At 70.9% G+C, this 115343-nt stretch carries 106 protein-coding genes, 1 pseudogene and 1 riboswitch (1 of these 108 running past the window's edge); of the genes and pseudogenes, 57 read left to right on the top strand and 50 right to left on the bottom strand.

Going from position 1 to position 115343, the window contains the following annotated elements; translation table 11 throughout:
- A protein-coding gene (locus LY13_RS16755; RefSeq protein WP_308216354.1) for a VanW family protein crosses the window boundary here: on the bottom strand, positions 1-2156 show its 5' portion. The gene continues 157 nt to the left of window position 1, outside the view; 2156 of the gene's 2313 nt are visible here — the first part of the coding sequence; its start codon is at positions 2154-2156; its stop codon lies beyond the left edge, outside the window.
- A 406-nt stretch (positions 2157-2562) separates the two neighbouring features.
- On the opposite strand from LY13_RS16755, the gene LY13_RS16750 reads away from it, so the two are divergent.
- The 4 genes from LY13_RS16750 (at position 2563) to priA (ending at position 6225) form a co-directional block, all read left to right on the top strand.
- A complete protein-coding gene (locus tag LY13_RS16750; protein ID WP_253829401.1) occupies positions 2563-3570 on the top strand; it encodes a PHP domain-containing protein in 1008 nt (335 codons plus the stop codon).
- 66 nt (positions 3571-3636) lie between these two features.
- Positions 3637-4791, top strand: coding sequence for an MFS transporter (locus tag LY13_RS16745; RefSeq protein WP_253829400.1), 1155 nt, complete (start codon positions 3637-3639; stop codon positions 4789-4791).
- A 9-nt stretch (positions 4792-4800) separates the two neighbouring features.
- Positions 4801-5430, top strand: coding sequence for an imidazole glycerol phosphate synthase subunit HisH (hisH, locus tag LY13_RS16740; protein WP_253829399.1), 630 nt, complete (start codon positions 4801-4803; stop codon positions 5428-5430).
- A gap of 57 nt (positions 5431-5487) precedes the next feature.
- On the top strand, positions 5488-6225 hold the full coding sequence (gene priA, locus LY13_RS16735) for a bifunctional 1-(5-phosphoribosyl)-5-((5-phosphoribosylamino)methylideneamino)imidazole-4-carboxamide isomerase/phosphoribosylanthranilate isomerase PriA (protein WP_253829398.1): 738 nt from the start codon (positions 5488-5490) through the stop codon (positions 6223-6225).
- 18 nt (positions 6226-6243) lie between these two features.
- On the opposite strand, the gene LY13_RS16730 is transcribed toward priA, so the two are convergent.
- Positions 6244-8025: a hypothetical protein gene (locus LY13_RS16730; protein ID WP_253829397.1), complete on the bottom strand. Its 1782-nt coding sequence runs from the start codon at positions 8023-8025 to the stop codon at positions 6244-6246.
- A gap of 311 nt (positions 8026-8336) precedes the next feature.
- Between LY13_RS16730 and hisF the strand changes: the two genes are divergently transcribed.
- On the top strand, positions 8337-9110 hold the full coding sequence (gene hisF / locus LY13_RS16725) for an imidazole glycerol phosphate synthase subunit HisF (RefSeq protein WP_253829396.1): 774 nt from the start codon (positions 8337-8339) through the stop codon (positions 9108-9110).
- Positions 9107-9481, top strand: coding sequence for a phosphoribosyl-AMP cyclohydrolase (gene hisI / locus LY13_RS16720; protein WP_253829395.1), 375 nt, complete (start codon positions 9107-9109; stop codon positions 9479-9481). The genes hisF and hisI overlap by 4 nt, the downstream gene beginning before the upstream one ends.
- Before the next feature lie 57 nt (positions 9482-9538).
- On the opposite strand, the gene LY13_RS16715 is transcribed toward hisI, so the two are convergent.
- Positions 9539-10168: a TetR/AcrR family transcriptional regulator gene (locus LY13_RS16715; RefSeq protein ID WP_253829394.1), complete on the bottom strand. Its 630-nt coding sequence runs from the start codon at positions 10166-10168 to the stop codon at positions 9539-9541.
- 74 nt (positions 10169-10242) lie between these two features.
- Here LY13_RS16715 and LY13_RS16710 point away from each other — a divergent pair, with 74 nt between their 5' ends.
- From LY13_RS16710 to LY13_RS16615, 20 genes are all read left to right on the top strand, one after another.
- Positions 10243-11868: an anthranilate synthase component I gene (locus tag LY13_RS16710; RefSeq protein ID WP_253829393.1), complete on the top strand. Its 1626-nt coding sequence runs from the start codon at positions 10243-10245 to the stop codon at positions 11866-11868.
- Positions 11861-12577 (top strand): Trp biosynthesis-associated membrane protein, encoded by a 717-nt coding sequence (locus LY13_RS16705; RefSeq protein ID WP_308216353.1) that lies wholly within the window; start codon positions 11861-11863, stop codon positions 12575-12577. Before LY13_RS16710 ends, LY13_RS16705 begins: the two co-directional genes overlap by 8 nt.
- A 144-nt stretch (positions 12578-12721) precedes the next feature.
- Entirely contained in the window at positions 12722-13531 is an 810-nt protein-coding gene (trpC, locus tag LY13_RS16700) for an indole-3-glycerol phosphate synthase TrpC (RefSeq protein ID WP_253829392.1), read from the top strand.
- A 5-nt stretch (positions 13532-13536) separates the two neighbouring features.
- A complete protein-coding gene (trpB, locus tag LY13_RS16695; protein ID WP_253829391.1) occupies positions 13537-14757 on the top strand; it encodes a tryptophan synthase subunit beta in 1221 nt (406 codons plus the stop codon).
- Positions 14754-15539, top strand: coding sequence for a tryptophan synthase subunit alpha (gene trpA, locus LY13_RS16690; RefSeq protein ID WP_253829390.1), 786 nt, complete (start codon positions 14754-14756; stop codon positions 15537-15539). The genes trpB and trpA overlap by 4 nt, the downstream gene beginning before the upstream one ends.
- A gap of 42 nt (positions 15540-15581) precedes the next feature.
- Positions 15582-16742 carry a prolipoprotein diacylglyceryl transferase gene (gene lgt, locus LY13_RS16685; RefSeq protein WP_253829389.1) on the top strand — a complete coding sequence of 387 codons (1161 nt, stop codon included), beginning with the start codon at positions 15582-15584 and terminating at the stop codon, positions 16740-16742.
- A gap of 220 nt (positions 16743-16962) precedes the next feature.
- Positions 16963-17811, top strand: a complete 849-nt coding sequence (locus tag LY13_RS16680; RefSeq protein WP_253829388.1) for a CoA transferase subunit A — start codon at positions 16963-16965, stop codon at positions 17809-17811.
- A 74-nt stretch (positions 17812-17885) separates the two neighbouring features.
- Positions 17886-18617 (top strand): CoA-transferase subunit beta, encoded by a 732-nt coding sequence (locus LY13_RS16675; protein ID WP_253829415.1) that lies wholly within the window; start codon positions 17886-17888, stop codon positions 18615-18617.
- Positions 18614-19789, top strand: coding sequence for a thiolase family protein (locus tag LY13_RS16670; RefSeq protein WP_253829387.1), 1176 nt, complete (start codon positions 18614-18616; stop codon positions 19787-19789). Before LY13_RS16675 ends, LY13_RS16670 begins: the two co-directional genes overlap by 4 nt.
- A gap of 55 nt (positions 19790-19844) precedes the next feature.
- On the top strand, positions 19845-20612 hold the full coding sequence (gene pcaD / locus LY13_RS16665; protein WP_253829386.1) for a 3-oxoadipate enol-lactonase: 768 nt from the start codon (positions 19845-19847) through the stop codon (positions 20610-20612).
- Positions 20613-20638: 26 nt separating this feature from the next.
- Positions 20639-21526, top strand: coding sequence for an IclR family transcriptional regulator domain-containing protein (locus tag LY13_RS16660; protein ID WP_253829385.1), 888 nt, complete (start codon positions 20639-20641; stop codon positions 21524-21526).
- A complete protein-coding gene (locus LY13_RS16655) occupies positions 21523-22107 on the top strand; it encodes a nucleotidyltransferase family protein (RefSeq protein WP_253829384.1) in 585 nt (194 codons plus the stop codon). The genes LY13_RS16660 and LY13_RS16655 overlap by 4 nt, the downstream gene beginning before the upstream one ends.
- A 123-nt stretch (positions 22108-22230) precedes the next feature.
- Positions 22231-23097, top strand: a complete 867-nt coding sequence (locus tag LY13_RS16650) for an AAA family ATPase (RefSeq protein ID WP_253829414.1) — start codon at positions 22231-22233, stop codon at positions 23095-23097.
- Between the two features lie 56 nt (positions 23098-23153).
- Positions 23154-24269, top strand: a complete 1116-nt coding sequence (locus LY13_RS16645) for a vWA domain-containing protein (RefSeq protein ID WP_253829383.1) — start codon at positions 23154-23156, stop codon at positions 24267-24269.
- Positions 24262-25386, top strand: a complete 1125-nt coding sequence (locus LY13_RS16640; RefSeq protein WP_253829382.1) for an XdhC family protein — start codon at positions 24262-24264, stop codon at positions 25384-25386. Before LY13_RS16645 ends, LY13_RS16640 begins: the two co-directional genes overlap by 8 nt.
- Positions 25387-25679: 293 nt before the next feature.
- Complete coding sequence (locus LY13_RS16635) at positions 25680-26213, top strand: (2Fe-2S)-binding protein (RefSeq protein WP_253829381.1); 534 nt, start codon at positions 25680-25682, stop codon at positions 26211-26213.
- On the top strand, positions 26210-28651 hold the full coding sequence (locus LY13_RS16630) for a xanthine dehydrogenase family protein molybdopterin-binding subunit (RefSeq protein WP_253829380.1): 2442 nt from the start codon (positions 26210-26212) through the stop codon (positions 28649-28651). The genes LY13_RS16635 and LY13_RS16630 overlap by 4 nt, the downstream gene beginning before the upstream one ends.
- Complete coding sequence (locus LY13_RS16625) at positions 28648-29502, top strand: FAD binding domain-containing protein (protein WP_253829379.1); 855 nt, start codon at positions 28648-28650, stop codon at positions 29500-29502. The genes LY13_RS16630 and LY13_RS16625 overlap by 4 nt, the downstream gene beginning before the upstream one ends.
- A gap of 126 nt (positions 29503-29628) precedes the next feature.
- Complete coding sequence (locus LY13_RS16620; protein WP_253829378.1) at positions 29629-30444, top strand: SRPBCC family protein; 816 nt, start codon at positions 29629-29631, stop codon at positions 30442-30444.
- 96 nt (positions 30445-30540) lie between these two features.
- Positions 30541-31608: an NAD(P)-binding domain-containing protein gene (locus LY13_RS16615; RefSeq protein WP_253829377.1), complete on the top strand. Its 1068-nt coding sequence runs from the start codon at positions 30541-30543 to the stop codon at positions 31606-31608.
- A gap of 118 nt (positions 31609-31726) precedes the next feature.
- Here LY13_RS16615 and LY13_RS16610 read toward each other — a convergent pair whose 3' ends face one another.
- Complete coding sequence (locus tag LY13_RS16610; RefSeq protein WP_253829376.1) at positions 31727-32323, bottom strand: TetR/AcrR family transcriptional regulator; 597 nt, start codon at positions 32321-32323, stop codon at positions 31727-31729.
- A gap of 397 nt (positions 32324-32720) precedes the next feature.
- On the opposite strand from LY13_RS16610, the gene LY13_RS16605 reads away from it, so the two are divergent.
- The 5 genes from LY13_RS16605 (at position 32721) to glyA (ending at position 39142) form a co-directional block, all read left to right on the top strand.
- Positions 32721-32951 carry a hypothetical protein gene (locus tag LY13_RS16605; RefSeq protein WP_253829375.1) on the top strand — a complete coding sequence of 77 codons (231 nt, stop codon included), beginning with the start codon at positions 32721-32723 and terminating at the stop codon, positions 32949-32951.
- A 459-nt stretch (positions 32952-33410) separates the two neighbouring features.
- Positions 33411-33508, top strand: a riboswitch (glycine riboswitch).
- 47 nt (positions 33509-33555) lie between these two features.
- Positions 33556-36399 carry an aminomethyl-transferring glycine dehydrogenase gene (gene gcvP, locus LY13_RS16600; RefSeq protein ID WP_253829374.1) on the top strand — a complete coding sequence of 948 codons (2844 nt, stop codon included), beginning with the start codon at positions 33556-33558 and terminating at the stop codon, positions 36397-36399.
- 4 nt (positions 36400-36403) lie between these two features.
- Entirely contained in the window at positions 36404-37483 is a 1080-nt protein-coding gene (gene gcvT, locus LY13_RS16595; RefSeq protein WP_253829373.1) for a glycine cleavage system aminomethyltransferase GcvT, read from the top strand.
- 10 nt (positions 37484-37493) lie between these two features.
- Positions 37494-37868: a glycine cleavage system protein GcvH gene (gene gcvH / locus LY13_RS16590; protein WP_253829372.1), complete on the top strand. Its 375-nt coding sequence runs from the start codon at positions 37494-37496 to the stop codon at positions 37866-37868.
- Positions 37869-37870: 2 nt separating this feature from the next.
- On the top strand, positions 37871-39142 hold the full coding sequence (glyA, locus tag LY13_RS16585; protein WP_253829371.1) for a serine hydroxymethyltransferase: 1272 nt from the start codon (positions 37871-37873) through the stop codon (positions 39140-39142).
- A gap of 72 nt (positions 39143-39214) precedes the next feature.
- On the opposite strand, the gene LY13_RS16580 is transcribed toward glyA, so the two are convergent.
- The 6 genes from LY13_RS16580 to LY13_RS16555 form a co-directional block, all read right to left on the bottom strand.
- Positions 39215-39877, bottom strand: coding sequence for an O-methyltransferase (locus tag LY13_RS16580; protein WP_253829370.1), 663 nt, complete (start codon positions 39875-39877; stop codon positions 39215-39217).
- Between the two features lie 94 nt (positions 39878-39971).
- Positions 39972-40193: a hypothetical protein gene (locus LY13_RS16575; RefSeq protein WP_253829369.1), complete on the bottom strand. Its 222-nt coding sequence runs from the start codon at positions 40191-40193 to the stop codon at positions 39972-39974.
- Positions 40194-40298: 105 nt separating this feature from the next.
- Positions 40299-40586, bottom strand: coding sequence for a YrhK family protein (locus LY13_RS16570; protein WP_253829368.1), 288 nt, complete (start codon positions 40584-40586; stop codon positions 40299-40301).
- Between the two features lie 36 nt (positions 40587-40622).
- Positions 40623-41954: a Bcr/CflA family multidrug efflux MFS transporter gene (locus LY13_RS16565; protein WP_253829367.1), complete on the bottom strand. Its 1332-nt coding sequence runs from the start codon at positions 41952-41954 to the stop codon at positions 40623-40625.
- 153 nt (positions 41955-42107) lie between these two features.
- A complete protein-coding gene (locus LY13_RS16560; RefSeq protein WP_253829366.1) occupies positions 42108-42770 on the bottom strand; it encodes a hypothetical protein in 663 nt (220 codons plus the stop codon).
- Positions 42771-42772: 2 nt separating this feature from the next.
- Positions 42773-43435 carry a hypothetical protein gene (locus LY13_RS16555; RefSeq protein ID WP_253829365.1) on the bottom strand — a complete coding sequence of 221 codons (663 nt, stop codon included), beginning with the start codon at positions 43433-43435 and terminating at the stop codon, positions 42773-42775.
- Between the two features lie 159 nt (positions 43436-43594).
- Between LY13_RS16555 and hrpA the strand changes: the two genes are divergently transcribed.
- A complete protein-coding gene (hrpA, locus tag LY13_RS16550) occupies positions 43595-47506 on the top strand; it encodes an ATP-dependent RNA helicase HrpA (RefSeq protein WP_253829364.1) in 3912 nt (1303 codons plus the stop codon).
- 63 nt (positions 47507-47569) lie between these two features.
- Positions 47570-48226 carry a TrmH family RNA methyltransferase gene (locus tag LY13_RS16545; RefSeq protein WP_253829363.1) on the top strand — a complete coding sequence of 219 codons (657 nt, stop codon included), beginning with the start codon at positions 47570-47572 and terminating at the stop codon, positions 48224-48226.
- A 44-nt stretch (positions 48227-48270) separates the two neighbouring features.
- On the opposite strand, the gene LY13_RS16540 is transcribed toward LY13_RS16545, so the two are convergent.
- From LY13_RS16540 to LY13_RS16510, 7 genes are all read right to left on the bottom strand, one after another.
- Positions 48271-48876 carry a response regulator gene (locus LY13_RS16540; protein ID WP_253829362.1) on the bottom strand — a complete coding sequence of 202 codons (606 nt, stop codon included), beginning with the start codon at positions 48874-48876 and terminating at the stop codon, positions 48271-48273.
- Positions 48873-49943, bottom strand: coding sequence for a sensor histidine kinase (locus LY13_RS16535; RefSeq protein ID WP_253829361.1), 1071 nt, complete (start codon positions 49941-49943; stop codon positions 48873-48875). Before LY13_RS16535 ends, LY13_RS16540 begins: the two co-directional genes overlap by 4 nt.
- 134 nt (positions 49944-50077) lie before the next feature.
- Entirely contained in the window at positions 50078-50881 is an 804-nt protein-coding gene (locus LY13_RS16530) for a hypothetical protein (RefSeq protein WP_253829360.1), read from the bottom strand.
- On the bottom strand, positions 50878-51837 hold the full coding sequence (locus LY13_RS16525) for an ABC transporter ATP-binding protein (protein ID WP_253829359.1): 960 nt from the start codon (positions 51835-51837) through the stop codon (positions 50878-50880). Before LY13_RS16525 ends, LY13_RS16530 begins: the two co-directional genes overlap by 4 nt.
- 99 nt (positions 51838-51936) lie before the next feature.
- Entirely contained in the window at positions 51937-52815 is an 879-nt protein-coding gene (locus LY13_RS16520; protein ID WP_253829358.1) for a slipin family protein, read from the bottom strand.
- A gap of 131 nt (positions 52816-52946) precedes the next feature.
- Complete coding sequence (locus tag LY13_RS16515) at positions 52947-53720, bottom strand: LamB/YcsF family protein (RefSeq protein ID WP_253829357.1); 774 nt, start codon at positions 53718-53720, stop codon at positions 52947-52949.
- Between the two features lie 154 nt (positions 53721-53874).
- The gene (locus tag LY13_RS16510) at positions 53875-55317 is read right to left on the bottom strand and encodes a PucR family transcriptional regulator (protein ID WP_253829356.1); all 1443 of its coding nucleotides are present in this window, start codon (positions 55315-55317) and stop codon (positions 53875-53877) included.
- A gap of 120 nt (positions 55318-55437) precedes the next feature.
- Here LY13_RS16510 and LY13_RS16505 point away from each other — a divergent pair, with 120 nt between their 5' ends.
- The 5 genes from LY13_RS16505 (at position 55438) to LY13_RS16485 (ending at position 61370) form a co-directional block, all read left to right on the top strand.
- Positions 55438-56340, top strand: coding sequence for a 5-oxoprolinase subunit B family protein (locus LY13_RS16505; protein WP_253829355.1), 903 nt, complete (start codon positions 55438-55440; stop codon positions 56338-56340).
- A complete protein-coding gene (locus LY13_RS16500; RefSeq protein ID WP_253829354.1) occupies positions 56337-57314 on the top strand; it encodes a 5-oxoprolinase subunit C family protein in 978 nt (325 codons plus the stop codon). The genes LY13_RS16505 and LY13_RS16500 overlap by 4 nt, the downstream gene beginning before the upstream one ends.
- Before the next feature lie 17 nt (positions 57315-57331).
- Complete coding sequence (locus tag LY13_RS16495) at positions 57332-57571, top strand: acetyl-CoA carboxylase (RefSeq protein ID WP_253829353.1); 240 nt, start codon at positions 57332-57334, stop codon at positions 57569-57571.
- Positions 57568-58911, top strand: coding sequence for an acetyl-CoA carboxylase biotin carboxylase subunit (locus LY13_RS16490; protein WP_253829352.1), 1344 nt, complete (start codon positions 57568-57570; stop codon positions 58909-58911). Before LY13_RS16495 ends, LY13_RS16490 begins: the two co-directional genes overlap by 4 nt.
- Before the next feature lie 98 nt (positions 58912-59009).
- The gene (locus tag LY13_RS16485) at positions 59010-61370 is read left to right on the top strand and encodes a xanthine dehydrogenase family protein molybdopterin-binding subunit (protein ID WP_253829351.1); all 2361 of its coding nucleotides are present in this window, start codon (positions 59010-59012) and stop codon (positions 61368-61370) included.
- A 106-nt stretch (positions 61371-61476) separates the two neighbouring features.
- Here the strand turns inward: LY13_RS16485 and LY13_RS16480 are convergent, their stop codons facing one another.
- Positions 61477-62955, bottom strand: a complete 1479-nt coding sequence (locus LY13_RS16480) for a 4-hydroxyphenylacetate 3-hydroxylase family protein (RefSeq protein ID WP_253829413.1) — start codon at positions 62953-62955, stop codon at positions 61477-61479.
- A gap of 137 nt (positions 62956-63092) precedes the next feature.
- On the bottom strand, positions 63093-63689 hold the full coding sequence (locus tag LY13_RS16475) for a flavin reductase family protein (protein ID WP_253829350.1): 597 nt from the start codon (positions 63687-63689) through the stop codon (positions 63093-63095).
- Positions 63690-63863: 174 nt separating this feature from the next.
- Here LY13_RS16475 and LY13_RS16470 point away from each other — a divergent pair, with 174 nt between their 5' ends.
- From LY13_RS16470 to LY13_RS16460, 3 genes are all read left to right on the top strand, one after another.
- Positions 63864-64793, top strand: a complete 930-nt coding sequence (locus tag LY13_RS16470) for an AraC family transcriptional regulator (protein ID WP_253829349.1) — start codon at positions 63864-63866, stop codon at positions 64791-64793.
- A 439-nt stretch (positions 64794-65232) separates the two neighbouring features.
- A complete protein-coding gene (locus LY13_RS16465; RefSeq protein ID WP_253829348.1) occupies positions 65233-65871 on the top strand; it encodes a trimeric intracellular cation channel family protein in 639 nt (212 codons plus the stop codon).
- 40 nt (positions 65872-65911) lie between these two features.
- Positions 65912-66532, top strand: coding sequence for an IMPACT family protein (locus tag LY13_RS16460; RefSeq protein WP_253829347.1), 621 nt, complete (start codon positions 65912-65914; stop codon positions 66530-66532).
- 42 nt (positions 66533-66574) lie between these two features.
- Here LY13_RS16460 and LY13_RS16455 read toward each other — a convergent pair whose 3' ends face one another.
- From LY13_RS16455 to LY13_RS16430, 6 genes are read right to left on the bottom strand one after another with little or no spacing between them, the layout of a single operon-like run.
- Positions 66575-67282, bottom strand: a complete 708-nt coding sequence (locus LY13_RS16455; RefSeq protein WP_253829346.1) for an ABC transporter ATP-binding protein — start codon at positions 67280-67282, stop codon at positions 66575-66577.
- Positions 67282-68064, bottom strand: coding sequence for an ABC transporter ATP-binding protein (locus LY13_RS16450; RefSeq protein WP_253829345.1), 783 nt, complete (start codon positions 68062-68064; stop codon positions 67282-67284). The genes LY13_RS16455 and LY13_RS16450 overlap by 1 nt, the downstream gene beginning before the upstream one ends.
- A complete protein-coding gene (locus LY13_RS16445; protein ID WP_253829344.1) occupies positions 68061-69098 on the bottom strand; it encodes a branched-chain amino acid ABC transporter permease in 1038 nt (345 codons plus the stop codon). The genes LY13_RS16450 and LY13_RS16445 overlap by 4 nt, the downstream gene beginning before the upstream one ends.
- Positions 69095-69961 carry a branched-chain amino acid ABC transporter permease gene (locus tag LY13_RS16440; RefSeq protein WP_253829343.1) on the bottom strand — a complete coding sequence of 289 codons (867 nt, stop codon included), beginning with the start codon at positions 69959-69961 and terminating at the stop codon, positions 69095-69097. The genes LY13_RS16445 and LY13_RS16440 overlap by 4 nt, the downstream gene beginning before the upstream one ends.
- A 49-nt stretch (positions 69962-70010) precedes the next feature.
- A complete protein-coding gene (locus tag LY13_RS16435; protein WP_253829342.1) occupies positions 70011-71216 on the bottom strand; it encodes an ABC transporter substrate-binding protein in 1206 nt (401 codons plus the stop codon).
- A 35-nt stretch (positions 71217-71251) separates the two neighbouring features.
- The gene (locus LY13_RS16430; protein WP_253829341.1) at positions 71252-72748 is read right to left on the bottom strand and encodes a long-chain-fatty-acid--CoA ligase; all 1497 of its coding nucleotides are present in this window, start codon (positions 72746-72748) and stop codon (positions 71252-71254) included.
- Positions 72749-72875: 127 nt separating this feature from the next.
- Here LY13_RS16430 and LY13_RS26010 point away from each other — a divergent pair, with 127 nt between their 5' ends.
- On the top strand, positions 72876-74078 hold the full coding sequence (locus LY13_RS26010) for a PucR family transcriptional regulator (RefSeq protein ID WP_253829340.1): 1203 nt from the start codon (positions 72876-72878) through the stop codon (positions 74076-74078).
- An 8-nt stretch (positions 74079-74086) separates the two neighbouring features.
- Here LY13_RS26010 and LY13_RS16420 read toward each other — a convergent pair whose 3' ends face one another.
- From LY13_RS16420 to LY13_RS16385, 8 genes are read right to left on the bottom strand one after another with little or no spacing between them, the layout of a single operon-like run.
- Positions 74087-75097, bottom strand: a complete 1011-nt coding sequence (locus tag LY13_RS16420) for an amidohydrolase family protein (protein WP_253829339.1) — start codon at positions 75095-75097, stop codon at positions 74087-74089.
- Positions 75094-75633 (bottom strand): 3-hydroxyanthranilate 3,4-dioxygenase, encoded by a 540-nt coding sequence (locus LY13_RS16415; protein WP_253829338.1) that lies wholly within the window; start codon positions 75631-75633, stop codon positions 75094-75096. The genes LY13_RS16420 and LY13_RS16415 overlap by 4 nt, the downstream gene beginning before the upstream one ends.
- Positions 75630-76067, bottom strand: a complete 438-nt coding sequence (locus tag LY13_RS16410; RefSeq protein ID WP_253829337.1) for a RidA family protein — start codon at positions 76065-76067, stop codon at positions 75630-75632. The genes LY13_RS16415 and LY13_RS16410 overlap by 4 nt, the downstream gene beginning before the upstream one ends.
- A complete protein-coding gene (locus tag LY13_RS16405; protein WP_253829336.1) occupies positions 76064-76873 on the bottom strand; it encodes a 2-keto-4-pentenoate hydratase in 810 nt (269 codons plus the stop codon). The genes LY13_RS16410 and LY13_RS16405 overlap by 4 nt, the downstream gene beginning before the upstream one ends.
- Entirely contained in the window at positions 76870-78345 is a 1476-nt protein-coding gene (locus LY13_RS16400) for a 2-hydroxymuconic semialdehyde dehydrogenase (RefSeq protein ID WP_253829335.1), read from the bottom strand. The genes LY13_RS16405 and LY13_RS16400 overlap by 4 nt, the downstream gene beginning before the upstream one ends.
- Positions 78342-79664: an FAD-dependent oxidoreductase gene (locus LY13_RS16395; protein ID WP_253829334.1), complete on the bottom strand. Its 1323-nt coding sequence runs from the start codon at positions 79662-79664 to the stop codon at positions 78342-78344. Before LY13_RS16395 ends, LY13_RS16400 begins: the two co-directional genes overlap by 4 nt.
- Positions 79661-80914, bottom strand: coding sequence for a kynureninase (gene kynU, locus LY13_RS16390; RefSeq protein WP_253829333.1), 1254 nt, complete (start codon positions 80912-80914; stop codon positions 79661-79663). The genes LY13_RS16395 and kynU overlap by 4 nt, the downstream gene beginning before the upstream one ends.
- A gap of 10 nt (positions 80915-80924) precedes the next feature.
- Positions 80925-81737: a tryptophan 2,3-dioxygenase gene (locus tag LY13_RS16385; protein WP_253829332.1), complete on the bottom strand. Its 813-nt coding sequence runs from the start codon at positions 81735-81737 to the stop codon at positions 80925-80927.
- 131 nt (positions 81738-81868) lie between these two features.
- Here LY13_RS16385 and LY13_RS16380 point away from each other — a divergent pair, with 131 nt between their 5' ends.
- The 3 genes from LY13_RS16380 (at position 81869) to LY13_RS16370 (ending at position 85448) form a co-directional block, all read left to right on the top strand.
- Positions 81869-82303, top strand: a complete 435-nt coding sequence (locus LY13_RS16380) for an Lrp/AsnC family transcriptional regulator (protein ID WP_253829412.1) — start codon at positions 81869-81871, stop codon at positions 82301-82303.
- A gap of 169 nt (positions 82304-82472) precedes the next feature.
- Positions 82473-84065 (top strand): amidohydrolase, encoded by a 1593-nt coding sequence (locus tag LY13_RS16375; protein ID WP_253829331.1) that lies wholly within the window; start codon positions 82473-82475, stop codon positions 84063-84065.
- Between the two features lie 123 nt (positions 84066-84188).
- Positions 84189-85448, top strand: coding sequence for an amidohydrolase family protein (locus LY13_RS16370; protein ID WP_253829330.1), 1260 nt, complete (start codon positions 84189-84191; stop codon positions 85446-85448).
- Positions 85449-85530: 82 nt separating this feature from the next.
- On the opposite strand, the gene LY13_RS16365 is transcribed toward LY13_RS16370, so the two are convergent.
- On the bottom strand, positions 85531-86064 hold the full coding sequence (locus tag LY13_RS16365) for a cupin domain-containing protein (protein WP_253829329.1): 534 nt from the start codon (positions 86062-86064) through the stop codon (positions 85531-85533).
- A 170-nt stretch (positions 86065-86234) separates the two neighbouring features.
- On the opposite strand from LY13_RS16365, the gene LY13_RS16360 reads away from it, so the two are divergent.
- The 8 genes from LY13_RS16360 (at position 86235) to LY13_RS16325 (ending at position 93695) form a co-directional block, all read left to right on the top strand.
- The gene (locus LY13_RS16360) at positions 86235-87848 is read left to right on the top strand and encodes an ABC transporter substrate-binding protein (protein ID WP_253829328.1); all 1614 of its coding nucleotides are present in this window, start codon (positions 86235-86237) and stop codon (positions 87846-87848) included.
- A 26-nt stretch (positions 87849-87874) separates the two neighbouring features.
- Entirely contained in the window at positions 87875-88936 is a 1062-nt protein-coding gene (locus LY13_RS16355) for an ABC transporter permease (protein ID WP_253829327.1), read from the top strand.
- Positions 88933-89793: an ABC transporter permease gene (locus LY13_RS16350; protein WP_253829326.1), complete on the top strand. Its 861-nt coding sequence runs from the start codon at positions 88933-88935 to the stop codon at positions 89791-89793. Before LY13_RS16355 ends, LY13_RS16350 begins: the two co-directional genes overlap by 4 nt.
- Before the next feature lies 1 nt (position 89794).
- Positions 89795-90607, top strand: coding sequence for an ABC transporter ATP-binding protein (locus tag LY13_RS16345; RefSeq protein WP_253829325.1), 813 nt, complete (start codon positions 89795-89797; stop codon positions 90605-90607).
- The gene (locus LY13_RS16340) at positions 90607-91557 is read left to right on the top strand and encodes an ABC transporter ATP-binding protein (protein ID WP_253829324.1); all 951 of its coding nucleotides are present in this window, start codon (positions 90607-90609) and stop codon (positions 91555-91557) included. The genes LY13_RS16345 and LY13_RS16340 overlap by 1 nt, the downstream gene beginning before the upstream one ends.
- Complete coding sequence (locus LY13_RS16335) at positions 91554-91874, top strand: TIGR04076 family protein (protein ID WP_253829323.1); 321 nt, start codon at positions 91554-91556, stop codon at positions 91872-91874. The genes LY13_RS16340 and LY13_RS16335 overlap by 4 nt, the downstream gene beginning before the upstream one ends.
- Positions 91871-92887 (top strand): LLM class flavin-dependent oxidoreductase, encoded by a 1017-nt coding sequence (locus LY13_RS16330; protein ID WP_253829322.1) that lies wholly within the window; start codon positions 91871-91873, stop codon positions 92885-92887. Before LY13_RS16335 ends, LY13_RS16330 begins: the two co-directional genes overlap by 4 nt.
- A gap of 88 nt (positions 92888-92975) precedes the next feature.
- Entirely contained in the window at positions 92976-93695 is a 720-nt protein-coding gene (locus tag LY13_RS16325; protein ID WP_253829321.1) for an alpha/beta hydrolase, read from the top strand.
- Positions 93696-93777: 82 nt separating this feature from the next.
- On the opposite strand, the gene LY13_RS16320 is transcribed toward LY13_RS16325, so the two are convergent.
- A complete protein-coding gene (locus tag LY13_RS16320; RefSeq protein WP_253829320.1) occupies positions 93778-94632 on the bottom strand; it encodes an alpha/beta fold hydrolase in 855 nt (284 codons plus the stop codon).
- A 172-nt stretch (positions 94633-94804) separates the two neighbouring features.
- Between LY13_RS16320 and LY13_RS16315 the strand changes: the two genes are divergently transcribed.
- Entirely contained in the window at positions 94805-95713 is a 909-nt protein-coding gene (locus LY13_RS16315; RefSeq protein ID WP_253829319.1) for an enoyl-CoA hydratase-related protein, read from the top strand.
- A gap of 35 nt (positions 95714-95748) precedes the next feature.
- Here LY13_RS16315 and LY13_RS16310 read toward each other — a convergent pair whose 3' ends face one another.
- From LY13_RS16310 to pcaH, 6 genes and pseudogenes are all read right to left on the bottom strand, one after another.
- Positions 95749-96627 (bottom strand): SCO6745 family protein, encoded by an 879-nt coding sequence (locus LY13_RS16310; RefSeq protein ID WP_253829318.1) that lies wholly within the window; start codon positions 96625-96627, stop codon positions 95749-95751.
- A gap of 110 nt (positions 96628-96737) precedes the next feature.
- Positions 96738-97925, bottom strand: coding sequence for a 4-hydroxybenzoate 3-monooxygenase (locus LY13_RS16305; protein WP_253829317.1), 1188 nt, complete (start codon positions 97923-97925; stop codon positions 96738-96740).
- 104 nt (positions 97926-98029) lie between these two features.
- Positions 98030-98398: pseudogene (pcaC, locus tag LY13_RS16300) on the bottom strand (4-carboxymuconolactone decarboxylase); the annotation flags it as partial.
- Positions 98399-98428: 30 nt separating this feature from the next.
- Positions 98429-99613, bottom strand: coding sequence for a lyase family protein (locus LY13_RS16295; RefSeq protein ID WP_253829316.1), 1185 nt, complete (start codon positions 99611-99613; stop codon positions 98429-98431).
- The gene (pcaG, locus tag LY13_RS16290; RefSeq protein WP_253829315.1) at positions 99610-100176 is read right to left on the bottom strand and encodes a protocatechuate 3,4-dioxygenase subunit alpha; all 567 of its coding nucleotides are present in this window, start codon (positions 100174-100176) and stop codon (positions 99610-99612) included. The genes LY13_RS16295 and pcaG overlap by 4 nt, the downstream gene beginning before the upstream one ends.
- On the bottom strand, positions 100169-100918 hold the full coding sequence (pcaH, locus tag LY13_RS16285) for a protocatechuate 3,4-dioxygenase subunit beta (RefSeq protein ID WP_253829314.1): 750 nt from the start codon (positions 100916-100918) through the stop codon (positions 100169-100171). The genes pcaG and pcaH overlap by 8 nt, the downstream gene beginning before the upstream one ends.
- Positions 100919-100987: 69 nt before the next feature.
- On the opposite strand from pcaH, the gene LY13_RS16280 reads away from it, so the two are divergent.
- Positions 100988-101755: an IclR family transcriptional regulator gene (locus LY13_RS16280; RefSeq protein WP_253829313.1), complete on the top strand. Its 768-nt coding sequence runs from the start codon at positions 100988-100990 to the stop codon at positions 101753-101755.
- Positions 101756-101827: 72 nt separating this feature from the next.
- On the opposite strand, the gene LY13_RS16275 is transcribed toward LY13_RS16280, so the two are convergent.
- Entirely contained in the window at positions 101828-102793 is a 966-nt protein-coding gene (locus LY13_RS16275; protein WP_253829312.1) for an Lrp/AsnC family transcriptional regulator, read from the bottom strand.
- Between the two features lie 125 nt (positions 102794-102918).
- On the opposite strand from LY13_RS16275, the gene LY13_RS16270 reads away from it, so the two are divergent.
- Together LY13_RS16270 and LY13_RS16265 are read left to right on the top strand one after the other, a co-directional pair.
- The gene (locus tag LY13_RS16270; protein WP_253829311.1) at positions 102919-104145 is read left to right on the top strand and encodes a metal-dependent hydrolase family protein; all 1227 of its coding nucleotides are present in this window, start codon (positions 102919-102921) and stop codon (positions 104143-104145) included.
- Complete coding sequence (locus tag LY13_RS16265; protein WP_253829310.1) at positions 104142-105545, top strand: sodium:solute symporter family protein; 1404 nt, start codon at positions 104142-104144, stop codon at positions 105543-105545. Before LY13_RS16270 ends, LY13_RS16265 begins: the two co-directional genes overlap by 4 nt.
- 108 nt (positions 105546-105653) lie before the next feature.
- On the opposite strand, the gene LY13_RS16260 is transcribed toward LY13_RS16265, so the two are convergent.
- The 8 genes from LY13_RS16260 to LY13_RS16225 form a co-directional block, all read right to left on the bottom strand.
- Positions 105654-107063, bottom strand: a complete 1410-nt coding sequence (locus LY13_RS16260; RefSeq protein WP_253829309.1) for a rhamnulokinase — start codon at positions 107061-107063, stop codon at positions 105654-105656.
- 10 nt (positions 107064-107073) lie between these two features.
- On the bottom strand, positions 107074-109116 hold the full coding sequence (locus LY13_RS16255; protein WP_372493845.1) for a bifunctional aldolase/short-chain dehydrogenase: 2043 nt from the start codon (positions 109114-109116) through the stop codon (positions 107074-107076).
- Positions 109117-109145: 29 nt separating this feature from the next.
- Entirely contained in the window at positions 109146-110312 is a 1167-nt protein-coding gene (gene rhaI, locus LY13_RS16250; protein ID WP_253829307.1) for an L-rhamnose isomerase, read from the bottom strand.
- Entirely contained in the window at positions 110312-110671 is a 360-nt protein-coding gene (locus LY13_RS16245; protein ID WP_253829306.1) for an L-rhamnose mutarotase, read from the bottom strand. The genes rhaI and LY13_RS16245 overlap by 1 nt, the downstream gene beginning before the upstream one ends.
- Positions 110668-111966, bottom strand: a complete 1299-nt coding sequence (locus LY13_RS16240) for an MFS transporter (RefSeq protein ID WP_253829305.1) — start codon at positions 111964-111966, stop codon at positions 110668-110670. The genes LY13_RS16245 and LY13_RS16240 overlap by 4 nt, the downstream gene beginning before the upstream one ends.
- A 221-nt stretch (positions 111967-112187) precedes the next feature.
- On the bottom strand, positions 112188-113225 hold the full coding sequence (locus LY13_RS16235; RefSeq protein ID WP_253829304.1) for a LacI family DNA-binding transcriptional regulator: 1038 nt from the start codon (positions 113223-113225) through the stop codon (positions 112188-112190).
- Positions 113226-113625: 400 nt separating this feature from the next.
- The gene (locus tag LY13_RS16230; RefSeq protein ID WP_253829303.1) at positions 113626-114720 is read right to left on the bottom strand and encodes an ABC transporter ATP-binding protein; all 1095 of its coding nucleotides are present in this window, start codon (positions 114718-114720) and stop codon (positions 113626-113628) included.
- 352 nt (positions 114721-115072) lie between these two features.
- Positions 115073-115343: transposase family protein (locus LY13_RS16225; RefSeq protein WP_253829302.1), on the bottom strand; the 271-nt coding region annotated here is incomplete at its 5' end.

Here is a 115343-nt window from a genome sequence, read left to right as displayed (position 1 = left end):
TCGGGGCCCTTCTTCTCCTTCGGCTTGACGACGTCCGTGCGGTCGCCGGTGCGGGACTGCACGTCGTACTTCTTCGTGCCCCACAGCTTGATCGTGATGTCGTTCGGCGTCCAGATGGTCTGGATTGCGACACCGTTCGGCAGGTTGTTGGTGAAGGCCAGGTCGATGACGCTCGCGCCGTCGGGGGTCTGGAACACCGTCGCCTCCCGGCCTTCGGGATAGCGGCTGATGTAGTAGCTGTGCTCCTGGTGACCCGCGTCGGTCATGCCCGCGAAGTACGACGCGTTGTACAGCGTGGTCGCGAACTGCGAGATGCCGCCGCCGACGGCCTTGCCCGGCGCGCCGTCCTCGATGATGCCCGCCTCGACGTAGCCCTGCGCCTTCGTACGCGGGCCGGTGTGCTGGTTGAGGCTGAAGGTCTCACCGGGCTTGACGATGGCGCCGTTGACCTCTTCGGCGACCCGGCGGATGTTGACCCCGGAGTCGGGGGCGAAACCGCCGGTCGTGAACTCGCCGATGACCTCCTTGACGCCGAGCTGCTTGGCTTCCTTCGTCGTGGTCTCGGGTTCCTTCTTCTCGTAGGCGGCCTCGATCTCGCGCTGCTCGTCCCGCTGCAGCACGTCCATCAGCGGCTGGAAGGTTTCCTTCCACTTGATGCGCTTGCCGTCCTTGGACGGTTTGACCGTAGGCTTGCCGCCTTCGAATACGATCTCGGCGTCCCGGCCCTTCTGGACCGTGTCCGACAGCTCCTCCTGGACGCCCTCGGCCATCTTCTTCCGGTCGATCTTCGGCGTCAGCTTGCCGTTCTCCGGGGTGAAGCTCAGCGCCGCGGCGATCTCCTCCGGTTCGAGGATGCCGTCGGCGCCCTCGCCGCGGACCACCACCGGTGCCGACACCGCGGGCTCGGCGACATCGCGCAGCATCGCCTGCACGTCCTCCGAGCTGACCGACACCGGGGTGCTGTCGACCGGGAGTGTGATCCGCTTGCCGTCGGCCCAGTCGCGCGTGATGACGTTCTCGGCACCGGCGACGTCGAGTTTCTGGCCGTTCTTCGGTTCGACGGCCTCCGGGGTGGCGTCCTCGAACCGGATCGTGCCCTCGACCGGCTCGCGGTCGACGGTCTCCTGCACCGACACGAGCGCGTTCTCGAGTTGGTTGGGTTCCGTCTCGGTGACGACGTCGACCTCGCGTTCGGAGAACAGCGATGCGATCCGGCTGAACGGGTTCAGCGGCTGGTCGCCCGCGCGGTCGAGCGTCTCCTGCCAGTTCAGCCGGAGCCCGGCCTGCCGGGGGTCGAACTCGCTGTCGACGTCACCGGCGCGGTACTGCACGGGCTGCGTCATGCGCGGCTCGAGTTCGGAGCGGAGCTTGTCCTCGGCGTCCGCGCGGCTCATGCCACCCACCTCGACGCCCGCCACGACGGTTCCTCGCGGCACGTCGCCCGAGGTGGCGAACACGTCCACCACGTACACCAGCGCCAGCACGCCGACGACGGCGGCGGCGATCAGCAGCGGCTTGCGGGCCTTGCCCAGCGCGGCGGCACGGTCGCGGGAGCCACCGTTACCGCCGTCGTCAGCGCCGCCGTCCGGCCCCGGGGCCGCCCCGGCCGTGGGGGCTGCACCCTGTGCGGGCATCGCCGCGGTCAGGTGCCGGGGAGCCGGGTCGTCGGCGGGAACGGCGGGGATGTACTGCGTCGTCTCGCCCGACGTGTCCGGCGGAGGCGACGCGGGCGAGGTCGGCGCGTCCGCGACGCCGGTGACGACCGTGTCGTCCCCGGAGCCCGCGGCGGGGCCTGCCACCTGCGTGGTCTCCGCGTCGGTCTCGGGCCACGCGATGTACTGCGTGGTCTCCGCCGTGGTCGGTTCGGCGCCGGTGTCGGTGGGCCAGGCTGTCGCCTCGCCGGCCTCCTCACCCGTCGCGCTGTCGGCCGTGTCGCCGGTCCCGGATGCGCCGGCGGCCACGGAACCGCCGGAGGCGTCGGCCCGGCCTGAGTCGCCGATCTCCGGGATCAGCTGTGTGCTCTCCGTGGCCGACTCGGCGCTCTCCGTGTCCGACGGTGGGACGGCAGGCAGAATGTCGGTCTGCTCGGTGTGGGATTCGGGCCATTCGTTCGGCTGAGATTCCGAAGGCCCTGGCCACCGAGGTTCCTGCGGCAAAACAACCCCTCCACGCGCTGTGCGTGCAATAACGGACCCCGACTACCGGGTCAAGATACGGCCTGTGTGCGCGGGGGTCGTACGCGACCCCCGCCGGAGTTCGGATCGCCGTTCTCGCAGGCCGCGGCGGGTTACGACGGTCGTAGGGTGCACTGGGCCGGATGGCTGACGGGGTCGTCACGCCGCGTGTGCGTGTGGCCCGGATCCGGTGACCGGACCGTCATGGCGACACCGTCGGCCACCACGATAGTGATGTCACCGGATCGTGCGACGTCGAACGGCACCGGTCGTGTCGATGAGCACACCGGACTGCGGGCAACCGTGGCGCGCCAGCGAGATCGTGGCCGGTGAGCACCGCGACGGGGAGAATCGGAGCAGGCGGGCTGCCGGACCGGTGAGGTGAGCGATGGATCCCGTGAACGTGCTGCGTCAGATCGCCCTGCATCTGGAACGGACCGGGGAACCGACCTACCGGGTGCGGGCCTTCCGCAACGCCGCCGCGGTGGCCGCGGACCTGCCCGACGGCGAGCTCGCCCGCCGCGTCTCGCAGGGCACGCTGACCGAGCTCCCCGGGATCGGCAGAACGACCGCGGGTGTCATCGCCGAGGCCGTGCAGGGCAGGGAACCCGCCTACCTGACCGACCTGGAGTCACGTGGCGCACCCGGCATCCCGGACGGCGGCCCGCTGCACGCGGCCCTGCGCGGGGACTGTCACACCCACACGGACTGGTCCGACGGCGGCAGTTCCGTCGAGGAGATGGCCGAGGCCGCCCGGAACCTCGGCCACGAGTACCTCGTGATCACCGACCACTCGCCGCGGCTGACGGTCGCGAACGGCCTCTCGGCCGACCGGCTCCGCCGTCAGCTCGACGTCGTGGCCGAGTGCCGCGAGCGGGTCGCGCCGTTGCGCATCCTCACCGGTATCGAGGTCGACATCCTCGACGACGGTTCGCTCGATCAGGACCCGGACCTGCTGGAACGGCTCGACGTGGTGGTCGCGAGCGTGCATTCGAAACTGCGGATGCCCGCGGTGGAGATGACCGAGCGGATGTTGACGGCCGTGGCGAATCCGCGGGTCAACGTGCTCGGCCACTGCACCGGCAGGCTCGTCAGCGGGCGGGGCAGGCCCGAGTCCGAGTTCGACGCGGAGCGGGTGTTCGCGGCGTGCCGGGACCACGACGTCGCCGTGGAGATCAACTCGCGACCCGAGCGGCTGGATCCGCCGAGGCGGCTGTTGCGATTGGCGCAGGAGGCGGGCTGCCGCTTCGCCGTCGACACCGACGCCCACGCGCCGGGTCAGCTGTCGTGGCTGCCGTTCGGCTGCGCACGTGCCGGCGAGTGCGGCGTGACTGCCGACCGCGTCGTCAACACGTGGACGGCCGACGACCTGACCGCGTGGGCCGCGCGCCGTTGACGGCCCGCGCGCCACAGGGGTGACCCGCCCCGACGGGAGCTGTACGCACGTACTAGAACTGTCGTCATGGCTGATGCACCCGGGACCGCGGCCCGCGACGAGTCGCCGTGGCGGCACGGGCCGTTCCGGTTGTCGCTCGCCGCGGCGGCCGTCGCGCTGTGCGGCTACTCGCTGCTGCTGCCCGTCGTGCCGATGTGGGCCGTCCGGCAGGGTGCGGGCACGTTCGCGGCGGGCGCGGCGACCGGCGTGTTCATGGCCAGCACGGTCGCCACGCAGCTCGGCACCGGCGTGCTCGTGCGGCGCCACGGCTACCGCACGGCGATCCTCGCGGGCATCGCGTTCCTCGGCGTGCCCACCCCGTTGCTGATCGCGTGGACCGCGCCGGAGGGCATTCTGACGCTGTCCCTGCTGCGGGGGATCGGATTCGGGCTGCTCACCGTGTGCGGCAGTGCGCTCATCGCCGAGCTGCTGCCACCCGCGGCGGTACCGCGCGGATCCGGCCTGTACGGCCTCGCGACGGGCCTGCCGCAGCTCGTCGGGCTGCCCGCGGGCCCGTGGCTGGCCGAGAACTGGGGGTTCGTCACGGTGTTCCTGGTGGCGACCGCGCTGCCCGCGATCGCGCTGGTGCCTGCCGCCCTGCTGCCTCCCGCCCGGGTCACCGCGGAGCCGGAACGCGGGGGCGTCTTCCTGGCCACCGCGCGGCAGACGTGGCGCCCCTGGCTGCCGATGCTCGCCGCCTCGACCGGGCTCGGAGCGCTGGCGACCTTCACGCCGATCCTGTTGCTCGCCCCGGAGTCGTCGATCGCGCTGCTGCTCATGCCGCTCGCCACGACCGTGTCCCGCTGGGCCGCGGGCCGATTCGGTGCACGGTGGACCGGCAGGCTGTTGACCCCGGGGCGGGCCCTGTCCGGCCTCGGACTCGCCGGGTACGCGGTGTTCGGCGAGGGCGGCCCGGTGTGGCTCGCCGTGACGTCGATGATCGTGTTCGGCATCGGTTTCGGCGCCGTGCAGAACGACTCGCTCGTGTCGATGTTCCAGCGCACCACCGCGGGCCGGGCGAGCATCTCGTGGAACGTGGCGTTCGACGCGGGGCAGGGGCTGGGCGCGGTGGCCGTCGGCGCGATCGTGTCCGGCACGTCCTACGGTGTGGCGTTCGGCCTGCTCGCGGTGTGGTCGCTGGCACTGCTGCCGGTGGCGGTGGCGCCCCGGCGAACCGGTTAACCTGGAGCCGTGCCCTCAGTTGTGATTCTCGACTACGGATCAGGCAACCTCCGCAGTGCCGAACGCGCCGTCGAGCGCGCGGGCGCCGACGTCGAGGTGACCGCCGATCCGCATGCCGCACTGGAGGCCGACGGCCTGGTCGTGCCCGGAGTCGGCGCGTTCGCCGCCTGCGCGGAGGGACTGCGGTCGGTGCATGGGGATCGCATCGTCGGCAAGCGCCTCGCGGGCGGCAGGCCGGTACTGGGCATCTGTGTCGGGATGCAGATCCTGTTCGACCGCGGCGTCGAGCACGGCGTCGAGACCGAGGGCACGGGGGAGTGGCCCGGCACGGTCGAACGGCTGCACGCCGACATCCTCCCGCACATGGGGTGGAACACGGTCCGCGCGCCCGAGGGCTCCCGGTTGTTCGACGGCATCGACCCCGACGAACGGTTCTACTTCGTGCACTCCTACGCGGTGCGCGAGTGGACGTTGCAGTCCGAGCTCGGCGGCACCGCGCCGCTGGTGACGTGGGCCCACCACGGCGAGGACTTCGTCGCCGCCGCCGAGAACGGCGCGCTGAGTGCCACCCAGTTCCATCCCGAGAAGTCCGGTGACGCGGGCGCCCAACTGCTGCGCAACTGGCTCGGCACGCTCTGATCGCAGGGTTCCGCCCCTGTAGGCCGATCGGCGCAGCCGGGTCTTAGAGTTGGCGACGTGACGCTGACACTCCTTCCCGCCGTTGACGTGGCCGACGGCCAGGCCGTGCGCCTGGTGCAGGGCGAGGCCGGTACCGAGACCTCCTACGGATCCCCGCTCGACGCGGCGCTGACCTGGCAGCGTGGCGGCGCGGAGTGGGTGCATCTGGTCGACCTGGACGCCGCGTTCGGCAAGGGCTCGAATCGCGAGCTGCTGGCCCAGGTCGTGGCCGAGCTGGACGTGCAGGTGGAGCTGTCCGGCGGCATCCGCGACGACGCGTCGCTGAAGGCCGCGCTCGACACCGGCGCGCGGCGTGTGAACCTCGGCACCGCGGCGCTGGAATCGCCGGACTGGTGCGCGAAGGTCGTGTCGGAGTACGGCGACCGCGTGGCGATCGGTCTGGACGTGCGGATCGGGGAGGACGGCTACCGGCTCGCCGCCCGCGGCTGGACCCAGGACGGCGGTGACCTCTGGCAGGTCATGGAGCGCCTCGACAGGGACGGTGCCCAGCGCTACGTCGTCACCGACGTCAGCAAGGACGGCACGCTGCAAGGGCCGAACGTGGGCCTGCTGCGCGAGGTCGCGGCCCGCACCGACGCCGCCATCATCGCCTCCGGCGGTGTGTCCAGTGTGGACGACCTGCGGTCGCTGGCCGCGCTCGAATGCGACGGCGTCGAAGGTGCGATCGTCGGCAAGGCGCTGTACGCCCAGGCGTTCACCCTGCAGGAAGCACTCGAGGTCGTCGCCGCGGCCTGACGAGCACGTCGGGGCCGGCTACTCGGCGGGACGGCCACCGCTGTCCGCGGTCGGCGCCGGTCGCAGCGTTGAGCCGACGCTCAAGGTGTCGCCGCAGGACGCTGTCGGAGCCACCGAGGGGTCGGCGACCCGCCCCGCCGTCGCCCTGGCGTACGCCCGCAGCCGTTCCAGCGTCGCGTCGTCGGGCACGACCTCCCGGCGGACCCAGTCGCCGTCCGGCCACGGATTCCCGGGTTCTGCGAAGATGCGCACGTAGTCGCGGGTGAACCGGGGATCCTCGGTGAGATCGTTCCCGTGTGTCCACGGCCGCCGGGTGTGGATGAACGTGGGCCGGACCTCCTCGAACACGTAGCGCTTCGCACCTGCGCGGTCGCTGTCACGGATCAGGTGCGCCATGCGGATGTCGGTCAGTCCGGCCATGTCGACCAGCCGGAGCCTGCTGGTCATCGACGTGCCGCCGAGGTCGGGCAGCAGCAGCGACGCGCGGTCCAGTCCCAACACGTCGGCGTAGCCGTTGAACGCGCGGCCGTAGCGGTCGGCCACGTGACAGGCCGACAACGTCGGCCCGCGCCGGAAGTCGTACGCGGCCACCGCGAACGACGACCCGCTGGCGAACAGCGCCACGACCAGGCCGACGACCGTGACCGTGCGCGCCCGCCCCCGCATCCGCCGCACGACCTCCGCCGTGGCGAGCACGGCCGTGAGCGCACCGAGAATCCAGATCGGGGTGGCGAACCGGAGGTGGCCCATCCAGTCGTCCTCGAGCACCGTGAACGCGACGAGCGCCAGGCCCAGCGGCACCAGCAGCGCGAGCAGTCCGCGCCGCCACCACGGCGGCCGGGCGAGCAGCATCCCCACGAACACGCAGCAGAGCAGGATCGCGGGCGCGCCCGCGTAGCTCACGAGCTGCCCGGCCTTCACCAGATCCGTCGGATACGGCAGGCCCTGCGACTTCGCGATCGACGGTGCCGACAGCCACTCGCCGAAGGTGAACCGGCGCCACAGGAAGTACGCGTCGGTCCCCGCGACGAACGCCGCCACCGACAACGCCGCATGGCGCAGGCTCGCCGCCACCGGTGTGCCCGACGAACGGCGCAGCATCCCCAGTACGACCAGCGGATAGACACCGCCGTAGATCAACCCCTCCGGCCGGGTGAGCGCGGCCAGCGCCGCGAGCAGCCCCGTCGCGACCGCCAGCCGCCACCGCAGCACCGCATCGCCGAGTACCGCCCGGAACACGAGTACCGCGAGCGTCGTGACCAGCAGCCCGTACAGCGCGTTCTCCAGCCCGGAGACCACCCAGATCACGAACGACGGTGTCATCGCCAGGAGCCCGCCGACGGCCAGCGTGCCGAGCCACGGCCGCACGAGGACGCGGGCGCACGCGGCGTGGCACGCCACCAGGATTCCCGCGCACAGCACCAGTGCCAGAACCTTCGGCAACAGCACGTAGTCCGGAACCCCGAAGATCGTGCCGTGGTCGAACAGCCCCACGAGCCGTGCCAGCGCCAGCAGCAACGTCCACGTGACGTTGGAGAACCCCTCGACCGGCTCCGCACCGGGTTGGACGACGGGCCCCAGTCCCTCCGCGAAACTGCGCGCGTAGGAGAACGTGATCGCGGCGTCGTCGACGATCCAGTTGCCGTAGTAGGCGCCGTGCCCGCCGATCATCGCCGTGCCCGCGACCACCGACGCAGCGGCCGCGGCCCGGGACCGCCACGCGCCCCGCGCCGCGGTCTCCGACGAGACCGGAGTCTCCTGTCCGTGCGCGGTGTCCTCCGCCGAATGGGTCGCGACCATTGCTCCGTCTGCCGTCACAATCACGAGATCGTACGTAGGTCCGCCTGCCCCGACCCGCCGACGCCACGCGTGTCGACATCCTTTCCGGCAATGCGGATCCCGCCTGCCGGCACGGGTTCCCCGTCCGCGCACGACGATGCGGCCCGGCCGCGCACACCGCCCGATCGGACGCGCTGCGCGCGGCTTGCTTACGCCCGCCCGTCGCCCACCGCCGCCCAGACGGACGCGCTGCGCGCGGCCTCCTTAGGCCCGCCCGTCGCCCACCGCCGCCCAAGCAGACGCGCTGCGCGCGGCCTCCTTAGGCTTGTGGCATGTCCGTTGCGGTGAGGGTCATCCCGTGTCTCGACGTCGACGCGGGACGTGTCGTCAAAGGCGTCAACTTCGTCGACCTGCGTGACGCGGGCGACCCCGTGGAGCTGGCGCGCGCCTACGACGCCGCGGGCGCCGACGAGGTGACGTTCCTCGACGTGACCGCATCCTCGGGCGACCGGGAAACGACCTACGACGTCGTGCGGCGCACCGCCGAGCAGGTGTTCATCCCCCTCACCGTCGGCGGCGGAGTCCGCAGCACCGACGACGTCGACCGGCTGCTGCGGGCGGGCGCCGACAAGGTCAGCATCAACACCGCGGCCATCGCCCGGCCGGAACTGCTGCGCGAGGCGTCCGAACGGTTCGGCGCGCAGTGCGTCGTGCTGTCCGTCGACGCCCGGCGGGTTCCCGACGGCGGGGACCCGACAGCCTCGGGGTTCGAGGTGACCACCCACGGCGGCAGGCGGGGCACCGGACTCGACGCGGTGGAGTGGGCCGCACGGGGAGAGAGCCTCGGCGTCGGCGAGATCCTGCTGAACTCGATGGACGCCGACGGCACGAAGGCCGGATTCGACCTCGAACTGCTGCGCCTCGTGCGCGAGGCGGTGCGGGTGCCCGTGATCGCCAGCGGCGGCGCGGGCTCGGTCGACCACTTCCTGCCCGCGGTCGAGGCGGGTGCGGACGCGGTACTGGCGGCGAGCGTCTTCCACTTCGGGGAGTTCACGATCGGTGACGTCAAGCAGGCCCTGAAGGCCGGGAACGTGGAGATCCGATGAGCCGGGACGAACGCGCGGGGGAGACGAGCCTCGACCCGGCCGTCGCGGGCAGGCTCAAGCGGGGCTCCGACGGGCTGGTCTGCGCCGTGGTCGTCGACCACGCGACCTCCGACGTGCTCATGGTGGCCTGGATGGACGACGAGGCGCTGGCACGCACGCTCACGACGCGGCGCGCGACGTACTTCTCGCGCAGCAGGCAGCAGCTCTGGGTGAAGGGCGAGACCTCCGGCAACGTCCAGCACGTACGCGAGGTCCGGCTGGACTGCGACGCCGACACCCTTCTCGTGCGCGTCGACCAGACCGGCCCCGCCTGCCACACCGGGACGCGCACGTGCTTCGACGCCGACCTCCTCCTGGCCGACGACGCGTAGGCGGGCTGACACCGCGCAGGCGGGCCGACCCGCACCCGCCACGCGCACGGGCGCGGGTCAGTGGTGGTCGAGGTCGCCGGTGAGGTACCGCTGGAGCGTCGGGGCGACCGCCGCGACGACGGTGTCCGGGTCCGCGGAACCGAGCGGTTCGAACCGGGCGACGTAGCGCGCCATGCCGAGGCCGACCACCTGACTCGCGCACAGCGACGCGCGCAGGTCGGGCCGGTCGGGTGCCGCCGTCGCCACCACCGGCCCGATCACCTTGGCCACCAGGACACCGCGCAGCGTCTGCATGGCCTCGGGACTGCTGGTGACACTGCGGATCAGGGCGGTGAAGCGTGCTCCGCCGGCGCCGTCCCAGAGCTCGACGAACGTGCGGACGATGCCCTCGCCGAGCCGGTCGCGGCCGTACGAGGTGACCGTGGCGACCACCTCGGCGAGGTCGAACGGCACCTGCAGTACCGCCTCGGCGAACAGCTGGTCCTTACCGCCGAACCAGTGGTTGACCATCGCGGCGTCGACGCCGGCGCGCGTGGCGATCGCGCGGACGGTGGCGCCCGTGTAGCCGCCGTCGGCGAACTCGGCACGCGCGGCCTCCAGCAGTGCGGTGCGGGTGTCCTCACCGGCGGGCCTGCGGCCGCGGCGCCGTGATCCGTCGTCGGCGGTGCGATGGGGGGTACCGGTCACCCCGCCATCATCGCCGATCGCCCCGCGCCGATCCCACCGCCGGGCCCGCCGCGCGCCGACGGCACAATGAAGCCATGGTCACAGCCCATTCCGTCGAGGCCGCTCGTGTCGGCCTGGGCGCCGTCACGCCGTCGGCCGCGGAGTTCCGCGAACTCGCCGAGGACCGGCGCGTGATCCCGGTCGTCCGCCGCGTGCTCGCGGACGCCGACACGCCCGTCGCCCTGTACCGCAAACTCGCCGAGGACCGTCCCGGCACGTTTCTGCTCGAATCGGCGGAGAACGGCGAGTCCTGGTCGCGATGGTCGTTCATCGGGGTGCACAGCCCGTCGGCGCTGACCGTGCGCGACGGCGAGGCGGTGTGGACGGGGACCCCGGTCGCGGGCCTGCCCTCCGGCGGCGATCCCCTGGCCGTGCTGCGTGAGACGCTCGAGACGCTGCACACGGAGCCGTTGCCCGGCATGCCGCCGTTGACGGGCGGCATGGTCGGCTACATCGGGTACGACGCGGTGCGCTGGCTCGAACGGCTGCCGGAGATCGCCGAGAAGGACCTCGACATTCCCGAGGTCACGATGCTGCTCGCGACGGACCTGGCGGCGTTCGACCACCACGAGGGCACGGTCACGCTCATCGCCAACGCGGTGAACTGGGACGACAGCCCGGAACGGGTGGAGGCGGCCTACGAGGACGCGGTCCGCAGGCTCGACGCCATGACGGCCCGGCTCGCCGCGCCCGCGCCCGCCACGAACGCGGTGTTCGATCGTCCGGTTCCCGAGTTCGACCGGGCCCGCACCAAGGACGACTTCCACGAGGCCGTCGAGGCGGCGAAGGAGGCCATCCACGCGGGCGAGGCGTTCCAGATCGTGCCGTCGCAGCGGTTCGAACTGCGTACCGGGGCCGACGCGCTCGACATCTACCGTGTGCTGCGCACGTCGAACCCGAGTCCGTACATGTACCTGCTGCGGCTCGACGGCTTCGACATCGTCGGGTCGAGCCCCGAGTCACTCGTCACGGTGCGGGACGGCAAGGCCACGACGCACCCCATCGCGGGCACCCGCTGGCGCGGCGCCGACGCGGAGGAGGACGCGCAGCTGGCCAAGGGGCTGCTCGCCGACGAGAAGGAGCGTGCCGAGCATCTGATGCTGGTCGACCTCGGCCGCAACGACCTCGGCAAGGTGTGCAGGCCGGGCTCGGTGCAGGTCGTCGACTTCTTCGCGATCGAGCGCTACAGCCACGTCATGCACATCGTCTCGACCGTGACCGGTGAGCTGGCCGACGACGCGACGGCGATCGACGCGGTCGCCGCGTGCTTCCCGGCGGGCACGCTGTCCGGCGCGCCGAAGGTGCGGGCGATGGAACTCATCGAGCGCCTCGAACCGACGCGCCGCGGGCTGTACGGCGGCGTGGTCGGCTACCTCGACTTCGCGGGCGACGCGGACACCGCGATCGCGATCCGCACGGCGCTGGTACGCGACGGCGTGGCCTACGTGCAGGCGGGCGGAGGGGTCGTCGCCGACTCCGAACCCGACTACGAGGACACCGAGGCGCTGAACAAGGCTCGAACCGTGCTGTCGGCCGTCGCGGCGGCGGGAACGTTGCGCCCGGCGGGCGCCCCGTCGCCCGGTGAGGCCGCGTCACCCGGTGAGACGGCGCCGCCCGGCCCGGCGCAGCCCCGCGACGTGGCGGGCGGCGACGGTGTCTGACGGCGCCGCCGGCCCGCGCGCGTCCGGCGACGGTCCCGAACGCGCGGACCGGGCGGTCCCGCCCGCGGGAGGGGACAAGCGCGCGTTGTGGGCGGCCGTGGTGGCGCTGCTGCTCGGTGCGGGGGCGCTCTGGGGCGCGTCGGGGCTGGTGTGGATCGAGGTACCGCAGGGGCGGACGGTCGACGGCAGGCTGGCCGACGACTTCACCGGCGGCGAGCTGGTCCAATGGCCCGTGCCGCTCGCGCTGCTGGCGCTGGCGGCCGTCGCGGCGGCGCTCGCGCTCGGCGGCGTGGCGCGGAGGCTGTTGGGTGTGCTGCTGGCCGTCGTGGGCGGCGCGGCGGTGTATCTGGCCGTCGCGGGCGACACGCAGGAGATCGCCTGGTCCGGCTGGGCACCCGGCTACGAGGGCGCCACGGCCGATCCGTCGTGGACGTTCCTGGGTCCCGCGGCGGCCGTCGCGGGCGGGGTGCTCGTCGCACTGGCGGGCGTGGTGCTGGCCTGGCGCGGGCACCGCATGGCACGGATGGGCGCGAAGTATTCGGCTCCCGGCGACCGCCGCGCGCCGCGTGACCCGGACGCCGAGCTGTGGGACGCGCTGTCGGAGGGCGCCGACCCGACCGACCCGACCGACCCGACCGACCCGACCGACCCGACCGACCCGGCCGACTCGGCGGACACCGACCGGCCGCGTGACGGCCGCTCGGAGTGAAACCCGTGGTGGGCGAGGCTGTCGTCGACCCGCGCCCGGTCTGGACGAGCCCGCGGGTTAGCATCGGTTGAGCGGGAAGGGGAAGGTTTTTGTGAGCCACCTTGCGAGTGAATCAACGGCCCCGGCACCCGGTGAGGTCGAGCGGTGAGCGTTCTCGAGGACATCGTCGCGGGCGTGCGGGCAGACCTGGCCGAGCGTGAGTCGGCGCTGCCGTTCGACGAGTTGAAGAAGCGTGCCGCGGAGGCTCCCGCGCCACGGGACGTCATGGGTTCGTTGCAGGAATCGGGCATCGGCGTGATCGCCGAGGTCAAGCGGAAGAGCCCGTCGAAGGGCGACCTCGCCGCGATCCACGACCCGGCGGTGCTGGCCAAGGACTACGAGGACGCGGGAGCGCGCGTGATCAGCGTGCTCACGGAGGAGCGCCGGTTCGGCGGATCGCTGGCCGACCTCGACGCCGTTCGTGCCGCCGTCGACGTGCCGATCCTGCGCAAGGACTTCATCGTCAGCCCGTACCAGGTGCACGAGGCCCGGCTGCACGGCGCCGACATGGTGCTGCTCATCGTGGCCGCGCTCGAGCAGAACGCGCTCGCCGCGTTGCTCGACCGCGTCGAATCGCTGGGCATGACCGCGCTGGTCGAGGTGCACAACGCCGAGGAGTGTGACCGCGCGCTGGAGGCGGGCGCGTCCGTCATCGGCATCAACGCCCGCGACCTGCACACCCTGGAGGTCGACAGGGACGTGTTCGGACGGCTCGCACCCGGCCTGCCGATGGAGACGTTCAAGATCGCCGAGTCCGGCGTCCGCGGTCCCGGTGACCTGATGGCGTACGCGGGCCACGGAGCCGACGCCGTGCTGGTCGGCGAGGGGCTCGTCGGCACCGGCGACCCGAAGGCGGCGCTCGTGCAGCTCGTCACTGCGGGGTCGCACCCCGCCTGTCCGCGTCCGAGCCGGTGACCCGCATGACCGACACGACGCCGCAGTCGCGCCACGATCCGGACGCCCGCGGTCACTTCGGTGACTACGGCGGCCGCTTCCTGCCCGAAGCACTGATGGGCGCGCTGGACGAACTGGCCTCCGAGTACGACAAGGCCCAGCAGGACCCCGAGTTCACCGCGGAGTTCCAGCGGCTGCTGTCCGGGTACGCGGGCAGGCCGTCGCTGCTCACCGAGGCGCCGCGGTTCGCCGAGCACGCCGGTGGTGCACGGATCCTCCTCAAGAGGGAGGACCTCAACCACACGGGTTCCCACAAGATCAACAACGTCCTCGGCCAGGCGCTGCTCACCAAGCGGATGGGCAAGACGCGCGTCATCGCCGAGACGGGTGCGGGCCAGCACGGCGTCGCCACCGCCACCGCGTGCGCGCTGCTCGACCTCGACTGCGTCGTGTACATGGGCGAGGTCGACACCGAACGGCAGGCGCTCAACGTCGCGCGGATGCGCCTGCTCGGCGCCGAGGTGATTCCCGTGGCGACCGGTTCGCGCACCCTCAAGGACGCCATCAACGAGGCGTTGCGCGACTGGGTCACCAACGTCGACACCACGCACTACCTGCTCGGCACCGCCGCCGGGGCACACCCGTTCCCGGTGATGGTGCGCAACTTCCACAAGATCATCGGCGAGGAGGCCCGCGAGCAGATGCTCGCCCAGGTGGGCCGTCTCCCGGATGCCGTGGCCGCGTGCGTCGGCGGCGGATCGAACGCGATCGGCATCTTCCACGGGTTCCTCGACGACACCGACGTCCGGCTGGTCGGCCTCGAGCCCGGCGGCAAGGGGCTCGACTCGGGCGAACACGGAGCGACCCTCACGCAGGGGACCCCGGGCACGCTTCACGGCGCCCTGTCGTACCTGCTGCAGGACGAGGACGGGCAGACCATCGAGGCGTACTCGATCTCGGCGGGCCTGGACTACCCGGGCGTCGGCCCGGAGCATTCGCACCTGAAGGACGAGGGCCGCGCCGAGTACCGCGCCGTCACCGACGACGAGGCGATGGACGCGTTCCAGCTGCTGTCGAAGACCGAGGGCATCATCCCCGCGGTGGAGTCCGCGCACGCGCTCGCCGGGGCACTGCAGCTCGGCCGTGAACTCGGCCCGGACGGCGTGATCCTGGTCAGCCTGTCCGGCCGCGGTGACAAGGACGTCGACACCGCCGCCCGGTACTTCAACCTCGTGGAGGGCGTGTGAGCCGCATCGACGAGCTGTTCGCGCAGACCCGTGGCGAAGGCCGCGGTGCGCTGATCGGCTACCTGCCCGCGGGGTACCCGACCGTCGCCGAGTCGAAGGAGCTGCTCGCCGCGACGGTCGACGCCGGCGCGGATCTGGTCGAGGTCGGGTTCCCGTACTCGGACCCCGTCATGGACGGACCGACGATCCAGGCGGCCGCCGACACGGCGTTGCGGAACGGGTTCCGCCTCAAGGACCTGTTCGACGTCGTCGAATCGGTGGCGAACCGTGGTGGCCGTGCGGTCGTGATGACGTACTGGAACCCGGTGTTCCACTACGGCGTCGACGCGTTCGCCCGTGACCTCGCGGCCGCGGGCGGCCTCGGTCTCATCACGCCGGACCTGACGCCCGACGAGGGGTCCGAGTGGATCACCGCATCGGATGCCCACGGTCTCGACCGCATCTTCCTCGTGGCGCCGTCGTCGTCGGATGAGCGGATCGCGCTGACCACGGCGGCCGCGAGCGGGTTCGTCTACGCCACGGCCGTGATGGGCGTGACCGGTGCCCGCGAGACGGTCGGCAGCGCGGCGCAGGGTCTGGTGCAGCGCACCCGGGTGCACACGGACCTGCCGGTCGGTGTCGGGCTCGGCGTGCGGTCCGGCGATCAGGCCGCCGAGGTGTCGGCGTTCGCGGACGGTGTCATCGTCGGGTCGGCGCTGGTGACGAAGGCGAACGAGGGCACCGACGCGGTGGCCGCGCTGACGAAGGAGCTGGCCGAGGGCGTCCGCCGGCCGCGTGCGTGACGCGGCCGAGCCCGGCCGCGTACGTCACGTTACGGTGACCCTGTGAGTACCGCCTCCTCTGCCTTCCTCGCCACCATTCCCAGTCCGGACCGGGGTGTCTGGGAGATCGGCCCCTTCTCCCTGCGGGCGTACGCGCTCTGCATCATCCTCGGCATCGTCGTCGCGATCTGGCTCGGCGAACGCCGCTGGCAGGCGCGGGGCGGTACCAAGGGAACGATCATCGACATCGCGGTCTGGGCCGCGCCGATGGGACTCATCGGTGGCAGGCTCTACCACGTCATCACCGACAACCAGCTCTATTTCGGTGAGGGCCGCGATCCGATTCGCGCGCTGTACATCTGGGAGGGCGGCCTCGGCATCTGGGGCGCGATCGCGCTGGGTGCGGTCGGTGCGTGGATCGCCTGCCGTCGCAGGGGAATCCCGCTGCCCGCCGTCGCGGACGCCGTCGCGCCGGGCATCGTCATCGCACAGGCCGTCGGCCGCCTCGGCAACTACTTCAACCAGGAACTCTACGGCGGGCCCACCGACCTGCCGTGGGGGCTGGAGATCTACCGGCGTGTGTCGCCGGACAATCCGGCCGTGGAGGACCCGCTCGGTGGAGTGGCCGTCAACGACGTGCCGGTCGAGGTCGTGCATCCGACGTTCCTGTACGAGCTGTTGTGGAACCTGGGTGTCGCGCTGCTGATCATCTGGCTCGACCGCAGGCTGCGGCTCGGCCACGGCCGGGTGTTCGCGCTGTACGTCGCGGGGTACACCGCAGGCCGGTTCTGGATCGAGCTCATGCGCACCGATCCGGCCAACGAGATTCTCGGCCAGCGCGTCAACGTGTGGGTGTCGGTGCTCGTGTTCCTCGGTGCGGTCGTCTACTTCGTCCTGGCGCGGTCCAAGGGCCCGCGGGAGGACCCGGAAATCCTTCGCAGTCCGGATGATCCGGACAGGCCGGCCGACGGCGACACCGACGGATCGGAGGCAGGCGCGGCGGCGTCCGGTGGTGCCGACGCCGGCGACGACAACGGAGCGGCCACCCGGCCGGGAGCGGAACCGTCCGATGTCGACACCGACGACGCCGGTCCCGACGACGGCGGCCCCGTGACGGAGACGGCTGCGCGGCCGGAGGCGGCCGCCGAATCCACGTCCGGCGACACCGGCACCGGTGACACGGGCACCGGGGAACCGTCCGACAAGCCGGGTAACGCCACCTGACGGGTCGTGCCGTGAGCCGGCACCGTCGGCCGGACCCCGACCAGCGCCCCGCGAGCCCCTGCGGCCGCGGGGCGCTGTCGCGTTCGCGGCCGGTGCGGCGTGGGCGTGGCCGTCTGTTGACGACTCCACCGGCCTCCACGTATGTTCATATGAAGAACACACGTGCGCTATACGAACGCTGGCGGGAATCGCCGGCATCCGGTGAACGAGGTGGCAGAACGTGGCGGACATCGTGTCGCTGGCCGACGGCGTCGGCGAACTGGTGCACGACGGGGACGTCGTGGCACTCGAAGGATTCACACATCTGATCCCGCACGCGGCGGGACAGGAGATCATCCGGCAGGGACGGCAGGACCTGACTCTGGTCCGTATGACGCCGGACATCGTGTACGACCAGCTGATCGGCGCGGGGTGTGCGCGGAAGCTGATCTTCTCGTGGGGCGGCAACCCCGGTGTCGGTTCGCTGCACCGGTTCCGCGACGCGGTGCAGCACGCCTGGCCGGTGCCGCTGGAGATCGAGGAACACAGCCACGCGGGCATGGCCAACCGGTACGTCGCCGGTGCGTCCGGCCTGCCGTTCGCCGTGCTGCGCGGCTACCGCGGCACGGATCTGCCGGAGCACACGGCCACGATCAAGTGGATCACGTGCCCGTTCACCGGGGAGGAGCTCGCGGCCGTGCCCGCCATCAACCCCGACGTGTCGATCATCCACGCGCAGCGTGCCGACCGTGCGGGGAACGTGCAGATGTGGGGCCTGGTCGGTGTGCAGAAGGAGGCCGTGCTGGCCGCCGGGCGCAGTCTCGTGACGGTCGAGGAGGTCGTCGACGAACTCGAACCGGTCGCCGGACAGGTCGTGCTGCCGCACTGGGCCGTCACCGCCGTGGCCGAGGTGCCCCGCGGGGCGCACCCGTCGTACGCGCAGGGCTACTACGAGCGCGACAACGCCTACTACAAGTACTGGGACTCCATCGGGCGTGACCGCGACACCTTCCGGACCTGGGTCCGCGACGAGGTGCTCGCCGGACGGGACTCGGCCGATGCCGCAGGCGACAAGGAGGGTGTGCGATGACCGGGGCCGCGTCCACGACCGCTGCGTCGACGACCGCTGAATCAGGAGCGGAGCAGGACTACACGTCCGACGAGATGATGTCCATCGCCGCGGCCCGCGCGCTGGAGAACGGCAAGCGGTGTTTCGTCGGCATCGGCCTGCCGTCGACGGCGGCCAACGTCGCGCGCCGGACCCACGCCCCCGACCTGGTGCTGATCTACGAGTCCGGCACGCTCGGGTCCAAACCGGACGTGCTGCCGTCGTCGATCGGCGACGGGGTGCTGGCGGAGACGGCCGACGCCGTGATCGGCGTGCCCGAGGTGTTCAACTACTGGCTGCAGCCGGGGCGGATCGACGTCGGGTTCCTCGGCGCCGCACAGTTGGACAGATTCGGCAACATCAACACGACGGTCATCGGCGACGACTACGCCGACCCGAAGGTGCGGCTGCCCGGTGCGGGCGGTGCGCCGGAGATCGCCGCATCGTGTCACGAGGTCTTCGTCGTGGTGCGCCAGAGCGCGCGCAGCTTCGTCGAGAAGGTCGACTTCGTGACGTCGGTCGGTCACGGTTCGGGCAAGGGTGACCGGGAGCGGCTCGGCCTGCCGGGCGCAGGGCCGACGTTGGTGATCACCGACCTCGGCGTGCTGCGGCCGGATCCGGAGACCGCCGAGCTCGTCCTCACCCAACTGCACCCGGGCGTGGAGGTCGAGGACGTCCGCGCCGCGACCGGCTGGGATCTGACGGTCTCGCCCGAGCTGACCCGTACCGAGGCGCCGACCGCGGCCGAACTGTCCACGCTGCGCACCCTGAAGGAGGCCTCGCGGTGACCGACGTCTTCGTGCTCGATGCCGTCCGCACCCCGTTCGGCAAGTACACCGGTTCGCTGTCGGGTGTGCGGCCCGACGACCTGGCCGCGCACGTCCTGTCGGCGCTGCGGGAGCGCAGCGACGTCGATCCGGCCACAGTGGACGAAGTGCTGCTCGGCGACGCCAACCAGGCGGGTGAGGACAACCGCAACGTCGCCCGCATGGCCTCGCTGCTCGCCGGGTGGCCGACGGCGGTCCCCGGCAGCACGGTCAACCGCCTGTGCGGGTCCGGCCTGGACGCCGCGATGCAGGCGAGCCGGACGATCGCCGTGGGAGACGCGTCGCTGGTCGTGGCGGGCGGCGTCGAATCCATGAGCCGGGCGCCGTGGGTTCTCCAGAAACCCGAGAAGGCGTTCCCCGCGGGGAACCAGCAGCTGCACTCCACCACGCTCGGCTGGCGGATGGTGAATCCGCGGATGCCGGAGCAGTGGACGGTGTCGCTCGGTGAGTCGACCGAGCGTGTCGCCGAGCAGTACGCGATCTCGCGCGAGGCGCAGGACGAATTCGCCGTGCGCAGTCACGTGAACGCGGCGAAGGCGTGGGACAACGGCTTCTACGACACGCACGTCGTCCCGGTTCCCGGCACCGAACCGACACGGGACGAGGGCATCCGTCCGGATTCCACTGTGGACAAACTTGCGAAGCTCAAGCCCGCCTTCCGTGCGGACGGCACCATCACCGCGGGCAACGCCTCACCGCTCAACGACGGTGCGTCGGCGCTGCTGCTCGGCGACGGGGCGGGCGCCGACCGGGTCGGTGCCACTCCGTTGGCCCGCATCGCAGGCCGCGGCGCCGCGGGCGTGGACCCGGACGTGTTCGGCATCGGCCCGGTGCGTGCCGCGGAGATCGCGCTGCAGCGCGCCGGCATCGGCTGGGGCGACCTGGCCGCGGTGGAACTCAACGAGGCCTTCGCTGCACAATCGCTGGCGTGCCTGGCCGACTGGCCCGAGCTCGACCCGGACATCGTCAACGTCAACGGCGGCGCCATCGCGATCGGCCACCCGCTCGGTGCGTCCGGGGGAAGGATCCTCGGCACGCTCGCCCACGAGCTGCGGCGTCGCGGTGGCGGGTACGGTCTGGCCGCGATCTGCATCGGCGTCGGGCAGGGCCTGGCGGTCGTGCTCGAGGCCTGAACCGACGTGCTCGGGCCGGTCCCGGGCACCCGGAGTAGACAGCGAGGGAGAAGGCATGCAGGTGCACAGCGTGGTCGACGGACCCGCGGACGGCGACGTCGTCGTCCTGTCCGGGTCGATCGGGTCGAACCTGACGATGTGGGAGCCGCAGGTCGAGCCGCTGGTCCGGGAGGGTTACCGCGTCGTGCGGTACGACCACCGCGGGCACGGCCGCACCGCCGTGCCCGACGGTGACGCCACCATGGCCGACCTCGGCGGAGACGTGCTCGAACTGTTCGACACGCTCGGCGTGGACCGGGCGCACTTCGTCGGACTGTCACTCGGCGGCATGACGGGGATGTGGCTCGCCACGTACGCGCCCGAGCGGCTGCGCAGCCTCGTGCTGTGCTGCACGTCGGCGAAGCTCGGCACCCCCGAGTCGTGGTTCGAACGGGGTCGTACCGCGCGGGAGCAGGGCATGACGGCGATCGCCGACGGCAGCATCGAACGTTGGTTCACCCCGGACTGGCTGGCCTCCCATCCGCAGGAGCGGCGCGAGTACCACCACATGACGGCGGCGACGCCCGCGGGCGGGTACGCCGCGTGCTGCCACGCCATCGCGACGATGGACCTGCTCGACGGGTTGCCGTCGATCCCGGTGCCGACGCTGGTGATCGCGGGCGCCGACGATCCGGCGACGCCGCCCGAGGGGCACGGCGACGTCATCGCCGGGGCCGTGCCGGACGCGCGGCTCGAGGTCGTGCCCGGAGCAGCGCATCTCGGCAACGTCGAACAGCCGGAACGGTTCACCGAGCTGATCACCACGCACCTCGCGAAGGCGTGAGCCGCTCGGGCTAGGTTGGGTCTCCTATGGATGGAGCAGCAGCCGCCGAGGCGGAGGGTGGAGACACGGCCGACGGCGAGGACACGACGGGCGCCGAGCTCTCGCCGGACGGGGGTGAGCGCGGCAGGGGCACGCATCACGTGCAGTCGCTGGAACGCGGCCTGGCCGTCATCACCGCGTTCGGCCCGGCGACGCCCCAGCTGACGTTGAGCGAGGTCGCGAAAGCCACGGGACTGACCCGCGCGGCCGCCCGCCGCTTCCTGCTCACACTCGTCGACCTCGGTTACGTCCGCAGCGACGGCAGGCAGTTCTCGCTCACCGCCAAGGTGCTCGAGCTCGGCTACTCGTTCCTGTCCGGACTGTCGCTGCCGGGACTGGCCCAGCCCCACCTGGAACGGCTGTCGGCCGAGGTCAGCGAGTCGAGTTCGATGTCGGTGCTCGAGGGCCCCGACATCGTGTACGTCGCGCGCGTGGCCGTGTCACGGATCATGGCGGTCACGATCAGCGTCGGCACGCGGTTCCCGGCCCACGCCACGTCGATGGGACACGTGCTGCTCGCCGGGCTGTCCGACGAGGCACTGGAGGCCTACGCGGGCACGGCCACGTTCGACCGGTTCACCGACCGCACCACCGACTCGGCCGCTGCGCTGCGCGCCGAGCTCGCCGGCGTACGAGAGGCGGGATACGCACTCGTCGACCAGGAACTGGAGGACGGCCTGCGGTCGATCGCGGTGCCCGTCCACGGCGCGGACGGGGCGGTCGCCGCCGCCGTGAACCTGTCGACCCACGCGTCCCGCCGTAGCCCGGAGGCGATGCGGGCCGAACTGCTGCCGCCGCTGCGGGAGGCTGCGCGCGGCATCGAGGCCGACCTGCTCGCCGCCGCACCACCCCGCACGGGATCGCCCCGCGCATGAGCGGCCAGCGCACGACCGCCGGCCTGCTGCTCGCGGCGGGACAGGGGAGCCGCTTCGGCATGCCCAAGGCCCTTGCGACACACCGCGGTGCGGCCCTCGTGACGCGTGCGGCGGACCTGCTGCTCGACGGCGGCTGCGATCCGGTCGTCGTCGTCCTCGGCGCACGGGCGGAGGCCGCGCGTCCGCTGGTGCCCGACGGGGCGCGAGTGGTCGTCGCCGACGACTGGGCCGAGGGTATGGGGGCCTCCCTGCGGGCGGGACTGCGCGCGCTCGCCGACGTCGACCCGCCCCCGGACGCGGCGCTCGTGCACCTGGTCGACCTGCCCGACGTCGGCGCGGACGTCGTCATGCGGATGCGTGCCAGGGCGAGCACCGACGTCGTCGCCCGTGCCGCGTACGCGGGCGCGCCCGGGCATCCCGTGCTGTTCGGCCGTCGCTGGTGGGCCGAGATCGCCGCGCAGGCCTGCGGCGACAGGGGTGCCCGCGACTGGCTGCGCCCCCGCGACGACGTGCGGCTCGTCGACTGCGGCGACATCGGCGGCGGGCGTGACGCCGACACGCCCGAGCTGCTCGACCCGTAAGAGGGTTGCCGTCATCGGCCGGGAAGTGCCTAGGGTGAGGACGTGACAAGCGAACCCGCCGCGGGCGGCACCGCCGCCGGAACAGCCCGCACCGCCTCGTCCGCAGGGCCCGACCCGTCCTCCGTGTCGTCGCCTGCCAAGTTGTCGGCGCTGCTCGCCGACATCGGGTACCTCGCCGACGACGGTGTCGCCACGGCCGCGTTCCTGTCCCTGCGCATGGGCAAGCCGCTGTTCTGCGAAGGCGAACCCGGCACGGGAAAGACGTCGCTCGCCGTGGCACTGTCGGAGAGTCTCGAGCTGCCCTTGGTGCGGCTGCAGTGTCACGAGGGCATCGACGCGGCGCAGGCGCTGTACGAGTGGGACTTTCCGCGGCAGCTGCTGCACCTGCGCGCGCTCGAGGCCGCCGAGGGCGGCAGGCTGAACGTCGACGACGCCGAGCAGTCGCTGTACACCGAGCGATTCCTGCTCGCCCGGCCGCTGCTGACGGCGCTGCGCTCGTCGCCGTGCGTACTGCTCGTCGACGAGATCGACCGCGCCGACGACGAGTTCGAGGCGTTCCTGCTGCAACTGCTCGACGAGAACACGGTGACGATTCCCGAGTACGGCGAGGTTCGCGCCGCGCAGCCGCCCCTCGTCGTGCTCACGTCCAACCGCACCCGTGAGGTGCACGACGCGCTCAAACGCCGCTGCCTGTACCACTGGCTCGAACACCCGGACCTGTCGCGGGAGATCGCGATCCTGCGGGCACGGGTGCCCGGGATCGGCCGGCGGCTCGCCGAGCAGATCGCGGAGACGCTGCAGCGGCTCCGCACGATGGAACTGCTCAAGCCTCCGGGCGTCGCGGAGGCGCTCGACTGGGCCAACGCGCTACGCGCGCTGGGGCGTGACGAACTCGACGCGGAGTCCGCGGCCACCACGCTCGGCGCGGTGCTCAAGTTCAGCGAGGACCTCGACCGGGTTCGCGCGAGGCTCGACGCGGTCCTCGGTTGAGGTGACGCCCGCTGTCGGCACTCGGCCGCCGGGCGCGGGCGGTGCATGATGGACGTATGGCCGAAACGGACGTGACCGATCCGCTGCCGGGCCTGGTCGGGTTCACGACGGCGTTGCGCGAGGCGGGCCTGCCCTGCGACCGGCACCGCGTGCGCACGTATCTCGACGCCGTCGAGCGGGTCGACGTCGGCGACGCCACCCAGCTGTACTGGGCGGGCAGGGTGACGCTGTGTGCCGATCCCGACGACCTGCCGCGGTACGACCAGGCCTTCGCGAGCTGGTTCGGCGGCGCAGACCAGGACGCGGGTGGCATGCCGGTGCGCAGGGAGCAGCGCGCCCGCATCGCACCGCTGTCCGACGACGGGGACGGCGAAGGCGACACCGAGGCGGGCGAACAGCTCAGCGTCGCCGCCAGCGACGTCGAGCTGCTGCGCGACCGCGACCTGGGGGAGCTGTCGGACGCCGAACGCCGCCACCTGCGCGAGCTGTTCCGGACGTTGCGGCCGGTGTCGCCGCGCCGGCGGTCCTCCCGGCTGCGGTCGGCGCACCGGGGCAGGCTCGATCCACGGCGCACGTTCCGCGCGATGATCGCCGCCGGTGGCGAACCCGCGCGGCTGGCGTACGCGCGCAGGCGCACCCGGCCGCGGCGGGTCGTGCTGCTCGTGGACGTGTCCGGTTCGATGAAGCCCTACGCCGACTCGCTGTTGCGGTTCGCGCACGTCGTCGTCCGCAGCGCCCCCGCCGACGTGGAGGCGTTCACCCTCGGCACGCGGCTGACCCGGGTGTCGAGGGCGTTGCGGCAGCGCGACCCGGAGCGGGCGATGCTCGCCGCGGGGGAGGCCGTCGCCGACTTCGCGGGCGGCACCCGGCTCGGCGAGACGCTCCGCGTGTTCCTCGACCGGTGGGGCCAGCGTGGCCTGGCCCGGCGGGCCGTCGTCGTGGTGTTCTCCGACGGTTGGGAACGCGGCGACACGGCGCTGCTCGGGGAGCAGATGGCACGGCTGCGGAGGTTGGCGCACAGCGTGTTGTGGGTGAACCCGCACGCGGGCCGGGACGGGTACGAGCCGGTGCAGTCCGGCATCGCCGCAGCGTTGCCGCACGTCGACCGGTTACTGGCGGGGCACAGCCTGGCCACGTTGGAACGACTGTTGCGGGAGGTCCGAGATGCATGACGTGCTGGACGAGGTGCACCGCCGGTGGGAAGCGGGGGAGACGGTCGGCGTCGGCACCGTGGTCGCGACCTTCTCGTCGGCCCCCCGCGCGCCCGGGGCGGCGATGCTGGTGGGCGGTGACGGCGAAGCGGTCGGCAGCGTGTCCGGCGGTTGTGTCGAGGGGGCGGTCTACGAACTCGCGCAACAGGTGATCGCCGACGGCGATCCGGTGCTGCAGCGCTACGGCGTCAGCGACGACGATGCGTTCGCCGTGGGCCTGACCTGCGGCGGCATCATCGACATCTTCGTCGAGCGGATCGACCGGGACTCGATGCCGGACCTGCCGGAGCTCGTCGCCTCGGTGCGGGACGGCAGGCCGGTGGCGTTGGTGACCACGATCGAGCATTCCGACGCCGCGTTACGGGGCAGGCGGATGCTGGTGTGGCCGGAGGAGGCCCGCGGCGGGCTGGGATCGGACCGCATCGACGACGCGGTCCTGGACGACGCGCGCGGCATGCTCGCGGGCGGTCGTTCCGGAACGCTGCACTACGGACCGGACGGCCAGCGGCGCGGCGAGGGGATGTCGGTGTTCGTCAACACCTTCGAGCCGCCGCCGCGGATGCTCGTGTTCGGTGCGATCGACTTCGCCGCGGCGATGGCGCGCATGGGCGCCTACCTCGGCTACGAGGTGACGGTCTGCGACGCGCGCCCGGTGTTCGCGACGACGACGCGGTTCCCCGAGGCCGACGAGGTGATCGTCGACTGGCCGCACCGGTACCTGAAGGCCGAGGCCGACGCGGGCCGGCTCGACCGGCGCACCGTGATCGCCGTGCTCACGCACGACCCGAAGTTCGACGTGCCGGTGCTCGAGGTCGCACTACGCCTCGACGTCGGTTACGTGGGCGCGATGGGCTCGCGGCGCACGCACGACGACCGGCTGGCCCGCCTGCGCGAGGCCGGACTGACCGATGCGGAGCTCAAACGGCTCGCCTCGCCGATCGGGCTGGACCTCGGTGCGCGGACACCCGAGGAGACCGCGGTGTCGATCGCGGCCGAGATCATCGCGCTGAAGTGGGGTGGCGGCGGTCGCAGGCTGACCGACGTCGACGGGCGGATCCACACCGAACAGCAGCGCTGACGACGCGCCGGACGGCACACGTCCGACTGCGGGGAGTGGGCTACCGGCAGTGGCGCGAACGGACCCTTCGTACCGCCGATCGGGGGATACGTGCTGCGGCCGCATCGCGGTCTTCCAGGTCGAACTCCGCCGAACGGGGAAATCACCCGGACGCGCACCCAAGATCGGGGTTGTCGAGCGAGGGCAGACGTAGCAGGCTCGAGTGTGAAGCCGATCACCTAGGCGGCGGTCGGCTCCGGCCGTTCCACGCGGCCCGTCCACACCCGGCGGACCGAGCCACCACAGGAGGCCCCATGCGCATCACCGTCACCGTCGACGGGACCGGCTACACGGACGAAGTCGAACCGCGAACCCTGCTCGTACACCACTTGCGGGAGAAGCTCGGCAAGACCGGAACCGTCGTCGGCTGCGACACGAGTAACTGCGGCGCCTGCACCGTGCATCTGAACGGGCAGAGCGTGAAGTCCTGTTCGGTACTGGCCGTGCAGGCGGACGGCTGCGAGGTCACCACGGTGGAGGGACTCGCCCGTGACGGGCAGCTCCACCCGGTGCAGCAGGCCTTCCGCGACAACCACGCGTTGCAGTGCGGGTTCTGCACCCCGGGCATGATCATGCAGTCGATCGATCTGCTGGCCGACAATCCCGATCCCGACGAGGAAGCCGTCCGCGAAGGACTCGAAGGCAACCTCTGCCGCTGCACCGGCTACCAGAACATCGTCCGTGCCGTGCGCGACGCGGCGGGGCACATGCGGCCGGGGGCGGGCCCGGAGGCCGAACAGGTCTCCGACGCCGAGCGCACCACGACGGGTGTCGGAGGTGACGCATGACCGCCATGGCCGAACCGGAGGTCGGCAGGGCGCGCGTCCGGAAGGAGGACGAGCGCCTCATCACCGGCCGTACCCGCTGGACCGACAACATCGCGCTGCCGGGCCTGGTCCACATGGCCTTCCTGCGCAGTCCGACGGCGCACGCGCGGATCACCGCCATCGACACGTCGGCGGCCAAGGAGATGCCGGGCGTGATCGCGGTGTACACGGGTGACGACCTCGACCCGGGCGGCGAGGTCGGCATGCCCAACGCGTGGCCGATCACCCCGGACCAGAAGACGCCGCGCCGGCCGATGCTCGCGCAGGGCACGGTGAACTTCGCGGGTGAAGCGGTCGCGGTGGTGATCGCGCGCAGTGCCGCCGAGGCCGAGGACGCGCTGGCCGAGATCGACGTCGACTACGACGACCTGCCCGTCGTGCTCGGGGTCGACGACGCGGTCGCCGACGGCGCTCCGCTCGTGCACGAGGACATGGGCACGAACACGAGCGCCGAGTGGATCTTCGACTCCGCGGAGGCCGGCTCCGGTGGCGACGTGCAGCAGGCCATCAGCAGCTCCGAGGTGGTCGTCACGCGGCGTTTCCGCCAGCAGCGGCTGGTGCCCGCCTTCATGGAGCCGCGATCGGTCGTCGTGGATCCGACGGCACCCCAGCTGACGATGTGGTCGGCCACGCAGGTGCCGCACATTCTCAAGACGATGGTGGCGATGACGCTCGGCCTGCCGGAACACCAGGTGCGCGTGATCGCCCCCGACGTGGGCGGGGGCTTCGGCGGCAAGCTCGCGGTGACCCCGGAGGAGTGCGCCGCGGTGGTCGTGGCGCAGAAGCTCGGCAAACCCGTGAAGTGGACCGAGTCGCGTTCCGAGACGATGGTGTCCGCCCATCACGGCCGTGACCAGATGCAGGACATCACGATCTCGGCCTCCCGGGACGGCACCATCACGGGACTGAAGGTCGACCTGCTCGCCGACATGGGCGCCTACCTCGGCATCGTCGGTGGCGGTGTCCCGGTGCTGGGCGCGTTCATGTTCAACGCGATCTACAAGATCCCGGCCTACCGCTTCTCCTGCACCACGGTGTTCACCAACACCACGCTCACCGACGCCTACCGCGGCGCGGGCAGGCCGGAGGCGACGTTCGCCATCGAACGCATCATGGACGAGCTCGCGGCCGAGCTCGGCATGGACCCGATGGAGCTGCGCGAGAAGAACTGGATCAAACACGACGAGTTCCCGTACACCACGGTCTCGACGCTGACCTACGACTCGGGCAACTACGAGGCCGCGACCGCCAAGGCGATGCAGCTGTTCGACTACGACGGGCTGCGCCGCGAACAACGCGAACGCCGGGAACGCGGAGACCGGGTTCAGCTCGGCATCGGCATCTCGACGTTCACCGAGATGTGCGGCCTCGCGCCGTCCCGGGTGCTCGGCTCGCTCGACTACGGTGCCGGCGGTTGGGAGCACGCGGCCATCCGCATGCTGCCGACCGGCAAGGTCGAAGTGGTCACGGGTGCCTCCCCGCACGGCCAGGGACACGAGACGGCGTGGAGCCAGATCGTCGCCGACCAGCTCGGCGTGGGATTCGACGACATCGAGATCCTGCACGGCGACACGCAGTCCTCGCACAAGGGCCTCGACACCTACGGTTCGCGGTCGCTGACCGTCGGCGGTATCGCCGTGGTTAAGGCCGCGGAGAAGGTGATCGCCAAGGCCCGGAAGGTCGCCGCGCACCTGATGGAGGCCTCCGAGGACGACCTCGAGTTCGCCGACGGCAAGTTCACCGTCCGCGGCACGGACACCTCGACGGCCATCCAGGACGTGGCACTCGCGGTGTTCGCGGCGCACGACCTGCCGGAGGGCGTGGAGCCCACATTGGACTCCGAGGCCGTGTTCGACCCGGAGAACTTCTCGTTCCCCCACGGCACGCACCTGTGCGCGACGGAGGTCGACACCGAGACCGGTCGGGTGCGGCTGCGCTCGTACGTCTGCGTCGACGACATCGGCAAGGTCATCAACCCCCTGATCGTCGAAGGGCAGATGCACGGCGGGCTGGCGCAGGGCGTCGCCCAGGCGCTGTTCGAGGAAGCGGTGTACGACGAGTTCGGCACGCTCACGTCGGGCACGTTCGCCGACTATCTGGTGCCGTCGACGATGGATCTGCCGTCGTTCACCACCGACCGCACCGAGACGGCCGCGACGTCGAACCCGCTCGGCGTCAAGGGCGTCGGGGAGGCGGGCACCATCGCCTCGACCCCGGCCGTGGTCAACGCGGTCGTCGACGCGGTGCGACACCACGGTGTCGACGACATCGAGATGCCCCTCAGCCCGATGCGCGTGTGGCGTGCCGTCCACAAGGGCGACGCCGCGGCGGGTGGCCCGGGAGCCGAGGCCGGTGGCGGACTCGGCTCGATCGACTCAGCACACGGAGGTGCGCAGTGATCCCCGCTCCGTTCGACTACGTAGCCCCGTCCACTGTGGATGAGGCGGTGCGTGCGCTCGCCGACGCGGGCGAGGACGCCAAGGTGCTGGCAGGCGGGCAGAGCCTGCTGCCCGTACTGCGCATGCGCCTCGCCGCTCCGACCACGGTCGTGGATCTCGGCAAGATCGGCGAGCTGAAGGGGGTGCGCGACGAGGGTGACGCCGTCGTGATCGGTGCGATGACCACGCACTACGACGTGCAGCGTGATCCGCTGGTGCACGACCACGCGTTGTTGCTGGCCAGGGCGACGGACACGGTCGCCGACCCGCAGGTGCGGCACCGTGGCACGTTCGGCGGTTCGTTGGCGCACGCCGACCCCGCGGGTGACCTGCTCGCGCCGGCTCTGGCGCTGGACGCGGAGATGGTCGTCCAGGGAACCGGTGGCCGCCGCACCGTGTCGGCCGCGGAGTTCTTCCAGGACTTCTTCACGACGTCGCTGGCACCGGAGGACATCCTCGTGGAGGTGCGGGTGCCGAAGCACACGGGCTGGTCGGCGCACTACGAGAAGTTCAACCGGGTGGCGCAGGCGTGGTCGATGGTCGCGGTGGCGGCCACGGTCCGCGCCGAGGGCGGCACGATCGCCGAGGCTCGGATCGGGCTGACCAACATGGCCTCCATTCCGGTGCGGGCGACCGCGGTGGAACAGGCGCTCGTGGGCAGGTCGGCCGATGCCGAGACGATCCGTGCCGCCGCCGAACACGCCGCGGAAGGCACGAGCCCGACCGTCGACGGCAACGCCGACGTCGAGTACCGCCAGCACCTGGCCAAGGTGTTGACGGGACGTGCCGTCGAGTCGGCGATGGCCGGCTGAACACCGTGACCGCCAGGGCACCGCGGGCCGGCGACCGGTCCGCGGTGCCCTCGCGGTTCGCGGTGGTGGCAATCCGAAGACGAAGGCGCACCGAGCGCAGGCATCATCGAGGAAGGAGGTCGGCCCGTGCGGCTGGACCACGAATTCACCGTCCCGGCACCCATCGACGAGGTGTGGCAGGCGATCATCGACCCGGAGCGCGTGGCGCCGTGCATGCCCGGGGCCACGCTGACGTCCGTCGAGGGCGACACGTTCAAGGGCACGGTGAAGGTCAAGCTGGGCCCGGTCTCCCTGCTCTACAAGGGCAGTGGGGAGTTCCTCGAGAAGAACGAGGCGTCCCGGGAGATCACGATCAAGGCCTCCGGCAAGGATTCAAGAGGCGCGGGCACGGCCTCGGCCAACGTCACCGTGACCCTGACAGGTGAGGGCGGCAGCACGAAGGGCACGGTCGCCACGGACCTGAACGTCACCGGTAAGCCCGCCCAGTTCGGCCGCGGCATGATCTCCGAGGTGGGCGGCAAGATCCTCGACAGCTTCGCCGAGAACCTGTCGGCAGAACTGGGATCGGACTCCTCGAGCTCGTCGGACTCTTCGAATTCGTCGGAGTCGGCAGGTACGTCCGGCTCGTCCGGCACCGGCGGCGGTTCGGCGGGTGCCGCGGCGCCGTCGGGCCGGGACACGACCCCGGGTGCCGGAGCCGGCTCGGCCATCGCGAGCGGCGCGGCCGCGGCGTCGCCACCGCCGGACCCGGAGAAGCCGCAGCTCGAGTCGGTCAAACCCGGCGGCGGCCAGGAGGCCGAGGCCATCGACCTGTTCGACTACGCGGGCGCGTCGGTCGCCAAACGTGCCGCACCGGTCATCGGCGGTCTCGTCGCCCTGGTCGGCGTGATCGCGATCATCCGCCTGCTGTGCGGGAAGAAGCAGGGCGGCACCGACACCTGACCGGCCCGGAGCGGCCCGGAGCGGGCCGGAGCGGGCCGCGTGCGCCACACGGGCGTGTGCGGAATGAAGCGGCCCGGTCGCGGGGTTGCACCGGGTATGCGGGTCGATCACACCGTGGACGTCGCCGTCATCGGCGCGGGGCAGGCGGGGTTGTCGGCGGCCTATTTCCTCCGGCGGGCCGGCCTCGCACCGGAGACCGGCTTCGTCGTCCTCGACCACGCGAAACGGGCTGGCGGGGCGTGGCAGTACCGGTGGCCGTCGTTGCGGCTCGGCAGGGTGCACGGACTGCACGACCTGCCCGGCCTGCCGCTCGGTGACGCCGACGGAGACAGACCCGCCTCGGAGGTCGTCAGCGAGTACTTCGCCCGCTACGAACGCACCTTCGACCTGCCGGTGCACCGGCCCGCCGACGTGCGTTCCGTGCGCTACGCCGACGACGAGCGGAGCGGCTTCCTCGTCGACACGCCCACCGAGACGTGGTCGGCCCGCGGGGTCGTGAACGCGACCGGGACGTGGGACCGCCCGTTCCGGCCGTGGTATCCGGGCCGCGACACGTTCGCAGGCAGGCAGTTGCACACCGCCGACTTCACCGGGGCCGAGGAGTTTCGGGGCCGTCGTGTCGTGGTCGTCGGAGGGGGTAGCTCCGCGGTGCAGCAGCTGTTGGAGATCGCCCCGGTCGCCGCGGCCACGACGTGGGTCACGCGCAATCCGCCCGTGTTCCGCGACGAGGAGTTCACGCCCGAGTACGGCCGCGAGGTCGTCGCTGCGGTGGACGCACGTGTCCGCGAGGGCAGGCCGCCGCGCAGCGTCGTCAGCGTGACCGGCCTGATGCTCACGCCGGAGGTCCGCGCCGCGCGAGAGGCGGGGGTGCTCGACCGCAGGCCGATGTTCGAGCGCCTCACGCCCTGTGGTGTGGCCTGGGCGGACGGCACCGAAGAGCCCGCCGACGTCATTCTGTGGGCCACCGGGTTCAGGGCGGCCCTCGACCACTTCGCGCCGCTGGGCCTGCGGGAACGCGGCGGCGGCATCAGGATGAACGGCACCGAGGTCGTCGCCGAGCCGCGGGTGCAGCTCGTCGGCTACGGTCCGTCCGCGAGCACGGTCGGTGCGAGCCGGGCCGGCCGCTCGGCGGTTCGCGGCCTGCGGAGTGTCCTGGCGTTCTGACCAGGGGGAACGAGAGGGGCGTGCGCCGGAAGGGCACTGCTCGCCGAACCGGAACTTGCCGAGCCGGGACATCAGCGTCGCTGACCGGCTGAGTGGTGCCTCGGCACATGGCCGGTGCTCACCCCGGATCGTCGGTGGGAGTGAGCAGAGCGCGCGCCGCCGCCGTGGCGGTAGTGACGGTCCGGGCGGGCGGCGTGTCATCTCGGGAGAGGTGGCGGTGCACCGTCGCGTAGGGCAGGTCGACCAGCACGAGCAGCAGCTCGTCCTTCGAACGACGCGTGGCGGCGCGCAGGGTTCGACACGCCGCCTGCAATGCTTGCCGTAGTTCGCGTTCGGACCGCTCGCTGGCCGCGCGGTCCGGCTCAGGCCACGTGCCGGTGTCGAACGCCCGCTTGCCCGCGTGGAGCACGTGCGCCTCCGCTGGGTGGTCCCGGCACCAGCGCACGACGTGCGCCACCGCGGCCACCGCGCCCTCTACGGGCGGCGTGCGGCGGAGCTGTTCTAGGTAGCCGGCCTGGAACCGGTCGACGGTCCGGGTCCACATCGCGGCCAGCAGCGCCGGCCGGTCGGCGAAGCGGTGGTACAGCGAGCCGCTCGGCGCGCCCGCCGCACGTGCGACGGCCGACATCGTCACCGCCCGCGTGCCGCCGTCGGCGAAGAGTCGGACCGCGGCATCGAGGAAATCGTCGCGGGTGTGCAGTTCGGGTCTGCCCATGTTGTAGAGATTATGTTCTAGTACGGTTTTAGGGACAGTTCTCTACAACCGATGTCCGCCGATGGTGGACGAGGAAGGGCTTCGGATGCTTCACAACCTTCACGCGCGGGTACTGCCGGCCCGCGAGGCGGAGGTCGGCGCACTGCTGGACGGGCTCAGCGGAACGCGGGATCGCCTGTGGCCACACGATGACTGGCCGCCGATGACGTTCGAAGGGCCCCTGTGGGTCGGCGCGAGCGGGGGCCACGGCCCCGTCCGCTACCGGGTGGAAGCCGTGACGCCGGGGCGCTGTGTGCGCTTCCGATTCATGCGGCCCCGCGGTTTCGACGGGTTCCACGAGTTCAGCACCGTGCCCTTACAGGGGGCGCCGTCCGGTGCATCGATAGGGGACCGACCCATGACGGAGCTGCGCCATCTGCTGGTGATCCGGCCTCGCGGCCTCGCCCGGCTCACCGCGCGGCTGTTCTGGATGCCGCTCCATGACGCGCTCCTGGAGGACTGCCTCGACCGGGCGGAGCGCCAGCTGACGGGTGCCGTGGCCCGTCCGGCGCGCCGGTCGCCGTACGTGCGGATGCTGCGCCGGGTTGCCGCGGTACTCGCACCGAAGGTCAGGGCACGCGTGCGGTAGTGGTCGCGGGCCTCGTCGAGCAGTGCGAGGTCCATCCACGCGACGGTTCAACGTCGACGAGCAGGGGCTCGTGGTGTCGGAGTCCGGGCCGGGGTATAGGTCAGGTGCGGCGCGACACCCCTGCCGACGAGATCGCTGACGTCCCCGAAGCGTACGGTAGGCATCTGGGAACCCGCCGGTGCGGCTTCGCGTGCACCCGAGGCAAACGGGCGGCCGATCGAGGGACCCGGACACCGAGAGTAGCCGGAGGTGCTCCGGCGGGTCGACGCCGTCGCGGTATACGTCACTGCCGGGGCGCGCAGGGTGGACTGCTTCCGACCCGACGCGTACGTTTAACCCCCTGATAACCGAAGATCGAGGCTGCTCGAACCGTGAGCGGGAGAGACCTCGTGCGTTGGTAGCGCGAGGCGCCGAAGGAGCAAAGACCCCACAATCTCTCAGGTACCGTTACCGCCATGGTGAGGCCACTCTGGAAAGTGGGCTCAGGTGAGCCTCACCCAAGGTGAAAGCCGTGTACGCACGGTGAAACTCTCAGGTGTCATGACAGAGGGGGAGTTCCCAGCGTGGCGGGTATCCCTGTCATGCGCTTGAAAGGAGCTCCTCGATGACAGTGCCCGCACTGCCTTCGACGTTCATGCCCCGGCACATCGGCCCGGCCGAGCCGGAGCAGGCAAAGATGCTGGCCGAATGCGGTTACGGCAGCCTTGACGCACTCGCGGCCGCCGCGGTGCCGTCGGCCATTCGGACGTCGGGCGCGCTGTCGCTGCCCGAACCGGCCTCCGAGGAGGAGGCCATCGGCGAGCTGCGCGCACTCGCGGAGAAGAACCGGCCGATGACGCAGATGATCGGGCTCGGCTACCACGACACGGTCACGCCGGCCGTCATCCGACGGAACGTGCTGGAGAACCCGGCCTGGTACACGGCGTACACGCCGTACCAGCCGGAGATCTCGCAGGGCCGGCTCGAAGCGCTGCTCAACTTCCAGACGATGGTGTCCGACCTGACCGGTCTCGACACCGCCAACGCCTCGATGCTCGACGAGCCGACCGCCGTCGCCGAGGCGATGATGCTCATGCGCCGCGCGTCGAAGGCAAAGTCCTCGACGCTGGTCGTCGACGCCGAATGCCTGCCGCAGACCGTTTCGGTGCTGCGCACGCGGGCCGAGGTCATCGGCATCGACCTCGACGTCCGTGACCTGTCACAGGGCCTGCCGGACGAGTTCTTCGGTGTGGTCGTCCAGTACCCCGGCGTGTCCGGTGTGCTGCGGGAGCCGGAGTTCTACTCGCGCATCGGCGAAGCGGCCAAGGAGGCCAAGGCGCTCTACTGCGTGGCGGGGGACCTTCTGGCGCTGACCATGGTGCAGGCGCCGGGGGAGTTCGGAGCCGACGTGGCCGCGGGCAGCAGTCAGCGGTTCGGCGTGCCCATGGGGTACGGCGGTCCGCACGCCGGATACCTGGCCGTGCGGAAGGGGCTCGAGCGGTCGCTGCCGGGCCGGCTGGTCGGCGTCTCCGTCGACGAGGCGGGCGCGCCCGCCTACCGGCTCGCGTTGCAGACCCGCGAACAGCACATTCGCCGGGAGAAGGCGACGAGCAACATCTGCACGGCGCAGGTGCTGCTGGCGGTGATGGCGTCGATGTACGCGGTCTACCACGGCCCGGAGGGGCTGCGCGGGATCGCCGAGCGCGTGCACGGCCACGCCGCGACACTGGCCGCGGGCCTGCGTGACGGTGGCGTCGAGGTCGTCCACGACCGCTTCTTCGACACGGTGCTCGCCCGGGTGCCTGGCAAGGCGGAGGCGGTCGTCACGGCCGCGCGCGAGGCGGGCATCAACCTCGGCCGTGACGGCGCCGACCACGTCCGGATCGCCTGCGACGAGGCCACGTCGGGCGACACCGTCGCCGCGGTGCTCGCGGCGTTCGGGGTCGGCGCGACGGCCGACGGCGGTCCGGCGATCCCGGCCGGGCTCGAGCGCACCACCGAGTACCTGACGCACGAGGTGTTCCACACCCACCGGTCCGAGACGGCGATGCTGCGGTACCTGCGCAGGCTGGCGGATCTGGACTACGCGCTGGATCGGGGCATGATCCCGCTGGGCTCGTGCACGATGAAGCTGAACGCCACCACGGAGATGGAATCGGTCACGTGGCCGGAGTTCGCGGGGATCCACCCGTTCGCACCGGCCGACGACGCGGCCGGCTACCGCGAACTGACCGAGCAGCTGAGCACATGGCTGGCCGAGGTCACCGGATACCACTCGGTGTCGTTGCAGCCGAACGCGGGCAGTCAGGGCGAGCTCGCGGGCCTGCTGGCGATCCGCGCCTACCACCGCGCGAACGGCGAGCCCGAGCGTGACGTCTGCCTGATCCCGTCGTCCGCCCACGGCACGAACGCGGCCTCCGCCGTGCTGGCGGGCATGCGCGTGGTCGTGGTGGCCTGCACCGACGACGGCGACATCGACCTCGGCGACCTGCGGGCCAAGGCGGACCAGCACCGCGACACGCTCGCCGCGATCATGGTCACCTATCCGTCGACGCACGGCGTGTACGAGACCGGTATCTCCGAGCTCGCGGAGATCGTCCACGACGCCGGTGGACAGGTCTATGTGGACGGTGCGAACCTCAACGCGCTGCTGGGACTGGCCAAGCCCGGCGAGTTCGGCGGCGACGTCTCGCACCTGAACCTGCACAAGACGTTCTGCATCCCCCACGGTGGCGGCGGCCCCGGTGTCGGGCCGGTGGCGGTGCGCGAGCACCTCGCGCCGTACCTGCCCAATCACCCGCAGTTCGACGAGGCCGGGCCCGACACCGGGGTCGGCCCGATCTCGGGCGCCCCGTTCGGGTCGGCGTCGATCCTGCCGATCTCGTGGGCCTACGTGCGGATGATGGGCTCGGCCGGACTGACGAAGGCGACGCAGGTGGCCGTGCTGGCCGCCAACTACGTGGCCGCGCGGCTGAGCCCGCACTACCCGGTGCTCTACACCGGCCAGCACGGCCTGGTGGCGCACGAGTGCATCATCGACCTGCGTCAGCTGACCAAGCAGACGGGCGTGACCGTCGACGACGTCGCCAAGCGGCTCATCGACTACGGCTTCCACGCGCCCACGATGTCGTTCCCGGTGGCGGGTACGTTCATGGTCGAGCCGACCGAGAGCGAGGACCTGGGCGAACTGGACCGCTTCTGCGAGGCGATGATCTCGATCCGCAGGGAGATCGCCGAGGTCGCCTCCGGGACGTGGGACGTCGAGCAGAGCCCGCTGCGGGGCGCGCCGCACACCGCGGAGCAGCTCGCGGGGGAGTGGGACCGGCCGTACGACCGCATGCTGGCGGTCTACCCGGGCAAGACACGGGCGAAGGGCAAGTACTTCTCGCCCGTGCGCCGTATCGAAGGCGCCTACGGTGACCGCAACCTCGTGTGCTCCTGCCCGCCCGTCACCGACTTCGAAAGCTGAGACGATGAAGACTCCGCTACATGACGTCCACAGTGGACTGGGAGCGTCGTTCACCGACTTCGCCGGCTGGGACATGCCGGTGCGGTACTCCAGCGAACTCGCCGAACACCGCGCGGTGCGCGAGGCCTCCGGCCTGTTCGACCTCTCCCACATGGGCGAGATCGAACTGGCGGGCCCGCAGGCCGCCGATGCGCTCGACTATGCGCTGAGTGGGAAGCTGTCGGCCGTGGCCGTCGGCCGCGCCCGGTACACCATGATGTGCAACGAGCGCGGCGGTGTGGTCGACGACCTCGTGGTCTACCGCCTCGCCGACGATCGTTACCTGGTGGTCGCCAACGCGGGCAACGCCGCGGAGGTGTCGGCCGAGCTGGTGCGCCGCGCCGAGGGATTCGACACGACGGTCACCGACCGCTCCTCGGAGACCGCTCTGATCGCGGTGCAGGGACCGACCTCGGCGGCCATCGTCGGCGCCGTCAGCGACGCCGACCTGTCCGCGCTGAAGTACTACGCGAGCGTGCCGACGACCGTCGGCGGCCGGGAGGTGCTGCTCGCGCGCACCGGCTACACGGGCGAGGACGGCTTCGAGCTGTTCGTCGCCGCCGACGACGCGGAGGCCGTGTGGCGGGTGCTGACCGAGGCGGGCGAGGGCCACGGTCTCGTGCCGTGCGGCCTGGCCTGCCGGGACACACTGCGCCTCGAGGCGGGCATGCCGCTGTACGGCAACGAGCTGTCCGCCGACGGCTCACCCTTCGCGGCGAACCTCGGCCGGGTGGTCCGGTTCGACAAGGAGGGTGATTTCGTCGGCCGCGCGGCCCTCGAGGACCGGCCCGAACCGGAGACGGTCCTGGTGGGACTCACCGGCGGTGGCAGGCGCGCGCCGCGGCACGGCTACCGTGTGCTGCAGGGCGACGACGAGGTCGGGGAGATCACCAGCGGTGCGCTCTCGCCGACTCTCGGACACCCGATCGCCATGGCGTACGTGCCCGTCCGGTGCTCGGAGCCCGGCACGACCCTGTCCGCCGACATCCGCGGTCGCCTCGAACCCGTCGAGGTGGTCGCCCTGCCGTTCTACCAGCGTCGCTGAAAGGCCTGACATGACGATTCCCCAGAACCTGCGCTACACCAAGGAACACGAGTGGATCTCCGTCGACGGTGACGTCGCCACCGTGGGTATCACCGCGTTCGCGGCCGAGGCCCTCGGCGACGTCGTCTTCGTCGAACTGCCGGAGGCCGGTTCGGAGGTGAGCGCGGGCACGCCGTGCGGCGAGATCGAGTCGACCAAGTCGGTCAGCGAGATCTACGCCCCGGTCGACGGCGAGGTCACGGAGGTCAACCAGGCCGTCATCGACACCCCGGAGTCCGTGAACTCCGATCCGTATGAACAAGGGTGGCTGTTCAAGGTCCGCGTCGAGAGCATGCCGGAACTGATGGACGCCGCCGCTTATACCGCGCTCACCCAGGAGGGCTGACCATGAGTTCGTTCGAAGCCGATCTGTCCACTGTAGACCCTGACGTTGCCGCGGCCGTCGCCGACGAGCTGCGCCGCCAGCAGTCGACGCTGGAGATGATCGCCTCCGAGAACTTCGCGCCCGTGTCCGTTCTCGAAGCGCAGGGCTCGGTGCTGACCAACAAGTACGCCGAGGGGTACCCGGGCAAGCGCTACTACGGCGGCTGCGAGCACGTCGACGTCATCGAGAACCTGGCGATCGAGCGGGCCAAGTCGCTGTTCGGCGCCGAGCACGCCAACGTGCAGCCCCATTCGGGTGCGCAGGCCAACGCGGCGGCGATGGTGTCGCTGCTCAACCCGGGCGACACGATCCTCGGGCTCGACCTCGCGCACGGTGGTCACCTGACGCACGGCATGAAGCTGAACTTCTCCGGCAAGCTCTACAACGTCGCGGCCTACCATGTCGACAAGGAGACCGGCCTGGTCGACATGGCGGAGGTCGAGCGGCTGGCGAACGAGCACAAGCCGCAGCTGATCATTGCGGGCTGGTCGGCGTACCCGAGGCAGCTCGACTTCGCCGAGTTCCGCCGGATCGCCGACTCCGTGGGCGCCAAGCTCATGGTCGACATGGCGCACTTCGCCGGCCTCGTCGCCGCGGGCCTGCACCCGAACCCCGTGCCGTACGCCGACGTCGTCACGACCACGACGCACAAGACGCTCGGCGGCCCGCGTGGCGGCATCGTGCTGTCGAAGCAGGAGTACGCCAAGAAGATCAACTCGTCGGTGTTCCCCGGCCAGCAGGGCGGCCCGCTCGAGCACGTCATCGCGGGCAAGGCCGTCGCGCTGAAGATCGCGGCGAGCGACGAATTCAAGGAGCGCCAGCAGCGCGTGGTCGAGGGCGCGAAGATCCTGGCGAACCGGCTCTCCGAGTCCGACGCGGCCGATGCGGGCGTGCGGGTGCTGACCGGTGGTACCGACGTGCACCTGGTGCTCGTCGACCTGGTCAACTCCACGTTGGACGGTCAGCAGGCCGAGGACCGGCTGCACGAGATCGGCATCACCGTGAACCGCAACGCGGTGCCGTTCGACCCGCGGCCGCCCATGGTGACCTCCGGTCTGCGGGTCGGTGCGCCCGCGTTGGCCACGCGCGGGTTCGGCGCCGAGGACTTCACCGAGGTCGCCGACATCATCGCGCGTGCACTGCAGCCGAACGCCGACGACGCCGCGCTCGGTGAGCTGCGCGGCCGTGTCGAGCTGCTCGCCAAGAAGCACCCGCTGTACCCGGAACTGTCCTGACGGCGGCAGTACCCGGATCGGCAACGGCCCGCTCGCGCCACTGCGCGGCGGGCCGTTGCCGTGTGGGCGGGGTCAGCCGGTGACGAGTGCCAGTGCGAAGCCGTCGTAGCCCTTGCCTGCGACGGTCTGCAGTGCCGTGGCGTCGACGCGGGGCTCGGCGGCCATCAGCTCGAACATCTCGCGGGTGCCGCGTACCCCGGGGTCGTCGGAGGTGGCGTCGGCGACCGCGCCGTGGCGGACGACGTTGTCCACGACGATGACCGTGCCCGGCAGTCCGAGTTCGAGCGCCCACCGGACGTAGGCGGCGTTGCTCGCCTTGTCCGCGTCGAGGAAGACGAGGTCGAACGGGGCGTCGTCGCGGAGGGTGGGCAACGTGTCGAGTGCTGCGCCGACCCGGATGTCGACGCGGTCGCCGACCCCGGCGCGGTCGACGTTGCCGCGCGCGACGTCGGCGAACCGCGGGTCGGCCTCGAGTGTGACCAGGGTTCCGTCCGGTGGCAGTGCCCGGGCGAGGCAGATGGCGCTGTAGCCGCCGAGCGTGCCGACCTCGAGGATCGACCGTGCGCGGACCATGGTGGCCAGCAGCGTCAGGAACCGGCCCTGTGGTGGGCTGACGGCGATGTCCGGGAGGCCCGCCTCCGCGGCGGCGCGGGCCGCGTCGTCGAGTGCTTCGTCGGAACCGAGCAGGTTGTCGGTCAGGTAGTCGTCCACCGTGGCCCATGTCCGAGGATCCATGCCCGGGAGGCTAGGCGCTCGGTCCGCATCGTGCTCGGGAATCCCCGCCGCGCCTCGACTCGGGCCGGCGTCCGCGTCACACCGCGGCGGGGGCTCACACCGTTTCCCCCGCCTCGTCCTGGTCGTGCTGGGCCAGGTGCACGACGGCGTCGCGCAGCGCGGCCCGGAACCGGCCCACCTCGAGCGGCCCGAGTACTGCCGTCTCCCCGGGAGGGGCGACGACGACCACCTGCTCGTCACTGGAGAACACGGTGAGTTTGCGTTTACGTCCCGCCAGGTCGCGGCAGGGAACGACCCACTCGTTCTGATCCGACATGCCGACCGCCTTCCTCGTGCTTCATCGGGCTGAGCACAGGTGGGACGCGGCCGCGGCTACGCCATGACGCGAACGCCACACGGAATGTCACACCGCGGCGGCCGATCAGAAGTCGTTCGAGGCTTCCACAGGGGCGTCCGGTCGGAATCGTCGCAGGTGAACGCGCCGCCGGAGGCGGATGAGCGGCCGGATCATCAGTTCGACGCTCCCGATGAGAAACAGCCACGTGCCGGCCTTCTCGGTGCTGGGCGAGAAGAACAGCACGCTGCCGATCACGAACCAGAGGGCGATCAGCAGGTCGTTGACGATGCTCGCCACCTCGTAACGGCGGCGGATGAGGAGTTCTTCGTCGCCGATCCGGAAGTGCAGCGGTCCACGGTCGTCGTCGGCCATGCGATCACGGTGCCACCGCCCGGGTGGGCCCGCAGGTCAGGCGCTGTGTGCCGGGCGCGGGCGGACCATGGTCAGGAAGCTCGTCAGGGCCAGCGCGAAGAACGTGGCCATGAGGGTCACCATCGGTACGGCTGAGCTCTCGCCGAACAGTCCGATCAGCGGGGAGGACGCCCCGGCGACGAGGAACTGCAGGACCCCCAGCAACGCCGACGCCGAGCCGGCCTTGTCCGGGTGGTCGGCCATCGCGAGTGCCATCGCGTTGGGCATCACCATGCCGTTGGCCGCCATGATCACGTACACCGCGGGCAGCAGGACGGGCAACCCGAATCCGGAGGCTGCTGCGACGACGGCGACCACGCCGGCCGCCGTGCCCGCCAGCAGGCCGGTGCGCAGCAGACTCTGCTGGCTGAACCGGCCGACCAGGCGGGCGTTGACCTGGGTCATGGTGACCAGGCCGATCGCGCCACCGCCGAAGACGAAGCTGTAGGCCTGCGGGCCGAGGCCGTAGATGTCCTGGAGCACGAAGCTGGACGCCGAGATGTAGGTGAACATGCCGGCGAAGCCGAACCCGATGGTGAGGGCGGCGCCGAGGAACGCGCGGTGGCGCAGCAGGCTGAGGTAGGTGCGCAGCACCCCGCCGATCCGGGCGGGCCTGCGGGACTCCGGTGGCAGTGTCTCCGGCAGGGCCAGTGCCGCCACCAGGAGCAACACGCCGCCGAACGCGGCGAGCACGGAGAAGATGCCCCGCCACGAGGTGACCGTGAGCAGCTGCCCGCCGAGGATCGGCGCCAGAATCGGCGCCACGCCGGTGACCAGCATCAACGCGGAGAAGAATCGGGACATGGCGATGCCGGAGAAGAGGTCCCGGACGGTGGCGCGCGCGATGACGGCGCCCGCGGCGGCCCCGAACGCCTGCAGCATGCGCGCACCGATCAGCACCTCGATCGACGGGCTGAAGGCGCACAGCACGCTCGCGGCGATGTAGAGCGCGATGCCGACGATCAGCGGTGTCCGCCTGCCGAAGGCGTCGGACAGGGGGCCTGCGACGAGCTGGCCCGCGCCGAGGCCGGTGACGAACGCGGCGAGTGTGAGCTGCACCAGCGAGTTGGCCGCGGAGAGGTCGTCGGCCATGCTGGGCAGCGCCGGCAGGTACATGTCGATCGACAGCGGGCCGAACGCGGTCAGGCCGCCCAGGATGAGTGCGAAACGCAACCGGCCGCTGCGGCTGAGCCGTGCTCCTGCATCGGCGTCGGGGGCCACGGTCGTGGCTGCGGTCACGGATTCCTCCCGGTGTTCGAGGTGGCTGAGGGGTGCGAGCCGTGTGCGGGTGACGCTGTGCGACGTCCACTCACGGAACTTACCGAGCATGGCTAACTATTCCCTCGACGGAGGGTGATCTGAGACGGGTGTGCCGATCAGGCGGGAGAACCGGACGAAACCGGCGTGGGGCAACCGCTGGACGCGGGGCAACCGCTGGACGCGGGGCAACCGCTGGGCGTGGGGCGTCTGCCGGGTGAGGCGTCAGAGCCAGGCGGTGCGGATGCGGACCCGCTGCGGCGCGCCCGGGGCGTCGGCACCAGCGGGGCGGTCGGTGATGGTCCACACGGGCCGTGTGGTGTCCGGCGGCCCGTAGAGGTGGTCGTCGCTGCCGCAGGTGTAGGTCGGCCGGCCGGAGTCGGAACCGGAGCCGGGGCCCCGGCCGGGGCCGGGCGCGGGCACGCAGTGGCGGCCGTCGGCGAGTTCGAGGAACCACGGCCTGCCGGGGCGTTCACCGTCGGCGGGTGCGGCCGTGTCCTCGACGATCCGGATGTGCATGGCCTGCGAGGTCGTCGGATTCTGCACGCACAGCGCCACGTCGGGGCGCGGGTGGTGCCGGACGAAGCACGGGTCGTACAGGAAGTAACCCTCGGTGGTCATGCACCGGCGTGCGTCGGGGTCGGACAGGTTTACCCCGGATGCGGAACATTTCGCCGCGGCGTGGTCGACGACCGTGAACCCGGGTGCCGGCCTGCCCTCGTGCGTGAAGGGCTCGACGTGCGTCGCGTGGGTCGCCGTCACCGGCGAGTGGTGGGCGCCGGACCCGTCGGCGCGGGCGCCGGTGTCGGTGCAGCCCGTGAGGGCGAGCAGTGCCACCACCAGACCGAGCGCGGCCGGCCGGATACGCCGGGGGTCGCGTGTCGTCACGGTCAGAACCACGCCGTCCGGATGGGCGCCTCGTCGAGCCGAGGGCCGGGTTCGGTGCGCTCCTCGGCCTCGCCGTGGCGGTTGGCGATCGTCCACACGCGGTTCGTGGTGTCCGGCATGCCGTACAGGTAGTCGTTCCTGCCGCACCCGTAGGTGGGGTCTTCCTCGGTGGAGTCGGGATCATCGGCGCCGGGGAAGAGCGTGCAGTGGCGGCCGTCGGCGAGCTCGAGGAACCACGGCCGGTGGCGCTGCGTCTCCGCCGGCGCGGGCCCGGTGTCCTCGACGACCTCGAAGCCCGTCGCCTCGCCGGTGGTCGGGTTCTGGATGCAGATCGCCCGGTCGGGCCCCGGCCGCACGTGCACGTAGCACGGGTCGTGCACCTCCTGCGAGGTGTGTTCGGCGCCCGTGAGCAGGGGCCCGCAGCGGCGGGCGTCGGCCGTGGTGATGCTGACCCAGGACTGCCAGCAGTTGCCCTCGCCCTTCTCCACGACGTCCAGGTCGGGGTCGGGCTCGCCCGCGTCGGTGAAGGGATCCACGGTGATCTGCTCGGTTGCCGTGACCGGCTGCGCGTGCGCTGCCAGGCGAGTCTCCGTGGTGCCGGTGCACCCGCCGAGCCCCGTCAGCGCCGCGACGACCACGACCGCTCCCGGGAGGAACTTCCTCACGTCCCGCTGCCTTCCGTTCGCCTTCGCCCGTGCCGGGTGTGCCTGTGTGGGACATGCGCAGCCTAGAGGGCCCGTGCGGGCTTCTCGTGGGGGCCCGCCGCCCGAGTCCGGATAATCGGGAGGATCGGCGAGAGCGCACCCGGTAAGCTGGCCGACGGTATGTCTGCACGTTCCCCCCTCGATGAGCTGCGCCCGCGGCTGTCCGGTCTGACCATCGGCGACGCCCACCGGGTGCGGCGCCGGATCGACGGCGCCCGCAAGTCCCGCAACGCGACGCCGGACAAGCTCGCCGCGATCGCCGCGGAGATCTCCACCGACATCGACAGGGCGGAGGAACGCGTCGAGCGGCGCCGCGCCGCGGTGCCGCACATCACCTATCCCGAGCAGCTGCCCGTCAGCGGGCGTGCCGACGACCTCGCCGAGGCGATCCGCGACAACCAGGTCGTGATCGTGGCGGGCGAGACCGGTTCGGGGAAGACGACGCAGCTGCCGAAGATCTGTCTCGACCTCGGACTGGGCGTACGCGGCCAGATCGGGCACACCCAGCCGCGGCGGCTCGCGGCGCGCACCGTCGCGGAGCGGGTGGCGAGCGAGGTGAAGACCGAGCTCGGTGCCGCCGTCGGGTACAAGGTGCGGTTCACCGACACCTCAAGCGCCGAGACGCTGCTCAAGGTGATGACCGACGGCATCCTGCTGGCCGAGATCGCGCGTGATCGGATGCTGCGGCAGTACGAGGTCCTCATCATCGACGAGGCGCACGAACGCAGCCTCAACATCGACTTCCTGCTCGGCTACCTCAAGCAGTTGCTGCCGAAGCGGCCGGACCTCAAGGTGATCATCACCTCGGCCACGATCGACCCGGACCGGTTCGCCCGGCACTTCGCGGGCGACGACGGCGAGCCCGCGCCGGTGCTGGAGGTCTCGGGGCGGACGTACCCGGTCGAGGTGCGGTACCGGCCCGTGGTCGACCCGGACGACCCCGACGCCGATCCGGACCGCGACCAGACGCAGGCGATCACCGACGCCGTGCGGGAACTGGTCGCCGAGGGCCCGGGGGACATCCTGGTGTTCGCGTCGGGGGAGCGCGAGATCCGCGACGCCGGCGACGCCCTCGAGGCGATGGAGCTGCCGAACACCGAGGTGGTGCCGCTGTACGCACGGCTGTCGGCGGCGGACCAGCACCGGGTGTTCCAGCGGCACACGGGCAGGCGCATCGTCGTCGCCACCAACGTCGCCGAGACGTCGCTGACCGTGCCCGGCATCAAATACGTCGTCGACCCGGGAACGGCACGCATCTCCCGCTACAGCCACCGCACGAAGGTGCAACGGCTGCCGACCGAACCGGTGTCGCAGGCGTCGGCGAACCAGCGCAAGGGCCGGTGCGGGCGGACCTCGGACGGTATCTGCATCCGGCTGTACTCCGAGGACGACTTCGAGGCGCGGCCGGAGTTCACCGACCCGGAGATCCTGCGCACCAACCTGGCGTCGGTCATCCTGCAGATGACGTCGCTGGGCCTGGGCGACGTGGCCGCGTTCCCGTTCGTGGAACCGCCGGACCGCAGGCAGGTCACCGCGGGTGTGCAGCTGTTGCAGGAGCTCGGCGCGCTCGACCCGCAGAAGGGGAGGCTGACGTCGGTCGGTAACCGGCTGGCGCAGCTGCCGGTCGATCCCCGGCTCGGCCGGATGATCCTCGAAGGCGCCGAGAACGGCTGCGTGCGCGAGGTGATGATCATCGCGGCCGGGCTGTCCATTCAGGATCCGCGGGAACGTCCGGCCGAGCACAAGGAGGCCGCGGGACAGCAGCACGCGCGTTTCCGCGACAAGGACTCGGACTTCCTGGCATACCTGAACCTGTGGAACTACCTGCGTGAGAAGCAGAAGGAACTGTCGGGAAACCAGTTCCGCAAGCTGTGCCGCGCGGAGTACCTGAATCACCTGCGCGTGCGCGAGTGGCAGGACGTCTACAGCCAGCTGCGGCAGCTGCTCAAGCCGCTCGACATCACGCTCAACAGCGTTCCGGGTGATCCTCAGCGCATCCACACCTCGCTGCTCGCGGGGCTGCTGTCGCACATCGGGCTGAAGGATCCGGAGAAGGGCGACTATCTGGGCGCGCGCGGTACCCGGTTCTCGGTGTTCCCCGGGTCGGCGCTGTTCAAGAAGCAGCCGCGGTGGATCGCCTCGGCCGAGCTGGTCGAGACGTCGCGGTTGTGGGCACGGGTCAATGCCCGCGTCGAACCCGAATGGATCGAGCCGCTGGCGCAGCACCTGGTCAAACGGACGTATTCGGAACCGCACTGGGAACGCAAACAGGCGGCGGTGATGGCCTCGGAGCGCGTGACGCTGTACGGCGTCCCGCTCGTCGCGGGCCGCAGGGTGAACTACGGCCGGATCGACCCGGAGGCCTCGCGGGAGCTGTTCATCCGACGCGCACTCGTCGACGGGGACTGGGACACGCGGCACCGGTTCTTCCACGAGAACCGCGCCCTGCTCGACGAGGTCGAGGAGCTGGAGAACCGGGCGCGCAGGCGGGACATCCTCGTCGACGACGAGACGCTGTTCGCGTTCTACGACGAGCGCATCCCCGCCGACGTGGTGTCGGGCCGGCACTTCGACACGTGGTGGAAGAAGGCCTCGCGCAGCGAGCCGGATCTGCTGAACTTCGAGAAGGCGATGCTCATCAACGCCGCCTCGGACGAGGTGCGCGCCGCCGACTACCCGGACACGTGGCACCAGGGAGAGCTGCGGCTTCCGCTGACGTACCAGTTCGAACCGGGCGCCGACGCCGACGGCGTGACCGTCCACATTCCACTCGCCGTGCTGAACCAGGTGAGCGCCGACGGATTCGACTGGCAGGTTCCCGGGCTCCGGGAGGAGCTCGTGACGGCGCTGATCAAGTCGCTGCCGAAGGCGACCCGGCGCAATTTCGTTCCCGCTCCCGACACGGCGCGGGACGTGCTGTCGCATGTGGACCCGTCGCAGGGGTCGTTGCTCGACGTGCTGAGCGCCGAGCTGGAACGACTGCGCGGCGTCCCGGTGCCGGTCGGGGAGTGGGCGCCGGAGGCGGTGCCGGATCACCTCCGGATGACGTTCCGCGTCGTCGACGAGAAGCGTGCGACGGTGGCCGAGGGCAAGGACCTCGAGGCGTTGCGAGACCGGCTGGGTGACCGGGTTCGGGAGACGATCTCCGCGGCGGCCGACGACGTCGAACAGGGCGGCCTGACGACGGCGGCGTTCGGCACGCTGCCGGAGGTGTTCGAGGCGAACGGCCGCGGGCACGCGGTCAAGGCGTACCCCGCGCTGGTGGACGAGGGCGACACGGTCGCGGTGCGCATGCTCGACACCGCAGGCCAGCAGGCCTCGGCGATGCGGGCCGGCACACGCAAGCTCGTGCGGCTCAATCTCCCGTCGCCGATGAAGTACATCAACCGCAACCTCGGCAACCGGGCCAAGCTGGTGCTCGCGCGCAACCCGCACGGCGGTGTGCAGGGACTGCTCGAGGACTGTGTCGACTGCGCGGTGGACAAGCTGATCGCCGAGGCGGGCGGCCCCGTGCGGGACGAGGCGGAGTTCCCGACACTGGTGAAGGCGGTGGGGGAGCGGCTCAACCCCACCGTGCTCGCCGTGTTGGGCGAGGTGGAGAAGATCCTCGCCGAGGTGCACGAGGTCGAGGCCACGTTGTCCGACATGGACGGACGGGCGATCGCGGAGTCCCTGGCCGACGCCCGCGCACATCTGGATTCGCTGGTGTACGACGGTTTCGTGACTGCGACCGGCTACGACCGCCTGCCGGACCTGGTGCGGTACGTGCGGGGCATCGGGCGCAGGTTGGAGAAGCTGCCCGGCGACCCGGCGCGGGACGTCGAACGGCTGCGCGAGATCGCCTGGCTGCGCGACGAGTACCGGGCCGTGCTCGACGAGGTCCCGCCGCGCAGCGAGCCGAGCCCGGAACTCGCCGAGATCCGCTGGATGATCGAGGAGCTGCGCATCAGCTTCTTCGCCCAGACGCTCAAGACCGCCTATCCGGTGTCGGTCAAGCGCATCGTCAAGGCACTCGACAAGGCCCCGCTGTAGCCGGGAGTGCCCCGGCGGCTCGACGGCCGGGGCGCGAACGCGGCCTGCTAGTGTTCCTGCGCCGTGAGCACTCCCGGACACCCCAGCCCTCCCGAAGACGCCGGCACGGTCGGTGACCACGCCCCGGAGCAGGCAGCCACCGGTCACGCCCCGGCGACACCGGCCGGCGACACCGGGCAGCACCACACCGGGCGGCACAGCACCGGGCGGCACGGCTCGACCGGCCGCCGCAGCATCGTGGTCGTCGCGCACAACCTGCGTTCGGCACACAACGTGGGTTCGCTGCTGCGCACCGGGGACGTCTTCGCCGTGGACACGGTCCACGTCACGGGGTTCACGCCGTACCCGCAGCACCCCGGCGACGAGCGGGACCCGATCGTGGCGGCCCGGCAGACCCGCAGGCTGGCCAAGGCCGCCGCGGGTGCCGAACAGACCATGCCGCTGCGGCGGCACGACGACGTCCACGCCCTGCTCGACTCGCTGCGCGACGAGGGATACACGGTCGTCGGCCTGGAGATCGACCCGGCAGCGGTACCGCTCGGCGACTACGGGCCCTCCTCCAAGGTCGCCCTGGTGCTGGGCGACGAGGTCCGCGGCCTCGATCCGGAACTGCGCTCCCGCTGCGACCTGCTGCTGGAGATCCCCATGTACGGGCAGAAGACCTCGCTGAACGTGAGCGTCGCGGCCGGGATCGCGCTGTACGCACTCCGGGCGAGGTGACCGTACGAGCGGCCGCCCCCTTCGCGGTCGCTCGCACGGTCACCTCAGATCCACCCCCGGTCCCGGGCCAGCCGCGCCGCGGCGTAACGGTTCTCCGCCTCGGTCTTCCCGATCGCCGACGACAGGTGGTTCCGCACGGTGCCGGGGGACAGATGCAGCTGTGTGGCGACGGTGCGCACCGAGGCGCCGTCGGCGGCGGCGCGCAGCACCTCCCGCTCCCGGTCGGTCAGCGGATCGATGCCACCGGCCAACGAATCCGCCGCGAGCGTCGGATCGACGACCCGTTCGCCGGCCGCAACCCGGCGCACCACCTCGGCGAGCCGGTCGGCGGGCGTGTCCTTGACGACGAACCCTGCCGCGCCCGCCTCCATGGCCCGCCGCAGGTATCCGGGCCTGCCGAACGTGGTCACGATCAGGCACCGGCAGTCCGCCCCGGACGCGGTCACCGCCGCCGTCGCCTCGATGCCGTCACCGCCCGCCATCTCGATGTCGATCAGCGCGACGTCGGGCCGGTGCTCGGTGACCGCGGGCAGCACCTCGTCGCCGCGTCCCACCTCCGCGACCACGTCGAGGTCGCGCTCCAACGACAGCAGCGCGGCCAGCCCGCCGCGGACCAGATCCTGGTCGTCGGCGAGAAGTAGTCGGATCACGCCCGTCCCACCTCCAGTACCGTCCCGGGACGCTCGTGGTCCTCACTACGCGCCGACACCGTCAACCGTGCGCCGGCCGTGGCCGCGCGTTCGCGCAGTCCGCGCAGTCCCGACCCGGCGCCGAACGCGGTTCCCTCGGTTGTGCCCACGCCGTCGTCCTCGACCCGGAGCATGCCCGGCCGGACACTCACCCGGCAGGTCGACGCCCCGGAATGACGTACGACGTTCGTCACCGCCTCGCGCAGCGCCCAGGCGAACAGTTCGGCCTCGCCGTCCTCGACGGTGTGCACGTCCACGTCGGCGGTGATCCCGGCGGCCGCGAGTGCCTCCCGTGCCGTCTCCAACTCCGAGGCGAGCAACGGCGTGCGCAACCGTGCCACCGTGGAGCGCACCTGCCCGAGCGACTCTCGTGCCAGCGAGTCGATGCGGTCGATCTCCTCGCGTGCCCGCTCCGGATCCAGGTCGATCATCCGCCGCGCCAGCTGGGCCCGGATGGACAGCACGGTCAACGAATGTCCCAGCACGTCGTGCACATCGCGGGCGATGGCGTCGCGCTGGGCGGCGTGACGCAGTTCCTCCTGGGCATCGAGCTGCCGGTGTTCGAAGTGGTCCGCCAACCGGATCACCACGATGAACAGCACGCCGAGCCCGGTGCCGAACAGCGGCCACGGCGTCTCCGCGAACGGCAGCGCGAGCAGGCATGCCGCCACCCACGCCGTGACACCGGCGACGAGGCCCGACCGCAGCGGCAGGGTGAACACCAACGCCGCGGTGAGGAAGCAGGCGTACGTGACGGCCGTGTAGCCTGCGGCGGGCACGGCCAGGCAGGCGAGCACCACCAGGACGGCCATGCGGCCCGCGAACCGGCGCCGGTCGCGCGCGGTCTCGTCGCCCTCGACGTCGTGCCAGAACAGCCCCAGGTAGACGACTGCGAAGCACGCCGTGGCGGCGACGGCGAGCGCCTGCAGCCCGACTGCGACGTCCGCGGTGACGGCGGACGTCACGGGGACGGCGAGGAACACCAGCCACACCCCTGCGTACAGCAGCCGATAGATGCGTATCCCCATGACCTGATCCTGCCCGATGTCCGCCGTGCCCGATAACCGCCGTCCCCGGCGGCCGCTCGGACCGGGGTCCTCCCTGCCCGAGCGGGCGCGGCCGTGCCCGGCGACCCGCCCGGCGCTGCGGCCGCCGTGCACGGTCAGCGCCGGGTGGTCCGTCTGCGCTGCAGCAGCAGGCAGGCGACGGCGAACACGACCGTCCACGCGGCGACGTTCGCCAGCACCATCCACAGTGGATCGCTGCCGGCGGCCCCTCCCATGGAGACGAGGTCGCCGTCGGTGAGCGGATACCGGGCCAGCGCCACGATGCCGTACATCGGGGTGAACCGGCCGATGTCGAGCAGTACCCCGTCCAGCGGCATGAACGCGTTGCCGAGGAAACTCAGGATCACCAGCAGCCCGGTCGCCGCCCCCACCGCGGCGTCGGACCGGAAACTCAGCCCGATCGCGAGTCCGTAGAAGGCGAACGGCAGCGACCCGGCGATCGTCAGCGCCACCGTCGCCAGCCAGACGCCCGGCGGCATGTCGGCGACCGTGAACACCCCGGCGAGGTTGAGCACCAGCACCGGCAGCGCGGCCATCGCGACGGCGATCGCCGCCTTGGCGACGATGAACGCCCCGTGCGGCATGGCCGTCAGTGCCAGCTGCCTGCCCCAACCCTGCTGGATCTCCAATGCGGCGGAACCCGCCATGGATGTCGTGGCCATGGCCGCGCCGTACGAGGCGATGGCGATCATGGTCCAGGCGCTGACGTTGCCCACGCCGACCGGTTCACCCGACCAGTCCATCGAGGCGCCGAAGAACAGGAACAGCGCGGTGGGCAACACGATCACGAAGAAGCTGTTGCCGACGTTGCGCAGGTTCCGCCGGAAGTCCATGGCGATGTACCGGCCCAGGCTGTAGCCGCCACGGACGTGGGTGCGCGGGTTCGTCGCGACGGTCATACCCGGACCTCCTCGGAGTCGGCGGAGACCACAGGGCGTTCGGTCTCGCCCGGGGTGGCGGAGTCCTCGGTCAGCAGGCGGAACGCCTCCTCGAGGCTGGCCGGACGCACGGTGAGTCCCCGTGCGTCCGTGGCGGTGAGCAGATAACGCGCGAGCCCGTCGGAGTCCTCCGTGCGGAACGTGGTCCGTGCGCCCTCCCGATCCGCCCGGACCACGTGCGGTACCTGCGCCAACTCGGCGGCCGTCGGGTCCCAGCTGACCGTCACGTAGGCGGCTCCGGCCCGGGCACGGACCTCGTCGGTGGGGCCGTCGGCCAGCACGCGGCCGCGGTTCATCAGGACGGTGCGGCGCGCGAACTGCTCCGCCTCCTCGAGGTAGTGGGTGGCGAACACGACGGTGACGCCCTCGTCCGCCTGCGCGCGCATGCGGTCCCAGAACTCGTGCCGGGCGGAGACGTCCATGCCGGCCGTCGGTTCGTCGAGGACGATGATCTCCGGACGGGGCAGCAACGCCAGCGCGAAGCGCAGCCGTTGCTGCTGGCCACCCGAGCATTTGCCCACCGGACGTGACGCGAACGCCCGCACGCCCGCGGTGTCGATGACCTCGTCGACGTCGGCCGGGTCGGCGTGCAACGCGGCGATCATCCGCACCGTCTCGCCCGCCGTGAGGTCGGGAAGCAGCCCTCCCGTCTGGAGCAACGCCGAGAGCATGCCCGACTGCACCGCGGTCCGCGGGTTCGACCCGCCGATGCTCACGTCGCCGGAGCGCGGCGTGGTCAGCCCCAGCAGGATGTCGAGCAGGGTGGTCTTGCCTGCCCCGTTAGGGCCCAGCAGGGCCAGGACCTCGCCCCGGGCGACCTCGAGGTCGACCCCGTCGACCGCACGGACGTGGCCGCCCGCGCCGTCGGGGAACGACATCCGCACGTCGCGGGCGGAGATGACGGATTCGGAAACCATGCCCCGTAGTCTTCTCCGCTGCGCGGCGCCGCTCCTAGTGCCGGCGTCATCGATACCCCGTGACAGATGTCAGGGGCGGGTCAGGGCTCGGCCGCAGGATTACGTCGTGTGTTCCGACGGCCGGTCGACGGCCGCAGCGCTCTGTTCGCCGGTTGCCTCGGACCGGGTGCCCACATCCCGTTCGGTGCGGGCCTGCTCCGGCACGTCCGCACCGCGCCGGCCGTCGCCTGCCGACGTGCGGTCCAGGAACTGCAGCAGCTCGACCGGGAACGGCAGGACGAGCGTGGAGTTCTTCTCCGCAGCGACCTCCACCACGGTTTCCAGCAGGCGCAGCTGCAGGGCCGCGGGCGTGTCGGCCATGCGCTCGGCCGCCTGGGACAGCTTCTCCGACGCCTGCAGCTCGCCCTCGGCGGCGATGACCCGGCCGCGGCGTTCGCGTTCCGCCTCCGCCTGCCGGGACATCGCCCGTTTCATCGTCTCGGGCAGGGCAACGTCCTTGATCTCCACCCGGTCGATGTGGATACCCCAGCCCAGGGCGGGGCTGTCGATCATCAGCTCCAGGCCTTCGTTGAGCCGTTGCCGGTTGGACAACAGGTCGTCGAGGCTGCTCTCACCGATGATCCGGCGCAGGCTCGCCTGCGCGACCTGAAGCATCGCGAAGCGGTAGTTCTCCACGCCGACGATCGCCTGCACCGGATCGACGACCTTGAAGTAGACGACGGCGTCGACGCGCACCGTCACGTTGTCGCGGGTGATGCCGTCCTGGCCGGGCACGGGCAGCGTCACGATCTGCATGTTGACCTTGGTCATGCGATCGATGCCGGGTACGAGCAGTCTGATGCCGGGCTCGCTGGGTGCGCGGCGCACTCGGCCGAACCGGAACACGAGACCACGCTCGTACTGCCGCACGATCCGCACGCTCGCCGCGATTCCGGCGGCGCCGGCGATTCCTACCGCGATCAGGATCTCGACCAACATGGCGGCTCCCTGGTGGTGAACCCCTGTCGGTCGATGGTACGCCCGCGGCACAAGGGCCGACCCACGTGAGCGGCCCGTCCGGCACCCGGCCGATCAGCGCCCGGGCGACCGTCACCCGCGCGGACGGCCCGTCAGCGGGACCGGGCGGCGACGACGTCGTGCATCGCGGCCGTGCGCACCCCGTGCTCGGCGAACCGGGCCCGGATCGCCCTGGCGATGTCGGGCGAGTTGGGACGGTCGCCGTGCAGGCAGATCGTGTCGGCGTCGACGTCGATCGCCGTGCCGTTCACGGACGTCACCCCGCCGCTGAGGACGTCGACGGCCTGCTGGGCGCACGCCTCCGGGTCCTTGGCCTCCGGGACCGGTTCGATGATGATGTGCCCGTTGTCGTCGTAGTCGAGGTCGGCGAACGCCTCCCGCGCGACGCGGTGGCCCGCGTCGATCACGCGCTGCGCGGTGGGCCCGGCCAGCAGCACCAACAGCACGTCCGGGTCGGCCTTGGCGACGGACTCGGCGACGGCGGCGGCCACCTCCGGGTCGCGCAGGGTCAGCCCGTAGAGCGCACCGTGCGGTTTGACGTGGGCGATGCGCGTGCCCGCCTCCGCGGCGAAGGCGCGGAGCGCGCCGTACTGGTAGAGACAGGCGTCGGCGGCCTCGGCGGGACTCATCGCCATGGCGCGACGCCCGAAGCCCGCGAGGTCCGGGAACCCGGGGTGCGCGCCGAGCGCGACACCGTTCGACACGGCGAGTTCCACCGATCGGCGCATGGTGCCCGGATCGCCCGCATGCCAGCCGCAGGCGACGTTGACGGAACTGACCTGCGGCAGCAGCGCGGCGTCGTCCCCGAGCTTCCAGCGGCCGAAGCTCTCGCCCGCATCCGCGTTGAGGTCGATGACTGTCTTCATGGCCTGTCCTTTCGCGTCGGGAAGGGGCAACGGTAGGGCGCCGGAGGGGTGCGGGGAAATGGACGGTCCGGCCAATTCCGGCTGTGCGGACACGCCAATGCGCGGTGTGCGGCCCCGTCGCCAGGAGACCAGCCACATCACGAAACGAGCCACATCACGAAACGAGCCGCAGCGCCAGCCAGAGTTGCGCCCGGACGTCGGGGGAGTCCAGGTCGCAGCCGAGGATCGCGGCCACTTTGGTCATGCGGTGCCGCAGGGTGTGCCGGTGCACGCCCAGTTCGGCGGCCGCCGGGTCCCAGTGCCCGTGGTGGGCGAGCCAGGAGCGCAGGGACCGCACCAGCTCACCGCGTTGCCGGGTGTCGTGGTCGTACAACGGGCCGAGCATGGCCTCGGCGCGAGTGAGGACACCCGTGTCGGTGACGTCGTGCAGCAGCCCGACGCCGAGATCGTCGAACCGGACGACCGCGGCGCCGCGGCGCGTCGCCTCGGCGAGCGCCTGCCTGGCTTGCCGGTGGGCGCCGGGCAGTCCGTCCAGTCCCGTCGGAGGGGATACGCCCAGGTGCCGTGCGGAGGGCAGGTGCTGCGAGGCGGAGGCCACCGCCACCAGCTCGCCGTCGAGGTCGCCTGCCAGCAGGTCCGACGCGGCGCCTCCGTCCACCAGCGTGGGTGAGTGACCCGATCCGGCCAGTACGACGACCGGTTCGTCGGGAAGTCGCATCCCGAGCGGCCCCGCGAGCTCGTCGAACGCGGTGCGGTGGCCGGCCAGTAGCAGTGTCAGCGCGGTGGTCCGCAGTCGCGCGTCGGCCGCGGAGCGGGTGCGCGTCAACGCGATCGACAGCAGTGACGACGCCGCGTGCGTGATGTGGTGGTCGGTCGAGGTGAAGGCGTGGTCCCGGCCGACGACGAGGAATCCCGCCAGCTTGTGCCCGCCGCCCAGGGAATGTGCCGCGACGTGTCCGTCGCGGGAGGACGAGCCGATGCTCGACGGCGGGCGTACGGCGCGGAGCCGGTCGAGGTCGGCGTCGAAGGCGCGGACGTACTCCGCCGCGCGCGCCGGTTCGGCGTGGACCGCGGTTCCGTCGGGTTCGACGAGCACGGCCCAGCAGCCGAGGTCGGCGGCGAGTCTGCCGATCAGCCCACCCAGGTCCTCGCCGTGGACGGCGGCGGTGGTGAGTGCGTTGCGGGCCGCCTCGAACCGTTGCGTCTCGGCGCTGCGGGTGTCCGCCAGTGCTTGCGACACCGTCTTGCCGATCTCGATGAACGGCGTGCGGTGCGGCACCTCCAGCACCGGCAGGTGGGCCTCGTCGGCGGCCTCGAGCAGCGGCGCAGGGATCTCGTCGTGGCCGAGTTCGATGCCGAACCCGAGTCCGGACAGTCCGGCCGCGGCGAGCCTGCCGATGTAGGCGGCCTGCCCGTCGCCGCTGTCCGGCAGTCCGAATCCGGTGGTCAGCAGCAGCTCGCCACCGGCGAGGAACTCCGTGGGATCGGCGAGTTCGCTGGCGTGTACCCACGAGATCGGGCGATCGGCAGCTGCATGTCCGGCGCGGAGGGTCAGGCCGAGTTTCCGGTCGCCGGTCAGGTCGCTCGGCGTCGGCATACCAGCAGTTTTCCACATTCTGTCCAGTCCCGCCGTGCCGATTTGTACAGAGTTTCACTGGCGGCGGGGGTCGACGGCGGGCACAGTGTTGTGATCGCCGACACATTGGGAGGCGTGGTGATGACCACCGAGAAGATCCAACTGCCACCCGCGCGCTACGAGTACGGCGGGGACGAGTTCGTCTTCGTCGAGCTGGACCAGGCCATGAGTCTGGAGGCGAACTTCGCCGGAATGGCCGTGACCAACGCCCTGCGACAGGAGGTCATCGACGGCGTCGTGGACATCTGCCCGTCCAACGCCTCCTACATGGTTCAGATCGACCCCGACCGGCTCGACCCGCGGGAACTGGTCGAGGAGCTGCGGCGCCTCGAATCCACGGTCGGCACACTGCCCGACGACTATGTGCTCAAGACCCGCGTGGTGGACGTCCCGGTGCTGTTCAACGACCCGTGGACCCACGAGACGCTCATGCGGTTCCGCGACCGCCACCAGGATCCCGACGCGACCGACCTCGAGTACGCGGCGCGCATCAACGGGTTCGACAGCGTGCAGGGCGTGGTGGACGCGATGACCAGCGCGCCCTGGATCGTCACGATGCTGGGTTTCGTGCCGGGACTGCCGTTCTGCTACCAGCTCGTGCCACGGCAGCGGCAGATCCAGGTGCCCAAGTACGTGCGCCCGCGCACCGACACCCCCGAGCGGACGTTCGGGTTCGGCGGCGCGTTCGCGGTGGTCTACCCGGTGCGTGGCGCCGGCGGCTACCAGATGTTCGGCATGGCCCCCGCGCCGGTGTTCGACCTGTCGCAGAGCCTTCCCGACTTCGCCGACGACATCTGCTTCCCCAAGGCGAACGACGTCCTGCGGTACCGCGCGATCGACATGGCCGAGTTCGAGGCGACCCGGTCCGAAGTGGAGAAGGGCACGTTCCGGTACCGGATCCGCGAGGTCGAGTTCGAGCCGGCGACGCTGCTGGCCGATCCCGACGCGGTCAACCGCGAGCTGCTGGAGGTGCTGTACCGATGAGCGAGCTGCGGGTGCGAGCCGGTGGCCTGTACACGACCGTGCAGGACACGGGACGGTTCGGTCACTACCACATGGGCATGCCGCCGTCCGGCGCGATGGACACCTACTCGGCGGTGGTGGCCAACATGCTGGTGGGCAATCCCGACGGGGCCGGGGTGCTGGAAGGCACCTACATCGGCCCGACACTGGAGTTCACCGACGACAGGGTGGTCGCCGTCACGGGTGCCGACGTGCCCGTGACGCTCAACGACGAACCCGTCGAGCCCTGGACGGCGATCCGTGTCCGCTCCGGTGACGTGCTGGGATTCGCCATGATCCGCGCCGGCTGCCGGGCCTACGTCGCGGTGAGCGGCGGCATCGACGTGCCGGTCTACCTCGGTTCGCGGTCGACGTACACGTTGACGGGGATCGGCGGGCACGAGGGCCGCAAACTCGCCGACGACGAGTCGCTCCCGCTCGGGGCGGCCGACGGGCCGGGCCCGGGCGGCGCCGCGGTGCCCGAGGACCTGCGCCCGGACCTGACCGGCACGGCGCAGCTGCGCACCGTCGTCGGCCTGTGCTCCTACCGGCTCACCGAGGGCGGGCTGGCCTCGTTCCTGGGAACCGACTGGAAGGTCACCAAGGACGCCGACCGGGTCGGGTACCGGCTGCGGGGCGGCACACTCGACTTCACCGAACGCGAGCAACCGTTCGGAGCGGGCAGCGATCCGGCCAACGTCGTCGACCTGGGATACCCGATCGGCTCGATCCAGGTTCCGGGTGGGGACGAGCCGATCGTCCTGCTCAACGACGCGGTGACCGGTGGCGGTTACGCGACCATCGGCACCGTGATCTCCGTCGACCGCGACCGCATCGCGCAGACGAAGACCGGCGACGCGGTGCGATTCGACTCGGTGGATCTGGACACGGCGTTGGCGGCCCGGCGGGACCGCCGCGAGCGGATCGAACGGGTCCGCAGTCGGATCGCACGGTAGGGAGGAAGCAGCGAACCATGACGACGATCAAGGCTCAGATGCCGGGGGTGTTCTACCGCCGGCCCGCGCCGGAGAAACCCGTCTACGTCGACGACGGCGAGTCGATCAGTGAGGGGCAGACCATCGCCCTGATCGAGGTGATGAAGACGTTCAACGAGGTCAAGGCCGACGCGTCGGGGACGGTCGCCGAGTTCCTCGTCGAGGACGGTGACGAGGTCGACGTGGGCCAGGACATCGTGCGGCTGGGTGAGACATGAGGCGCGTCCTGGTGGCCAACCGGGGCGAGATCGCGGTCCGCGTCATCCGGGCCGCGCACGCCGCGGGGCTGGAGACCGTCGCCGTCTACTCCGATGCGGACGCGGAGAGCCGGTGGGTGCAGCTGGCGGGCACCGCCGTGCACATCGGCAAGTCGGCGGCGGCGAAGTCGTATCTGAACTCGGCGGCCTTGGTGGAGGCGGCTCGCGAGACGGGAGCGGACGCGGTGCATCCGGGGTACGGGTTCCTGTCCGAACGTCCCGGCGCCGTCAAGGAGCTCACCGATGCGGGGCTGACGTTCGTCGGCCCGTCGGTGTCGACCATCGAGACGATGGGTGACAAAGCCGCGGCACGGGACGCCGCGCGGCGGGCCGACGTGCCGATCGTCCCCGGTAGTGGTCCGGTCGGCGACGTCGACGAGGCGTTGGCCGCGGCCGACGACGTCGGTTACCCGGTGCTGCTCAAGGCCGCGGCCGGTGGCGGTGGCCGGGGTATCCGGCCGGTGGCCTCGCGCGAGGAGCTGGCCGACGCCCTGCCGGCCGCGCAGGCCGAGGCCCGGGCGGCGTTCAGCGACGACACCGTCTACCTGGAACGGGCGATCGACGGCGCCCGCCACATCGAGGTGCAGATCCTCGCCGACCACGCGGGCACCGTGGTGCACACGTTCGAGCGGGACTGTTCGGTGCAACGGCGGCGGCAGAAGCTCATCGAGGAGGCGCCGGCCCCCGGCCTGTCGGCCGAGACGCGGGCCGACATCAACGAGGCCGCTGTGCGGCTGGCACGCCAGGTCGGGTACGTGGGTGCGGGAACGGTCGAATTCCTGTTGACGCCGTCGGGGGAGTTCTTCTTCATCGAGATGAACACCCGGATCCAGGTCGAACATCCCATCAGCGAGGCCGTCACCGGAGTCGACCTGGTGAGTGAGCAGCTCCGCATCGCGGCGGGAGAGCCGATCTCCTTCGCCCAGGACGACGTCCGGATCCGGGGTGCGGCCGTGGAGTTCCGTATCAACGCCGAGGACCCGGACAACGGATTCCGGCCCACTCCGGGCGATCTGTCCACACTGGACCTGCCGGGCGGTCCTGGGGTTCGCGTGGACACCGGGTTCGTCGCGGGTGACCGGATCAGCCCGTTCTACGACTCGATGATCGCCAAGCTGATCTGTTCCGGTCCGGACCGCGACACCGCCCTCGCGCGCGGCAGGCAGGCGCTCGCCGAACTGCGCGTGGACGGCGTGCCCACGACCGTGTCGATGCACCGGCGGCTGCTCGACGAGCCCGGCCTCCGCGCGGGGGCGGTGCACACCCGATGGCTGGAGGGACTGTTGCCGGAGCCGACATAGCGACGCCGGGTCGGTGTGTCCACTGTGGACCACCGTCGTAGCGGTTCTCCGGTCCCTGTCCGAACCGAGGTGTCGTCGCCGTAGCAGGAGGGTGAACCATGACCGAGACGCTCCGACCCAGTGTGGGGACCGCGGTCCCCCGCAAGGAGGATCCTCAGCTGCTGACGGGGAAGGGGAGATGGACGGGCAACATCGCCCCGCCCGGCACCGTGCACATCGCGGTGCTCCGCAGTCCGTTCGCGCGTGCCCGCATCGCGTCGCTCGACGTCTCCGAAGCGGCGGAGCTCCCGGGCGTGGTCGGTGTGTTCACCGGCGGCGACCTCGCGGGTGAGTGGTCGGGTATCCCGTGCGCGTGGCCGGTGACCGAGGACATCAGGATTCCCGACCACCTGCCCGTCGCCGTGGAACAGGTGAGGTTCGCGGGCGAGGCAGTGGCCGTGGTCGCCGCGACGGACGCCGCGGCGGCGCAGGACGCGCTGCAGCACATCGACATCGACTACGAGCCCGCCGACCCGGCGCTCGACCTGGAGGAGAGTCTCGCGGGCGGGCCGATCGTGCACGAGGGGTTCGGCAGCAACGAGAGCTACACCTGGTCACTGGGGACAGGGGACGTGGACAAGGCGTTCGCCGACGCCGACGTCACCGTGTCCGAGCGGTACGTGCAGCAACGCCTGCAACCGACACCGCTCGAGGACCGCGCGGTCGTGGTCACGCCGGAGCCCACGGGACGAGGCTTCACGCTGCAGTCCTCGACGCAGATCCCGCACATCCTCCGCAGCGTGCTGGCAGGGGTGTGTTCGGTACCGGAACAGGACCTGCGCGTGGTCGCCCCCGACGTCGGCGGCGGCTTCGGCGGCAAGCTCAACGTCTATCCCGAGGAGTGCATCGCCGTCGCTCTGGCGCGACGGCTGTCCGTGCCGGTCGCATGGGCCGCGGCGCGCTCCGAGGACAGTCAGACGATGACCCACGGGCGCGGACAGGTGCAGTACGTCGAGCTCGCCGCGCGGGAGGACGGCACGTTGCTGGGCATGCGGGTGCGCATCCTCGCCGACATGGGCGCCTACCTGCAGCTGCTCACCCCGGGAATTCCGCTGCTCAGCGCCTTCATCTTCCCCGGTGTGTACTCGTTCGGCTCGTTCGCGATCGAGTGCACGGGCGTGTTCACGAACAAGACCCCGACGGATTCCTACCGCGGCGCGGGGCGGACCGAGGGGATCTACGGCGTCGAGCGGGCGATGGACGCCCTCGCGCGCACGCTCGGGATGGACCCGGCCGAGGTGCGGAGGCGTAACTACCACCCTCCGTTCGACAACGGCGCCACCACGCCCGCGGGCTTGGAGATGGACTCCGGGAACTACGAGGCGGCGCTCGACAAGGCCCTCGAGTTGGCGGGCTACGAGCGGTGGCGTGCCGAGCAGCGGCGCAGGCGCGAAGCCGGTGACCGGGTCCAGCTCGGGATCGGACTGTGCAGCTACACCGAGAACGGCGGGCTGTCGCCGTCGAAGATGACCGCGGCGCTGCGGCTCGGCGCTCCCGGTTGGGAGATGGCGAGCGTGCGCATGTTGTCCACGGGCGCGGTCCAGGTGGTGACGGGCACGTCGCCGCACGGTCAGGGGCACGAGACCACGTGGGCGCAGATCGTGGCCGACGGCCTCGGCGTTCCCCTGGACAGTGTGGAGGTCGTGCACGGCGACACGCAGTCGGCGCCGTACGGGCTGGACACCTACGGCTCGCGCAGCGCCGCCGTCGGTGGCACGGCGGTGTATCTCGCATGTGAGAAGGTGCTCGCGAAGGCGCGCACCCTGGCCGCCCACATGCTCGAGGCCGCCGAGCAGGATCTGGAGTTCTCCGACGGGGCGTTCTCGGTCGCGGGTGTGTCGGGAAGCAGGGTGACCATCCAGGAGGTCGCCGGGGCCGCGTACCTGGCAGCGGACCTGCCGGAGGGCATGGAGCCCGGTCTCTCCGAGGAACAGTTCTTCGACCCGCCGAACTTCACTTATCCGTTCGGCACGCACGTGTGCGTCGTCGAGGTCGACACCGACACGGGCAAGGTCACGATCCCCGATTACTTCGCCGTCGACGACTGCGGAACCGTGATCAACCCGGCCATTGTGGACGGACAGATGCACGGTGGTATCGCGCAGGGGATCGGTCAGGCGTTGTACGAGGAAGCCGTGTACGACGACGACGGAAACCTCATGAGCGCCTCGCTCGCCGACTACCTCGTCCCCGGCGCTCCGGAACTGCCCGACTTCACCCTCGACCACACGGTGACGCCGTCGCCGACGAACGCGCTCGGCGCCAAGGGCGCGGGCGAATCCGGGTCGATCGCTGCGACTCCCGCCGTGGTGAACGCCGTCATCGACGCGCTGCAACCGTTCGGCGTGGACCACATCGACATGCCCGCCACCCCGAGGCGCGTGTGGGAGGCGATCAACCGGGCAGTTCCGACGCCCTGAGGGCCGCGCCGGATCACCCACGGGCGAGTCCCATGGGTGATCCGGCGCCGCGCCCCGATACGTCCTCCCGGCCGCACCCCGGGCGCCTTCCGGGAGGCGCCCGGGGTCAGAACAGGTCCGGCACGGTCCAGCCGTCCAGGTCGTACTCGTCGAGGAACTCCTCGGCCAGGCCGCGCATCTGTGCCACGCCGCCCCGATTCTGCGCGGCGAACAGCAGCTCGGCCTTGACGTTCTCGTGGTTACCCGAGTAGTTGCGCTCGTACAGTTCGTGCCTGCCGCCGAACTCGCTGCCGATCGAGTCCCAGAGCGCCTTCATCACCTTGACCCGGTCGACGGCGGTGATGCCGTTCGACCCGCGGACGTACTTGTCCAGGTAGGGCCGCACCGCGTCGCTCTTGAAGTCGGCCGCCCCGGACGGCAGGTAGATCAGGCCCGACGCGACGTCCTGTTCGATGATCTCCTTGACGCGCGGATAGCCCTGCATCATGAACATGCGGTAGGTGAGGCCGTACTCGAGCTTCGGAATGACGGCGTCGCCGACCCAAGGCTCGGGGTCACGGGCCATCGATTCGCTCAGCGACCAGAAGAGGTTGCGCCAGCCGATGACCTCGCCCACGCGGGTCTGGACGCCGCGGAAACCGCCCGAGCCGGTGGCGTCGAGTGCCTTGAGCAGCAGGCCGGCGATGAAGTCGAGCTTGACCGCGAGCCGCGTGGCGCCCTGGAAGGTGAAGCGGGGCAGGAATCCGGACTGCGGGAAGAACGCGTTGATGCGGTCGACGTCGCCGTACATGAAGACGTTCTCCCACGGCACGAGCACCCGGTCGAACACGAAGATCGTGTCGTTCTCGTCCATCCGGCTCGAGAGCGGATAGTCGAACGGGGTGCCGTTGCGGGCCGCCTGCTCGGTGTACGACGGGCGGCAGATCAACTTGATGCCCGGAGCGTCCATCGGCACGGTGCAGATCAGGGCGAACTGCTTCTTCTTGATCGGCAAGCCGTAGTGGGCGATGAAGTTGTAGTTGGTGATGGCCGAGCCCGTGGCGACGACCTTGGCGCCCGAGACGACCAGCCCGGCGTCGGTCTCCTCCTCCACCTTCATGTACACGTCGCCGACCTCGTCCGGCGGCAGGTCACGGTCGACCGGTGGGTTGATGATCGCGTGGTTCCAGTAGAGGACCTTCTCCTGCGATTCGCGGTACCACCGTTCGGCGTTGGCCTCGAAGGGCGCGTAGAGCTCGTGGTTGGCGTGGAGCGTGCCGAGGAAACTCGCCTTGTAATCGGGGGAGCGGCCCATCCAGCCGTAGCTCAGCCGTGCCCACCGGGCGATCGCGTCCCGCTCCTTGAGCAGGTCGGCGGCCGAGGTCGGCGTCTTGAAGAACGGCATGGTCACGCCGCCGTTGCCGGTGTCGGTCGGTGCGGTCAGTTCGTCGACGTACGGGCCGGTGTGCAGCGCGTCGTAGAGCCGGGCCGTCATGCGTACCGGGTTGCGGAACGCCGGGTGCGTCGTGACGTCCTCGACCCGTTCGCCGTGGAGATAGATCTCCCGGCCGTCGCGGAGGCTCTCGATGTACTCGTCGCCGGTCATGGGCCTGGCCGCGAAGTTGGCGCGGTTGTTGGCCTCGGAGTCCGCGGCCGGGTTGACCGTGGGCGGGTCGGCGGTGAGGGACGGCTGCGGGACGGCGGTGTCGGTCATGAATCTCTCCTTCGCGATGCAGGTGATGGTTACGGGCGCCCGTTGTGCGGGCCGGTGCCGGCGACGGGTGCTGCCGGACGGGCGGATATGGGGGTGAACTCGGAGGTGGCGTCGAACCAACCCGAATGCGGGTCGTCGCACGATCCGGCCCAGACGGCGTCGGCGGCGGGCCTGCCGACCTCGACGAACGCGCTGTCGGCGAACAGCAGCGGAGACCGGGTCGCGGTCTCCGCTGCGACGACCTCGCCCAGGAACAGCAGGTGGTCGCCGCCGTCGTCGGTGCGGTGCGGCCTGCAGGACAGCGTCGCGGCGGTGCCGGCCAGTACCGGTGCGGTCGGCCCGGGTGCCCAGCGGATCGGGTCGGCGGAGGGCCTGCCGGCGAAGTTCATCGCGACGTCGATCTGATCGGCGGCGAGCACGTTGACGGCGAACGGGGCGCCGTTGAGGTAGGTGCAGGCCCGCGAGGTGCGGGTCAGGGCCACCGTGATGAGCGGCGGGTCGAGCGAGACAGGCATGAACGCCGTGACCGTCGCCCCGTGAGGTTCGCCGTCGCTGGACCGGCAGGTGACCACGGTGACGCCGGTGGCGAAGCGGCCGAAGGTCGTCCTCAACGTCTTCGGGTCCATCGGGCCTCCAGCGGCGGGTTCGGGCGGGTGACGCCCTCGTGCGGTGGTTGTCGTGTCGTGGGCCGCTGACGGTAGGTGGGTTCGTGCGCTGCGACGATCCGCTCGGCGCAGTCGCTGTCCGCTACCCGAAGTGCGATGTATCGTGGCGTGGATCACGACGTCGTGGGAGGTGTCATGGACGCTGGTCGCGTGGCGACGTCCGCGGAGGAACTGCCGGACTTCTCCGCGGACGTGGCCGACGCCTACTTCCCCCATGAGCTCACCGTGCTCCGCGACGGCACCGGTTTCGCGGAACTGCGCATGGTCGAGCTGGGGCCCGTGCGGTTGACCCGCATCGGCTGGGGTGCCGAGGTGAGGGTGCGCTCGAACCACCCCGGTGGCTGGGCCGTGAACGTGCCGCGGAGCGGACTCCTCGACGCCCGGGTCAGCGGCCGGTCCGTGCTGTCGCTCGAAGGGCAGGCCACGGTCTGTCCTCCCGACACGCAGACCGTGATGGGCCGCTGGTCGGCCGACTGCTCCATTCTCGGGATGCGGATCGACGCCGACTACCTCGCCGACGAGGTCACCGCGCTGGTCGGGCTCGGCGCGCAGGACATGCCGGCTCAACTGGACCTGCGTACCGAGGGCGCGCAGGCCTGGCTGGCGCTGCTCACCTCGATCGGCGCGCAGAGTCTGCGATCCCCGGAGCTGGTGGCGCGTCGTGCGGTGCGGGAACGCCTGGGCGCCACGCTCACCGCGGCGTTCGTCACCGCCTGTTTCCCCGCGGAACCGGAAACCGGGGACGTGTGTCCGCGGATCGTGTCGCGGGTGGTCGATGCGATGGAGGCCGACCCGGCGCGGGAGTGGGGATCGGCCGACATCGCGCGCTGTGCCGGAGTGGGTATCCGGCGGGTGCAGCAGAGCTTCCAGCGTTATCGGGGCGAGACGCCCACCGAGGCGCTCCGCCGCATCCGGCTGCGGCGGGTGCACGAGGATCTGCTGCACGACCGTGTGGAGACCGTGTCGGACGGTGCGACCCGGTGGGGTTTCATGCACCTGGGCCGGTTCGCGGCGGCGTACCGCCGGGAGTTCGGCGTCAGCCCGTCGGCGACCCTGCGCCGCTGAGCGCGGGCGGTGGACACGAGGTCACTGCTCGGGTGCGTCAGAGGTCGATCCGCAGCGTTCGTGGCCGCGGACGAGCAGGCCGGACCGCCGTCGTGAGCGGCTGTGCGGGGTGAGGTGCAGCCACCACGTCCCCGTGAGGCCGGGGCGGACGCCGGTGGTCGCGGGCGATCCGGGACGCCGGTGCAGCACCGGGCGCACGGTGATTCTGCGGGACGCCGGCAGCGACGGGTGGGACGGCACATCGGCGTGCACACGCGCTGGACACGACTCCGACGCCGGGCCGACGCCCGCGGTTCCCGGTGTCATCGGCTGACCGCTCGCACCCGACGGCCGCCTCGCGGAGGTGCGGCGTGGCTGCCGGGCGGCGGCGTATGGCCTACGGTCGTCGGGAGCCGGCGGCGGGCGCCGGCCCCGAGCGCTCGGACGAAGGAACCCCGACATGGCGACCGCACCACCGTTGTTGTTGGCGCTCGATCTCACCGGCACGTTCGCGTTCGCGCTCAACGGTGCACTGACGGCGGTACGGGCGGCCCGACTGGACATCGTGGGCGTCGTCACGCTCGGCATGATCACGGCCCTCGGCGGCGGGATCCTGCGCGACGTGCTGATCGGCGCCGTGCCGCCCACGGCGTTCCGGGAGTGGCCGTACCTGGCACTCGCGGGCGGTGGCGGCCTGGTGGCGTTCGCGCTGAGCCAGTGGCTGGACCGGCTGGAAACCCCCATCAACGTGCTCGACGCCGTCGGGCTGAGCACCTTCGCCGTCATCGGCGCCAGCACGGCACTCGAGGCCGGGCTCGACGTCACCCCGGCGATCCTGCTGGGCGGGGTCACGGCGGTGGGCGGCGGCACCATCCGTGACACGCTGGTCCGCCGGGTGCCGTCCGTGCTGCAGAGCGACCTGTACGCCATCCCGGCCCTCCTCGGCGCCGCGGTCACGGTCGTGACGATCCGGGCGGACGTCTACGGCGTGTGGGCGGCGCTGGCGGCGGTCGGCGTGTGCTTCGCGGTGCGCATGGCCGGTGTCCACTTCGGCCTGCAGGCACCGGCTCCGCCCGGCCGTCGCGACGAACGCCGCTGACCGGCGGGGAGGCAGCCCGCGGTCGCCTACACTCGCCGGGATGGGTGTCATAGCGCGGGACGGGGAGCACGAGGTCGACATACAGCGATCCCGGTTCCGCTGTGTCGTGGCGCGGGTCGACGACGTCGACGCGGCCACGGCGGTGATCGCTCGCGTCCGCAAGGAGGGCCCGGACGCGACCCACCATTGCACGGCGTTCCGGATCGGCGACCCGGACACCGGCAACCTCGTCGCACGCAGCAACGACGACGGCGAACCCGGTGGCACCGCCGGGGCACCCATGCTGGAAGTCCTGACCCGCCGCGGCCTGACCGACGTCGTCGCCGTCGTCTCGCGGTGGTTCGGGGGCACGAAACTCGGCGCGGGCGGGCTGATCCGTGCCTATTCCGGTGTGCTGGCCGAGACGTTGGACCACGTCGGCACGCTGCGCCGGGTCCGCCACCACGAACTGTTGCTGTCCGTGCCGCACGACCGCGCCGGACGGATCGAACACGACCTGCGTCACTCGCCGTACCTGCTGTGCGACACCGACTACGGCGCGGACGTCACTTTCACCGTCGCCGTCACCGACGTGGCACGGTTCGAGGAGTGGCTCGCCGAACACTCCGGCGGTGGGATCGAGGCCGTCGACGCCGGCCCCCGTGACCTGTACCTGCCGTGACGTCGCGGGAACCGCCCCGGCCCGCACCACCGGTCCGCGGTGCTACAGGCCGAGGTAGGCCTCGCGCACGTCCGGGTGGTCGAGCAGGTCGGCGGCCGTGCCCGACAGGACGACGCGTCCCTCGGCGAGCACGAACCCGTGGTGCGCGATACGCAGCGCGGCCTGTGCGTTCTGCTCGGCCAGCAGCACGCCGATGCCGTCGCGGTTGATCTGCGCGACCACGTCCAGCACCTGCGCGGTGACCAGCGGAGCCAACCCCATGGACGGTTCGTCGAGAATCAGCAGACTCGGATCCGACATCAGCGCCCTGCCGATGGCGACCATCTGCTGCTGGCCGCCGGACAACGTGCCCGCCGGATTCCGCCGCTTGTCGTACAGCACGGGGAACAGTTCGTAGACGCGCTCGAGCAGCTGCCGCACCCGACGCTGGTCGCGTCTGCGGACGTACCCGCCGAGCAGGAGGTTCTTCTCCACCGGCATCTTGGCGAACAGGTGCCGCCCCTCCGGGCAGTGCGCCACACCGGCCTTGACGATGCGGTCGGCCGCCAACCCGGGCAGCCGCCTGCCGTCGAACTCGACGTCGCCCGCACTGGGCCGCACGATCCCGCTGATGGCGCGGAACATCGTCGTCTTCCCCGACCCGTTGGCCCCGAGCACGACGGTGAGCTCACCGTCCCGGGCGGTGATGTCGACCGCGTGCAGCACGTCGACGGCGTCGTATCCGGCGGACAACCCGCGCACGGTCAACATCAGCCAGCACCTTCCTGATCCGCGTGGTCGGCGCCGAGGTACGCCTCGATCACCTGCGGATCGGTCCGGATCGCGTCCGGAGTTCCGGAGGCGATCTCCTTGCCGTGGTCGAGCACCAGGATGTGGTCGGCCAGGCTCATCACCATCGACATCCGGTGCTCGACCAGCCCGACGGTGATGCCGTCGGCCACGATGTCCCGGATCAACTGGGCGAACCCGACCGTCTCCTCCTCGGTGAGGCCCGCCGCGGGTTCGTCCAGGAGCAGCAGCTGCGGTTCGGTGGCCAACGCCAACGCGATGGACACGCGCTTCTGCACCTCCTGCGGCACGCTCGCGGCGATCTCGTCGCGATACCCGGCGATGCCCGTGAATTCGAGTGCGGCCATGGCCTTGTCCAGGTTGAGCCGCTCCTCCCTGCGGTGCCGTGGCGTGCGGAGGACGGCGTCGAACACCGTCGACCGGGAGCGCACGATCCGGCCCGACAGCACGTTGTCCAGAACCGTCGCGTCCTCGAACAGCTTCGTGGTCTGGAACGTGCGGGCGATGCCGTGGGCCACCGTGCGGTGCGGACTCATTCCGGTGATGTCGCGGTCGTGGAACCGCACCGTGCCCGACGTCGGCCGGTAGAAACCGGCGAGCAGGTTGAACAGGGTGGACTTGCCCGCGCCGTTCGGGCCGATGATGGCCGTGATCCTGCCCTCGGCGATGTCGAGGTCGACGTCGTCGACGGCGTGCAGTCCGGAGAAATGCTTGCCGAGACCGCGCACTTCGAGCAGCGTCACAACGCCTCCTTCACGTCGGTGGTGCTCTCCGCCTTCCGGTCGTCGTGCGGCCGGCCGGGGTTCCGGGAACCGTTCGCCCGGCGGGAACGCACCCTGCCGACGAACTGGTTGAGATAGCCGACGATGCCGCGCGGGGCGAAGATCACCAGCACGACGATGATCGGTCCGAGGACGAGGAATCGGTAGGCCTCGAAGTCCTGGAAGAACTCGAACAGGAACAGCACGAGGAACGTGCCGACCACCGGCCCCAGCACCGTGCCCAGGCCGCCGACGAGGATGAACATGAGCATCTCGAAGGTGAGGTCGATGCCGGCTGCGCTCGGTCCGACGAACCCCTGGACCGCGGCGAACAGGCCTCCGCCCAGCCCGGCCAGCGTGGTCGACGCGGCGAAGGCGAGCTGCTTGTTCAGGCCGACGTTGACGCCGATCGAGCGCGCCAGGTCCTCCGAGGTGCGGATCGCGACGAGCGTGCGGCCGATGCCCGACCGGCGGACGGCGTACGTCACGTACGCGGCGCCGAGCAGGAACACCAGGACCAGGTAGTACATCACGATCGGCTCGGAGAAGTCGACGGCGCCGAAGCCCTCGGGGAACTTCACTCCGCTGACACCGGAGTGCGCGTGCGTGACCGATTCCCAGCGGCTGATCACGAGGAAGATGATGAAGCCCATCGCCATCGTGAAGATGGCGAAGTACTCCTCGTGGGTGCGCAGCGCCACGACGCCGGCCACGTAGCCGCCGACGGCCGTGGCGACCACCGCGACCGCGAGCGACGGCCAGAACGCCCAGTGGTAGTCGGTGGTCAACAGTCCGACGACGTACACGCCGATGCCGAAGAAACCGCCGTGTGCCAGGGACAACTGCCCGGTGAGGCCGAGGATCAGGTTCATGCCGTAGACGGCGATCGCATAGGTCGCGCCGACCGTCAGCACGCGCAGCACGTACTCCTCGCCGCCGAGTGTCAGCGGTGCCGCGAGCAATGCGAGCGCGACGAGGACGGTGCCGATCCGTTGCGGGGAGAACGTGGTGGTCATCGTTGCACCGCCCTTGCGAAGAGTCCGGTCGGCCGGATCGCCAGTACGAGCACGATGACGACGAACGCGATGCCCTCGCCGGCGGCGGCCGAGACGTAGGTGGACGTCATCACTTCGGCCAGGGCGAGGGCGAACCCGCCCACGACCGCTCCTGGCAGCGACCCGAGGCCGCCCAGGATGATGATCGCGAACACCTTGAGGCTGAGCGCGTCGCCCATCGTGGGTGACAGCAGGTTGATGGGTGCCACGAGTCCCGCCGCGACCGTGGCGAGCGCCGCGGCGAGACCGAAGGTGAGCATGGAGACGCGGCTGGGACTGATTCCCACGAGCGAGGAACCGGTGCGGTCCTGCTCGATCGCCTCGATGGTCTGCCCGTGGATCGACCGTTTGACGAACCACGTCAGCAGGCCCAGCACGACGACCGCGGTGCCGACGATGACGATCCGCTGCCACGAGATCTGCGCACCGAGAATCGTGACGCTCCCGCTGATCGGCGACTCCATGCGCCGGAAATCGGCTCCCCACAGGGCTTGCGCGACGGCCTGGAAGAAGAACATCGCGCCGACCGCGGCGATCATGTGGTGGGTGTGCGGGGCGTTGCGCAGCGGATGGAACACGAGTCGTTCCATCAGCACGCCGAGGAGGGCGAGCACCACGGCGGCGAGGCCGATCGCGGCGACGTAGGGCACGCCGACCGTCACGAGGAAGAAGTAGGTGACGTAGGCGCCCAGCATGTACAGCGCGCCGTGGGCGAGGTTCGGGATCCGCAGGACACCGAATATCAGGGTCAGCCCGATGGCGGCCAGGCAGTACACACCGCCGAGTGCCAGGCCGTCGAACAGCTGTTGGATGAACAGGGTCATGTGCCGTCCTTGGAGGGTCGTCGGCAGGCCACGGGTGCCGTCGCGGCGATCACTCGTCGGGCTGGTCGATGGACAGGTACTCGTACTCGCCCTCCGGCGTGCGGTAGGCCGCCTCGAGGTCGGCGTTGCGCAGGTGGCCCGCGTCGGTGATCTCCGTCGGGAACCCTGAGACGTGGAAACGGTCGTCGACCTGGCCGAGCGCGTCGGGAAGGGCTTCGCGGATCGCGGTGGGATCGTCGATGGTGCCCGCCACCTGCATGGCGGTGACGACGATGGCCGCCGCCTGGTAGTTCAGCGCCACTTCGCTGGTCACCGGTCGTTCCTTGGTGACCTCCTCGGCGTAGCTGTCGATCAGGTCGTCGGTTCCCGGGTCGTCGTAGTCGCGCACGGGCTTGACACCGATGGAGTCGTTGAGGTTCTCGGGATCGGTGAACTTCTCCATCTCCTCGAACTTCGCCTGGTCCATGATGAGGAACGAACCCTCGTAGCCCTGCCTGCGCGCCTCCTCGATGATCACCGCGGTCGGCTGGGACGGCCCGCCCAGGAAGATCACGTCGGGGTTCTCGGCGAGGGTCCGGGACACCGGACCCGCGAAGTCGGAGACGGTGGCGTAGTCGATGCTGTTGTCGGTGAGGACCTGTCCACCGCGGCTGTTCCACTCGTCGGACACGAGCTTCGTCCACTCCTGGCCGTACTCGCTGGCCGTGCCCAGTAGGCCGAGCCTGGTCTGGCCGTCCTCGGTGAGCTTGTCGACGAACGGTTTCGCGTAGCTCTCGAAGCTCGGCGGGATCATCATCGTCAGCTCGTTGCCCTGTTCGACGATCTTCGGATCGGAACTGTAGGCACCCAGCAGGAACTCGGTGCGGCTGGAGTTGAGTTCCTGCGCCGCCTGGATTCCTCCGGCGTGCGGGATGAAGACGACGGCGGCGTCGTCCTGTTCGGCCAGTCGCTGGGCGTTGGTCGCGGCGGCGTCGGGAGCGTACTGGTCGTCGAGCGACTGCAGTTGCACCCGGTACTCCTGGCCGTCGACGGTGACGCCGGCGTCGTTGAGGTCGCCGATCGCCAGTTGCAGACCGCTTTGGATGTTCTTGCCGTACGCGGCCGCGCCACCGCTCAACGGTCCCGAGTAACCGATGACGATGGTGTCGGAGTCGGAGCCACTGCCGCCGCCGCAGGCGCTGGTCGCCAGCAGCGCGCCCGTGCAGAGCGCCGCGGCGACGGTCGTGGCCGGTCGAATCGCTCGTGTCGGTGCCATGTCATTTCTCCTTTGAAATGGGGCGGATCCGGTTGTCAATCTCGGCTCGCGACCTCGAACGTGATCTCGCGTTTGAGGATCTTCCCGGTCGAGGACTTGGGGAGTTCGGAAACGATGTCGACGTGCCGCGGACAGCCCGCGGCCGCGACCCTGCCCTTGACGTACGTGCGGAGCTCCTCGCCTCCGACGGAACGTCCCGGGCACAGGGTCACCAGGGCGACGACCTCGTGGCCCGTCCTCGGGTCCGGGACTCCGACGACGGCCGCCTCGAGGACGGCGGGGTGTTCGTACAGTGCTTCCTCGATCTCGCGGGGGTACACGGTGTGGCCCGCGCGGACGATGAGTTCCTGTTTGCGGTCGACGAGGTAGAAGAATCCGTCCTCGTCGCGGCGTCCGATGTCTCCGGTGCGCAGCCACCCGTCGGGCATCGCCGCCGCGGTGGCGTCGGGACGGTTCCAGTAGCCCGTCATCACGTTGTGGCCGCGGACGACGATCTCGCCGGGCTCGCCGTCGGCCACGGCGCGGCCCGTGTCGTCGACGATGCGCAGTTCGACATCGGGGAGCGGGGTGCCGATGGAACCGACGCGCCGCCGGTCGGTGCGGTTGAACGTCGCCACCGGCGACGTCTCGGTGAGCCCGTAGCCTTCCAGGACCGCACAGCCGAACGTGCGCTCGAATTCGAGCAGCACCTCCACCGGCAGCGCGGATCCGCCCGAGGTGCACAACCGCAGCGTGCTCGCGTCGACGTCGGCCCGCGCCGGGTGGTTCAGCAGGCCGACGTACATGGTGGGGGTCGCGGGCATGACCGTGACGCCGGTGCGCTGCACCGTCTCGAGGGCCTCGCCCGCGTCGAACCGGGGGAGCAGGGCGAGACAGGCGCCGGCGCGTACCGCGGCGTTGAGCGCCGTGGTCTGGCCGAAGCAGTGGAACAGTGGCAGTGCCCCGAACACGACGTCGTCGGGGCCGAGCTCCACGAGTTCCCGCGCCACGACGTCGGTGTTGTGCACGAGGTTGCCGTGACTGAGCGTCACTCCTTTCGGGCGATCCGTCGCACCCGAGGTGTAGAGGATCACCGCCGTGTCGGCGGGTTCGCGCGCCGCGACACCGTCGAACCGGGGACGGCCACCCAGCAACGCATCGAGTGCGCCCGGCGCCACGCCGACCGTCTCCACGTCGTCGCGGCGGGGGAGCGGTGCGCCGCCCGCCGCGTCCGGCTGCCAGGCGAACAGCACACGGGCTCCGGAATCGGTGAGGTAGAAGTCCACCTCGCGGTCGGTGAGGTCGGGGCTCAACGGCACCGCGATCGCACCCGTCCGCAGGATGCCGTAGTACAGCGGGGCGAACTCCGGCACGTTGGGCAGCATGAGGGCCACGCGGTCGCTCGCCTGTAGCCCTTTCGCCGTGAGGAAACCGGCGACGCATCTGCTCTGCCGGTCGAGTTCCCGGTAACTGACGACCTCGGACCCGAGGGCCAGAGCTGCTCCGCGCGCATGGAACCGCGCGGTGCGCTCCAGGTTCGCGGCCAGGTTCATCGCAGCTCCGGTCCTCAGGCGTGCGGGATGTCGTGAGGACCAAGGTTTGTCCAGCTCGCCCGGTTCAGCCATAGTGACCGGACTCACGTCCGAACCGGATGTTTGTGCTCGGCGACAAGGAGGTCCCGTGACCAGCGACAGCACCACCGCGGATGCGCGCGTTGTGTCCGCCTGTGAACTGCTCCTCGACGACCTGGACACGCTCACGCTGGAGATCGCCCGGCTGATCCGTGTCGACGAGCCCTACTACGTCGACTACATGTCCACGCGACAACTCGCCGACGCGGTCCGCCCCAACGTCATCGTCGGTCTGCAGAACGTGATCCAGAACGAGGCGAACCAGCCGACCGTGTCACGCCGCACCGGCAGGCAACGGGCCGAGCACGGCGTTCCGCTCGCCGCCGTTCTGCACGCCTACCGGATCGGCACCCGGCACATGTGGCACCAACTCGTCCGGCGCTGCCGTCCCGACCCCGAGGCCAGCCAGGCACTGCTCGGGTCCGCCTCGGTGCTGTGGAACTCGCTCGACCTGTCCGCGCAGGCCCTGACCACCGCGTATCAAGACGTCGAGACCGAGCGGCTCTTCCACGATTCGCGACTGCGGGAGGCGGCGCTCGCTGCGCTCTTCAGCGGCGTCACGACCACCGGGCAGGGACCGGCCGAGGTCGCAAACGCGCTGCGGTTGCCGAAGGTCGGGCGGTTCGTCGTCGTGGCCTCCGACCCACGGTCGATGGAGCGCGACGGATCGGCCGTGTCCGTCGAGCGCGCACTCAGTTCACTCGGCGTGCGGTCGGTGTGGCGCTCGGAGGCCGACAGCGAACTCGGACTGGTCGCGTTGACCAAGACGTACCGGGCCGACCGCCTCAACCGCTACCTGGCCACGATCACGACCGGTCGCGCGGGCATGAGCGACGTGTTCGAGTCGATCGTGGCGACGCCGCACGCGGTCACGGAGGCACTCATGGCGCGCGACGCGGCGACGCCCGGCACCAACGTCGTCATGCGGTTCGACGAGGCCAGGGTCGCCGCGCTCGTCGCCGCGGCACCGGAACTGAGCACCGGGCTCGCCCGGGACACGCTCGACAAGCTGCTCGAGCTGCCCGCCGACGAACAGACCGTGCTGCTGGACACCCTCCAGGCGTGGTTCGACGCGGAGGGGTCGGCGGCGGAGGCGGGGTGCAGGCTCCACTGCCACCAGAACACGGTCCGCTACCGGCTCAACAAGCTCGCCCAGTTGACCGGCCGTGACCCGCGCAGGCCCGGTGACCTCACGCGGCTGTATCTCGCACGCGAGGCGGTGAGGCTGCTGCCCGACCAGGTGCGCGGCTGACCGCCCGGTCATCGGCCGAGGAACCGGAACGCGTTGCCGGACAGCAGCTTGTCGCGCACGCGGTCGTCGAGCAGCGGGTTGTCGCGCACGACCGTGCCCGCGGGCCGTTCGCCGAGCGGATACGGGTAGTCGCTGCCCACCACCACGCGGTCCTCGCCGAGAGTGTCGACGAGTAGCCGCAGCGCCGCCGGTTCGAAGACGACCGTGTCGACGAAGAAGCGGTTCGTGTAGTGGCTCGGCGGATGCTGGGATCGGCCCCGTACCAGGTCACCCCTGCGATGCCAGGCGTTGTCGGAGCGGCCGAGCCAGAACGGGAAACTACCGCCGCCGTGGGCGAAGCAGATCCGGAGCGAGTCGGGAACGCGGTCGAAGACCCCGCCGAGGATCATCGCCAGGACCGACAGGTGGGTCTCCGCGGGCATGCCCGTGAGCCACCGGGCCATCCACCGGTCCAGCCGCGGCCCGTCCGGCATGTCCCACGGGTGGACGAACACCGGCGCGCCGACGTGGGCGCAGTGCTGGAGGAACGTCACGACGCCCTCGTCGTCGAGGTCGCGGTCGCCGATGTGGTTGCCGATCTCGACCCCGCGATGCCCGGCAGCGAGGCTGCGGTCCAGTTCGGCGCACGCCGCGTCGGGGTCCTGGAGCGGCACCTGGCAGAACGGCACGAAGCGGGGGTCGTCGGCCGTGACCTTCAACGTGAGGTCGTTGAAGATCCGTGCCACGGCCGCGGCCTGTGCCGCAGGCCGTTCGTAGCCGAAGAACACGGGCGTGGGCGAGACGACCTGAACGTCGACGCCGTCGGCTGCCATGTCGGCCGCCCGCACGTCGCGGTCCCAGCACGCCGCACCGACGGGCCGGAACGGCGTGTCGCCCACCATGATCATCGCGTCCCGTTCGGAGTCGACGCGCAGCCACGGCCACTCGGAGCCACCGCAGGACGCGGCCAGATCCGGCCAGCCGTGCGGCACGACGTGGGTGTGGACGTCGACGACGGGCGAGTCCGTGCCGCCGGTCATGCCTTTCCCCGGTGCACCGCGCCGCAGCCGTCACAGGTCCGGGCCTCGACGTCGGAGTAGAACGCCTCGAACACGGGCGGCAGGTCGGAGACGATGTCGCGCACCTGCAGCTCGACCTCGTGGACCACCGCGTGGCACTCTTCGCAGTACCACTGGAACTTCTCCAGCGTGCCCTCGGCGCGGACACGTTCGAAGACCAGTCCGATCGAGCCGGGCTCCGGCCGCTGGGGCGAGTGCGGCACCGAGGCCGGGAGCAGCCACATCTCGCCCTCACGGATGTGCGCCGTCCGCGGGCCGTCCTCGGTCACGATGTCGACGTGCATGTCGCCCTTGATCTGATAGAAGAACTCCTCGTAGGGGTCCACGTGGAAGTCGGTGCGGCGGTTCGGACCGCCGACCACCATCACGATGAAGTCGGAGCTCTCGGAGAACAGCTGTTTGTTGCCGACCGGCGGCTCGAGCAGCGACTGGTTCTCGGCGAGCCAGTTCGGGAAGTGCACGGGGCCGGTGATCGAGGACGGGAGAGTCTCACTCATGTCACAGGTCCTTCCTCTGTCGTGCCGGGCAGGAGCGCGACCACCTGCAGCTCGATGAGCAGGTGCGGATGGGGGAGTTGGTGGACCGCCACCGTGGTGCGGGCGGGGCCGGATTCGTCGAAGAACTCGGCGTACACCTCGTTGTAGCCGCCGAAATCGTTCATGTTGACCAGATAGGTCGTGGCCGAGACGACGTCGCGCAGGCTCGCCCCGACCTCGCCGAGCAGATCCCCGACGTTCTCGAGGACGGCGCGGGTCTGCACGCGGATGTCGAGGGTCGTGGTGCCGAGGGCGTCGACCTCCGCCCCGGCGATGGTGTTGTCCGGCCGGCGACTGCTCGTCCCCGACACGAACGCGAACCCGCCCGCGAGCTTGACGTGCGGGAATCGCCCCCGCGGCGTGGCCTTACCCGTGACGACCCGTGCGCCCGTCATGAGTGTGCCTCGACGGCGACGGACACGGCGCCGAGCGTGTCGACCACCGCGCGCACTCGCGTCCCGGCGTGCACCGGTTCGGCCGCGGTCGCGGCACCGGCGAGCAGCACCCAGCCGGCCCGGAGTCGCAGGCCGCTGTCGGCGGCGAGCCGGACCGCCTCGTCGAAGGCGCGTCGCGGGTCGCCGAGGATGGCCGCAGTCGTACCGGTCTGTACCGGCGCGCCGTCGACCTCCAGTGTCACACCGAGGCCGGTGATCCCGGCGGGCACCGGCCGCCACCGGCCGATCGCGTACCCGGCCGCGGACGTGTTGTCCGCGATCACGTCCGGCAGCGTGAACCGGAAACCAGCGTACCGGGAGTCGATGAGCTCGAGAGCGGGTGCGACCGCGTCCACCACATCGGCGAACGCGTCGCCCGGGACGGCGTCCCTGCCGATGCGGAAGGCGACCTCGGGCTCCATCCGTGGATGGATGCGGCCGGTGAGTGGCACGGTGCCGTCGCCGGTGATGCTCATCGCGTCGGTGAGCCGTCCCCAGATCGGTGCGTCGACACCCATCTGCGTCATCTTCGCCGCGCTCGTCAGCCCCATCTTGAGACCGGTGAGCCGTTCCCCGCGCCCCAAGCGGCGCTGCACCACCGCCTGCTGTACGGCGTAGGCGTCGGCGATCGGCGCGCCGTCCAATTCGGACAACTGCTCGATCGCAGCGCCGTTCGTCGCGGCGTCGTCGAGGATCGTCGCCAGCCGGTCGATCTCCGCGCCGCCCGATGTCGTCGTCATGCCGGTGTTCCGGTCGTCGTCGGTCACGAAACCTCCACACACACGTTGGTGTACTCGCTGTAGAAGTCCAGCGAATGGGTACCGCCCTCGCGGCCCACCCCGGACGCCTTCATGCCGCCGAACGGCGTACGCAGATCGCGCAGGAACCAGGTGTTGACCCACATCAGCCCGACGTCGAGTGCCGCTCCCGCGCGGTGCGCCCTGCCGACGTCGCGGGTCCACACCGTGGCGGCCAGCCCGTAATCGCTGTCGTTGGCCAGCGCGAACGCCTCGTCCTCAGAGTCGAACGGCGCGACGTGGCACACCGGGCCGAAGATCTCCTCCCGGTTGGTGCGGGCGTCGGCAGTCAGTCCTGTCAGTACGGTGGGCCGCACGTACCAGCCGCCGTCACGTTCGTCGCCGAAACTCGGCACGTCGCCGCCCGCGAGCACCGTGGCACCTTCGGCCCGGGCCAGCTCGAAGTGGCCCAGCACCTTGCCGCGGTGCTGCTCGGAGATCAGTGGCATCGCGGTCGTGCCCGGCTCGGTCGGCCTGCCGAACACCTGCTCCCCGGCGCGCCGTGCGAGCTTCGCCGTGAACTCGTCGAAGATCGAGCGCTCGACGTAGAGCCGCTCCGTGCACAGGCACACCTGGCCGCCGTTGGTGAACGACGACCGGACGGCGCCCTCCACCGCCGCGTCCAGGTCCGTGTCCGCGAACACCAGGCCCGCGTTCTTCCCGCCCAGTTCGAAGGACAGGGTCTTGACGCCGTCGGCGGCCGCCGCGGCGATGGACCGGCCCGTGGCGGAGGCGCCGGTGAACGTGACGGCCTCGACGCCGGGATGCCGGGTCAGCCGTTCGCCCGCCGATCCCGGTCCGAAGCCGTGCACCAGGTTGAACACGCCGTCGGGCAGACCCGCAGCGGCGAGGATCTCGCCCAGGAGTGTCGCGGAGGACGGCGTCTCCTCGGACGGTTTCACCACGACGGTGTTGCCGCAGGCCAGCGCGGGAGCGAGCTTCCACGTCAGCAGAAGCAGCGGCAGGTTCCAGGGCACGATGATGGCCACGACGCCCGCGGGTTTGCGGACCGCATAGTTCAGGGCTCGGCCGCCGCCCGCGGTGGCGGTGGTGAACGACGGGGTCGGGGTGCTCGTGACGAGATCGGCGAACGCGCGGAAGTTGGCCGCGGCCCTCGGCACGTCGAGCGTCCGGGCCTGGTCGAGTGGCTTTCCGGTGTCGGCGAGCTCGGCGGCGACGAGGTCGTCGAACCGGCGGTCGAGCTCGTCGGCGATCCGGCGCAGCACCGCGGCGCGTTCCCGCTCGTCGGTCCGCCCCCACGACCCGTGCAACGCGGTACGGGCCGCCGACACCGCGGCGTCCACAGTGGTCTGATCCGCCTCGGCGACGATGGCTGTGATGCGCCCCGTGACGGGACTTCGCTTGTCGAACCAGCCACCTCCGTCGACCGGCTCGCCGGCCACGACGTTGCGCAGTACCGTGGGTGTGTCCGTGAGTGTCATCGCCGGGTCCTCCTCGTCAGTCGGGCGGCCGCAGCCGCGATGCCGCCCGCGAGCAGCGCCGCCACGCCGCCCACGGCACGGTGCTGGGTGTTGATCCGGCGCCGGACATCGGCGTACGGCACGGTCGAGAACGACACGAGCTCGTAGCGCGACACGTAGCGGCCCGGGAGCAGCCGTTCCAGCGCGTGTTCGACGGCCTTGGTCGCACGGAACACCGGCGAGGCGACCTTGTCGCGCATCTCCACGAAATTGTCCAGCGCCATGTCGGCGATCGTGTCCGCGTGGACCTTGCGCCGGGTCTCGAACAGCTCCAGCGCCCGCTCCCACGAATCGGTCTCGTCGAGACAGCGGTCCAGCACCACGACGTCCTCGAAGCCGCAGTTGGCGCCCTGCCCGTAGAACGGGACGATGGCGTGGGCCGCGTCGCCGATCAGGCACACCGAACCGGCGGCCCGCCATGGCGCGCACCGCACCGTTCCCAGCAACCCGACGGGGTTGGTGAGGTAGTCGTCCACGAGCGACGGCGCCAGTGGCACCAGGTCGGGGTAGTGGGTGCGGAAGTGCCGCTCGATCGCCGCCGGACTGCTCAGCGAGGCGAAGCTCGCCGTTCCGCCCGTCGGCCAGAACAGGGTGCAGGTGAACGAGCGGTCGGGGTTCGGGAGCGCGATCATCATCGCGCTCCCGCGCGGCCAGATGTGCAGTGCGCCGGGGTCGAGCGCGAACTCGCCGTTGACGGGTGGGACGGTGAGTTCCTTGTACCCGTAGTCGAGGAAGTCGAGTGTTTCGTCGATGCCCTCCTGGGCGAGCAGGTGTCCGCGCACGGCCGAACCCGCGCCGTCCGCACCGAACACGACCTGCGCCTTCGCGTGGTACTCACCGTCCGGGGTGGCGAAGGTGAGCGCGCCCGTGCGGGTGTCCAGCCCGGTGAGTGCATGTTCGGAGTGGACGGTCACGTTGGGTTCGGATCCGGCCGCGTCGAGGAGGGTGTTGTTGAGAGCTCCGCGGCTGATCGAATTGATGGCCCGTGCGCCGTCGGCGCTGTAGGGCTGGAGGACGGCCTCGCCCGCGACCGGGTGGACCATGCGCCCGCGCATCGGCAGCGCGTCGGCCATGACCCGGCGCTCCAGGCCGACCCTCCGCAGTGCGTCGAGTCCCCGTTCGGAGATCGCGAGGTTGATGGAACGTCCTCGCTCGGCGACCGCGGTGCGCGGGTCGGGCCTGCGCTCGTAGAGCGCGACCCGGTGCCCACGGCGGGCCAGGTAGTAGGCCAGCAGGCAGCCGGTGAGCCCGGCGCCGACCACGGCGACGTCGTCGGTCATGACACCTCCTGCGCGAGTGCGCCGGCCGCGCGCCAGCAGTCGTGGTAGGTCGAGTACAGCGGGGTCGGGGTGAGCCGCAGTACGTCGGGTTCGCGGGCGTCGGTGACGACCCCGTACTCGTGGCGTAACCGGCGCGCGAGCTCGCCCGCGTCGTACCGGGACGTGACGCGCAGGGACAGTTGGGCTCCGCGCCGGTCCGGGTCACGCGGTGTGAGCAGCTCCAGCGGGCGGTCCGGCAGGACGTCGTCGAGGAGTCGTTCCAGGTATCCGGTGAGCCGCCGGCTGCGTTCCCGCAGGGCCGGCATGCCGATCCGGTCGAAGAGCTCGATCGAGGTGCGGACCGGGCCCATCGCGAAGATCGGCGGGTTGGACACCTGCCAGGCGTCCGCGCTGGCGGGCGGACGCGACACGGGCGACATCTCGAAGCGGGTGGCGGCGTCCGTGCTCCACCACCCTTCGAGCCGGGGTAGCGACGGATCGTCGAGATGGCGCTCGTGGACGAACACACCCGCGAGCGCGCCGGGTCCGGCGTTGAGGTACTTGTACGAGCACCACGCCGCGAAATCGGGACCCCACTCGTGCAGCTGCAGCGGCACGTTGCCCGCGGCGTGCGCGAGGTCCCAGCCGACCACGGCGCCCGCGGCCTTCCCCGCCGCGGTGACCGCCGGGATGTCCATGAGCTCACCGGTCAGGTAGTTGACGCCGCCGAGTAGCACGAGGGCGACCGTGTCACCGTCGGTCCGCAGGTACTCGAGTACTTCCCGGTCGGACCGCAGGCGCACGACGGCCTCGTCGGGGTCCAGCCCGTGGAACCGAGCCTGGCTGCGGACGGCGTAGCTGTCGGACGGAAAGGCCGAGTCCTCGATCAGGATCCGCACGCGACCGCCGCGCGGCCGGTAGAACGACACCATCAGCAGATGGAGGTTCACCGTCAGGGAGTTCATGACGACCGTTTCCGCGGGCAGTGCTCCCACCAGCCGCGCGGCCGGCTCGGTGAGCAGCTCGTGGTACGGGTACCAGGGTCGTTTCGCGTCGTGGTGGCCTTCGACGCCGAGCCTGGCCCAGTCGTCGAGATCCTCGCACAGCTGCCCTCGGGTGGCGCGCGGTTGCAGGCCGAGCGAGTTGCCCGCGAGGTAGGCCGATTCGGCATGGTGCCCGCCGTCGGCGGGCGGGACCAGGAACAGCTCGCGCCAGCCCGGATCGGTCCGGTCGAGCTCGTGTGCGCGTGCCGCTGTCGTCGAGTCAGTCATCGCTCGTTCCTCACACGTGGGTGCGGGCCGACCAGAGCTCCGGGAAGACGACCCGGTTCATGCTCTGCTCCAACCAGCCGATGCCGTTGGTCCCACCGGTTCCGGACTTCGCCCCCATTGCCCGGCGAACCGCGCTGAGATGGCGGTACCGCCACTCGGCGAACTGCTCGGCGACCTCCGTGAGCGCCTCGGCCAGTAGGTGCAGGTGGTTGTCCGGACCCGCGTCGGCGAGCACGTCCGCCCAGGCTGCCTCGACGTCCGGATCCGGTTCGTGCTCGACCGCGTGGTCGCGCTCGAGCAGCGTTGCCGGGATGGCGTAGCCGTGGCGGGCGAGTACGGCGATCGCGTCGTCCCATACGCTCGGCTCGGCCAGGGTCCGCTGCAGTGCGTCGTGTTGTTCGGGGTTGACGCGGTGCGGCCGGGTCAGCGACGCCGTCTTGAGCCCGAGGCGGAATTCCAGGTGACGGTACATCGCGGACTGCATGCCGGACGCGTCGCCGAGGTTGGCGCGGAAGCGGTTGAAGTCGGCGGGCGACATCCAGCGCAGTCCCTGCCAGCTCGCGTTGAGCCCCTCCAGGTGCAGCGCGGCCCGGCGGAGCGGGGCGAGCGAGTCCCAGACCTCGGCGCCCCGCAGCGCGCGTTGCGCCTCGCGGAGCTCGAAGTCGATGAGGTTGAAGTAGAGTTCCATGATCTGGGTGATCATGAGGAACGACATCTCGCCCGGATCGTCGGTCGCCGTCTGTTGTAGACGGTGCAGGGTGCCGGCATGGACGTACCTGTCGTAGGGCACCCTCTCGTATGTCATCCCGGTCGTGGAATCCATGGTGAAGATGCTGCTCGGCGAAGGGCCATCGGCGGAATACCGTCTCGACGGCCTTCCGGGGTTCCTGCCGTCGATTTCCCGGCATATCCTCCCGGTCACTTAACGAACGAGAGGATCACCAGGTGGACAGCATGGACTGGGAGATCCTGCGGGAATTGCAGGACAACGCACGGCTGTCGTTCAGCGAGTTGTCGCGGCGGGTGCACCTGTCGCCGCCCGCGGTCACCGAGCGGGTGCGCAGGCTCGAGGAAACAGGGGTCATCACCGGCTATCACGCACACGTCGACCTCGGCAGCGCCGGCTGGACGGTCGCCGCCTTCATCCACATGAGCTGCCACGGTCCGCGCTGTGTGCTGCGTGACCCCGAGGTCGCCGAATGGCCGGAGGTGCGCGAGGTCCACCGGGTGACCGGTGACATGTGCAGCGTCCTGAAAGTCGCGGCCAAATCGATGGTCGCCTTCGAGGACCTGATCGACCGGTTGGCGGTCTACGGCCGCCCGTCGAGCACGATGGTGCTGTCGACGCCGGTCGACCACACCCGCGTGGTGAGCACCGAGGAGCGGTAGCGGGCAGGCGTCCCGGGTCGCACGTGCCCCGATCCACGTGCCGGGCTCCCGGAGCGGGATTTTACTCGAGCTAAAAAGCGTACATCTTGACTATACATGCGGACACTCGCTCTAATGGGCCGATCGCGAGCTCACCGCTCGCCACGGGTCCGAAATGGAGGGTTCCGGCGTGTCGGTCGACTGGTTGCTCACCGGCGGTGAGGTCGTCTCGTTCGAACCGGACGCTCCCCGCGCGTCCGCACTGGCCGTGGGGGAAGGACGCGTCGTCGCCGTCGGATCCGACGACGAGCTGGCCCGGCTGGCAGGTCCGCGGACCCGGCACACGCGGCTCGACGGGGCGGCTGTGCTGCCCGGCTTCACCGACACGCACATGCACCTCGAGAAGGTGTCCCACGAGTTCTCGATGCTGGCGCTCGGTGATGCCGGCGACGTCGCCGAGGTGTGCGCGCGGATACGGGAGCGCGCGGCCGCGAGCCGTCCGGGCGCCTGGATCCGCTGTCTGGGCGACGCGGGTGGCTGGCACGAACGCAACCTCGCCGAGGGCAGACTCCCGACCCGCGGCGAGCTGGACGCAGCGGCGGGCGAGCATCCCGTCTTCCTGTATCGCAGGCCCGACCACGGCGCACTGAACACCGCGGCTGCGGCGAAGGTCGCGGACCTGCTGGCGGACGCCGCCGCCGGGACCTTCGACCCGCACACCGGCCATCTGGACGGGCCGCTCGTGCGCCTGGTCAACGACGCGCTGTACCGCCCGGGCGTGCACGAGCGCCAAGACCAGCTCGACCTGCTGTCGGCCGCCTCGACGAGACTGCTCGCGATGGGCGTCACGACGGTCGTGGACCCCGGACTCCCCGCGGGGTTCGAGGCCGCGTGGGACCTCTACCGCGCTGCGGCCGGCTCCGGGGCGCTCACCCAGCGGGTCCTGTTGATGAACCGGTTCGACTGGCGGCGCGAGTTCGCCGGCGAACTCGACCGGGTCCGGCGAGGTGCGACGGTGCCGGGCGACGGCGACGACCGGCTCCGCGCCTGGGCGCTCAAACTCGTCCTCGACGGCGAGTTCGCGGGCGCGTGGCTGCGTCCTGCCGAGGAGCCGGGCAGTGAGAGCAACGCCCGCTACACACCGGAGCAGCTGCGGACGGTGCTGCGGCTGGCCGCGGACCGGGGCTGGCCGGTCTGTGTGCACGCGATGGGCGGGGGAGCGATCGCCGCCGTCACGCGGACCGTCCGCGAGCTGCGTGCCGACGGGGCGTCCTTCGCTCGCGGACAGGTGTCGATCGCACACGCGTTCCTGATCGACGATGCCGAGGTCGACGACTGCTCGGAACTCGGCATCGGACTCTCGGTCCAACCCCCGCTCGCCTACACCTACGTCCGTGAGATGCGCGCGGTGTGGGGCGAGTTGGCCGACCGTGCCGTGCCATTCGCCGCGATGGTGCGCCGCGGCGCACGGTTCGCGGGCGGGTCGGACACGCATCCGTGCGATCCGCTCACGGGTGCCGCCATCGCCGTCACCCGTAGAGCCTGGGACGGTTCCGATCTCGGTGACGACGAGGCCCTCACGCCGTGGCAGGCGCTGTCGCTCTACACCCGCGAAGCCGGGCACTACATCGGACGCCCCGACGTCGGGACACTGAGTCCCGGAGCGGTCGCCGACTTCGCCGTGTGGCCCGAGAATCCGCTCGCCTGCGACGCGAAGGAGTGGCCTTCGCTCCGCCCCGCGCTCGTCGCGGTCGACGGACGTCCCGTGTGGCAAGCCGAGTGAGGGATGCCCGCACGGCGTGCACGGACCACCCTGCCCGTACCGCTCACCCTGAGTGCGCCGAACCGCACGGCCGACCCTGCCGGCCGAACCGACCTCGCCGACCGACCTGACAAGGAGCCGTCCATGGCCGCAACCGAGACCGGGTACCTGTTACGTGAGTGCACCGTCGTCGACCCGCTCGCCGACGCGCCGCTCACCGGCGCCGCAGTGTGGATCGAGGGGGAGCGGATCCGGGAGGTGAGCGCCGATCCCGACACGGTGGCGCGGGCGCGCGCCGCGGGTTGTGTCGAGCTGGACCTGGCAGGCTCATACCTCACGCCGGGCCTGATCAACATGCACACGCACTTCTCCCTGTCGCTGCCCGGTGCGCTCGGGGAGCGGGTCGGGCGAATGGGACCGCACGATCTCGCGCTGTACATGGCCGACGGGGCACGGCGCACGCTGCACAGCGGCGTGACGTCGGTGCGGTGCGTGGGGGAGAAGGATCACGCCGACTTCGCCCTGCGCACGGCGGTCGATTCCGGGTTCGTCCCGGGGCCGCGGATTTTCACCGCGGGACGGGCGGTCACGTGCACGGGAGGCCACGGTCACGGGTCGTCGGGCGCACTGGAATGCGACGGGGACACCGAGTTCCGCAGGGGCGTGCGATCGCAGGTGAAGGCCGGCGCGGATCTGATCAAGGTGATGATCTCCGGTGGAATCTCGGGCAGGCACGAGGCGATCGACACGCGACAGGTGACCACGGACGAGCTGGCGGCCGTCATCACCACCGCGCACGAGTGGGGGCGGAAGGTGACGGCCCACGCGGGCCCTTGGCCGGTGATCACCGAAGCCGTGGAACTCGGACTCGACTGCGTCGAACACGGCTACGAGCTGACGTGGGAGCTGGCCGGGCTGATGGCGGACCGGGGCTGCGCGTACGTGCCGACACTGGTCGTGACGCGGTGTAAGGAGTTCTTCGACGAGCTCGGCGTCCCGGAGTGGATGCAACAGCGCTCGCTGGGTGCCGGCGAGCGGCACATGCAGAGCTACGAGTGGGCCCTGGACGCCGGGGTCGACGTGCTGCTCGGCAGCGACATGCCGCCGTTCTGGCGGTTCGAGGGCACGAGTGCGGCCGTGCGGGAACTGGAGCACATGGCCGCGGGCGGACTCGGCGCGCGCGAGGCGCTCCGCTCGGCCACGATCGGACCTGCGCGCTGGCTCGGGGTCGACGACGATCTTGGCTCGGTGACCCCGGGCAAGTATGCGGATCTGCTCGTGCTGGACGAGGATCCACTCGCCGGGACCGCGGCGTTCCGCTCGCTCTCCCTGGTACTCAAAGGCGGCGAGGTGGTCCGCGACGACCGGGCCCGGTCGTCGGCGGCGAAGCGGTCCGTGCCCTGACAGCGGACCCCGGTGGTGTTGCGGGACGCCCGGCAGCACAGACCGGGCGGGCCGTCACAGGCGGGCCGCCCGGAGGGGCGCGTCACGGGTTGGGTGGCGTGACGGACACGACGAACTCGGCGGTCCCGTCCCCGGTGTTCACGTAGCGGTGGGGTGTTCGAGAGTCGAACGTGACGCTCTCACCCGTGGTCAGCGTGTAGGTGTCGGCCCCGATCTCGATCGTGAGGGCGCCGTCGACGACGAGTGTGCACTCGGTGGACGCGTGACCCCAGGGTTCGTCGGACGTTGCCTCGCCGGGTGCGAGCCTGCCGATGAGGACTTCGAGGTCACCGCGTCCGGGGGTGAGCCGGTCGTAGAGCAGGTGTCCGCCGGAGCGGCTTAGCTGCGGCCGGTCGCCGGGCCGTGTGATGTGCACGGGCGGCGCGTCGTCGGAGAACATCTCCGCCAGTGACGTGCCGAACGCGGCGGCGAGCTTGCGGATCGTGGTCAGGCTCGGGTCGGTGGCGCCGTTCTCGATCTGGCTCAGCAGGCCGGGGGAGACCTCGATGCAAGCGGCCAGCTGGCGCAGCGTCAGGTCGTTCTCCTTGCGCAGATCCCGAATCCGATTGCCGAGCACGTGTCGATCGTCCTTTCGCCGGTGCAGCGCTCCGCATGATGCCCAGTCGGAGCAGGTCACTGCTTGTTCTCCGTGCAGTTTACTTAAGCTAAACACTCGTATGTCTTGACTATACCGGGGCGTGCGGGTTTGACTCCGGTGTCTCCTCGGCGAACGTCACGGAGGAAAACATGCCCCGTCGGTTCCGAGCTCCCGCCCACCGCCGCCTGGTCGTGGCCGTATCCCTCGTGTCCGTCGTCGCGTGCGTACTGAGCGCGTGTACGGCAGGCAGGGCCGGCTCGGCGGCGAGGGACAACACACTGGTCGTCGACACATCCTTTGTGTACAAGACGCTCGATCCGGGCAGGGTGTACGAACAGACCGGGTATCTCGTCGTGCACGCACTCTACGAGTCGCTGCTGACGTTCGACGGCGGCGACGTCACCGAGCCGAAGCCCGGCCTCGCCGAATCCTACGAGGTCTCGTCGGATGCCACGCGCTTCACGTTCACTCTTCGCGACGAGGCGACGTTCTCCGACGGCACGTCCGTCACGGCCGAGGACGTCGAGTTCTCGCTCGAGCGGCTCGTGAACCTCAAGGGCAGTGCGTCCGCCTACTTCGAGGGACTCGACGTCGCGGTGCCGGACCGGCGGACGGTCGTCGTCACCTCGGACGAGCCGAATCCCAACGTACCCGTGCTGTTGACTATGCCGGCGGCCTCGATCCTCAACGCGGACGTCGTCACCGACCGCGGCGGCACCTCGGGCGGCGATGCGGCGAGCAAGGATCGGGCCCAGTCCTATCTGGACCGGACGACGGCCGGCAGCGGCCCCTATGTGCTCGAGCGGAACGAACCCGGCGAGCAGGTGGTGCTGACGGTCAACGAGAACTACTGGGGCGATGCACCCGCCTATCCTCGCGTGGTCGTGCGCAACATGGAGGCGCAGAATCAGAAGCTGACGCTCACCCGCTCCTCGAGCCCGGAGATCGCGCTCGACATCGCGGGAACCCTGCTCGACGGGCTGCCACCGGCACTGTCGGTGTCGCAGCAACCCGACACGGCGTACTTCTCGTTCGTCAACACCGACCCCGAGGTGTCACCGGTCGGGGCGCAGCCCGCGTTCGTCCGGGCGATGCGGGCGGCACTCGACTACCCGGGGCTCGCGGATCTGCTGGGAAGCCGCAGCGGCCCCGCGAGGGGACTGATCGCTCCCGCGTACCCGGGAGCGTTGCCCGAGGAAGACAAGCTCGAACAGGACCTGCCGCGGGCCGAGAAGCTGCTCAGCGACGCGGGCATCACCGACCCCGCCATTGAGTTCATCTACCCGGCAATCACCTATCGCGGCGTCGACCTCGGCACGATCGCGACGAAGGTTCAGGGTGACGCGGCGAAGGCGGGGATCACCATCAACCTCCGGCCACTGCCGCTGAACGCGTTCCTCGAGCAGTACCGCGGAGGCGACGCGCAGATGGGCATGACTCCACAGGCGCTGACCTACCCGCGGGCGGATTCGATGGTCCGTGTGATGTCACCGGGCGGAGTCAACGCCGAACGCATGAACTGGACCGACGACAAGGCATCGGCGGCTGTCCGATCGACGACGGCGGACTTCCTTGCCGCGACCACCGACGAGGACCGCACGGCCGCGGTCGAGGCCTGGCAGCACGCGATGCATCGCGACTCGCCGTACGTCCTGCTGGGCAACAACTCCGGCACGGTCGTGAGCACACCCGAGGTGACCGGAGCCGAGTACACGCCCGCGGGCTGGATCGTCGACCTGGCCGTGGTCCGGCCCGCCGGCTGAGCGTGCCGAACCGGGAGGAGACCCGTGTGACCACTGTGGATACCGGCGCACGGCGGCGACCGCGCGTGCCGCCGTTCGTGCGCTACCTCGCGCGCCGGCTCGCCATCGCCGTCGGCCTGTTGCTGGGCTCGACCCTGGTCGGCTTCCTGCTCGTGCAGGCGGTCCCGGGCGATCCCGTCGCGGCGAACCTGTCGGACGAGGCGCTCGGCGATCCGCAGGCGGTGGCGGCCTTCGAGGAGCGATGGGGCCTGGACGAGCCGCTTCCCGTGCAGTACTTGACCTATCTCGCCAACCTGGTGCAGGGCGATTTCGGCATGTCGCAGCACACCGGACGGCCGGTTCTCGAGGACCTACTGGACCACGTGCCCGCGACGCTCGAGATCGCGGTGCCCGCGTTCGTGCTGTCGGTGCTGCTGGGGATCGCCATCGGCATGTTCGCCGCGTTGCGGCACGGCAAGGCCGCCGACCAGGCCGTGCGGGTCGGTTCGCTGCTCGGCCTGTCGACCCCGCCGTTCTGGATGTCGCTGCTGGTGCTGTACCTGTTCTTCTTCGTGCTCGGCCTGTCGCCGGGCGGGGGACGGCTGAGTCCCGAGTTCTCCCCGCCGCCCGCGGTCACCGGCCTGTATCCGGTCGATGCGCTCCTCGCCGGAGAGCCGATGGTGGCCTGGGACGCGGTGCAGCATGCGGCGCTGCCGGTACTCGTGCTGACGCTCATCACGACGGCGACACTGGTGCGGTTCGTCCGTTCCGCATTGCTGGAGGTGCTGCGGAAGGACTACATCACCGCCGCACACGCCAAGGGACTGCCGGCACGCACCGTGCGCTACCGGCATCTGCTGCGCGCCGGTCTCGTCCAGATCATGACGATGGCCGGGCTGACGTTCGCGTCCATGCTCGCGGGCACGGTCCTGATCGAGAGCGTCTTCGCCTGGCCGGGCGTCGGCAACTACGCCTACGCCAGCGCCAGTGCGCTCGACCGGCCCGCGATTCTCGGCGTGACCGTGTTCGTCGCCGCGGCCTACATCCTGATCAACCTGGTCGTGGACCTGCTCTACGGCCTCGCCGACCCGAGGATCCGTCTCTCATGACAGCGACCGTCCTGCCCCGGACCGGGGCCCGCGCGCGACGGCACCGCGTATGGCGCCAGCCCGTCGTGGTCACCGCGCTCGTCGTGCTTGCCGGGTGGCTGGTGGTGGTCGCCTCGGCGGGATGGCTGAGCCCTTACGACCCGCTCGCCCAGAGCGCCGACATCTATGCACCGCCCTCGGCGGCACACCTGTTCGGGACCGACGAGCTCGGCCGCGACGTGCTGAGCCGGGTGCTGCACGGGGCCCGGCTGTCGATCCCGCTGGCACTGGCGATCGTCGCGGGAGCACTGGCCGTGGGTGGCGTCCTCGGCCTGATCGCGGGTTACCTCGGCAAGCTCGCCGACGAGGTGATCATGCGCTTGACCGACCTCGTGTTCGCGTTCCCGCAGATCATCCTCGCGATGGCGGTCACGGCCACGTTCGGCCCGAGCGCGGGCAACGCGGTCCTGGCGCTCATCATCGTGTCGTGGCCGGTGTACGCGCGGGTCATTCGCGGAGCGGTGCTGAGCATCCGCGGGGAGAACTATCTGTCCGCCGCGCGCATGCTCGGGGTCGGTCCGGTCACGGTGCTGCGCCGCGACGTGATCCCGAACAGTGTCGGCCCGGCGATCGTGCTCGCCACCCTGGAGCTCGGCAACGCGGTGCTGCTGCTCGCCGGCCTGTCGTTCCTCGGTCTCGGGCCGCGGCCGCCCGCACCGGAATGGGGCGCGATGGTCGCCCTCGGTGCCAACGACATCAGCATGTGGTGGGTCAGCGTGTTTCCCGGCCTCGCGATCCTGACCGTGGTGCTCGCATGCAACATCCTGGGCGACGCCGCCCGGGACCGGTTCGACCCCAACCTCGTGGGAGGACGCTGACATGAGCGCCGATCCGGATACCGACGAACTGCTCGCCGTGGAGAACCTTGCGGTGCGGCTCCCGGGCCCCGACGGCCCGGTTCCCGTACTCGAGGACGTCTCCCTGAGTGTCCGTCGTGGAGAGATCGTGGGGATCGCGGGCGAGAGCGGTTCGGGCAAGAGCATGACCGCGAGGACGTTGCTCGACCTGTTGCCTACCGGGGCCGAGGTCTCCGGGACGTTGCGCTTCGACGGCGCCGAGCTCGACCACCGCGATCGGAAGGCGATGCACGCCGTGCGCGGTCACGGGATCGCGATGGTGTTCCAGGACCCCACGGCCGCCATGCACCCGATGCTGAGCGTCGGCAGGCAGCTCACCGAGCACATGCGTGTCCACTTGGGACTCACTCGGACGCAGGCGAAGGCCCGGGCTGTCGAACTGCTGGAACAGGTCCGTCTGCCCGATCCGGAAGGCGCGCTGCGATCGTATCCGCACCAGTTCTCGGGCGGTCAGCTGCAGCGCATCGCCATCGCCTCGGCGTTGGCCGCCAGGCCGAGGTTGCTGATCGCGGACGAGCCGACCACGGCGCTCGACGTGACCGTGCAGGCAGGGATCCTCGGCGTCCTCGACTCGCTGCGTTCCGACTTCGACCTGAGCGTCCTGTTCATCACGCACGACCTCGGTGTGCTCGCGTCGCTGGCCTCGCACACGTGCGTCTTCCAGCACGGCCGGGTCGTCGAGTCTGCCCCCACGGCGGACCTGTTGCGCTCGCCCGAGCATCCGTACACGCGTGCGCTGCTGGCCGCACGGACCGATCCGGCGGAGGTGCCGTGATGAGCCTGCTGGAACTGACCGACATCGCCGTGGAGTACCACGCGCCGGGCAGGGACCGCGTCCGTGCCGTGGACGGCGTGTCGCTCGAGGTGCGGCCGGGCGAGATCGTCGGGCTGGTCGGTGAATCGGGATGCGGTAAGTCGTCGTTGGCGCGGGTCGCGGCCGGACTGGCCGCACCGACCGCCGGTGGCGTGCGACTGCACGGGGAGGCGGTGACCCCGCTGGGGAGACGCCAGCGCCGGCGCGCGGAGATCGGCCTGCAGATGGTGTTCCAGAGCCCGTACTCGTCGCTCAACCCGCGGCGGACGGTACTGAGCCAGTTGCTCGACGGTGTTCCGGCCGAGGTCGGCGACCGTGCCGAGCGGCGACGTGATGCGCTGGGCCAGCTCACGCGCGTCGGACTCGACGAGGCGGCCGCGGGGCGGTATCCGCATCAGTTCTCCGGCGGCCAGTTACAACGCATCGCGATCGCCAGGGCGCTGGCGGCGCGGCCGCGGGTACTGGTGGCCGACGAGCCCGTGACCGCGCTGGACGTGTCCTCGCAGGCGCAGGTGGTGGACGTGCTCGCCGAGTTGGTCGAGCAGCTGGAGGTGGGGATGCTGTTCATCTCGCACGATCTCGCGCTCGTACGCAGGCTCGCCGACACGACCGCGGTCATGTACCTCGGCCGGCTCGTGGAGACGGGACCGACCGAGCGGGTGTGGCGGCGGCCGAAACACCCGTACACGCGAGCGCTGATCGACGCGATACCGAGCGCGGATCCGGACGCCGGGCTGCCCCGCGTGCTCAACGGCGAGATCAGCGACCCCGGTGCCGTGCACGACGGGTGCCGGTTCCGGGGCAGGTGCGCGCAGGCGTTCTCCGCCTGCGGGGACGAGCCGGAACTCGCGGGCGACGACCACACGGTCGCCTGCTGGCTGGAGAACGAGGACACGGAGAGGGTGGCATGACGGAACCGGACATGAGCCTGTGGGACCTGCGGGTGACGGTGGAGCGGATCGAAGGACGTTCGGTGTGCGGGATGGAGGTGGGTGACTACTTCGAGCTGACCAACAGCGCGGAGTTACGGGTCCCCGAGGGCAAGCATTTCTGCATGTACGCGCTCCAGGCGGCGCTGCCGTTGCTACCCGCGAAGCAGCGTGACCTGCCCGCGGGAGACTGGCTGGAACGAGATTGCCACGTCGCGTGTCCGGATCCGGAGGAACGCCTGGTGATGCGGGTCGACCGCACGCGCCGGTGCGAGCTGGACTCCGGCGAGCTGACATGAGCGATGTGGAGATCGGGCTCGGGTTGCAGAGCAACCTGTCGCTGCCGGAGTACACGAGACTGGCGACGGCGGCCGAGTCCTACGGCATCGACGTGCTCAGCGTGTTCGCGGATCTGCTGTTCCAGCCCCCGTTGCCCGCGCTGCTGGAGATGGCGCGGGTGACCGAGCGGGTACGGCTCGGCGCCGCGTGCTGGAACCCGTACTCGATGCACCCGTACGAGATCGCGGGCCAGCTCGCGGCGCTCGACTCGGCGTCCGGTGGCCGGGGGTACCTGGGGGTGGCGCGAGGGACGTGGCTCGGCGACATCGGGCTCACCCAGCCTCGGCCGCTGGCGCACCTGCGCGAGGCCGTCGAGTTCGTGTACCGGTTGCTCGCCGGGGACGGCTCGGGTTTCCGGGGGGAGGTCTTCCGGCTGGAACCCGGCGTCGCGTTGCGGTACGACACCCACCGGTCCGATCCACCGTTGCTGATCGGGGCGTGGGGACCGCGGGCCGTCGCGATGGCGGGCACGATCGCGCAGGAGATCAAGATCGGTGGCACGGCGAATCCCGCGATGCTGCCGGTGATGCGCGCCCGGCTCGAGCCGGGCGAACGGGAGGCCGGTCGCGAACCCGGCGCGGTGCGGATCGTCGTCGGTGCCGTCACCGTCGTCGACCTCGACGGAGCGGCGGCACGCCGGCGCGCCCGCGAGGAGGTCGCGATGTACCTCGGTGTCGTCGGCGAGTTCGACCCGACCGTCGAGGTGCCGCCGGAGCTGCTGGGCGAGATCAAGGCCCGGGTCGCGGTGGGCGACCACGACGGGGCAGGCGCCCTGATCCCGGACGAGCTGCTGGACCTGTTCGCGTTCTCGGGAACGCCCGAACAGGTGGCAGCGCAGGCACAGCGGCTCATCGACGCAGGTGTGGGACGTGTCGAGTTCGGCACCCCGCAGGGCCTCGATACGTTGCGGGGGATCGAGTTGATCGGCAGCAGGGTGCTGCCCGCACTCGACCTGTCTCCCGGCCGCCGATGACGGCGACCGTGGCGGTACCGGCGGGACGGCCGTGTTCGGTGGCAGGCTGTGATGGCCGGGCAGGGATGTTCGGTAGGAGGAGGCTGTGATGGGCCGTGCCGTGTTGACCCGACCGGCGCCCGAACCCGATTGGACGTTGCGCTACGGCGACGCGCCCGATCATGTCGCGGATGCCTGGTTTCCCGCGACGCCGCGGTATCCGCTGTTGGTGTTCGTCCACGGTGGATACTGGACGCCGACCTACGACCGGGCACACACCCGTCCGCTCGCGGCTGCGCTCCGCGAGGAGGGTTGGCCGGTGGTGTCGGTCGAGTACCGCAGGGTGCCGGGGGAACCGGATGACCTGGTCGGCGACGTCGGTTCCGCACTGGCCGAACTGCCCGCGCAGCTGGGTGCCCGTGAGGTGGTGCTGGCCGGTCATTCGGCAGGCGGGCACCTCGCGTTGTGGGCGGCGTCGGCGTGTCCGCCCGCGGGCCTGCTGGGGACGGTGCCGCTCGCGCCCGTGGCGGACCTGATGCTCGCGCACCGGCTCGGGCTGGGGGACGGTGCCGTGGAGACGTTCCTCGGTGGCGCGCCGGACGAGCGCCCCGACCTCGACCCGGTGCGGATGGCGGTGCCGGAGACCCCGGTGACGATCGTGCACGGGGCCGAGGATCGGCTTCCGGTCTCGGTCAGCGAGTCGTATGTGGACCGCAATCCGGCTGCGAAACTGATCGTGGTTCCTGATGCGGCCCATTTCGAAGTGATCGACCCGCTCAGTGGGGCATGGCCCGTGGTGACGGCCCAGCTGGTCGGCCTGGCCGGGTAGAGGCCGCTGCCACCGGTGTCCGGTCGGCCGCTGCGCGTGGTCCAGCACGGACCAGGACCACGCACGGCGAACAGCTCGGGTGTCAGGCGTCTTCGGCCGCGAGGATCGTGCGCAGGGCCGTGACCAGGGACAACGGCCGGTCCAGCATCGGGTGGTGCCCCGCGTCGGGCAGGTCGACCAGTACGCTGCCGGGCCGCAACAGGGACCGGATCTCGCGGGCCATCTCCGGCGGGACGAGCCCGTGCTCGGTCCGGATGTACGAGGTCGGCCGGTCGATCCGGGGCAGGATGCCGCGCAACGGCGTGTGCGGGACCTTCAGGGTAGGGTCGAACTTCCACGTCCAGCCGCCGTCGACCTCCCGCACGGATTCCTCGGCGATGTGCCTGCGGATGTAGGGCAGCAGCACGTCCTGGGGCGGCAGCGTGCGGAACCGGCCGAGGATCGTCTCCCGGTCCGGGTACACGCGGACGGGCCTGGCCTGCCGGTCCTCCGGCGGCTGGTCGTTGAGTGGCGAATCGACGATCGTCAGGCCGGTGAGCCGGTCGCCGAACGCGGCGCCGGTCTGCGCGGTCACCCAGCCGCCCATGCTGTGCCCGACGACGTGGAACGGCCCGTCGATCCCGCCGGCCTCGGCGGCGGCGACGACCTCCCGTGCCCACAGCGTGATGTCGTAGGCGTCCCGGGCGGCGCTGTCGCCGTGACCGGACAGATCCACGGCCACGACCCGCCGGTGCTGCGCGAGCAGCGGCGCGATGTGATCCCACCATCCGGAATGGGCCGACCCACCGTGCACGAGGACCACCCCGGGCTCGGCCTCGGCGCCCCAGCAGCGCAGGTGGACCTTGCCGTCGTCGACGGTCGCGTCACGGTGTTCGGGCCGCTGGGCCAGCGCGGTGCGGAACCACGACGGCGCCTCGGCATCACTGTCGACATCCATCGCATCGAATCTAACCGGCGGCGCCTGCGACCGGTCACGTCGGGAGTCGGGAGTCACGTCTGGAGCCGCCGGGGTGGGAGGCGGACCGGAGCTCTTGGAAGGGGCCGGCCGCGCTGCTAGCTTGACCGGGTCCGGGAATCCGCGGCCTGTCGAAGGGGACGGTGGCACGGGAATGGGCGAGTACGCCGAGATCCGCTACGAGGTCGACGGGCCGATCGCCACCGTGACGTTGCACCGACCGGAGCAGCTCAACGCGTTCACGACCACGATGGCACGGGAACTCGTCGACGTGTTCGACCGCGCCGACGCCGACGACGACGTGCGTGTGGTGATCGTGACCGGCGAGGGACGCGGCTTCTGCGCAGGCGCCGACCTGGGCGGCGGCGCCGACACGTTCGACGCGGGCGACGGGGCCGACCGGTGCTCCGTGCACGGCGAGATCGACGGCGTGCCGCGGGACGGCGGCGGCACGGTGTCGTTGCGGATCGCCTCCTGCCGGAAACCCGTGATCGGCGCCGTCAACGGTCCCGCGGTCGGCGTCGGCGTGACGATGACGCTGCCGATGGACATCCGGATCGCCTCCGAGGACGCGCGGTTCGGGTTCGTGTTCGCCCGCCGGGGCATCGTCCCCGAGGCGGCCTCGACGTGGTTCCTGCCGCGGATCGTCGGCATTTCGCAGGCCATGGAATGGGTCGCCACGGGGCGGGTCTTCGACGCCGAGGAAGCACGGGCGGGCGGGCTGGTGTCCCGTGTGGTGCCCGGCGACCGGCTGCTCGCCACCGCGACGGAACTCGCCGCGGAGATCGCCGACAACACCTCGGGGGTGTCGGTGGCGATCGCCCGGCAACTGCTGTGGGGCATGCTCGGCTCGCCCACCCCGTGGGACGCGCATCGTGCCGACTCCCACGCCATGTACGAGCTCGGCGCCGGCGCGGACGCGGCCGAAGGCGTCGCGGCGTTCCTGGAGAAGCGGCCCGCGCGGTTCCCGGGCCGCCCCAGCACCGACGTCCCCGACGCGGTGCCACGCTGGCCCTTGCCGCCGGACGACGTGAGCGGGCCCGGAACCGAACGGCCGAGGTAGGCGGACCACCGACGCGGCCGCGGTGAGGTGCGAGGTCAGCTCCGGGCGGCCGTCGCCATCGGGCCGGACGACGGGTACCCGCCCGCTTCACACACGGCGCGGCCCCACGGGCGCAGGATCTCGATCAGGGTCTGCAGGTCGTCACCGAGCGCGTCGACGATCGGCCGGCACTGGCGGTCCGTCGCGGTTTCCACGGCCTCGCGTTCCGTCCTGCCCCGGTCGGTCAATGCGCCGTCGGCGACCAGGCCGCGGGCGACGAGCCGCTCCTCGGCGGCGTCGAGTTGCTCGGCTCGCCACGCGCGCGAGCGGATGTAGGTGCGCATGGGAAGGCCCCAGTGCAGCTCGGTGAGCAGGCCGATCTCCGTGGCGTCGAACCCGGCGCCGGTCCAGGCGGCGATGTGGGCATCGCCGCGGTACTCCCGCAGCATGTCGCCGAGCCGCCACACGTCGCCGACGGAATCGCCCGGCAGGCCGAGTGACCGTAGCCCCGCGAACAGCGGCTTGCCCTCGGGGCGCAGCGGTTCGACGGCCCGTTCCAGCAGCGACCGCGCTTCGTCGAGCCGGTCGGGGCGCTCGCCGAGGACGCGGACGAGGTGGCGAGTCGCGCCGTCGGTCCGAGCACGGCAGATCGTTGCGGCGTCGGTGAGTGACCAGCCGTGGGTGACGGCGGGGACGACGACCTCGGGATTGAACACAGCGAAGGTCGCCGCGATCACCTCGCCGGGTACCTGGCCCAGGACCGATCCGCGACTGGTGAAGTAGGCGGTCCCGTCCGGATTGGCCACGCCGTCGCGGGAGCCGGGACTGCCGTCGAACCCGAGCGCCTCGTAGGCGTCGTGACACTCCTGCGCGAAGTAGACCTGCCCGGTGACGGGTTCGAGCGCGCCTGCGAGCGCGCGAGCCGGTTCCGCCACCTGTACACCTCCTGGTCATGACACCGCCCGCCTCGGTCGGTGCCGCGGTGGGAAGCCTGTCAGCACGGGGCGTCGAGCTCAAGTCCGATTGCGGGTGCGGGTCCGGGCGGTCATCCGGAGGGCCAGCCCGTGTAGGCCTCCGCGAGATACGTCGCGCCCGCGGTGGATCGCACCACCGAGCGCAGTTCCGCCACCTGGCGCCGCAGGTCGAAGTCGTCGGCCCCGTCGTGGCGGTGCAGCATCGACGTCATCCAGTACGAGAAGTGCTGTGACCGCCAGACCCGGTCGAGCGCGCGGCGCGAGTACTCGTCCAGCGCCGCGTCGTCACCCGCCAGCGCCCGGTCGAGGGTCTCGGCGAGGACGCGCACGTCGGCGAGCGCCAGGTTGAGACCTTTCGCGCCCGTCGGGGGAACGGTGTGGGCGGCATCGCCCGCCAGCACCATGCTGCCGTACCGCATCGGCTCGACGACGTTGCTCCGGAACCGCAGGACCGATTTCCCGGTGATCGGGCCTTCCGTGAGTTCGTGCCCGTTGGCTCCCACTCGGGCCTGCAGTTCCGACCAGATCGCCTCGTCCGACCAGGCGTCGACGTCCTCGTCGGGGTCGCACTGGAAGTACATCCGCTGCGTCGTCTCGGTCCGCTGGCTGATCAACGCGAACCCGCGGTCGGAGTGGTTGTAGATCAGCTCCGGTGCGCTTCTCGGTGCCTCGCAGAGGATGCCGAACCACGCGAAGGGATACTCCTTGCGGTACTGCCGGATCGCGGTGGGAGGGATCGCGTGCCGGCACAGGCTGTGCGAGCCGTCGGCGCCGACGAGGTAGCGGCACCGCACCTCGTGGGCCGTGCCGTCGGCCCCGGTGAACCGGATCGACGGCCGCTCGCCGGTGATGTCGTGCACCGCCGTGTCGCCGACGCCGAACCGCACGTCCCCGCCTGCCGCGGCGCGGGCGTCGGCGAGGTCGACGAACACCTCGGTCTGCGGGTACAGCCACACCGACGCCCCGGCGAGCTCCTGGAAGTCGATGTGGTGCAGCTCCCCGCCGAAGGCCAGGTACGTGCCGCCGTGGCGGTCGCCGTCGGACAGGACCCGGTCGGACACGCCCGTCTCGCTGAGCAGGCGCACGCTGTCGGCTTCGAGGATGCCCGCGCGCACGGTCCGCTCGATCTCCTCGCGGGTGCGGTGGTCGACGACGACCGAGTCGATCCCGCGCCGCGCGAGGAGGTGGGAGAGCATGAGCCCCGCCGGGCCGCCGCCGACGATACCCACGCTCGTCGTGGTGACCTCGCGTGTGCTCATGCGTCGCCGGTCCGTTCGTCGTCTTCCGGAGCCCCTTGCTCGTCCGGGACCCGCTGCTCGTCCAGGACTCGTTGCTCGTCCAGAACTCCTTGCTCGTCCAGAACTCCTTGCTCGTCCAGAACTCGTTGTGCCACGGCGAATCCGTGGTTGGCAGTGGGAACTCCACAGTAGACGGCGCTCTGCAGGATCACCTCGCCGATCTCGTCGGGCGTGAGACCGTTGGTGAGGGCCGCGCGGACGTGCATGGCGAACTCGTCCCAGTGGCCGTGGGCGAGCAGCGCGGTGAGCACCGCGACGCTGCGCATGCGCCGGTCGAGACCGGGACGGGTCCACACGCTGCCCCACGCGTAGCGGGTGATCAGGTCCTGGAAGTCCTCGGTGAAGCCGGTCTTGCGGGCCTCGGCGCGGTCGACGTGCGCGTCGCCGAGGACTTCGCGGCGCACCCGCATGCCGTCGTCGTACGGGTCGGGCATGGACATCTCCCGTCGTGGGTCGGTCGGACGTCAGCGGCGGTGACGGTCGAGGACGGTGTCGACGAACCGCCCGGCGGCACCGAGATAGTCGGCCGGGGCGCCGGTGCCGCCCCGTTCGGCGAGCAGCTGGTCGGCGGCGCCGTCGGCGTGGGCGCGCATCGCGGCGGTGTCGACCTCGAGCCCCTGGACGAGCTCGGTGGTCTGCGACGTGGCCGTGACCGCGAGTTCGAGCAGACGGCGGAGCGCGGGCCATTCGGCGTGCCACGCGCCGTCGGGCCGTTGGTCCACGGCTTGCGCGGCCGCGAGATGCAGCTGCGCACCGAGTTGCGGTGCCTGCAGCGCCGCGCCGCGGACCAGGACGGACAGTACGGGGTTCCGCTTGTGCGGCATGGTCGACGATCCGCCCCGGCCGGGGGAGGAGCCCTCGCGGACCTCGCCGATCTCGGGCCTGCCCAACACGCCGACGTCGGTGGCGACGACCCCGAGCGCATCGCACACGCCGACGAGCGCGTCGCCGACGTCGGTGATCGGCCGTCGGCGGGTGTGCCACGGCAGGTCGGGCCAGCGCAGCCCGAGCTCGGCGGCGAACGCGCGGGCGGTCGCGACCGGGTCGTCGGTGAGGTCGGAGACGAGCGACAGCGTTCCCGCGGCGCCGCCGCACTGGATCGGCAGCCGGCCCCGGAGGTCGCGAACGGTGTCGCGGGCGTCGAGCAGGCCGGTGAGCCACTGCGCCGCCGTCAGTCCGAAGGTGACCGGCACCGCGTACTGCGTGAGGGTGCGGCCCGGCATGACGTCGTCGCGGTGCTGTTCTGCCAGTGCCGCCAGCTGATCCGCGGCGGCGGTGAGGTCCTCGTCCACCCGGTCGACGACGTCCCGGGCCAGCAGGACGAGCGCCGTGTCGAGCACGTCCTGGCTGGTCAGGCCGAGGTGCACGATTGCGGCGAGGCGCTCGTCGGGGACGGCGCCGCGGAGCGCGGCCACGAGGGGGACGACCGGGTTGCCGGAGTTCTCGGCCGCGCGGGCGAGCTCGTCGACGTCGAGGCGTGCCTCCGCGAGTGCTGCGGCGGCGCGAGCGGCGTCGGTGCCGTCGAGCGCCCCCGCCGAGGTGAGTGCGTGCAGCCACGCGATCTCGACCCTGCGCAGAGCCTCGGCCACGGCGACGTCCCCGGTCAGGCCGGCCGCCCGGTGCGCGCCCGGTTCGAGCAGTCCACTCATCCGTCGTGGCCCGCGAACGTCAGGAACACCGTCTCGCCGTCTCCCTGGAGACGGATGTCGTGGCGCAGGCCGCCGTCGGAGTCGCGCATGGCGACCAGTGTGCCCCTGCGTTCCTGCGGCAGCGCGGTGAGCAGCGGGTCGCCGTCGAGGGCGGGCCCGGGGACGTAGATGCGGGTGAACATCCGGTCGAGCAGGCCGCGCGCGAACACGGTCACCGCGAAGTACGCGGCCGCGCCGTGCCGTGCGGGCGCCGGTTCGACGGTCGTGAACGCGTAGCGGCCCGCCGAGTCGGTGGCGGCCCGGCCCCAGCCGGTGAACCGGCCGTCGCGGCGCAGCGACCCCTCGGTGCGGGGGATGCGGCCCGCGGCGTCGGCCTGCCGGATCTCCAGGAGCGCATCCGGTACCGGGGCACCGGCGCCGTCGTACACGGTGCCGTGCAGCCGGATCGTGCCCGCCGCGCCGGGGGGTGCGAGGCGAGGGCCGTCGTCGTATGGGAGGGCGTAGTGGAAGAACGGGCCGACGGTCTGCCCGGGGGTGGGGGCGTCGAGCTCGGGCTCACGCATGGTCGTCCTCCTCCATCGGGGTGGCGTGCGAGCCGGTCAGCACGATGTCCCAGCTGTATCCGGTGGCCCATTCGTGGGTGGTGACGTCGTGGTCGTAGGTGGCGATCAGCCGCCTGCGCGCTCGTTCGTCGGTGATGGACTGGAAGATCGGGTCGAGCGGGAACAGCGGGTCCCCGGGGAAGTACATCTGCGTGACGAGCCGTTGCGTGAATTCCCGGCCGAACAGCGAGAAGTGGATGTGGGCGGGGCGCCAGGCGTTGTCGTGGTTGCGCCACGGGTACGGGCCGGGCTTGATCGTCGTGAACCGGTAGCGGCCCTCGTCGTCGGTGAGGCACCGGCCTGCGCCGTGGAAGTGCGGGTCGAGCGGGGCGGGGTGCTGGTCGCCCTTGTGCACGTAACGTCCGGCGGCGTTGGCCTGCCAGATCTCGACCAGCTGGCCGCGCACGGGGCGTCCCTCGGCGTCGAGCACGCGTCCGGTCACGACCATGCGTTCCCCGATCGGTTCACCCTGCGGGTGCAGCGTCAGGTCCGCCTCGGTCGGGTCCACATCGGACTGGCCGAAGACGGGGGCGGCCAACTCCACGTCCTCAGGGTCGACGGCGAGCGGTTGCTTCGTCGGATGCCGGAGGGTGGAGCTGCGGTACGGGGCGAAGTCCAGGCGGGTCCGGGTCTCGCCGGGCTCCGCCGCGGCGTGGATCCGTGCGATCTCGTCGGAGATGGACCGCTGCGTTGCGGGCGTCATGGGCCACATCGTGCGCCGCAGTGGCGATCAGGGCTAGAGTGGTCTTTCACTGAGTGAAAGGTATGCGCTATGTCCGGCAACGTGTCGACCCCGGGTGCGAGCGTGGTGTCCCGGGTGCTGGCCGTGTTGTACGCGTTCGACAACGGGCACCGCCGACTCGGCGTCACCGACCTGGCGCGGCGGGCGGACCTTCCCGTGCCGACCGTGTACCGCCTGCTGCGGGAACTCGTCGCGGGCGAGGCACTGACCCGCGACGCCGACGGCCGGTACGCGATCGGACGGCGGCTGTGGGACGTGGGCATGCTCGCGCCGGAGCAGACCGAACTCCAGCAGGTCGCATCGCCGTTCCTGAGTGACATCCACGCGGCCACCCGCGCGACCGTCCACCTCGCGGTGCGCGACGGTCGCGAGGTGCTGTACCTGGACCGGCTGTCGGGGCGCGCCTCGGTCCCGGTCGTCAGCCGTGCCGGTTCCCGGCTGCCGTTGCACGCCACCGGCGTCGGCAAGGTGCTGCTCGCGCACGCACCCGCGGAGCTGCAGGACGACTACCTGGCAGCGGAGCTGCGGCGGCCCACGGTGCACACGATCACCCGTCCGGACCGGCTGCGGCGGCAGCTCGCCGCGGTCCGCCGCGAGGGCTGTGCGACGACGGAGGACGAGATGACCCTCGGTGCCTGCTCCATCGCGGTGCCGATCACGAGGGCCGCGGCGCCCGGTGGGGACTCGGAGGTCGTCGCCGCACTCGGCATCGTCGTGCCCACGCTCAAACGGGAACGCACTCGGCTGCTGACCGCGCTGCAGGTAGCCGCCCGCGGCATCGGCCGCAGCATGCCGTGAGCGGTGTGTGTCGAAGGTGCCGCTGGTCCACAATGAACAGAGCGGCGCCTCCGTGCGTCCCGGTTCTCGCCGCTAGCGCCGCGGGGACCAGTAGCGCGTCAGTACCGACAGGACGGTCGACACCTCGAATCCGGTGATGCCGGCGTGTCTGCCGAGGTCGTCGGACAGGAACGTCGCGAGATCGTCCTCGTGGTGGAACAGCCCGTGGTGGAGAACCGACGACGTGCCGGCCACGGTGGTCACGTAGCGCGCGGACTCGTGGCCCGCCAACGAGGTGGCGATGACACGCATCGACGCCGGTGATGTGGCCAGCGAGACCACGGTCTCGAGCGGATAGCCCAGCAACGCCGGCTCGATCTCGACCCGTGGCTGTACGAGGCCGCGATCGAGTACCGACTGGGTCGTGCGGTACGCGGTCGACGCGCTCCTGCCAAGTTCTCGGGCGATTTCAGCGGCGCTGGCCCTGCCGTTGCGATGCAGGACCGTGGCGACGGCACGTTCGTCGTCGTCCATCGGCACGGCCGTGTCGGGCGGCGCTCCGTGGCGGTGCGGGGCGAGCGCCTGTTCCTGAGCCGTCGTCAGCCGGTGCAGCCGCCACGTCGAGCCCGAGACGTATCGGTGCAGACCGAGTTCCGAATGCGTCGTGGCGATGCCGGGAATCGATGGCAGTGTCACGGCCAGCAGGTCGGCCGCCGCGTCGCGCCGCCGCGGGTGCAGGATGCAGTAGACGTCGGCGCGTCCCGTCGTCGATGCGACGAACTGCGCCTCGGGTAGATCCGCGACCGCCGCCGCGACGTCGCGCGCGTGACCGGGTGCCGTGGAGATCCACACGTGGTGTGGGGTCGCGCCGTCCAGCCACCAGGGGACCTGGCCGACGACGCGCAGCCCGTAGCGCTCGCGCAGCCTCGTCAGCCGCCTGCTGACGGTGCCCGTCGAGACCCCCAGAGTCGTCGCGAGCACCTGCATGCTCGCCCGTGGCGCCAGCTGCAGCGCCGCGACGAGGTCGAGGTCATCGGGCTCGAGTGTCTCCGCCAACATGTCCTGTTTCTAACACGGAAGGGCTGTGTGAACGATCTGCTCCATCTGTGGCGACATATTGACAGAAACAATTCAGCCATCGAAGGTTCTCGGTCATATTCGCCTGCCGATCGGAGGTTTGCCCGATGACCGCAACTCTCCTCGTCCGTGACGCCCTGCTGCTCGAGGCCGACACGGGCGAGTACCGCCGCGCCGACCTGCGCTGCGAGAACGGAAGGGTGGTCGACGTCGACGACCGCATCGAGTCCGCGGCCGACGTCCCCGTGCTGGACGCCCGCGGCGGATACGTGCTGCCGGGGCTGATCGACTGCCACGTGCACGTCCTCGCCTTCAGCGGCAACCTCTCCGTCGTCGCCGACGCGCCGCCGACCTATGTCACGGCCGGAGCCGTCCGCAACATGGGCGCGATGCTCGACCGCGGGTTCACGACGGTCCGCGACACCGGCGGAGCCGACTTCGGCCTGGCTCGCGCGCGGGAGGAGGGCCTCATCCGCGGGCCGCGACTGTTCTACGGCGGCAAAGCGCTCAGCCAGACGGGCGGTCACGGTGACAAACGGACCGTCGAGGAGAACCACGTGGACGGGCACCCGTGCTGTTCGGGCACCGGCAAGGTCGTCGACGGTGCCGACGAGGTACGCAAGGCCGTTCGCGAGGAGCTGCGGCGCGGCGCTCACCACCTGAAACTGCACGCCTCCGGTGGAGTGTCGTCGTTGGGGGACCGGATCGGTTCGACGCAGTACTCCATGGACGAACTGTGCGCGGCCGTCGAGGAGGCCGAGGCGGCGGGCCGCTACGTCACGGTGCACGCCTATCCGCCGCAGGCGATCAACCGCGCGCTCGAGGCGGGTGTGCACTGTGTCGAACACGGCAACCTGCTCGACGATCGCACGGTGGAACTGCTGCTCGAACGCGACGCCTTCCTGGTGCCTACGCTCGTCACTTACTTCGCGCTGCAGGAGGAGGGTCGGGAGCACGGGCTGCCGCAGGCCAGCTGGGACAAGGTCGGCGAGGTGCTCGACAACGGCCTCGTCGCACTGGAGAGGGCGTCGCGTGCGGGTGTTCGGCTGGCCTACGGTTCCGACCTGCTCGGCGGCATGCAGCGGCGGCAGAACGAGGAGTTCCGCATCAGGGCCCAGGTGCAGTCGCCGCTCGAAGTGATCCGCGCCGCGACGACCAACGCGGCCGCACTGCTCGGCGTGAGCGGGGAACTCGGCACTCTCGTACCGGGCGCGTACGCCGATCTCGTCGTTCTCGATGACGACCCGCTCGCTGATGTCACCGTGCTGGCCGATCCCGCGAACATCCGGACGGTCGTGCAGGGCGGGCGCGTGGTCAGGGGTGTCGACGTATGAAAGACGCGGTGATTCTCGGGTCGATCTGCGCGTACGTCGCCGTAATGGTCCTGATCGGCGTCTGGGCGGCGCGGAAAGTGCGAAACAACCATGACTTCCTGCTCGCCGGGCAGCGACTCGGCAGGCTCGTGCTCACCGGCACGTTGCTGGCCACGTGGACGGGCGCCGGCACGATCATGGGGCGTGCGTCGTTCTCCTACACCTACGGTCCGCTGGCGAGCATCTTCTACAGCATCGGCGCGCCGCTCGGCATCCTGATCATGTACCTGTTCCTCGCCAAGCGCGTCCGCGAGCACAGCAAGTACACGGTTCCCGAGCTCATGCATCAACGTTACGGCCGCACCGTGCGTATCGTCACCGCTGTCGCGATCGTGATCGCCTACAGCGCCATCGTGTCCGAGCAAGTGCGCGGACTCGGCTACATCCTGCACCTCACGACCGGCTTTCCCGAGGGCGTCGCGAAGGCCGTCGGGCTTCTGGTGATCGTGTTCCTCGCGTTCAGCGGCGGCCTGATCTCGGTGGCCTATACCGACGCGCTCAGTGCACTGCTCATCACGATCGGCCTCGTAGGTGCGTTCGTCTTCGTGCTCGTCACCCTCGGTGGTTTCGGCGGACTGGCCGAGCGTCTTCCCGAGGACCACATGACCTGGAGCGGCGGACTCACACCGATCCAGCTGCTCGGCTTCATTCTGCCGACCCTCTTGTTGATCCTGGGCGACCAGAACATGTACCAGCGCTTCTCCGCCGCGCAGAGCCCGGATACGGCAAAACGGTCGACGGTCGGCTTTTTGGTTGGTGACCTATTGTTCTACGGTGCGGTCATCGTCATTGCCTCGGGTGCGGCAGTGTTGCTGCCGGCGATCCAACCGGACACGGCGGTGCTGCAGTTGTCGACGGAATCGTTGCCCGTGGCACTCGGTGCGATTATGCTCATGGCCGCGACCGCGTTCATCATCACGACCGGCAACTCGTACCTGCTTTCGTCCGCGGGGAACCTCGTCCGCGACATCTACGGTTCGCTCTCTCGCAAGCAACGAAGTTCCCGCAGAGAACTCGTGCTGACGAGAATGACGATCGTCGGGCTTGCCGCCGCGGCCTTCCTGATCGGGGAGTTCTTCCCCGGGGTACTCGAGATCCAGGTGTTCGCGTACACGATGTACGGCGCCGTGGTGACGCCGTCGCTGCTCGCGACGTTCCTGTGGCGGCGCGTCACGGCCACGGGTTGTATCGCCTCGATGGTCACCGGGATCGTCGCCACCGTCGGATGGGAGTTCGGGCTGGACAAGCCGTTCGACTGGAACAGCGTTCTCGTCGCGCTGCCGCTGTCGGTGCTAGCGCTCGTGATCGGGAGTCTGCTGATCCGACCGCGTACCGCCGCCGAATCCGCGGTGTCCGCATGAGCAGCTGAGCGGTACGCGGTGAGCCGGGTCTGCGAACGACGGTCTCCGTCGCCGTGCCCCGTGCAATCGGTGACGGAGACCGTTACGCCACCCCGCGCCGGCGGCGCGTCACGAGGGCACGTACGTCGTCAGGTCGTGGGTGCGGCGCACGAGGCCGCGGAGGTCGGCCAGGTCGCCGTGGACCAGACCCGCGGCACGTGCCTGGACCAGGACGTTGCCCGTGGCCGTCGCCTCGACCGGGCCCGCGACGACGGGGCGGCCCGTGCGCTCGGCGGTGAGCCGGCACAGCAGCGTGTTGCGGCAGCCTCCGCCGACCATGTGCACCACCGGCACCGCACGGCCCGTCAGCTTCTCCGCCGTGGTGATCGTCCGGGCGTAGGCCTCGGCGAGGCTCTCCAGGATGCAGCGCACGAACTCCGCGCGGGTCGCGGGAACGGGCAGGTCGTGTTCGGACAGCCATGCCGCGATCCTTGCCGGCATGTCGCCGGGCGGCAGGAATCGCTCGTCGTCGGTGTCGAACACCGGAACCCGTCCCGGTGGCACGTCCGCGGCCTGCGCGAGCACTGTGGACAGTTCGACGGCGGGGTCGCTGCGGCGCCAGTGCGCCACGGACTCGCTGAGCAGCCACAGTCCCGTGACGTTGTGCAGGTACCGGATCCGGCCGTCGACGCCCAGCTCGTTGGTGAACCCGGCCGCGCGTGACTCCTCCGACAGCACCGGTTCGTCGAGCTCGACACCCACGAGCGACCACGTGCCGCACGAGATGTAGGCGAACGCCTCCTCGGCGGCGGGCACGGCCGCCACCGCCGACGCAGTGTCGTGCGAACCGACCGCCGTGACGCGGATCCGGTGCCCGTCCCGCACCTCGGTCTCGCCGATCGTGTCTCCGGGGGAGACGAGGGGAGGGAACAGGAAGCGGTCGAGGCCGAGCCGCCCCAGCAGCGCCTCGTTCCATGCCCCTCCGCCGGGGGTGAGCAGGCCGGTGGTCGAGGCGTTCGTGCGTTCGGCCACCTGCACGCCCGTGAGCCAGTACGCCAGCAGGTCCGGGAGCAACAGCATGCGCTCCGCGACGTCGAGCAGCCCCGCACGCCGGTCCGCGGCCAGCTGGAACAGCGTGTTGAACGGCAGGTGCTGGAGCCCGTTGTGCCGGTACAGCTCCTCGGGTCCGGCGATCGCGTGGACGTCGCGGACACCGTCGGCGGTCCGCGTGTCGCGGTAGTGATACGGAACGCCGAGCAGCGTGCCCGCGCGCAGCAGCCCGTAGTCGACGGCCCACGAGTCGATGCCGACACTCAGCAGGCCGGGCGCGCGGATCGCGGCCTCGGCCACGCCCTCCCGCAACCGTCGGTACAGCTCGAGAATGTTCCAGTGCAGCCCGTCGGGCGTGCGCACCGGCTCGTTGTCGAACCGAACGACGGTCTCCAGCCGGAGTTCGTGGTCGCCGACGTGACCGAGCATGACCCGGCCGCCCGACGCGCCCAGGTCGACCGCGGCGACGCTCCCGTGGGCAGTGCTCACCGGCCCCTCCTCACCGCAGGAACGCCGCGGCGACGCCCGCGTCCACCGGCACGTGCAGCCCCGTCGTGTGGCTCAGGTCCCCGCCGGTCAGCGCGAACACGGCGCCCGCGACGTGCTCGGGCAGCACCTCGCGTTTGAGCAGCGTGCGCTGGGCGTAGAACGCGCCGAGTTCGGACTCCAGCACGCCGTAGACCTTCGCGCGTTCGGCACCCCAGCCGCCCGCGAAGATGCCGGAGCCGCGCACGACCCCGTCGGGGTTGACGCCGTTGACCCGGATGCCGTGCTCGCCCAGTTCGGCGGCCAGCAGCCGCACCTGATGCGCCTGGTCGGCCTTGGTCGCCGAGTAGGCGATGTTGTTCGGCCCCGCGACGACGCTGTTCTTCGACACGACGTACACGAGGTCGCCGCCCAGGCCCTGTGTGATCAGCACCTCCGCGGCCGCACGGCTGACCAGGAACGACCCCTTGGCCATCACGTCGTGCTGCCGGTCCCAGTCCTCGGCCGTGGTCTCCAGCAGCGGCTTCGACAGCGACATTCCGGCGTTGTTGACCACCAGGTCCAGTCCGCCGAACGCCAGCACGGCCTTCCGCACGGCCTCGGCGACACCGGCCTCGTCGGTGACGTCGGCCTGCACACCGACGGCGACGTCCGGCGACCCGAGTTCCTCGGCGGCCGCCGCGGCCGTGTCGGCGTCGAGGTCGGCGATCACGACCGTGGCACCCTCCGCGGCGAGGCGCTGCGCCGTGGCCTTGCCGATGCCCGACGCCGCGCCGGTGACGAGTGCGACGCGCGTGGCCAGCGGTTTCGGCGCGGGACGCCTGCGGAGCTTGGCCTCTTCGAGCTCCCAGTACTCGATGCGGAACTTCTCCGACTCGTCGATGGGCCGGTAACTCGAGATCGCCTCGGCACCGCGCATCACGTTGATCGCGTTGACGTAGAACTCGCCCGCCACCCGCGCGGTCTGCTTGTCGCCGCCGTAGCTGAACATGCCGACGCCGGGCACGAGCACGATCGCCGGGTCGGCGCCGCGCATCGGGGGCGAATCCGCCGTCGCGTGCCGCCGGTAGTACTCGGCGTAGTCCTCGCGGTAGCGGGCGTGCAGTTCGCGCAGCCGCTGCGCCGATTCCTCGACCGTTGCGGTCGCGGGCAGGTCGAGCACGAGCGGCTTGACCTTCGTGCGTAGGAAATGGTCCGGACAGCTGGTCCCCAGCTCGGCGAGACGTGGGTGTTCGGCACGCGACAGGAACTCCAGCACCTCGGGACTGTCCGTGACATGGCCGACCTGCCGCCGGTCCGTGCTCACCAGGCCGCGAATGATCGGTGCGAGCGCGGCGGCCTTCGCGCGGCGCTGCTCCTCCGGCAGCGGCTCGTAACCGTCGAGCACGGGGCCGAACGGTTCGGGGTTGCCGTGCTCGGCGATGTACGCCGCGGCGGTGTCGATCATCCACAGCGAGTTCCGCTCGCACTCGTCGCTCGTGTCGCCCCACGCCGTGATGCCGTGGCCGCCGAGCACCACGCCAACCGCATCCGGATGCTCCCGCTTGATGTCGGCGATGTCCTGACCGAGCTGCCATCCGGGACGGCGCCACGGCACCCACACCACCGCGCCGCCGAAGATCTTCTCCGTCAGCGCGGGACCGTCGACGGCGGTGGCGATCGCGATGCCGCTGTCTGGGTGGAGGTGGTCGACGTGGCAGGCGTCGACGAGTCCGTGCATCGCCGTGTCGATCGACGGGGCCGCACCGCCCTTGCCGTGCAGCGTGTAGTCGAACGCCGCGACCATCTCGTCCTCGCGGTCGAGTCCGGGGTATACGGCGCGCAGTGCCTGCAGCCGGTCCAGCCGCAGCACCGCGAGACCCTGCTCGGTGAGCGTGCCGAGATCGCCGCCCGATCCCTTGACCCACAACAGGTCCACGGGATCTCCGGTGACCGGGTCGACATCCGTGCCTTTCGCGGAGGCGTTGCCGCCCGCGAAGTTGGTGTTCTTCGGATCGGAACCGAGGCGGTTGCTGCGAGCCAGCAGGTCGGCCACGACGGAATCGGCTGTGGTCACGGTGTTCTCCTTCGCTGTACGACCGTCGCTCATGCGCCCCAGCCCGCCTGCGTGCCACCGACCCGCTGCTCGGCGAGTCGCCGCTGGTGTCCCGACTCGGCGTACGCGCGCATCGGGTCGGCGGGCAGTCCCCGGGATTCCCGCCATGCGGCCAGCTCCCCGCGCACGTCGGTCTGGAACGCGTCCATCAGCACCTCGTTGGCGGCCAGCACGTCGTGGGATGCCTGCGCCTTCTCCAGCGCGGCGCGGTCGACGAGCAGCGCCCGCGCCGTCATCTCCTGCACGTTGAGGACCGAACGGATCTGTCCGGGAATCTTCTCCTCGATGTTGTGGCACTGGTCGAGCATGAACCGCACCGGCGAGCCCTCAGCCAGCCCGCCTCCCACGACGACCTCGTGCAGGATGCGGAACAACTGGAACGGGTCCGCCGCGCCGACGATCAGGTCGTCATCGGCGTAGAACCGGGAGTTGAAGTCGAACGAACCCAGCCTGCCGAGCCGCAGCAGCTGCATGACGATGAACTCGACGTTCGTTCCGGGGGCGTGGTGACCGGTGTCCAAACACACCAGTGCGCGGTCGCCGAGTGCGCTGACCTGGGCGAGCGACGTGCCCCAGTCCGGCACGTCGGTGTGGTAGAAGGCGGGCTCGAAGAACTTGTACTCGAGCACCAGCCGCTGGTGCGGTGCGAGCCGCTCGTAGATCGTGGCCAACGACTCGGCGAGGCGATCCTGCCTGGTACGCAACGAATCCTGGCCCGGATAGTTGGTGCCGTCGGCCAGCCAGATCTTCAGATCCGTCGACCCGGTGGCGTGCATGATGTCGAGACACCGGAAATGTGCGTCGATCGCCTTCTGCCGGATGCGCGCGTCGGAGTGGGTCAGGCTGCCGAACTTGTAGTCCTCGTCCTGGAACGTGTTCGAGTTGATCGTGCCGAGCTCGACCCCGAGTTCCCGGGCGCGGCGGCCCAGCGCGGCGTAGTCGTCGACCGTGTCCCACGGAATGTGCAGCGCGACGGTCGGGGCGAGGCCGGTCAGCTCGTGGACCGTGGCGGCGTCGGCGATTTTTTCCTCGGGGGTGCGAGGGGTGCCCGGAGTGGAGAAGACCTTGAACCGGGTACCGGAGTTGCCGAACGCCCAGCTGGGCAGTTCGATGGCCTGCCGGGCGAGGGTGTCGGTGATGTCGGCGAAGCGGGGCATTACGCGCCATTCCCTTCCTGCGGGGGAGTGATCTCCGGCAGCTGGTCCTCGAGGTGGAAGACCTCGTCGAGCGCTGCGGCGGTCCGGTCGGGACGGCCGTCGCCGACGAAGAACTCGCTCATCTCGGCCTCCCACCGGGCGGCGACCTCCGAGCGGGCGAGGTAGGCGTCCGAGCGTTCCACCGACTCGGTTTCGTAGTAGCCGATGAGCAGGCCGTCCTCGCGGAGGAAGAGCGAGTAGTTGCGCCTGCCGGACGCCTCGATCTCCCTGAGCATCTCGGGCCACACGGCGGCGTGCCTGCGGCGGTACTCGTCGATCCGGTCCGGTGCGACCTGCAGCTGGAAGCAGACCCTGATCACGAGCGCACCGCCAGGTCGTCCTCGGAGGACGGGCCGTACCGTTCCCGCTCGATGTCCTGCAGAGTCCTGCCCCGAGTGTTCGGTGCGCCGATCGTGCCCACGAGTAGCGCGACGGCCAGCAGTCCCAGGATGATGACGCCGACGCCCTCGAGGCCGAGGCCGGTGAGCATCATCGGGAACCACACACTCAGCAGGCCGACGACGATGCGCGCGGACAGGAACAGCACTCCCTGGGCACTCGCGCGGTACTGCGTGGCGAACAGTTCGCTGGTCCACAGTCCGTAGAACGCCTGCGCGCCGATACCGGAGGAGACGCCCCAGCCGATCGCGAAGAACAGCAGTGTGGCCGTGCCGGGCGGGGCGTAGATGAGTGCGGCCCACGCGACGATGCCGAGCGCTGCCCCCGAGAAGTACAGCCACCGCCTGTTCACGCGGTCGGCGAGGAGCATGAATCCGAGGTAGGTCGTCACGCTCGTACAGCCCCAGACCACGACCTGCAGCAGGTACTGCTGGGTGACCTCGGTGAAGCCCGCGGCGTCGTACACGCGCGGCTGGAAGATGCCCGCCTGGCCCGCGACCGCGTTCCACAGCGCGTAGACGCCGAACAGGAACAACAGCGCGGTGACGTTGACGCGGGTGGTCAGCAGTCCGCGCAAGCTGGACAGGAACGTGACCTGTTTGCCGGAGGTGGTGCGGTTCGTCCAGATCGTGGATTCGGCCAGGCCCCGGCGCACCCACCAGGTGATCGCGGCGACGACGAACAGGTGCGCGAAGATCAGCCTGCTGCCGAGCAGCCCGAGCGGAACGAGGGCCGCGGCCAGCAGATAACCGACCATGGGGCCGAGCGACCACGCCAGTTGCGCGGTGCCGACGTGCGCCGCTCTGCGGTCGGCGGGTGCCTCCTCGGCGATGTAGGTCCAGGAGGCCGTCACGCCGGCGCCGACCGCGATGCCGGTCAGCACGAACGCGACGAGCAGCATCGCGAACGACGAGGCGAAGACGGCCAGCAGCGAGCCGAGCATGAACAGCAGCAGGTCGTAGGTGTAGATGAACTTCCTGCCGTAGCGGTCGCACAGCGGACCGCCGATGGCGGCGCCCGCCGCCGCGCCGAAGGCGTTGGCGCTGAGCGAGGCGAGCAGGCCGACGGCCAGGTCGTCGAGTCCGAAGTGCTCCTGCCAGAGGCTCAGGCTCGTCGCGATCGCGATGATCGAGCCCGCCTCGATGTAGTTGGACATGGCCACGGCGATCGTCGCTCGCCAGCCTGTCGTGCGTCGTGCTCCCACGCGGACCGTCATTGGTCCTCCCGCTTCAGCCGCCGTTGGTTGAATCGTTTCAAGGCACTGTAGGGGACCACGACCGTGTGAACAAGGCCCGGATCCGGAGGAGGGGTACGGCCGCCGTCGGCGGGTGCAGCAGGGGTCGGTCGGTGTGGCTGCGTCCGCGGGTACGGGGCGTCGGCCGGTGTGGCTGCGTCTCCCCTGGGGTGGGCTCCGCCCGGCGGCGGACGAGACCTGCGTCAGTGGCGGGTGATGCTGGAGCGCCGCACGACCAGCTCGGGGGCGAACTCCACGTTCTCGTGGACGTGCTGCTCGTCGCCCGCGATCTCGCGCACCAGCAGTTCCGTCGCGGTGGCGCCCATCTGGGCGGCGGGTTGGCGGACGGACGTGAGCGGCACGGCGGCGGCCGCGGCGAAGTCGATGTCGTCGTAGCCGACGAGCGCGATGTCATCGGGTACGGCGACGCCCGCCGCGACGAGGGTCTGGAGCACGCCGAGGGCGATGAGGTCGTTGGCGCAGAACACGCCCGTGGGGCGCGGGCTCCGTCCGAGCAGGCGGGAACCGGCGTCCCGGCCCGCCTCGACGTCGAGGCGTTCGGCCTCGACGACGGTGACGGTGTCGTGGTCGACGCCCGCCTCGTCGCAGGCCTGGAGGGCGCCGGTGCGTCGGTCGCGGCACTGGGGCAGCGACATCGGCCCGCTCAGGTAGGCGATGTCGCGGTGGCCCTGTTCGAGCAGGTGGCCGACCGCGAGCCTGCCGCCGGTGACGTCGTCGACGGACACGGAACAGGCCTCGTCGCCGGAGGCGACGCGGTCGAGGAAGACGTACGGGATCCCGTGTCTGCGCAGCACGGACAGCGACGTCGCGGAGCTGTCGGTCGGCGTCACGAGGGCGCCGCGGACCCGTTGCTCGGCGAACAGGCCCAGGTAGAACTCCTCCGCGGCGAGGTCCTGGGAGCTGTCGCAGAGCATGACGCCGAGGCCGTCGGCGCGGGCGGCCTGCTCGGCGCCGTGAGCCATGCCGCCGAAGAACGGGTTGCGCATGTCCAGCGCGAGCAGGCCGAGCATGCGACTCTGGCCCGCGCGCAGTTGGCGGGCCGATTCGCTGCGCACGTAGCCGAGCTTCTCGACGGCCCGCATCACCCGCGCGTGCGTGTCGGCGGAGAGCAGTTCAGGGTGGTTCAGGGCGTTGGACACCGTCGCGACCGACACGTCGGCGGCCCGGGCGACGTCCTTGATGCTGACCCCACGGGAGCGGTTACCGGGTCGGTCCGTCACCCCGACTCCCGCCTGCAGTGCCGCGGTCACGGCGGTGCGTGCCGGTGTATCCGTTCATGATCGGACCATAACCCATTTGAATCGTTTTGATCTCGCTGCCGCGCCGACACCGCGTGCGTGTGCAACACCGGCACCGGCGCCGTGTCCGAGCCCGTGTCGTGGATTCGCGACGTCATGGGGCCACGCACGCGGCGATCCTCGACGCGTTCCGGCTCTGCCGGACGTGGTGACCGGGCCGACGCGGCTCCGTGCTCGTGGCCGCCCACCTCGTACGGCGGTGAGCGGCCACGAGCGGTGTGCCGTCGCTGCGGTGTACGGCGGCCCGGCAAGGTCCGGCTGGGTCGTGGTCGCGCGGCGCGCTGCGGCGTTGTCCGGGTGGGCGGTGGCAGTGCGTGTGCGGTCAGCCCGCGGCCGGCAGTCGCAGCCCGGTCTCCGGGTGGAAGGCGTGCACCTCGTCGGGACTGGTGATCGCGACCCGGACGGTCTCGCCGAGTCGCGGCGGCGTGCGGCCGTCGGCGCGGACGACGAACCGTTCCGGGTGCTCGCCGAGCCGGACCGTGCCGTGGACGTAGGCGTCCGCACCGAGTTCCTCGACGAGCTCCACCGTCATCGCCGCTCCGTCCTCCCCGGAGCCGGCGAGTCGCAGAGACTCCGGCCGCACGCCCAGCGTCAGGGTGTCGCCCGCGGCGGCGAGAGTGTCCCTGGGGAGCGGCACGTCGAGTCCGTCGAGGTGGGCGCCGTCCGCGGCCACGGACACCGTCTTGAGATTCATCGCGGGGGAGCCGATGAACCCGGCGACGAACGCGTTGGTGGGGCGCTCGTACAGGTTGCGCGGGGTGTCGCACTGCTGCAGCGCGCCGTCCTTCAGCACAGCCACGCGATGCCCCATCGTCATCGCCTCGATCTGGTCGTGGGTGACGTAGATCGTGGTGGTGCCGAGGCGGTTCTGGAGCGAGGCGATGTTGGCCCGGGTCTCGACGCGCAACTTCGCGTCCAGGTTGGACAGTGGCTCGTCCATCAGGAACACCGACGGTTCCCGCACGATGGCCCTGCCCATGGCGACCCGCTGCCGCTGCCCGCCGGAGAGGGCCTTCGGTTTGCGGTCGAGATAGGCGGTGAGATCGAGCAGCTCCGCGGCCTGTCGCACCCGGTCGGCCGCGCTCGCCTTCGACTCGCCCTTGAGTTTCAGCGCGAAACTCATGTTCTCCGCGACCGTCATGTGCGGATAGAGCGCGTAGGACTGGAACACCATGGCGATGTCGCGGTCCTTCGGAGGCGTGTCGGTGATGTCCCGGTCGTCGATCTGGATCGCACCCTCGTCGACGTCCTCCAGACCGGCGAGCATGCGCAACGCCGTGGACTTGCCGGACCCCGACGGGCCGACCAGGACCAGGAACTCACCGTCGGCCACGGTCAGGTCGAGCGTGTCGACAGCGCGCACCGGAGGGGAGCCCGGGTACAGCCGGGATGCGTTCCGGTACCTGACCTCTGCCATGGAAACCACCTTTCGCCGTGGGCGCCGGCCTCCTTCGGCCGGTCGCCGCGGGGGTTGCCGCCCGGCGGGCCCGCCGACCTCGTTCCGCTGCAGCACCACCTTCATCGTGTCGACGACGGAGGCGGCCGCGGTGGCGCCAATGTTCGCAGTCGTTCAGCACGAAGTCCAGGCCGCCGATTCCGCACAGTCGGTCGCACGCCGGTAGTCGCCGGTTGAGCGAAAGTTTCGTTCCCTCCACGGTTCCGAAACCGGCCCCGGTGGGAGGGAGTTGACGTTCACCCTCCAGCGATCGATTCCGCCGCGAGCGTCGTCGTGAATTCAATGACCGCCACTGAGTTGATCTCAGCGAGTTTCAGGTCGGCCGGTGTTCGAGGTGAGTGAGGGCGAGTGCGGCTTGGATGATGCTGCCGATCTTGCTGGGGCTGGCGGTGATCCGTTGTAAGGTGCGCCAGCGGCCGGTGAGCAGGGCGAATCCGCGTTCGCCGAGGCAGCGCAGCCTGCGTAGCAGGGCGTTGTAGGTGCGGTTGTCGGCATCGAGGACTTGGTTGCCGGGTGGGTGTTTGATCGGGGTGTGCACTCCGATTCCGGTGCCTTCGTAGCCGCCGTCGGCCAGGGTCGGCAGC

The organism is Prauserella aidingensis (assembly GCF_024171865.1).
GTDB classification, from domain to species: Bacteria; Actinomycetota; Actinomycetes; order Mycobacteriales; family Pseudonocardiaceae; genus Prauserella; species Prauserella aidingensis.
The sequence above is the reverse complement of the archived record's forward strand: the minus strand, read 5'-3'. Positions and strand labels throughout refer to the sequence as shown.

Coding starts and splice junctions, on each gene's coding strand:
- LY13_RS16750 (WP_253829401.1), top strand. CDS start 2,563: ATGGATCCCGTGAACGTGCTGCGTCAGATCGCCCTGCATCTGGAACGG.
- LY13_RS16745 (WP_253829400.1), top strand. CDS start 3,637: ATGGCTGATGCACCCGGGACCGCGGCCCGCGACGAGTCGCCGTGGCGG.
- LY13_RS16730 (WP_253829397.1), bottom strand. CDS start 8,025: ATGGTCGCGACCCATTCGGCGGAGGACACCGCGCACGGACAGGAGACT.
- hisF (WP_253829396.1), top strand. CDS start 8,337: ATGTCCGTTGCGGTGAGGGTCATCCCGTGTCTCGACGTCGACGCGGGA.
- hisI (WP_253829395.1), top strand. CDS start 9,107: ATGAGCCGGGACGAACGCGCGGGGGAGACGAGCCTCGACCCGGCCGTC.
- LY13_RS16710 (WP_253829393.1), top strand. CDS start 10,243: ATGGTCACAGCCCATTCCGTCGAGGCCGCTCGTGTCGGCCTGGGCGCC.
- trpB (WP_253829391.1), top strand. CDS start 13,537: ATGACCGACACGACGCCGCAGTCGCGCCACGATCCGGACGCCCGCGGT.
- LY13_RS16675 (WP_253829415.1), top strand. CDS start 17,886: ATGATGTCCATCGCCGCGGCCCGCGCGCTGGAGAACGGCAAGCGGTGT.
- pcaD (WP_253829386.1), top strand. CDS start 19,845: ATGCAGGTGCACAGCGTGGTCGACGGACCCGCGGACGGCGACGTCGTC.
- LY13_RS16660 (WP_253829385.1), top strand. CDS start 20,639: ATGGATGGAGCAGCAGCCGCCGAGGCGGAGGGTGGAGACACGGCCGAC.
- LY13_RS16655 (WP_253829384.1), top strand. CDS start 21,523: ATGAGCGGCCAGCGCACGACCGCCGGCCTGCTGCTCGCGGCGGGACAG.
- LY13_RS16645 (WP_253829383.1), top strand. CDS start 23,154: ATGGCCGAAACGGACGTGACCGATCCGCTGCCGGGCCTGGTCGGGTTC.
- LY13_RS16640 (WP_253829382.1), top strand. CDS start 24,262: ATGCATGACGTGCTGGACGAGGTGCACCGCCGGTGGGAAGCGGGGGAG.
- LY13_RS16635 (WP_253829381.1), top strand. CDS start 25,680: ATGCGCATCACCGTCACCGTCGACGGGACCGGCTACACGGACGAAGTC.
- LY13_RS16630 (WP_253829380.1), top strand. CDS start 26,210: ATGACCGCCATGGCCGAACCGGAGGTCGGCAGGGCGCGCGTCCGGAAG.
- LY13_RS16615 (WP_253829377.1), top strand. CDS start 30,541: ATGCGGGTCGATCACACCGTGGACGTCGCCGTCATCGGCGCGGGGCAG.
- LY13_RS16610 (WP_253829376.1), bottom strand. CDS start 32,323: ATGGGCAGACCCGAACTGCACACCCGCGACGATTTCCTCGATGCCGCG.
- LY13_RS16605 (WP_253829375.1), top strand. CDS start 32,721: ATGACGGAGCTGCGCCATCTGCTGGTGATCCGGCCTCGCGGCCTCGCC.
- gcvP (WP_253829374.1), top strand. CDS start 33,556: ATGACAGTGCCCGCACTGCCTTCGACGTTCATGCCCCGGCACATCGGC.
- gcvT (WP_253829373.1), top strand. CDS start 36,404: ATGAAGACTCCGCTACATGACGTCCACAGTGGACTGGGAGCGTCGTTC.
- gcvH (WP_253829372.1), top strand. CDS start 37,494: ATGACGATTCCCCAGAACCTGCGCTACACCAAGGAACACGAGTGGATC.
- glyA (WP_253829371.1), top strand. CDS start 37,871: ATGAGTTCGTTCGAAGCCGATCTGTCCACTGTAGACCCTGACGTTGCC.
- LY13_RS16580 (WP_253829370.1), bottom strand. CDS start 39,877: ATGGATCCTCGGACATGGGCCACGGTGGACGACTACCTGACCGACAAC.
- LY13_RS16575 (WP_253829369.1), bottom strand. CDS start 40,193: ATGTCGGATCAGAACGAGTGGGTCGTTCCCTGCCGCGACCTGGCGGGA.
- LY13_RS16570 (WP_253829368.1), bottom strand. CDS start 40,586: ATGGCCGACGACGACCGTGGACCGCTGCACTTCCGGATCGGCGACGAA.
- LY13_RS16565 (WP_253829367.1), bottom strand. CDS start 41,954: ATGCTCGGTAAGTTCCGTGAGTGGACGTCGCACAGCGTCACCCGCACA.
- hrpA (WP_253829364.1), top strand. CDS start 43,595: ATGTCTGCACGTTCCCCCCTCGATGAGCTGCGCCCGCGGCTGTCCGGT.
- LY13_RS16535 (WP_253829361.1), bottom strand. CDS start 49,943: ATGGGGATACGCATCTATCGGCTGCTGTACGCAGGGGTGTGGCTGGTG.
- LY13_RS16530 (WP_253829360.1), bottom strand. CDS start 50,881: ATGACCGTCGCGACGAACCCGCGCACCCACGTCCGTGGCGGCTACAGC.
- LY13_RS16525 (WP_253829359.1), bottom strand. CDS start 51,837: ATGGTTTCCGAATCCGTCATCTCCGCCCGCGACGTGCGGATGTCGTTC.
- LY13_RS16520 (WP_253829358.1), bottom strand. CDS start 52,815: ATGTTGGTCGAGATCCTGATCGCGGTAGGAATCGCCGGCGCCGCCGGA.
- LY13_RS16515 (WP_253829357.1), bottom strand. CDS start 53,720: ATGAAGACAGTCATCGACCTCAACGCGGATGCGGGCGAGAGCTTCGGC.
- LY13_RS16510 (WP_253829356.1), bottom strand. CDS start 55,317: ATGCCGACGCCGAGCGACCTGACCGGCGACCGGAAACTCGGCCTGACC.
- LY13_RS16505 (WP_253829355.1), top strand. CDS start 55,438: ATGACCACCGAGAAGATCCAACTGCCACCCGCGCGCTACGAGTACGGC.
- LY13_RS16500 (WP_253829354.1), top strand. CDS start 56,337: ATGAGCGAGCTGCGGGTGCGAGCCGGTGGCCTGTACACGACCGTGCAG.
- LY13_RS16495 (WP_253829353.1), top strand. CDS start 57,332: ATGACGACGATCAAGGCTCAGATGCCGGGGGTGTTCTACCGCCGGCCC.
- LY13_RS16490 (WP_253829352.1), top strand. CDS start 57,568: ATGAGGCGCGTCCTGGTGGCCAACCGGGGCGAGATCGCGGTCCGCGTC.
- LY13_RS16485 (WP_253829351.1), top strand. CDS start 59,010: ATGACCGAGACGCTCCGACCCAGTGTGGGGACCGCGGTCCCCCGCAAG.
- LY13_RS16480 (WP_253829413.1), bottom strand. CDS start 62,955: ATGACCGGCGACGAGTACATCGAGAGCCTCCGCGACGGCCGGGAGATC.
- LY13_RS16475 (WP_253829350.1), bottom strand. CDS start 63,689: ATGGACCCGAAGACGTTGAGGACGACCTTCGGCCGCTTCGCCACCGGC.
- LY13_RS16470 (WP_253829349.1), top strand. CDS start 63,864: ATGGACGCTGGTCGCGTGGCGACGTCCGCGGAGGAACTGCCGGACTTC.
- LY13_RS16465 (WP_253829348.1), top strand. CDS start 65,233: ATGGCGACCGCACCACCGTTGTTGTTGGCGCTCGATCTCACCGGCACG.
- LY13_RS16460 (WP_253829347.1), top strand. CDS start 65,912: ATGGGTGTCATAGCGCGGGACGGGGAGCACGAGGTCGACATACAGCGA.
- LY13_RS16455 (WP_253829346.1), bottom strand. CDS start 67,282: ATGTTGACCGTGCGCGGGTTGTCCGCCGGATACGACGCCGTCGACGTG.
- LY13_RS16445 (WP_253829344.1), bottom strand. CDS start 69,098: ATGACCACCACGTTCTCCCCGCAACGGATCGGCACCGTCCTCGTCGCG.
- LY13_RS16440 (WP_253829343.1), bottom strand. CDS start 69,961: ATGACCCTGTTCATCCAACAGCTGTTCGACGGCCTGGCACTCGGCGGT.
- LY13_RS16435 (WP_253829342.1), bottom strand. CDS start 71,216: ATGGCACCGACACGAGCGATTCGACCGGCCACGACCGTCGCCGCGGCG.
- LY13_RS16430 (WP_253829341.1), bottom strand. CDS start 72,748: ATGAACCTGGCCGCGAACCTGGAGCGCACCGCGCGGTTCCATGCGCGC.
- LY13_RS16420 (WP_253829339.1), bottom strand. CDS start 75,097: ATGACCGGCGGCACGGACTCGCCCGTCGTCGACGTCCACACCCACGTC.
- LY13_RS16415 (WP_253829338.1), bottom strand. CDS start 75,633: ATGAGTGAGACTCTCCCGTCCTCGATCACCGGCCCCGTGCACTTCCCG.
- LY13_RS16410 (WP_253829337.1), bottom strand. CDS start 76,067: ATGACGGGCGCACGGGTCGTCACGGGTAAGGCCACGCCGCGGGGGCGA.
- LY13_RS16400 (WP_253829335.1), bottom strand. CDS start 78,345: ATGACACTCACGGACACACCCACGGTACTGCGCAACGTCGTGGCCGGC.
- LY13_RS16395 (WP_253829334.1), bottom strand. CDS start 79,664: ATGACCGACGACGTCGCCGTGGTCGGCGCCGGGCTCACCGGCTGCCTG.
- kynU (WP_253829333.1), bottom strand. CDS start 80,914: ATGACTGACTCGACGACAGCGGCACGCGCACACGAGCTCGACCGGACC.
- LY13_RS16385 (WP_253829332.1), bottom strand. CDS start 81,737: ATGGATTCCACGACCGGGATGACATACGAGAGGGTGCCCTACGACAGG.
- LY13_RS16380 (WP_253829412.1), top strand. CDS start 81,869: ATGGACTGGGAGATCCTGCGGGAATTGCAGGACAACGCACGGCTGTCG.
- LY13_RS16370 (WP_253829330.1), top strand. CDS start 84,189: ATGGCCGCAACCGAGACCGGGTACCTGTTACGTGAGTGCACCGTCGTC.
- LY13_RS16360 (WP_253829328.1), top strand. CDS start 86,235: ATGCCCCGTCGGTTCCGAGCTCCCGCCCACCGCCGCCTGGTCGTGGCC.
- LY13_RS16350 (WP_253829326.1), top strand. CDS start 88,933: ATGACAGCGACCGTCCTGCCCCGGACCGGGGCCCGCGCGCGACGGCAC.
- LY13_RS16345 (WP_253829325.1), top strand. CDS start 89,795: ATGAGCGCCGATCCGGATACCGACGAACTGCTCGCCGTGGAGAACCTT.
- LY13_RS16340 (WP_253829324.1), top strand. CDS start 90,607: ATGAGCCTGCTGGAACTGACCGACATCGCCGTGGAGTACCACGCGCCG.
- LY13_RS16335 (WP_253829323.1), top strand. CDS start 91,554: ATGACGGAACCGGACATGAGCCTGTGGGACCTGCGGGTGACGGTGGAG.
- LY13_RS16330 (WP_253829322.1), top strand. CDS start 91,871: ATGAGCGATGTGGAGATCGGGCTCGGGTTGCAGAGCAACCTGTCGCTG.
- LY13_RS16325 (WP_253829321.1), top strand. CDS start 92,976: ATGGGCCGTGCCGTGTTGACCCGACCGGCGCCCGAACCCGATTGGACG.
- LY13_RS16320 (WP_253829320.1), bottom strand. CDS start 94,632: ATGGATGTCGACAGTGATGCCGAGGCGCCGTCGTGGTTCCGCACCGCG.
- LY13_RS16315 (WP_253829319.1), top strand. CDS start 94,805: ATGGGCGAGTACGCCGAGATCCGCTACGAGGTCGACGGGCCGATCGCC.
- LY13_RS16305 (WP_253829317.1), bottom strand. CDS start 97,925: ATGAGCACACGCGAGGTCACCACGACGAGCGTGGGTATCGTCGGCGGC.
- LY13_RS16295 (WP_253829316.1), bottom strand. CDS start 99,613: ATGAGTGGACTGCTCGAACCGGGCGCGCACCGGGCGGCCGGCCTGACC.
- pcaG (WP_253829315.1), bottom strand. CDS start 100,176: ATGCGTGAGCCCGAGCTCGACGCCCCCACCCCCGGGCAGACCGTCGGC.
- pcaH (WP_253829314.1), bottom strand. CDS start 100,918: ATGACGCCCGCAACGCAGCGGTCCATCTCCGACGAGATCGCACGGATC.
- LY13_RS16280 (WP_253829313.1), top strand. CDS start 100,988: ATGTCCGGCAACGTGTCGACCCCGGGTGCGAGCGTGGTGTCCCGGGTG.
- LY13_RS16275 (WP_253829312.1), bottom strand. CDS start 102,793: ATGTTGGCGGAGACACTCGAGCCCGATGACCTCGACCTCGTCGCGGCG.
- LY13_RS16270 (WP_253829311.1), top strand. CDS start 102,919: ATGACCGCAACTCTCCTCGTCCGTGACGCCCTGCTGCTCGAGGCCGAC.
- LY13_RS16265 (WP_253829310.1), top strand. CDS start 104,142: ATGAAAGACGCGGTGATTCTCGGGTCGATCTGCGCGTACGTCGCCGTA.
- rhaI (WP_253829307.1), bottom strand. CDS start 110,312: ATGCCCCGCTTCGCCGACATCACCGACACCCTCGCCCGGCAGGCCATC.
- LY13_RS16240 (WP_253829305.1), bottom strand. CDS start 111,966: ATGACGGTCCGCGTGGGAGCACGACGCACGACAGGCTGGCGAGCGACG.
- LY13_RS16230 (WP_253829303.1), bottom strand. CDS start 114,720: ATGGCAGAGGTCAGGTACCGGAACGCATCCCGGCTGTACCCGGGCTCC.